The sequence below is a fragment of the Aliikangiella maris genome, assembly GCF_040719265.1.
Lineage (GTDB): Bacteria > Pseudomonadota > Gammaproteobacteria > Enterobacterales > Kangiellaceae > Aliikangiella > Aliikangiella maris.
Genome location: NZ_JBFDAH010000003.1, coordinates 208,375 through 310,240 on the forward strand (window position 1 = coordinate 208,375; position 101,866 = coordinate 310,240).

General features: G+C 38.5%; 68 protein-coding genes, 4 tRNA genes and 2 pseudogenes (1 of these 74 cut by a window edge). 31 read left to right on the plus strand and 43 right to left on the minus strand.

The features are described 5' to 3' along the window. The 6 genes from bamC to ABVT42_RS04150 form a co-directional block, all read right to left on the minus strand. Positions 1 to 953 carry the 5' portion of an outer membrane protein assembly factor BamC gene (gene bamC / locus ABVT42_RS04125; protein WP_353873874.1) on the minus strand. 130 nt of this gene lie to the left of the window's left edge, so the window shows 953 of its 1,083 coding nt (coding positions 1-953); it begins with the start codon at positions 951 to 953; its stop codon lies off the left edge, out of view. A 234-nt stretch (positions 954 to 1,187) separates the two neighbouring features. Beyond that, a complete protein-coding gene (locus ABVT42_RS04130; RefSeq protein ID WP_353873875.1) occupies positions 1,188 to 1,802 on the minus strand; it encodes a MiaE family protein in 615 nt (204 codons plus the stop codon). A gap of 107 nt (positions 1,803 to 1,909) precedes the next feature. Then, complete coding sequence (locus tag ABVT42_RS04135; protein ID WP_353873876.1) at positions 1,910 to 3,901, minus strand: transglutaminase TgpA family protein; 1,992 nt, start codon at positions 3,899 to 3,901, stop codon at positions 1,910 to 1,912. A gap of 44 nt (positions 3,902 to 3,945) precedes the next feature. Beyond that, positions 3,946 to 4,947, minus strand: coding sequence for a DUF58 domain-containing protein (locus tag ABVT42_RS04140; RefSeq protein WP_353873877.1), 1,002 nt, complete (start codon positions 4,945 to 4,947; stop codon positions 3,946 to 3,948). Positions 4,948 to 4,979: 32 nt separating this feature from the next. Then, a complete protein-coding gene (locus tag ABVT42_RS04145) occupies positions 4,980 to 5,897 on the minus strand; it encodes an AAA family ATPase (RefSeq protein ID WP_353873878.1) in 918 nt (305 codons plus the stop codon). A 270-nt stretch (positions 5,898 to 6,167) separates the two neighbouring features. Then, entirely contained in the window at positions 6,168 to 7,037 is an 870-nt protein-coding gene (locus ABVT42_RS04150) for a fructosamine kinase family protein (RefSeq protein WP_353873944.1), read from the minus strand. Positions 7,038 to 7,260: 223 nt separating this feature from the next. Between ABVT42_RS04150 and ABVT42_RS04155 the strand changes: the two genes are divergently transcribed. The 3 genes and pseudogenes from ABVT42_RS04155 to ABVT42_RS04165 form a co-directional block, all read left to right on the plus strand. Continuing rightward, positions 7,261 to 7,953 carry a PspA/IM30 family protein gene (locus tag ABVT42_RS04155; RefSeq protein ID WP_353873879.1) on the plus strand — a complete coding sequence of 231 codons (693 nt, stop codon included), beginning with the start codon at positions 7,261 to 7,263 and terminating at the stop codon, positions 7,951 to 7,953. Next, positions 7,946 to 9,310 carry a hypothetical protein gene (locus ABVT42_RS04160; RefSeq protein WP_353873880.1) on the plus strand — a complete coding sequence of 455 codons (1,365 nt, stop codon included), beginning with the start codon at positions 7,946 to 7,948 and terminating at the stop codon, positions 9,308 to 9,310. Before ABVT42_RS04155 ends, ABVT42_RS04160 begins: the two co-directional genes overlap by 8 nt. Positions 9,311 to 9,603: 293 nt before the next feature. After that, positions 9,604 to 10,050, plus strand: a pseudogene (locus ABVT42_RS04165) (DUF2799 domain-containing protein); the annotation flags it as partial. 206 nt (positions 10,051 to 10,256) lie between these two features. Here the strand turns inward: ABVT42_RS04165 and ABVT42_RS04170 are convergent. Further along, complete coding sequence (locus ABVT42_RS04170) at positions 10,257 to 14,594, minus strand: two-component regulator propeller domain-containing protein (RefSeq protein WP_353873881.1); 4,338 nt, start codon at positions 14,592 to 14,594, stop codon at positions 10,257 to 10,259. 283 nt (positions 14,595 to 14,877) lie between these two features. On the opposite strand from ABVT42_RS04170, the gene ABVT42_RS04175 reads away from it, so the two are divergent. From ABVT42_RS04175 to ABVT42_RS04195, 5 genes are all read left to right on the plus strand, one after another. After that, positions 14,878 to 15,816 (plus strand): GGDEF domain-containing protein, encoded by a 939-nt coding sequence (locus ABVT42_RS04175; protein ID WP_353873882.1) that lies wholly within the window; start codon positions 14,878 to 14,880, stop codon positions 15,814 to 15,816. A gap of 179 nt (positions 15,817 to 15,995) precedes the next feature. Further along, a complete protein-coding gene (locus ABVT42_RS04180) occupies positions 15,996 to 16,754 on the plus strand; it encodes a sulfotransferase family 2 domain-containing protein (RefSeq protein ID WP_353873883.1) in 759 nt (252 codons plus the stop codon). Positions 16,755 to 17,361: 607 nt separating this feature from the next. Continuing rightward, positions 17,362 to 17,718, plus strand: coding sequence for a hypothetical protein (locus tag ABVT42_RS04185; protein WP_353873884.1), 357 nt, complete (start codon positions 17,362 to 17,364; stop codon positions 17,716 to 17,718). Positions 17,719 to 17,722: 4 nt separating this feature from the next. Then, positions 17,723 to 20,587, plus strand: coding sequence for an immune inhibitor A domain-containing protein (locus ABVT42_RS04190; RefSeq protein WP_353873885.1), 2,865 nt, complete (start codon positions 17,723 to 17,725; stop codon positions 20,585 to 20,587). A gap of 230 nt (positions 20,588 to 20,817) precedes the next feature. Further along, positions 20,818 to 22,539: an alkaline phosphatase D family protein gene (locus ABVT42_RS04195; RefSeq protein WP_353873886.1), complete on the plus strand. Its 1,722-nt coding sequence runs from the start codon at positions 20,818 to 20,820 to the stop codon at positions 22,537 to 22,539. A gap of 149 nt (positions 22,540 to 22,688) precedes the next feature. Here the strand turns inward: ABVT42_RS04195 and ABVT42_RS04200 are convergent, their stop codons facing one another. Continuing rightward, positions 22,689 to 25,277: a polyprenyl synthetase family protein gene (locus tag ABVT42_RS04200; RefSeq protein ID WP_353873887.1), complete on the minus strand. Its 2,589-nt coding sequence runs from the start codon at positions 25,275 to 25,277 to the stop codon at positions 22,689 to 22,691. Positions 25,278 to 25,566: 289 nt separating this feature from the next. Here ABVT42_RS04200 and ABVT42_RS04205 point away from each other — a divergent pair, with 289 nt between their 5' ends. From ABVT42_RS04205 to ABVT42_RS04245, 9 genes are all read left to right on the plus strand, one after another. Then, positions 25,567 to 26,031, plus strand: a complete 465-nt coding sequence (locus tag ABVT42_RS04205; RefSeq protein WP_353873888.1) for a hypothetical protein — start codon at positions 25,567 to 25,569, stop codon at positions 26,029 to 26,031. Between the two features lie 866 nt (positions 26,032 to 26,897). Next, complete coding sequence (locus tag ABVT42_RS04210) at positions 26,898 to 29,873, plus strand: NAD(P)-dependent oxidoreductase (RefSeq protein ID WP_353873889.1); 2,976 nt, start codon at positions 26,898 to 26,900, stop codon at positions 29,871 to 29,873. Between the two features lie 198 nt (positions 29,874 to 30,071). Next, positions 30,072 to 31,205 (plus strand): glycerate kinase type-2 family protein, encoded by a 1,134-nt coding sequence (locus tag ABVT42_RS04215; protein ID WP_353873890.1) that lies wholly within the window; start codon positions 30,072 to 30,074, stop codon positions 31,203 to 31,205. A 318-nt stretch (positions 31,206 to 31,523) separates the two neighbouring features. Next, on the plus strand, positions 31,524 to 31,682 hold the full coding sequence (locus ABVT42_RS04220; RefSeq protein WP_353873891.1) for a hypothetical protein: 159 nt from the start codon (positions 31,524 to 31,526) through the stop codon (positions 31,680 to 31,682). Between the two features lie 66 nt (positions 31,683 to 31,748). Further along, positions 31,749 to 32,399 (plus strand): hypothetical protein, encoded by a 651-nt coding sequence (locus ABVT42_RS04225; RefSeq protein ID WP_353873892.1) that lies wholly within the window; start codon positions 31,749 to 31,751, stop codon positions 32,397 to 32,399. A 53-nt stretch (positions 32,400 to 32,452) separates the two neighbouring features. Next, on the plus strand, positions 32,453 to 33,052 hold the full coding sequence (locus ABVT42_RS04230) for a PPC domain-containing protein (RefSeq protein WP_353873893.1): 600 nt from the start codon (positions 32,453 to 32,455) through the stop codon (positions 33,050 to 33,052). Between the two features lie 400 nt (positions 33,053 to 33,452). Continuing rightward, entirely contained in the window at positions 33,453 to 34,262 is an 810-nt protein-coding gene (locus ABVT42_RS04235; RefSeq protein ID WP_353873894.1) for a 2OG-Fe(II) oxygenase, read from the plus strand. Between the two features lie 141 nt (positions 34,263 to 34,403). Further along, entirely contained in the window at positions 34,404 to 35,249 is an 846-nt protein-coding gene (locus ABVT42_RS04240; protein ID WP_353873895.1) for a 2OG-Fe(II) oxygenase, read from the plus strand. A gap of 399 nt (positions 35,250 to 35,648) precedes the next feature. Beyond that, entirely contained in the window at positions 35,649 to 37,277 is a 1,629-nt protein-coding gene (locus ABVT42_RS04245; RefSeq protein ID WP_353873896.1) for a methyl-accepting chemotaxis protein, read from the plus strand. A gap of 216 nt (positions 37,278 to 37,493) precedes the next feature. On the opposite strand, the pseudogene ABVT42_RS04250 reads toward ABVT42_RS04245, so the two are convergent. Next, positions 37,494 to 37,667, minus strand: a pseudogene (locus ABVT42_RS04250) (PPC domain-containing protein); the annotation flags it as partial. A 185-nt stretch (positions 37,668 to 37,852) separates the two neighbouring features. Here ABVT42_RS04250 and ABVT42_RS04255 point away from each other — a divergent pair. Further along, complete coding sequence (locus ABVT42_RS04255; protein ID WP_353873897.1) at positions 37,853 to 38,422, plus strand: hypothetical protein; 570 nt, start codon at positions 37,853 to 37,855, stop codon at positions 38,420 to 38,422. Here ABVT42_RS04255 and ABVT42_RS04260 read toward each other — a convergent pair. The 4 genes from ABVT42_RS04260 to ABVT42_RS04275 form a co-directional block, all read right to left on the minus strand. Continuing rightward, on the minus strand, positions 38,315 to 38,824 hold the full coding sequence (locus tag ABVT42_RS04260) for a hypothetical protein (RefSeq protein WP_353873898.1): 510 nt from the start codon (positions 38,822 to 38,824) through the stop codon (positions 38,315 to 38,317). The genes ABVT42_RS04255 and ABVT42_RS04260 overlap by 108 nt on opposite strands. 130 nt (positions 38,825 to 38,954) lie before the next feature. Next, positions 38,955 to 39,485, minus strand: coding sequence for a hypothetical protein (locus ABVT42_RS04265; RefSeq protein WP_353873899.1), 531 nt, complete (start codon positions 39,483 to 39,485; stop codon positions 38,955 to 38,957). 65 nt (positions 39,486 to 39,550) lie between these two features. Then, positions 39,551 to 39,877: a fibronectin type III domain-containing protein gene (locus tag ABVT42_RS04270; protein WP_353873900.1), complete on the minus strand. Its 327-nt coding sequence runs from the start codon at positions 39,875 to 39,877 to the stop codon at positions 39,551 to 39,553. A 288-nt stretch (positions 39,878 to 40,165) separates the two neighbouring features. After that, on the minus strand, positions 40,166 to 42,394 hold the full coding sequence (locus ABVT42_RS04275; RefSeq protein ID WP_353873901.1) for a pre-peptidase C-terminal domain-containing protein: 2,229 nt from the start codon (positions 42,392 to 42,394) through the stop codon (positions 40,166 to 40,168). 385 nt (positions 42,395 to 42,779) lie between these two features. Between ABVT42_RS04275 and ABVT42_RS04280 the strand changes: the two genes are divergently transcribed. Together ABVT42_RS04280 and ABVT42_RS04285 are read left to right on the plus strand one after the other, a co-directional pair. Beyond that, positions 42,780 to 43,256 carry a YybH family protein gene (locus tag ABVT42_RS04280; RefSeq protein ID WP_353873902.1) on the plus strand — a complete coding sequence of 159 codons (477 nt, stop codon included), beginning with the start codon at positions 42,780 to 42,782 and terminating at the stop codon, positions 43,254 to 43,256. 418 nt (positions 43,257 to 43,674) lie between these two features. Then, positions 43,675 to 45,687: an alpha/beta hydrolase family protein gene (locus ABVT42_RS04285; protein ID WP_353873903.1), complete on the plus strand. Its 2,013-nt coding sequence runs from the start codon at positions 43,675 to 43,677 to the stop codon at positions 45,685 to 45,687. 197 nt (positions 45,688 to 45,884) lie between these two features. Here ABVT42_RS04285 and ABVT42_RS04290 read toward each other — a convergent pair whose 3' ends face one another. After that, positions 45,885 to 50,813, minus strand: a complete 4,929-nt coding sequence (locus ABVT42_RS04290; RefSeq protein WP_353873904.1) for an Ig-like domain-containing protein — start codon at positions 50,811 to 50,813, stop codon at positions 45,885 to 45,887. A gap of 822 nt (positions 50,814 to 51,635) precedes the next feature. Here ABVT42_RS04290 and ABVT42_RS04295 point away from each other — a divergent pair. Further along, positions 51,636 to 52,406, plus strand: coding sequence for a DNA/RNA non-specific endonuclease (locus ABVT42_RS04295; RefSeq protein ID WP_353873905.1), 771 nt, complete (start codon positions 51,636 to 51,638; stop codon positions 52,404 to 52,406). A 517-nt stretch (positions 52,407 to 52,923) separates the two neighbouring features. Here ABVT42_RS04295 and ABVT42_RS04300 read toward each other — a convergent pair. The 7 genes from ABVT42_RS04300 to ABVT42_RS04330 form a co-directional block, all read right to left on the minus strand. Further along, positions 52,924 to 53,703: an amidohydrolase gene (locus ABVT42_RS04300; RefSeq protein ID WP_353873906.1), complete on the minus strand. Its 780-nt coding sequence runs from the start codon at positions 53,701 to 53,703 to the stop codon at positions 52,924 to 52,926. Continuing rightward, positions 53,691 to 54,836, minus strand: a complete 1,146-nt coding sequence (locus ABVT42_RS04305) for a methionine aminotransferase (RefSeq protein WP_353873907.1) — start codon at positions 54,834 to 54,836, stop codon at positions 53,691 to 53,693. The genes ABVT42_RS04300 and ABVT42_RS04305 overlap by 13 nt, the downstream gene beginning before the upstream one ends. Positions 54,837 to 54,889: 53 nt before the next feature. Further along, the gene (gene xthA / locus ABVT42_RS04310; protein WP_353873908.1) at positions 54,890 to 55,699 is read right to left on the minus strand and encodes an exodeoxyribonuclease III; all 810 of its coding nucleotides are present in this window, start codon (positions 55,697 to 55,699) and stop codon (positions 54,890 to 54,892) included. Positions 55,700 to 55,858: 159 nt separating this feature from the next. Beyond that, the gene (locus ABVT42_RS04315; RefSeq protein ID WP_353873909.1) at positions 55,859 to 57,685 is read right to left on the minus strand and encodes a M61 family metallopeptidase; all 1,827 of its coding nucleotides are present in this window, start codon (positions 57,683 to 57,685) and stop codon (positions 55,859 to 55,861) included. 326 nt (positions 57,686 to 58,011) lie between these two features. Further along, positions 58,012 to 59,307 (minus strand): MFS transporter, encoded by a 1,296-nt coding sequence (locus ABVT42_RS04320; protein WP_353873910.1) that lies wholly within the window; start codon positions 59,305 to 59,307, stop codon positions 58,012 to 58,014. Between the two features lie 132 nt (positions 59,308 to 59,439). Then, positions 59,440 to 60,081, minus strand: a complete 642-nt coding sequence (locus ABVT42_RS04325) for an alpha/beta family hydrolase (protein WP_353873911.1) — start codon at positions 60,079 to 60,081, stop codon at positions 59,440 to 59,442. Positions 60,082 to 60,919: 838 nt separating this feature from the next. Continuing rightward, a complete protein-coding gene (locus tag ABVT42_RS04330; protein WP_353873912.1) occupies positions 60,920 to 61,678 on the minus strand; it encodes a glutamine amidotransferase-related protein in 759 nt (252 codons plus the stop codon). 341 nt (positions 61,679 to 62,019) lie between these two features. On the opposite strand from ABVT42_RS04330, the gene ABVT42_RS04335 reads away from it, so the two are divergent. Beyond that, the gene (locus tag ABVT42_RS04335) at positions 62,020 to 62,832 is read left to right on the plus strand and encodes a peptidylprolyl isomerase (RefSeq protein WP_353873913.1); all 813 of its coding nucleotides are present in this window, start codon (positions 62,020 to 62,022) and stop codon (positions 62,830 to 62,832) included. A gap of 11 nt (positions 62,833 to 62,843) precedes the next feature. Here the strand turns inward: ABVT42_RS04335 and ABVT42_RS04340 are convergent, their stop codons facing one another. From ABVT42_RS04340 to ABVT42_RS04350, 3 genes are read right to left on the minus strand one after another with little or no spacing between them, the layout of a single operon-like run. After that, positions 62,844 to 65,990 carry an efflux RND transporter permease subunit gene (locus tag ABVT42_RS04340; RefSeq protein WP_353873914.1) on the minus strand — a complete coding sequence of 1,049 codons (3,147 nt, stop codon included), beginning with the start codon at positions 65,988 to 65,990 and terminating at the stop codon, positions 62,844 to 62,846. A gap of 10 nt (positions 65,991 to 66,000) precedes the next feature. Beyond that, positions 66,001 to 69,168 carry an efflux RND transporter permease subunit gene (locus ABVT42_RS04345; RefSeq protein ID WP_353873916.1) on the minus strand — a complete coding sequence of 1,056 codons (3,168 nt, stop codon included), beginning with the start codon at positions 69,166 to 69,168 and terminating at the stop codon, positions 66,001 to 66,003. 30 nt (positions 69,169 to 69,198) lie between these two features. After that, complete coding sequence (locus ABVT42_RS04350; RefSeq protein ID WP_353873917.1) at positions 69,199 to 70,371, minus strand: efflux RND transporter periplasmic adaptor subunit; 1,173 nt, start codon at positions 70,369 to 70,371, stop codon at positions 69,199 to 69,201. Between the two features lie 553 nt (positions 70,372 to 70,924). On the opposite strand from ABVT42_RS04350, the gene ABVT42_RS04355 reads away from it, so the two are divergent. Continuing rightward, complete coding sequence (locus tag ABVT42_RS04355) at positions 70,925 to 72,352, plus strand: transporter substrate-binding domain-containing diguanylate cyclase (protein ID WP_353873919.1); 1,428 nt, start codon at positions 70,925 to 70,927, stop codon at positions 72,350 to 72,352. Between the two features lie 62 nt (positions 72,353 to 72,414). Here ABVT42_RS04355 and ABVT42_RS04360 read toward each other — a convergent pair whose 3' ends face one another. Further along, a complete protein-coding gene (locus tag ABVT42_RS04360) occupies positions 72,415 to 73,065 on the minus strand; it encodes a DUF416 family protein (RefSeq protein WP_353873920.1) in 651 nt (216 codons plus the stop codon). Positions 73,066 to 73,432: 367 nt separating this feature from the next. On the opposite strand from ABVT42_RS04360, the gene ABVT42_RS04365 reads away from it, so the two are divergent. From ABVT42_RS04365 to ABVT42_RS04375, 3 genes are all read left to right on the plus strand, one after another. Beyond that, positions 73,433 to 74,008 carry a sugar O-acetyltransferase gene (locus ABVT42_RS04365; protein WP_353873921.1) on the plus strand — a complete coding sequence of 192 codons (576 nt, stop codon included), beginning with the start codon at positions 73,433 to 73,435 and terminating at the stop codon, positions 74,006 to 74,008. 325 nt (positions 74,009 to 74,333) lie between these two features. After that, the gene (locus tag ABVT42_RS04370; RefSeq protein WP_353873922.1) at positions 74,334 to 76,607 is read left to right on the plus strand and encodes a DUF1631 family protein; all 2,274 of its coding nucleotides are present in this window, start codon (positions 74,334 to 74,336) and stop codon (positions 76,605 to 76,607) included. Between the two features lie 238 nt (positions 76,608 to 76,845). After that, entirely contained in the window at positions 76,846 to 77,052 is a 207-nt protein-coding gene (locus ABVT42_RS04375) for a hypothetical protein (RefSeq protein WP_353873923.1), read from the plus strand. Positions 77,053 to 77,171: 119 nt separating this feature from the next. On the opposite strand, the gene ABVT42_RS04380 is transcribed toward ABVT42_RS04375, so the two are convergent. Both ABVT42_RS04380 and ABVT42_RS04385 read right to left on the minus strand, forming a co-directional pair. After that, the gene (locus ABVT42_RS04380) at positions 77,172 to 78,185 is read right to left on the minus strand and encodes a TIGR01777 family oxidoreductase (protein ID WP_353873924.1); all 1,014 of its coding nucleotides are present in this window, start codon (positions 78,183 to 78,185) and stop codon (positions 77,172 to 77,174) included. Between the two features lie 156 nt (positions 78,186 to 78,341). After that, positions 78,342 to 78,809 carry an EVE domain-containing protein gene (locus ABVT42_RS04385; protein ID WP_353873925.1) on the minus strand — a complete coding sequence of 156 codons (468 nt, stop codon included), beginning with the start codon at positions 78,807 to 78,809 and terminating at the stop codon, positions 78,342 to 78,344. A 144-nt stretch (positions 78,810 to 78,953) separates the two neighbouring features. Here ABVT42_RS04385 and ABVT42_RS04390 point away from each other — a divergent pair, with 144 nt between their 5' ends. Beyond that, on the plus strand, positions 78,954 to 80,510 hold the full coding sequence (locus ABVT42_RS04390; RefSeq protein WP_353873926.1) for a DUF3300 domain-containing protein: 1,557 nt from the start codon (positions 78,954 to 78,956) through the stop codon (positions 80,508 to 80,510). Between the two features lie 105 nt (positions 80,511 to 80,615). Here the strand turns inward: ABVT42_RS04390 and ABVT42_RS04395 are convergent, their stop codons facing one another. Continuing rightward, positions 80,616 to 80,738: a pentapeptide repeat-containing protein gene (locus ABVT42_RS04395; protein WP_353873927.1), complete on the minus strand. Its 123-nt coding sequence runs from the start codon at positions 80,736 to 80,738 to the stop codon at positions 80,616 to 80,618. 513 nt (positions 80,739 to 81,251) lie between these two features. Between ABVT42_RS04395 and ABVT42_RS04400 the strand changes: the two genes are divergently transcribed. Then, positions 81,252 to 82,169, plus strand: coding sequence for an adenylate/guanylate cyclase domain-containing protein (locus tag ABVT42_RS04400; RefSeq protein ID WP_417281472.1), 918 nt, complete (start codon positions 81,252 to 81,254; stop codon positions 82,167 to 82,169). A 377-nt stretch (positions 82,170 to 82,546) separates the two neighbouring features. On the opposite strand, the gene ABVT42_RS04405 is transcribed toward ABVT42_RS04400, so the two are convergent. From ABVT42_RS04405 to uvrY, 7 genes are all read right to left on the minus strand, one after another. Beyond that, a tRNA-Gly gene (locus tag ABVT42_RS04405) sits at positions 82,547 to 82,622 on the minus strand. A gap of 94 nt (positions 82,623 to 82,716) precedes the next feature. Further along, positions 82,717 to 82,803: transfer RNA gene (locus tag ABVT42_RS04410), tRNA-Leu, on the minus strand. Between the two features lie 19 nt (positions 82,804 to 82,822). Then, a tRNA-Cys gene (locus tag ABVT42_RS04415) sits at positions 82,823 to 82,896 on the minus strand. A gap of 168 nt (positions 82,897 to 83,064) precedes the next feature. Next, positions 83,065 to 83,140, minus strand: a tRNA-Gly gene (locus ABVT42_RS04420). A 103-nt stretch (positions 83,141 to 83,243) separates the two neighbouring features. Continuing rightward, the gene (gene pgsA / locus ABVT42_RS04425) at positions 83,244 to 83,849 is read right to left on the minus strand and encodes a CDP-diacylglycerol--glycerol-3-phosphate 3-phosphatidyltransferase (protein WP_353873928.1); all 606 of its coding nucleotides are present in this window, start codon (positions 83,847 to 83,849) and stop codon (positions 83,244 to 83,246) included. A gap of 155 nt (positions 83,850 to 84,004) precedes the next feature. After that, positions 84,005 to 85,831, minus strand: coding sequence for an excinuclease ABC subunit UvrC (uvrC, locus tag ABVT42_RS04430; RefSeq protein WP_353873929.1), 1,827 nt, complete (start codon positions 85,829 to 85,831; stop codon positions 84,005 to 84,007). A gap of 170 nt (positions 85,832 to 86,001) precedes the next feature. Then, positions 86,002 to 86,646: a UvrY/SirA/GacA family response regulator transcription factor gene (gene uvrY, locus ABVT42_RS04435; protein ID WP_353873930.1), complete on the minus strand. Its 645-nt coding sequence runs from the start codon at positions 86,644 to 86,646 to the stop codon at positions 86,002 to 86,004. 198 nt (positions 86,647 to 86,844) lie between these two features. Between uvrY and ABVT42_RS04440 the strand changes: the two genes are divergently transcribed. Both ABVT42_RS04440 and ABVT42_RS04445 read left to right on the plus strand, forming a co-directional pair. Then, a complete protein-coding gene (locus tag ABVT42_RS04440) occupies positions 86,845 to 87,582 on the plus strand; it encodes a YciK family oxidoreductase (RefSeq protein ID WP_353873931.1) in 738 nt (245 codons plus the stop codon). 439 nt (positions 87,583 to 88,021) lie between these two features. Continuing rightward, on the plus strand, positions 88,022 to 88,909 hold the full coding sequence (locus tag ABVT42_RS04445; RefSeq protein WP_353873932.1) for a GGDEF domain-containing protein: 888 nt from the start codon (positions 88,022 to 88,024) through the stop codon (positions 88,907 to 88,909). A gap of 52 nt (positions 88,910 to 88,961) precedes the next feature. Here ABVT42_RS04445 and fadJ read toward each other — a convergent pair whose 3' ends face one another. From fadJ to proB, 4 genes are all read right to left on the minus strand, one after another. Further along, positions 88,962 to 91,172 carry a fatty acid oxidation complex subunit alpha FadJ gene (gene fadJ / locus ABVT42_RS04450; RefSeq protein WP_353873933.1) on the minus strand — a complete coding sequence of 737 codons (2,211 nt, stop codon included), beginning with the start codon at positions 91,170 to 91,172 and terminating at the stop codon, positions 88,962 to 88,964. Then, positions 91,172 to 92,557, minus strand: a complete 1,386-nt coding sequence (gene fadI / locus ABVT42_RS04455) for an acetyl-CoA C-acyltransferase FadI (protein WP_353873934.1) — start codon at positions 92,555 to 92,557, stop codon at positions 91,172 to 91,174. Before fadI ends, fadJ begins: the two co-directional genes overlap by 1 nt. A gap of 421 nt (positions 92,558 to 92,978) precedes the next feature. Further along, positions 92,979 to 94,238: a glutamate-5-semialdehyde dehydrogenase gene (locus tag ABVT42_RS04460; RefSeq protein ID WP_353873935.1), complete on the minus strand. Its 1,260-nt coding sequence runs from the start codon at positions 94,236 to 94,238 to the stop codon at positions 92,979 to 92,981. Positions 94,239 to 94,250: 12 nt separating this feature from the next. Next, the gene (proB, locus tag ABVT42_RS04465) at positions 94,251 to 95,054 is read right to left on the minus strand and encodes a glutamate 5-kinase (RefSeq protein WP_353873936.1); all 804 of its coding nucleotides are present in this window, start codon (positions 95,052 to 95,054) and stop codon (positions 94,251 to 94,253) included. Between the two features lie 467 nt (positions 95,055 to 95,521). Between proB and ABVT42_RS04470 the strand changes: the two genes are divergently transcribed. After that, a complete protein-coding gene (locus ABVT42_RS04470; protein WP_353873937.1) occupies positions 95,522 to 95,944 on the plus strand; it encodes an Hsp20/alpha crystallin family protein in 423 nt (140 codons plus the stop codon). Positions 95,945 to 96,100: 156 nt separating this feature from the next. Here ABVT42_RS04470 and ABVT42_RS04475 read toward each other — a convergent pair whose 3' ends face one another. From ABVT42_RS04475 to ABVT42_RS04490, 4 genes are all read right to left on the minus strand, one after another. Beyond that, on the minus strand, positions 96,101 to 96,559 hold the full coding sequence (locus ABVT42_RS04475) for a potassium channel family protein (protein WP_353873938.1): 459 nt from the start codon (positions 96,557 to 96,559) through the stop codon (positions 96,101 to 96,103). Positions 96,560 to 96,840: 281 nt separating this feature from the next. Further along, the gene (locus tag ABVT42_RS04480; RefSeq protein ID WP_353873939.1) at positions 96,841 to 97,560 is read right to left on the minus strand and encodes a phosphoadenylyl-sulfate reductase; all 720 of its coding nucleotides are present in this window, start codon (positions 97,558 to 97,560) and stop codon (positions 96,841 to 96,843) included. A 69-nt stretch (positions 97,561 to 97,629) separates the two neighbouring features. After that, positions 97,630 to 99,333 (minus strand): assimilatory sulfite reductase (NADPH) hemoprotein subunit, encoded by a 1,704-nt coding sequence (gene cysI / locus ABVT42_RS04485; protein WP_353873940.1) that lies wholly within the window; start codon positions 99,331 to 99,333, stop codon positions 97,630 to 97,632. 2 nt (positions 99,334 to 99,335) lie between these two features. Beyond that, positions 99,336 to 101,168, minus strand: coding sequence for an assimilatory sulfite reductase (NADPH) flavoprotein subunit (locus ABVT42_RS04490; protein WP_353873942.1), 1,833 nt, complete (start codon positions 101,166 to 101,168; stop codon positions 99,336 to 99,338). Positions 101,169 to 101,866: the final 698 nt, after the last annotated feature.

The following is a 101,866-nucleotide window of genomic DNA, read 5'->3' on the forward strand; positions in this document are numbered from 1 at the left end:
TGATAGTCGCCAGATTCTAACGGCAACGGGGTTTGTTCTTCATCGAATAACGAGGCAAAAAATCCTGGTTCCTCATATTCATAGGCAATAAAGTAAGTCATCAAGCGCCGATCACGATCTTTAACATCAAAGTCTAATGCTTCGAGAACTTTGGGTAATTTTTCCCAAACTAAAGCCTTATCTGTTTCAGTAACCAGGGCCGCATTATTGTTGTCATCATGAGCTAACTGAACTTTAAAACCAGCAACTACCGCATTTTTAGAATTGCGATCACGTTCAATGGTTGCTGTATCGTAATGAGCAATAATAAGATTTAGCATTTCAGCGGAATCATGCCAGTAATTGGCCATATCTTGCCACTTATCCGTATCATCATTAAACATTTGAGCCGCAATTCGCTCAACAGTAATTTGTTTTTCATCTTTTAAAATACCTTCACTTAGCGCGATACGAAATTTGGCTTTAAATTCATCAATATCGTCTTCGCCAGCGATGCCTAACCAGACGCCACGCTTGTCCACCGCAACCCATTCCGTTTCTAATACGCGATTAGCTTTATCGCGGCGACTGAACTTTACGCCTTGTTCAGTAAATAAATTAATGATGGTATCCCATAAAAACTCTTCGTTTTCAACGATATAAATTGCAGGAACTGGCGACTGCTTGTTTGCTCGAATATTATCCAATACATCTAAAATTTGAGCTGGTGCTACCAGACTGATATCTTTACCGCTAGGGGCATTTTTAGCCTGTTCACCAATGGCAGGAACGACCGTGTAGTTAACATTATTTTCATGTTTCAAATGGGGTGGGATTTTTAAAGGCGCAGTTTCTTTCGCTTTTAGGTAATCATAAGAAGTATCTTTAATTAAACCATCTTCGCCATAAAATAAGCTACATGCAGACAACAAACTTGCTAAAGCGAATAGACTGATGATTTTTATCAAGTTCAAAACTGTTACTCCAATACCCTGAATTTCTCTTAAGTAAACTAACTGATTATTTTAAGTGCTTACTTTTGCTGGTGTGCTATGTTACTTGCAGGTGGAAAGCAACTCAAGCAAAAAAGATTCACTATCAACCGCCAATATGACCTGAACTGCGCCAGATGGTTCCTGAAAATACTGAATTTGGTATGATTAGAGCCAGCAAATCAGGCAAAGTTACAGTCAAATACAAAGTTACGATTAAATATTGTGAGGTATACCGCTATGAAAGCGAAAAACCTCATCCTTACTGAGTATCAGCTCAGCCTCTTTCTCTAGCATTTTATCAACCTGTGGTGAAATATCGTTTGCACAATAGAGTTGAGCCAATTGGAGATAATCTTCAAAATGACGAGATTCAGACTTAAGTAAATAACGATAGTATTTGGCTAGTTCAGGTTCTTTATCTTGCAGGTAAGGCACCAGGCTGGCAAAACGTTCACAGGAGCGAGCCTCAATAATGCCACCAATAATACAAAAATCTACCAGTTTATCGGGCTCATTATCACGCGCCAGCTTACGCAGACTTGATGCATAACGCGATGGTGAAAGTATGGAATAAGTAATTTTACGCTGAGTGAGCATTTCAAAGACTTGTTCAAAATGCAATATTTCTTCGCGTGCCAATTGCGCCATTTTTATCTGAAGTTGCTCATATTCGGGGTACTTAAACATTAAGCTGAGTGCAGTTGAAGCTGCTTTTTTCTCGCACTTGGCATGATCGATTAACAAAATATCTAAATGCTCAGCGGCATATTCCAGCCACGATGCGGGCGAATCACAATGAAGAAAATTTCGAACTGGTGAAATATCCATAAAACAACGAAACCTAGTGACGTACAAAGGCCGCGATTATAGGGGATTTATGGACTATTTTCGAGCATTTCACGATAACTAATTACTAATCATGCGTTTATCATAATTTATAACTTGAGTTGTTTAAAACGTTTAACTAATTGCTTAACCTGCTGTTCATCAGCACTTGAAGCCGCATATTGAAGCGCAATATATTCATCAAGTAAGTCAATAACATGACGGAAGTGATATTTTCTGATTCGTCCCAGTTTTGCCTTTAACTCGGCAGGACCAAGCGAAGGATCATACCCAATCACTTTTTGCTTAGCTAATTTTTGCTGTAACAAGTCAAATTGTCTCGCCAATGGCAAACTTGAGCGGCGTTTCCTCAATATTTGAAATCCAGCCATACTCGCCAATCCCAAAACAACCAGCACCATCAAAGTCATTAGTTGCTGATTGGTCATTCCTTCGAGTCCTAAATGAGAGAACAGTTGTTGTTGCTTTGACTCATTGTAATCGAGGATCCAGTCATTCCAGTTGGCGTTAACCTGATCGACCCAATATTCCATCGACTTTATCCAGTCAACGGCGCCAAGTTCAACAACCTCAAAATCACCAAACAACCTTTCACGTTGCCGGTAATCATTTAACAATTGAGGCTCAACCCTGCTGGGATCAATTGCGCCAGTTGGATCAACTCGAATCCAGCCTTGTTCTTTTAGCCAAATTTCTACCCAAGCATGTGCATTCGAGTTACGCACAATCCAATAATCTGTAAGCGTATTTTGCTCTGCGCCTTGATAACCGACCACGACACGAGCCGGAATACCTGCTGAACGCGCCAGAAATACCAATGCTCCAGAATAATGTTCACAAAACCCCCGTTGATTATCAAACCAAAAACTATCAACTGTATCCTCTGACATAATCGGTGGGGTTAAAGTATAGTGAAATGGCTGTTGATTAATATGTTGTAGAACCTGATTTATAAACGCCCAGTCACTATCTAAACGATTACGCTGATTTAGCGCCCATGTTTTTGCTCGAGGATTACCAGAACCAGGTAACTGAGTATAAAATGCCTTTTGGCTGTCGGTTAATTCTGGCTCAATTATTAATTTCGGATAAGACGAGGCCGTAAATCTTACTCTATCGATCAAATGAAAGTCACTTCGCACCGAATAGTCACTTTTTAACTGGCCTTTATCAGGCAAAATTACAGGGCGATCTAATAACACCAGATAATCTTGTTGAGTTGGCTCTAGTGTGATGGCGTATTCAACCAAATCAGTTTGACTCAAACTGTCAGGATTTGCCGAAATATTGACTGGTGGACGAGCGGTCCAGGATATGCCATCAAACTTATCCAGGGTTAACACACGCCAATATAAGTCTGCTTCTGCTGGGAGTTTTCCATTAAAAACAACCCGAAAAGCAACTTCATCTGATAATTGTAACCCGCTAATCTCACCAGGGCTCATACTATCGGAAATACCACTTGATGCACTGCTTTCTCCCGGCATTCGCCAAATTGGTCCACCGAGTCTGGGAAAAAATACAAACAACACCAACATAATGGGAATAGCCAGTAATAAATAACCTGCTAGACGTTTTAATAAGCGAGAGAACTGTCGACCGAAAATCGGATAGCGCTGAATACTATGAACGGCGACAAATGCATATAACAATAGAACCACCGGAACAAACTGATAAACGGCAATAGCTAAACTTTGCGAAAATAAAAAGCCGGTCACTAGCATAAAAAAGCCAAAGCTTAATACTAAATTCGCATCTTTAATATTTTTCACTTCGAGTATTTTTAAACCATACATCGCGGTAATTAGCGCAATTCCCGCTTCTTTTCCGGTAAATTTTTGAAATACGGCATACACGCCACCAATGGCAACCAGCGTAATTGCTAATTTAATCCAGCGATGAATCACTAATTGCCGATAAAAAGCCCAATACACCATGACCACCACTAAAGTGTTTAACAGTGCAATCCAAGCAGGTACAAAAAAGTAAAGTGGCAATAACACGGCTTGATGAGCCAACAGCACTGCCGGCAGAAATATCTGTCGACTTTTAAATTGTGATTGAGAAATAAAATCGATCATCGGCCAGGTTATCGTATTAAAATCAACATCAGAACTCTCCTTACTTAAGCTACTGGTGTCATAAACTGTTTTTCAGTTAAATGAGCGTCAAGCTGATAGCAAGCCAGTAATTGCAAACAATGGGAGCGATGCACTTCGCCTTCATCAAAAGCGACAGAATTGTCTGGTAGCTCAAGTGCAAAAGCTAACTGAGCTTTCGCGGCTTCAATCACAAGAAATGTTAAATAACTTAATCGCAATTCTGGTGCGACACCTGGAAAATCATTCCAAGAAAAGCAAATGCGGCTAGCCTGATAGCCATTAAATTCACGAATAAACAATCCTCTTTCCCTAGCAAAAGCCTTCCAGTCGATTCGACTTAATGGCTCCCCTGCCTGATAAGGTTTCAGCCCATATAAATCATCAACTCCCTCAGCTTTTTGTCCCTCTTCATCCGTTTGAGTACCAGCCAGTTGAGAAAACTCTGGCGGCTCAACCGGTTTAGGATAAACCAATACATCTTGCTGTAACTGAATATAAGCCCAGGTTCGCAGCCAACCGAATGGATAAATGCTCGACACCATTATTCCGGGCATGATTAACCTGCCGCGCTTTAATGTATCGAGATAAATATCCAAAGACACCGTTTGTTCAGCCGGAATATCAATAAATTTCAATTGCTCATAAGACAAACCTAAGCCTACCGTATGATGATTACGACCAGCCCGATCAGTACACATCACGCTGACTCGATTGACAGAATCTGCAAACAACTCATCGGGGACACGCACTGTAAATTGAATATCCTGTATATTTCGATAAGTTAAGATTACACTCACTAACCCTATACTGATTAATAAAAAGGTTAATAAAAATGCCAAATTATTTTGATAGTTAGTCGCGCCTATCAACATCAATAATACAATGACAATCAGTAGATAGCCTTCGCGAGTTGGCCAAATATAAGTGGATCGTTGATTGAGCTCTACCCTTTCGCCAACAGGCATGCGATTGCGAAAAAATCGCCTGAATCGCCATTTTAATCCAGTAGTTGGTTTGCTCAGCATTTCGCCACTCTACCCAGTAATGTAATATCGTTTTAACGAGGGATCGCTGTCGAATGAAGGATAGCCTCCAAGGGAGATTCGCTTGACTGTTGCGTCGCATTTTGCGCTGTTAAGCGATGGCCAACAACCGCAATCCACACAGCCTGAATGTCCTCTGGTAAAACAAAATCTCGCCCGGCAAGATAAGCCCAAGCTTTAGCAGCCCTGAGTAATGCCAATCCGCCTCTAGGTGATAATCCATGCGACCAGTGTTGGCTATTTCTGGTTGCCGAAACTAACAATTGTAAATAATCGAGTAACGTTTCAGAAACCACTACTTTGGCAATCGCGTGTTGACAAGCCAGTAATTTTTTACCATCCAGTATTGGCGGTAAACTGGCAATTTGAAAACGAGTATCTTGTCCTTTAAACAATAAGCGCTCAACTTCTGGCTCAGGATAGCCTAGAGATAAACGAATTAAGAATCGATCCAGTTGTGATTCAGGTAAAGGATAAGTGCCAATCTGATGAAAAGGATTTTGAGTAGCAATAACAAAAAATGGTTCTGGTAGCGGGCGGCTCACCCCTTCTGAAGTGACTTGATACTCTTCCATGGCTTCTAACAGCGCACTTTGCGATTTTGGCGTTGCCCGGTTAACTTCGTCGGCTAGAATGACCTGAGTAAAAATTGGACCCTGATGAAATTTAAAGCTTTCATCGCTGCGCTGATAGATAGCAGATCCGATAATATCAGCAGGTAGTAAATCGCTGGTGAATTGAATTCGTTGAAAATCTAATCCTAAAATTTTTGCTAACGCATGAGCGAGCGTTGTTTTACCCATGCCAGGTAAATCTTCTATCAACAAATGGCCTTTGGCTAATAAACAGACTAAAGCCAGTTTAATTTGGTGTTCTTTTCCTAAAATAATCTCGTTAAGCTGCCAAACTACCTGCTGTAACTGCTGCCGCATTATATTTTTTCCGAATAACTGATTAATTTCAAAGTCTTATTTAAAATCATGGATGAAGCACCCAATAATTGCAAGCCACCATTAAAGAATTGAGTCACAATTATTCGACTTTCAGTTATTTATCTGAATTTTCAATCGCTTTATCGCAACTCAATTTTTGCCTTGTGCCTCAACGCAAGTCAACACAAGTCAATTCGAGTTTAATAAAAGCCATCGTTGTAAGTATATATTGAAACTAATAAATAGCGCTTTTCGCTGTGCGTGTAAAACTTAACCACTCGTGCTCAGCTCATCCCACTGAACAGCTAACAAACTGTCTATTACTGATTCTGCTTGCGATAGATATCCACCACCAAACAAATTTGCATGATTTAAAATGTGATACAAATTATACAAATACTTACGTTGAGCATATCCCTTTTCAATTGGCATAATTTGCTGATAGGCATTGAAAAACGCTTTACCTGGGCTACCAAATAATTCCAGCATCGCCAGTTCAGCTTCATGATCGGCATAATAACAAGCAGGATCATAAATAACAGGCTGTCCGGCCAAATCAAATGCATAATTTCCAGACCACAAATCACCATGAATTAAAGACGGTCGACAATTTCTTTGTCTTAACATTTCGGGAATGCTTGCCATTAATTGATTACCCTTATTGAGCAACCGACAATTGACATTTTTTTGTGTTAATAAATTTAGTTGAAACGCAATTCGGTGCTGACTGAAAAACTCGGCCCAACTTGCGCAGGGTCGATTGATTTGTGGTGTTAACCCAATATAGTTATCGCCTATCCCACCAAATTTTTCTCCGTAATTTTGATGAAGCTTAGCTAGTTGCTTACCAAAAAGCGCTTTATCGCCAGATGATTGCATATCGATAAAAGGTAAAATTATAAAACTGTAATTCTCAATTACTCCGCTAACCAGTACCTTGGGAATTTGAATTTGCCGAGTTTTTGCTATCAGTGCAATATTGTCGGCTTCACAAGCCAGCATGGAGTAACACATTGACGAATTCAATTTTATAAAGTAATCGCGTGTGGCCGTTTTAATTCGAAACGCCTGATTAATATCGCCACCACTAATGGGAATCATTTTTAAAATTTCAATTCGAGATTGCTCGACTTCTGCCAGATATGTTTGTAATTGTTAAATCAAGCTCGTCTTTAGGTTCATGGTTTAGCCAGTATTTAAATCTTTGATTAATTGGATGATTAAGTTAGTTTGTTCCGTTTATTGAAAACTAGCGTAACTAGTACACTCAAAGTATCGTCATTTAATACTTGAGTCAATCGGCTGTGATTTCCTTTAAGCATCATCGATATTATCCGCACTATCAGCTATCGAGGATGATCTTATGTCATTTATCAAACGACTTTCTATACAGCTTTTTTCAAAACTGGATGATGCGGTAACCGAGTTAGAAAATCATGATGCACTGATAGGTGCAGCAATCAATCAACAAAAACAAAAGGTTTTTATCGCTAAAAAACAACAAGCCAATTTAAATCTGCATATTAATCAAATTCAGGAAACTTTGCATACGACTCAAAAAAAACAACAACAATGGCATCAGCGAGCGCAACAACAGATTGTTAGCGATCCTGAAAAAGCCAAAGAGTGTATCCACCGTCAATTACAATTAACTCAACAAATTGAGAAATTACAGCAAACTCTGCAAGCCTATCAAACAGCACAAGCACAACTCACCGCCGACATTCAAAGGTTCGAGCAGGATATCTGGCAACACCAACAAAAACGAGATTTACTAAAAACGCGACAAAGCCGGCTATCACTTCAAACCAGCTCACAACATGAGGCTACCGGCAATATCATTAATGATTCATTCAACCGTTGGGAAGCAAACATCATGGCAACCGAAAGTAACAGTATCAATCGTTTAAATAGCATCGATTTAGTGTCAGCAGTTAATAGCGACAATCATCTGGAACAATCATTTTTAGAGGCCGAATATGCCGAAAAAATACAAGCTGAATTTGAGCAGCTAATCGCTTCGCAACAAGCACAATACGGAGCTAACAATGACTAGTTCAATATCAACCAACTCGCAGACTAATGAAACATCTATTTTTCAAGATTGGCAACAATCAGAAAAATTCGCGCACCCCCCCGAGCAGAAACATCAATCAAGTTGGCTGAATTATTTACCAATTCTACTACGCAGTCTTGGCGGCTTTGCCATATTAATCGCTTTATACAGTTTTGTATTGCAAGGCTGGCAAACACACGGAGATGGCATACGCTATATCATATTTTTAACTCACACGCTGCTATTAGCAGTCATCGCCTTACTCATTGGAAAATATTTGAAAGAATCAAAAGGCGCAAGGTTACTATTATCTTTATCATTAATTTCTATCCCAATAGACTTTGTCATTTCTGGCGCATTCATTCAGGCTTTCCAGTCATCAACACTCACCGACGCAAATCAACCATTCACCTGGCAACCACAAAGTTTGAGCCTGACCATAGGATTATGTTTAGCAACATTTGTTGTTAGCACCCCGATTATTTTGTTTGGTTTCAAGGTATTCAACCGCCACTTAAACAAACAAGCCAGTCTACTTTTCATTGCTATCAACTCGTTACTATTAATTCCCATAAGGGATACATTGTTTATTACCACTTTTGTTTTCATTTGCACATCAAGCCTATTGTTGTATTACCATTTTTTAGCAAAAAAACAAATTGCAATGAAAACACTCGAAGGAAAATTTCTACTAACATTACAATTTTTACCGGTTTTATTATTACTTGGTCGTAGCTTTTGGCTTTATCACATGGATTCGCTTCTGACAGCATGCAGTTGTTTAGTCGGTTTTGTATTAATTCGACAATTTAGTTTTCCATTAACAGAAAAATCCAGGCAGAGACAACTCCTCGAAGGCATTTCTTTAGTATTAATATTTATTGGTGTTCTTAACTTTGTTATTGTTTTTGAGAACTATCTACCTGATGCGCTCAACATGATCTTTTCATCCTTGATTGGTGCATTGATGCTATTTGAAATGTCTGCCAGAACAAAGCTACGTCAGCTACATTACCGGCTATTAGCCAGTTTATGTTTGCTTTATGCTGGACTAGTCAATTACTTTTTGATAGGTGACTCATTAGCAATTTATTTAACATTAATATTTGGCATATCACTATTAACCGTGAGTGTTTTATTACAGCAAAGAGCTTTATTTATCAGCGGAAGTCTATTAACTCTAATTGGCATGTTTAACTTTTTGGGTGAGCTGCTCTTCCATTTCGAGTTAAATCATTGGGTTGCTTTAACGCTCATTGGTATCTGTTGCATTATCACCGGCTCAATGATTGAAGCTCATTACCAACGAATTAAAAGTTGGATTAGTAACAAAAACCAATATTTTCTAGCCTGGTAAATCATATTGTTAAAATTTCATTGACAGCCACTAGCCGTTTGGAAGTTAGTTCAGGATGAATTCAACAAACTTGTGTTTTCATCCTGATGCTTTCACTTTTACATTTTAAACGCTAAGCTTACAATGTATGCTCAAATCAAAATTATTAAATAATCTGGATAAAATTTATGCAATTGAAACGATTAATCCCACTCTTTTCAATACTCTTTAGTATTTTTTCCATTATTTGGTTAACTGGCTGCGCATCAATGTCAGAAGGTGAATGCCGAACCGCCGACTGATATCAATCAGGCTATAATGACGGACTGTTAGCCAGAGGCCAAAGAATAGACCAGCATTATAACGCCTGCAAAGAATACCAGGTTAATGTAGACCACCAGCAATATCGAAAAGGTTATTTTGATGGACTCAAACGCTACTGTATTCCAGCTAATGGTTGGAAACGAGGTATGCAAGGAACAGATTATCATCATTTTTGCCCCACCAATTTAGAACGGGCGTTTTTAGCCGCTTATAAAGAAGGAAAGATTTACTACCTCAACAACCTGCAAATTAATCAGCTCATTGAAGAAAAAAGCCAGTTAGAAGATCAAGTGACCAGCGAAGGAACAGGATTGTCCAAAGAAGCTAAACTCAATATGCTACGTGAAATCAGCGTACTCGAAGAAGAAATAGAAAGCTTGACCGAACAAAACCAATTTGAACTCGATAAAGCCAACCATAAAGGGTGGCATTACTAATCTTACATTGAACGTATTTTATCTCAAAAAACTGCAACAATCTCTCGCCACTTCAATATGAAGTGGCTTTTTATTGGCCTTAATAATGCTCATTTCAACATTACTAAGCGCACCCTCAATTATGCTAGTGTTGCTAGCACTTCTCTTACTACTATCCGCACCGCTTCTATTTGTATTGTTCTTATTTACAGTTTTCCTATCCGTGCTTACCTTATATTGCTCGAGGAATTACGGTTTAGTTTATCCCGATTAAACTGTGCCTTAGTTAATTCATTATTGATTTTTCGCTGCCCTTTCACTAAACAATTTTTCAATGCATTAAGCGAAATGGGTTTAATTAATACATCGTGAAATAGTTTTGTATCACTGGCAAATTTATCAGAAATGAGAATATCCGATGAAGCTAAAACAATTTTCAAATTATCATATTGAGCATTTTTGCGAATCATTTTTGCCGCAGTCACTCCACCCATCTCAGGCATTTGCATATCCGTAATGACTAAATCGTAATATTTATTCGCGACAGCAGCCAGCACTTCTTTGCCATTGGAAACAACATCCGGTTGATAACCCAGTCGACGGCAAATATGCATCAACACTTTTTGATTAACGGCATTATCATCGGCTATTAATATATGCATAGGATTTTGCTTGGCAAACTCCGCTTCATTTTCCAGCTCACGTGCAACCAATCGCTTACCTTTTGCTGAATACAAACTAACAAATGCATTCTTTAACGCACTAAATTTAAGTGGTTTAGAAATAATATGATCATAACGCTGTAAATAGCCTTCATGATGCTGACTGATAACTTTGGGTGTACAAATAATAAAAACCGGAATATTCTCGTACTCTGACGATGATTTGCAATATTCAATAAATTTTTTAGCTTCAGAATCTTTAAAGGCATGATCAACAATAATTAAGTCAGGTCGGTTATTTTGAGTAAGATATCGCCATCCTGATACAAAACCGGTTTTTAAGGTAATATTAAGTGACATACTCGCTGCCAAATAACTGAACGTTTTATCTAAAAAATAATCCGGAGTTAGTAACAACAGTTGTTTATCGAGCAACAAGTCTATTGATTTTATCGTATTAATACTTGGTGAGTTTGTCGGCAAATCAACTTCAATTGAAAAGTAGAAGCTAGTACCGGTATGTCCATCACTGTCAACTTTAATTCGCCCTCCCAGATTTTTAATAATACGTTGACTAATCGTTAATCCCAAGCCTGTTCCACCGTATATTCTTGATGTACTATCATCAGCTTGAGAAAACTCCTCAAATATTTTTGTTTGTTTATCAATAGGTATACCTTTTCCGGTATCTTGAACAGCAAAGGTTAACTGACGCTTTGAGGCACTAATTTTTTTACCTGATATCAGCACCGTTATGCTGCCCTTTTTGGTAAACTTAAAAGCATTCCCAACCAAATTAACAATCACTTGACGTAGTCGCGTTGAATCAGAAATTATTTCCAAAGGCACATTGTTATTCGCCACAAGATTCAACTCGAGTTTTTTCTCATCAATTTCTTTAACAAAAATATCTAGCGCTTGTTCAATACAATCACGTAAATTAAATCTGACTTTTTCAATCGTCATTTTGCCCGCTTCCAGCTTGGACAAATCGAGAATATCATTAACAATGTAAAGCAGGTTTTCACCACTTACCTTTATCATGTCAATGTAGTTCATTTGCTCTTTAGTTAACGGCAGTTCGCTCAAAATACCAGCGGTACCAATCACACCATTTATCGGCGTACGAATTTCATGACTCATCATTGCCAGATATTCCGACTTTGCCTGGCTGGCTTTTTCCGCCATCTGTCGTTTATCTTCAGCCATTTGTTGCCGGGCAGTCGCTGTTTGCTTTTCAGCCTCAATAGTTTTAATTTGCTGATTAGCAATTTCTGTTTGATATTTTTCTTTAATTAATTTGTACCGCTGATAAATAAACAGACAAATAATCAACACCATACTACAGACATATAAACTATAAGCCCACCAGGTTTTCCAAGGTGCGGGCAGTACGGTAATTGCAACTTGTCGTGCCTGTTCATTCCATAATCCATTTTTGTTTGTCGCCTTAACTTTAAAAACATAATCTCCTGCATCAAGGTTGGTAAAAGAAGCAAATCTTTTATTGGCATCTGTATAAATCCAGTCTCGATTAAACCCTTCCATTTTATAAGCATATTGACTACGCATCGGACTATCAAAATCCAACGTTGAAAAGGTAAATCCAAATACGTTTTGATGATAATTCAATGTAATATGGGGGGTATATGCAATCACTTGATTCAATGTCGCTTTATCATCTGCCATTGGTAAGACTTTACGATTAAATAAGGTAAACTCATTAACCCAAATATCCGGTACTTCACGATGCAAAGTAACCTTGTCAGGATGAAAAAAGTTAACTCCTGCTGCCCCCGCAAAATAAATCGTTCCATCTTTTCCTTTTGTTTGAGCTGCAGTAAGATATTCACCTGGCATTGCGCCATCATAAATATCAAAGTTAAAAACCTCACCCGTCTTACCATCAAGACGACTTATTCCATTTGATGAAGTCAGCCAGATAATATCATTGTCATCAACAACTAAATTATCAATCGCATTGCTGAGCAAACCATCTTTGACCGAGTAATTTTTAACCACGAGCCGGTGATTTTTCCAGCTTAACTTATCGACCCCACTGCCGTAAGTCGAATACCAAATATTTCCTTGTGAATCTTCATCTATCGCCGATGTGTTATTATTACTGATTTTATTTTTACTGTTCGACGGTTCCATGTCAGCAGCCATGAAACGCGTAACTTCATGAGTGATCGGGTTAATTCGGTTTAGCCCAGCATCATTAGTTCCAATCCAAACCTGACCATGGCTATCGACTAATGTAGCGTTGAAACCAATATTATTTGAACTTAAACTATTTGAATTATTAGGATCATGTCGGTAATGTTTAAATTCACCAGACAAAACATGCAGTCGACTCACCCCACCCGATCGACTGCCTATCCATAAAGTCCCTTTTGGATATTCAGTCAATGCAACAATATTATTACTGGCGAGCGAATTTTTATTCTCTTTATCATGCTGGTAATGATGATAGCGTCCATTTGCTTCATCAACCAAGTAAAGTCCATTTGCTCCAGATGCAAACCACTTACGATTTTCCGAATCAATAAATGTCCGATTAATAATATCGTTTTTCCAACTCTTACCTGTCCCTGGAAATTTATCAATTATTTCAAATTCGTTCGACTGACGCTTCCAATGAATCACCCCATATTTTCGTGATGTCATCCACAAATCACCAATAGCATCTTCAGCCACACTGCGCACTGTGGTCGAAGGAAATCCATCTGGTTTTTCTGGATTATAAGTTAACCAGTTAAACTGTGTTGAAGAAAGTTTTAACTGGTTTAGCCCTTTCCACCAGGTACCAACCCATAAATAATTTTTATCTTGTAGCAAAGAATACGCATCACGGTTACTTAAACTGGTTATGATACCAGGATCACTTTTATGCAATATCGACTGCCCCGTTTGTTTATTCAAATAGGCAATCCCCTCACCGACCAATGCTATCCATAACCCATACTTATCGGCCGCAATAATATCAGGTACAATGTCCGAGGCAATTTGAAAGTGTGCCGTTTCATTATTTTGATAATGAATAAAGCGGTTTTCTTCAGGAAAAAAATGATTAATTCCGCCACCTTTTGTACCTATCCATAATGAATCGTCACTATCGATAAATATTTTGGTGACATCATTGTGCGATAAACTATTGGGATTTTCACTTTGATGAGTAAAGTGTGTAAAACGCTTACTATTCGGATCAAACTGGTCCAAACCGGCTCCAGGTACTTTCATAAATGGATAGCTGCTTAATGCAATCCAAAGCTTTCCTTGGCTATCTTCATTTATATGTTTAATATTGTTACCGCCAATAGACTCAACAACCTCGGGGTTATGTTGAAAACGCTGAAAGCGTTTGCTATATGTATTAAATAAATTTAATCCACCGCCGTTAGTTCCCACCCAAAAGCGTTTTTGGCTATCAATAAATAGTGAGGTAACTTCATTATTACTCAATGAGTATGGATCATTAATATCATTTTGAAAACGAACAAAACGGTCGGTCTTGGGATCGAGTCGATTGAGCCCACCGCCGTAGGTACCAATCCACAAATAGCCTTCGGCATCTTCAATAATGGTATAAACAAAATCATCTGACAGACCATGCGGATTTTTTGGATCAGCCCGATAAGTATGAAACTGATAACCATCAAACCAACTTAGACCACTTTGTGTTCCAACCCAAATACGACCATCAGAAGACTTTAAAATACAAAATATTGTTGCCTGTGGTAATCCTAGATTGCTGTCCAAATGTTTAAACTTTAGTGGATCAAAGGTATTTAACTGCTTTTTATCAAATAACGATGGAGAATTTTGAGCGAAGGCTAGCGATTGACTGACAGCGCAGATAATAAGGAAAAAAGTAAAAATTTTAGTGATTGATTTATACATCTTAACGCTGGTTAACTGACTCTGAGTCGCTTTCGCGTAATAAATACTGATTTACAGTATAGTTCAAGCAGCTTGCTTTACTTATATTTCATTTACCAATATAAACACACTGCTTTTATAACATTGACAGAGCTCATAGTGAGTTTTGGGATTAAAAAGTAAATTTTTGTGCGTTTTACCTTCAACTTTTTATTATTGTCTATACTAAAAAGAATATTATTTAATCGCTCATGCGCTATTAAATCTCGATTTATTTATCGCCTTATTTCGGTACTTTTAAACTATGAGTCGTTCACGCCAAGATGACATCAAAAATGCAGGTCTAAAATCCAGAAACGCACTGGCCTGGTTGAGAGACAATCAACTGCCTGCCGAACCAATTTGCTACACCATTGCCTATGAGTATTTATATACCGATAATAATCAACTGAAAAAACAGGTAGACGAGATCGATTTATCGGCAGACAATTATCGAGAAAAGTTAAATGAGGTATTTGAGAACAGTATTCTTAGCAGCAAAAATCAGCAACTTTCAATTTTTGGCGATCATGATGATCAATATGTTTGTGAAATCCTGAGTTTATTAGTCAAGAATTATGATCACAACGAAGACATATCAGACGCAGTTGATAAAATAAAGACCATTATCGGGCAAAATAAAAATCAAGCGGATGAAGATGAATCGCTTGATGTTGAGCATCCTCTCGATAATTATTTAAAAGTGAGAGATAACACTTCGCAAGACAAACTAACAAACTGCCTTGATTTTAGTGGTTTAAAACACACTGTGGCAGAAGCCTCAATACATGATGAACTGTTTCCCATGTCAATTTTACGTGTAAATATTGATCGCTTTAAATTAATCAATGACGTTAATGGCACATTTATGGGAGATAACGTATTAAAACATTTAGTCAAACTGTTTATCAGTACTACCAAAGGCAGTGATTTAGTATCACGCTATGAAGATGATGAATTCATTGTGGTACTCCCTAAAACCCCGCTAAAACAAGGCTTGATGGTTGCTGATAATTTACGCAAAAAAGTTATGGGCATCAGCCTGAAAAAGAAAGGAAATACCAATGTTGTCAAGTTAACCGTATCCATTGGTGTCGCTCAATATGAGCGAAAATTAAATTTTGAAGATGTTTTAATTAAAACTAAAAAATCCCTTAATCGCTCTAAAGATCTTGGGCGTAACAGCATCAATAGCGAAGACTAAATTTTCAGTTTTCACATAAACCTACCTGGATATTCTAAATAACCTCGTCATTGTCAACCGCTAATATCAATAGCCTACATGATTTGACATATTTATGACATTTTTTTACATGTCAACAAACATTAATAAATATCTGCCATTATTTTATTTTTCGCAGTATTCTAATAATAAATCTGACAATGATATCTAATCAATTTAAGTGCATATTTGTACATGTCCCCAAAACTGCCGGCCAAAGTGTCGAACTGTTTTTTCTTAACCTCCTTCAACTTACCTGGAAACAAAAAGATCAACTATATATTAAAAAAAATAGCGATCCTCAATGTGGTCCATCGAGATTAGCCCATTTAACTGCCAGTGAATATGTTGATTGCGGGCATATTGATCAATCAACATTTGACAGCTATTTCAAATTTGCTTTTGTCAGAAATCCTTGGGAGCGCTTGGTTTCTGAATATCTTCATAAAAAAATTGATCGAAAAATGTCACTTAAAGAATTTGTCTTTAACGGCCTGCCAGTAAAAAACAATTTCTGTGATAAATATCGTCATATCATTCCACAATACAATTACTTGTTTGATAGCCAAGGCAAGCAGCTAGTAGACTTCATTGGTCGATTTGAAAATTTACAACACGATTTCGATTGGGTTTGTCAACAGCTCAATATTGCACAAAGTGAACTACCTCATCGTAATTCTTCTTTTAGTCCGCGTCGTTTATTGTTGCGTAAATTACGCCATTTATTCTCTAGTAATAATCGAATTAAAAAGCATTACACCGAGTATTATGATAATGAGCTACACGATTATGTTGCCAAAATGTACGAGGTTGACATTGCTCAATTTAATTATAGCTTTAGTAACAAGGACTTTATTACTTCGACAGTAAATCACAATAATGCTCGATTATCAGATCGCATTTTAATGCAAGACAGTTAAATAATAACGACAAACATTCAAGTCTATAAAAGGTTTTGCTCACCCAACTAAATTAACCCCATGCTTTACACTGTGTCGGTGTTAAAAATATTGGCTTTAAAACGACATAAATTCAATATAAAATCGGTTAGTGGTTGACTTAAACCAGTACTTCTTCATCAGTTTTTCACACCGTTTCACTCTTGAATTTCCTCTCTTATTTAGCAAACACAATGATTTAGCTACAAAATGTTACTTGTGCTACGATTTTAAGTCCATTAGGATAGGTTGTATTGGCTAATAGTTAGCCAACAAAGCCATATTAATGGTCATTCATCACCTATTATCAAAATGATATAAAGCCACAAATTTGTGCGTTAAACCTGTCAACAAATTAGGAATGTTATTCATACAAGAAAAACCAATATTTAATACCAAAAAACAGAATTTTATTTATTTTTAGCTTGTAAAATATAATTTTATTATATTTTTAACAGAGTTCAACAAATCATAAGTTAATCGAAATTTCAATTATAAATAATTGTAAATTATTGCCGATATAAAAGCCTGGTAAAGCATTTTCTCCTGGGATAATATCTCAAAACTGGTATATATAGGACTGTCTATTTTGAAAAACCGAGCAAAAACATTTTTCGCCATCACAGGGATGGCAACATTATTATTCGCCTGTCAATCTAGTAACGATAGTAAAGACACTACACAAAACACCGCCACCGACACAACGAGTTCATCAACGACTGTGACAGAACAGGCTCCGCCTCCTTTGATGAAAACCGATCCTGAAATGCCAAATTGTGCGCAAAGTTCTCCGCCAATTTTGGACACCAGTAAAATAGAAAATATGTTAATTAAAGAAGGAAAAATAACAACAGAGATGGATCAAAAACAGCGACAAAAAATTGTCAATGATTATATAAATTCCAAAAGAAATGCTTACAAAATGTGTAAGCCCAAGGGGAAATAGCACCATGATCAAATTGAAAAATTTCTTCGCTCAATCAGTTGTCGCAGCCTCGCTTGCTGCCACGTTATCGATCACTACCGTCAATGCAAAACCAGAACGCTCTCTGTCATTAAGAGATCCGGGTACCGTTAATCAGGAAAGAATCCTTTATTGGTTAAAAAAGCGCGGCGAATTATCTGAAAACGCAACCTATGCTGAGCAACAAGCCGCCTTAACTCGTTTCATAAAGCCAGAAACACTGAGTAACCAACAGTACATTAATCGCTTGAATGGCAAACTAATGTCGAATTTGCCGATGCGTTCATCTCACGCAGGCCACGCTCACGCCGGACACACTAAAAATGCTCAAGCGGTCCCACATGAAGTAAAAGTATTAACAATACTCATTGATTTTCCTGATTTACCACATGATGATAATCGATTGACCGCCAGTGATACTAATATGTATTACGCTAGTTACCCTAAAGAACACTATCAAGATTTAATGTTTTCCCCAACCGGATTTACCGGACCAAGTGGGCAAAACCTACAGTCTTCACGTCAATATTATTCTGCAGAGTCTGGTGGCGAATTTGTATTTAATGGCACCGTTTATGGTTGGGTTACCGCAGATAAAAATGCGAGTGAATATGGCGCCAATGATCCGGATAATAATGACTCAGATATTAATACGGTCGGTTTAATCAAAGAAGCGGTAACCAAAGCCGTTGCCGAATATGGGATTACATTGAGTGATTTTGATCGGTATGATCCAACAGACTTGAACAAAAATGGCATTCTTGATGAACCAGATGGATATATTGATTATTTAATGGTATTTCATTCCAGCATTGGTGAAGATGCCGGTGGTGGAGTCTTGGGCACCGATGCTATCTGGTCACACCGTTGGAATGTAAATAACTATTTAGTACCAGGTGGTGATGGCATTCGTGCACATGACTATACCGTGCAACCGATTGATGCCGCAATTGGTGTTGTCTCTCACGAATTTGGTCATATGGTTGCCAATTTACCTGATGAATACGATACCAACAATAATGAGCCTGGTTCACCTGTCGGTACCTGGTCAATTATGGCAAGTGGAAGTTGGGCCGGTACCACGATTCCTGGCGCAATGCCAACAGGATTTAGTCCACAAGCCAGAGAAACACTACAACAAAAGTTTGGTGGTAAATGGATCAATCAACAAACAATTGAGTTAGCTGATTTAGAAGCAGGCGATCAAACTATCGATCTGGTTGAAGCTGTAAAACATGATAGCGGTATTAATCAGGTTAAAATCAATTTACCCAAACCGGTTTCAATATTTAATCCAAGTGCAGGCAACTACTTTTATTACTCCAAGCGGGGTGATTCTCTGAATAATACCGCCAAATTTAATCTGACCATTCCGACGGGCAGTAGCCACACGCTAACAATGAAAGCGCAATGGGATATTGAAAAAGACTGGGATTACGCACAAATATTAATTGATGGTGTCGCAGTGGCAGGCAATCACACCATCGCGACTAACCCAATTCCAGATCAATATCCAAGCGAAACTCATTATCAAACGGTCACCAATTACCTGTCAGAAAAATCGAGCAAAATTGGTGAAAACTGGGTTGATCTGACCTTTGACCTTTCTGCCTACAACAATCAAACTGTTGAAGTCACAATCAAGTACTACACCGATGCCAATACAGGCGGCTATGGTATTATGGTAGACAGCATTGCACTTAATTCCGATGGCAACAGCGTCATCGTGGCCGATACTGAAGTTGCCAACAGTGTCACGCTGGCGGGATTCGAGCGCATCAGCCAGCATCAAATTATTGGTGAAGACCAAAACTATTACATTCAGTTACGCAGTCATAACAGCGTAGATGCTGGATTAAAAGCTGAAAGCTACGATCACGGTGTTTTAATGTGGTTTGCTAACAAGGCATTTTACAATAATGAATCATCGGTTCATCCCGGTGAAGGTTTTTTAAGTGTCATTGATGCCGACCAAAATATTATTTCCGATGCAACTTACGGAATCTGGTGGACCTATAACCAAATTCGTGATGCCATTTTTAGTTTATATGCGCAATCGGAAAAAGCAGCCGATAGTAACCTGCAAGCGATTTCAATATTTGACGACTCGTTCGATTACTCAACACCAGAGCAACCTGAGTCTGGTGTTGTATTACCAATTAATGGCTTAAAAATGGAAGTATTATCACAGGAAACCGATAGTACAACTGCACAAATAAAACTGTCGTTAGCTGGCGAATTGACTGCGAGTTTCACCGTTAATAAAACGGGCTTAAATGCCACTTTTAGCGACACCACTCGCGGTGGTAAAGGCAATCGCACCTATAGTTGGGATTTTGGTGATGGTAACACCAGCAGCGAAGCGTCACCAAGTCACACTTATGCGCAATCAGGCAGTTATACTGTAGCGCTGAGTGTTACCGATGGCGAAAATACTACCAGCACTTATCAGTTGGTGGTCGATATACAAGCTGCCGCCGCACCGGTTGCCTCATTTACCTCCACCAAAAGTAATTTAACGGTTAATTTAACTAATACATCAACCGATGGTGAAGGCACATTAAGTTATGCTTGGGATTTTGGTGATGGATCAACCAGTACCAATCAGTCACCATCACATACTTATGCTGCAGCAGGAACTTATACCATTACACTAGTCGTTACTGATTCATTGAATCGTACCAGCGAGAGCAGCGCATCAGTTACAGTCAGTACACCGCCCGCACCTCCTCCAGCACCAGAAGAAAAGAGCGGTGGTGGTGGCAGCATGGGTCTGTTATTCATGCTGTTCCTGGCTTTATTAAAAATCTCGACTCAAGCCAGTGAAAATCGTAGACACTGGGTAAAATAGTTAAATTTTGTTACTTTGATAAGGGCCTTTTTGGCCCTTTTTTTATGCTGCCGAATTGAGTCTTATCCGCTATCCATACCATTTTATCTATCCATTGTCAGATTCATATTTTCTGCTATTACAAAACTTCTCGTTTCAAATAACTGACATCCATCGTTCATCGACTTGTCACACCTTACGCTTAAGGTCTAGCCACTTTTCTTATTTAATTAATCAGATCCTGAACGCTTATGTCAAAACTTACTCGTCGTGAATTTGTGCGCAATTCACTTATGGGAATCAGTACAGCGGCTATCACTGTGGGGTTATCGACCTCATTAACTGGCTGCTCATCTTACGATTTAATTAACGCTGACTTTCTACATGGCGTCGCCAGCGGCGATCCACAAAGTGATCGTGTCATTATTTGGACTCGAGCGACGCCAAAAGATCCAGCGGTTGATTCCGTCGCGATTTTATGGGAAGTAGCCAGTGATGCAAATTTTGATCAGATAATTGCCCGAGATGTTGTCAGTACTTCGGCATCACGAGACTTTACCATTAAAGTCGATGTAACCGGATTATCAGCAGCAACCATTTATTACTATCGATTCCGCTCGCGTAATCATCGTTCGCCCGTAGGAACGACCAAAACACTACCAACCGGATCAATCGATCAGGTCAAACTTATTGTTGTTTCCTGCTCAAATTACCCTGCCGGATACTTTCATGCTTATGGATTGGCGGCGCAACAAAGCAATATCGACGCAGCGATTCATTTAGGCGATTATATTTATGAATATGGCCGTGATGGCTATGCCAGTGAAGATGCTGAAGCACTTAACCGACAAGTTGAACCAGCTCACGAATTAATAACTTTAGCCGACTATCGAGCGCGTTATGCACAATACCGTACCGATAGCAATCTGCAAGCATTCCACCAAGCTTTCCCAATGATCGCCGTATGGGATGACCACGAAGTTGCCAATGATACCTGGCGTGATGGTGCGCAAAATCATGATGATAGCGAAGGTGACTTTTATGTGCGCCTGGCAGCAGCACTGCAAGCCTATGCCGAATGGATGCCTATTCGCCCGCCCGTCGATACCAACATTTCATCATTGTATCGAAGCTTTGAGTTTGGTGAATTAATTAACTTGATAATGCTCGACACCCGCATTATCGGACGAGACAAGCAGCTCTCCTATGCCGATTATTTCTCAAACACTGGCGAGTTCGACTATCAACAATTTAATGCTGACCGCTATTCAGATAGAAGTTTATTAGGAAGCAATCAGTTAACCTGGCTAAAACAACAACTCGATACCAATCATCAGTGGCATGTACTTGGACAACAGGTTTTAATGGGTGAAATGAATTTACCTGGCGCAATCGTCACAGGTCAATTATCACTTGCAGAATTTTTTGAGTTAGCCAAATTGGCCGAAATTGCCCAAACCAATCCTGAAGCACTCACTAATGAACAAATGCAGTTACTGCAAGAGAAAGGCCCTTTACTGCAAATGCCGCAACTACCTTATAATCTGGATGCATGGGATGGCTACCCAAAAGAACGTGACGAGATTTTCAATCATACGAAAAATAATAATTCAAACTTAATTGCACTAGCAGGCGATACGCATAATGCTTGGGCCAATGAGTTAAACACAATAATCGAGGGCGATATCGTTGTAAGAAACGGATTCGAATTTGCAACGCCCAGCATTTCTTCACCAGGTGCTGAAAGCTTTTTAGGGCTATCAACACCCGAAGCGGTTTTGCAAGCCGAAACAGCATTGCGTCAATTAGTTTGGAGTTTAAAATATACTAACCTGTCTAATCGCGGTTTTTTAACCGTCACCATTAACCGACAAGCAGCGACTGCTAATTGGACGTTTATCGATACGGTAAAAGCATCATCTTATCAAGAGCTCATTATCCGTCGTCATGAAATGGCGGTTATTCATCAATAGTGTTATTGGTGCTGGTTTTTATTAATTAGTCGAAGACTTCACTGCGTTTTTAAACGGTGAAGTCTTTAACTTTAGACATTTTAACCAGGCATAGTTTAAGCTTACGTACTTTAGCTTTACATACTTTGGCTTTTACACATTTAAAAAAACTAACGATCCCGATAAATGACAAAATCTGTTAGCTGTCGCATAAATGGTCGAATCACTTTAAAATGAACGAGTAATTCACTGGCTTGTTGATGATGGTGATATAGCTTTTGTAACGCACCGTTTTCGCCTAAACAAGTCACAAAGGAAGCTTTTTGTATTTGATTATCTTGATTAACCGGCTTTCCTAATTGTTCACTACAACCTTGAAAATCCAGCAAATCATCCTTTATTTGAAAAGCCAGTCCTAAATGATAGGCAAACTGTTTTAAGTACTGACGGTTTATATCATTTTCTCCAGCTAAAATGGCGGGAATCACCAGTGAGGCTTCAATCGCTAATGCGGTTTTTAACTCACTGATTAACGTCAGGTGCTGAACATCGGTTTGATAACAATCCGATTGCAAATCAAGCCACTGCCCTTCACAAATGGCTTGAGTAATGCTCGCCGCATAACTCAAGGACTTAAGCACTAAAGCCGCATCAAACTTATCCATCTGGCTCTGCACCTCTACCGCACGCATCATTAAGTAAACACCACTTAATTCAGCAAAAGCTTCACTTTGATAGTGATGATGCAAACTCGGTTGTCCACGACGAAAATCAGCATTATCCTGCGACGGTTTATCATCAAAAATTATTGAGGCAGTATGCATATACTCAAGCATTTGCAACACCGCCACACAATCAGATTGTGCAAAACCGTACTCTTCCACACACATCATATAAGCTAACACCGAACGCATTCGCTTACCGCCTGCACGTAGACTATAGTTACACCCCTGCTCTAGTTGACTATTTTCCAATTTAGCGTGGCGTGTTAACGGAATAATTTTATCAACGGTATTCTTTATAGTTTGATATTTTTGCCGAAAAGCGACTTTCTGCTGGTTTGACTGAGTAAAAAACCGAGCAACTTCTCGGCTGATTAATTTGTCAAACCAGGCAACATCATTTGGCGAACGAACTAATTGATTAATCACACCGTTAAATTCAATATTATCTGTCACCAATAGTTTTTCTGATAAACGCTGATATGGTGAATTCCCCAGAGCATTTAATAAACTTTTATGTGCATTAATACTTCGTTCAAGCAACAATTGCTTGGCCTGAGGCTGATTTTGATAAACATGATAAATTAAATAATAAACCACTGCCCAATAAAATAGGTAAGGATTGGTTAATGATTGAGATGATTGAGTTATTGTGTTGGTTTCTTCCACTTGCCGATAATAATAGGTATAAGGGGTGAGATTTCCTTGCGCTAAATCGTCAAATATATCTTTGATATCATCATTAAATTGATTATAAATTCCAAAACAAAAAGTATGATAATTAAAATTCTCATCAACCTGACAACTGACAATTTCTTTGGCAATTAAGCGGCAGCCTGCAGATTTTAAAATCACAGGTAAAAACAATTCATCTAGAGAATAAGTTGACTGGTTTAAACTTCGTTGACGATCAATATCCTGAGCTTCAAAAAAGATATAAGCCTGCTCAAAAAACTGCTTTGCCTGCATAGCAGACAAGCAAGTCTTTATTGTCTCAAAAGCTTCACTTAACGATTGATACACAAAGCGCATTGCCGCCTGATTCTCTGCCCTGAATGGCGGGCATGTGACCACTTTGCCCTGGATCAGACTTTGTCGTATTGCTTGATTAAACTGTTGTTTTTCTTGCTGACTCAACGCTGTTGCCGAATCTTGCAGATCATCGATAAACGGATAAGTCAGTCCATAGCTATAACCCAGTTTGATCGCTTGAGCCAGCTTTCTACGACGATCCGTTCGATTTAAATCAGCAGGCATTGCTAGTAGTTGATGAAGTACCACACCTGCAATAATTTTAACCAGTTTACGCATTGCATGAGTGGCATCAATGCCTTGTGGCAGATTATTTTGTATCTTAGAAAGTTTATTAATCAGCCAAAAGCAAGTATCTTCTACGCCATATTGTTTAGCTTTTTTCAGTAGCCAATACTGATTAAATTCGGTATCGATTTCATCTGTTTTATCTCGCTGATGGGAATTCACATTTGTCCGTATCCAGCGGCTGATTTGTTTGACGGTAACTGCAATATCTTTGCGTGTCTTACGATGATTTAACGACTGTCCTAAGTCACGCATAAAAATATAAGCTATAGACTTGTGCAAATACCGATTCAGCTTTCGTTCAGCGATAAGTTTTTCAAGAAAGGTCCAACTATCTATCTTGGTTGACGAGTCTGATTTCTTCGACGACTTAGACAACTGCAAACTAGCGGTATGGGGCTGTGTGTTATATTCAAAATCAGTTGCTGATTTAACAAACTGTTGTGAAGTCAATTGAATTGAAGTCTCAAATTTTGCTTCTAGGGTAGACAGTCCAACAGTCTCTTGCTTAGTATAATGTTTAGCCCATTGTACATAATCCTTACGTAACCGATCTAAATATTCGCCTTTGGCAATAACTTGCTGTAATTCCGTTAAATACCATTTAGCTCTTTTCTCGGCTTTGCTATAAACACAGGTATCAATATAATCACTTGTTAAATTTTCAAACCGATCAAATTGAGTGGATTTTTGGTTAAATCTAGAGTGATTCTTCAAGCAGCTACTCTCCCCTATAAATTTTAATGCGTGCGCCACTTTCAACAAAGCAATATATATACCAAAAATATCTTATTGATTCTAAAGGATTTATATAAATATTCATATGGGTATTTACATAAAAGTTTAATGAAATTGACCAAGTTTAGCGGGATCATACTATAAAATGAGATAAATCAAACATCGCTTATGTGTCTATACCAATATAAATAGCTGGCGGGTTTAATCAGGATTGTCTATTTTTAAAACGTCTGGTTGTCAATTTAAACCATCAATATGGAAATAAACCATGATTTATAAATTCAAAACCGCCATACTACTTTGCATTACCAGCTTTTCGATCAGTGCCAGTAATTCTCAATTAGCCGATAAAATTAGTGATGAGGTTGTTGATGCATTAATTGAATCCCACGCCAAAATGATCAACACCAACATTCTAAGCGAAATTTGTCGTAGTCCCCAATATTTATCGATTAACTATGCCGCCAATAAAATACGTTCAGAAATAGCCGAGAAAATAAAAATTGTCGCTACACAACGTAAACTCGAACAATATAATCTAACAGAACTAATCGAAATTACTTCACTAGAATTCCAGGCTTTTTTAGACGGTACACGATACGGTGCATATGTCGCTAAAAACTATAAGCTGGGCACATTAGAAAATGAATGCTCTAAAGAAGTACAACTAACGCTACAAGCCTCACAGAAAAAACTTTCTGATGAAGAAAGCTATTTAGTCGTTAGTCGTTAGTCGTTAAGCAAATTAACTTAGAGACTAGCCAAGCAAAAAAAAACCGGTTTGGGGTAAACCGGTTGAATACATTTAGTTTTAGCAAGTTCAGTACTAAATGTCGAGAAAACTGTCGTTCATCATGCCTTTGGCAGAAAATCTTTTAAAACAATAATTAATCTGAAAATAATTTAAAGACTAATATGATTTTATTCATACAATAAATGAAACCCGTTAAATATATCTTCGACTTAAAACACAAATAATTGAGGTTTTTTTTCATTTTTTTTAAACTTTTTTACAAGCGCTTTTATTTTCAAACAATTAGCTTCAAAATGTTTTTTAATTTAATAATCGGTATTTTCTTGACGCTATATAAAACATCTCTTAAACATTTTTTGCTTTTTATTATTAATCAATATAAAAATGGTGGCATGTATAAATGCGAGTGTTTTAAAGTTTAAAAAAATAAAAAATCCACTTCAAAGACAACAAAACAAGATGCAACCAAACAACTTGACTATACAAGCAAATTAATTTTTTAAAACCAAAATACTTTATCGATTTATCACAAAACAAGAAAACAAAAAGCAGTATTATTCAAAAACGCGATAACAAAAATATCGTTAACTCACATTTCTTCCGGTAAAAGATCCCCAAATCAGCATTAATTGGTCAATAGGAATTGACAAAATTCACTCATCTTTGGCTTAATGGCTAACTTTTTAAATCCTAACCAGCAGAAAGTTTATTTTTTTGCATATATAACCTTAAAACCTAAGAGTATTTCTAAAATTTGGCGCTATCTTTTAAAATTGCGCGCAAATTAAAACAATAAAGAAGAATGGCCTTTTTTGTAATCCAGAATTATAGCTAGGAATGATAATATGACAGATGTTCACCAACTGAAAGCACAACGACAAGCTTCATTAGACGCTACGCAATCAGGGGCTCCTGCAAGAACAACCAACCAGTTTTTTGGTGTTGGTCCAATTACCGATATGACAATAGATGAAGTTGATGCAAGATTATTGCAGTTTCAATTTCATAGTTGGGTAGAACAAAATTACCCAAAACTTGACGATAAAGGCAATAAAATTGGTCAGTTTACGACCGCAGAACTTGCTCGCGGTATGCATCGTGGATACCCCGCAGATAAAGTTCTGTTAGATATGATGCGCGAGATTCATCGCTATTTTGGTTTTCCAAAGAGCAATAAAATGGCGGTTGGCTTAGGGGGTGGACATAGTGGTTTCACTGTTTGTGCTATGCATCTGGTCAACCCTAACAATGCTGATCAACTGGTTTATGTCGATACACCAACCCCAGAAACCGAAGCCGGTATGGCAGGTGGATTCTTCCGTCAATCCTGGGGGGCGCAACTGTTAGAAATGCAACGCTATGCGGCAAACGGCGACGAAAGCAGAATTCTATTTGCTGACGGCGAAGGCAGTATTCCTTCGACTGATTCATTACTAGCGAAAAAAGTAAAACTTTTCATAGGTGTTGGTCATGAAACAACTGGCGCTACCACTTATACCGAAGATGAAGTTAAAAACCTGCTGGCCTGGATTGACAGTGACCCACAAAATCATCATGCCGTTATTGATGGTACTTCAATGTTAGGCGCAATGCCTTGGTCAAATGATACCGTTGAACAGGTTATGACTAAGTGTTGTATGTTTATGCCTTTCCAAAAAGCCATTGGTGGTATTTCAGGTTATTTCGTCATTTCTTTGACCCCTGCCGCCGTAGAATTAATTGATAAAAACCAGGAAGATCCATCTTGGCCAATTCCACGTCAGTTAAAAATTGCAGTGCCGGTTGATGCAAAAAAACCATTAAGCAGCAAAATTACCACCGCATTAGGTCCACTTTACAATCCTGAAGACGATAAAATGCAGGGTGGCATCATCAACACTTTCAGTACCCTGGCATTTGCAGAAACAACATTTGGTTTACTGCGTAGTGAACGACGTTTAGGTAATATTCAACAATTAAACGAACTATCAGCCAAAAATCGTAAAATTGTCAATGACTGGGTGAGTCAAAACCCATTATTTGAACTGGGTGTTGGCGATATCGAAAAGCGTGGAGCAGCAGTTACTTTACTTAAAGTCAACGATCCGGATATTACCGATGCAGAAATTCATGCAAAGATTATTCTTCGTTCAAAACAAATGCTCGGTTACGAAGGCATTACTCATACTAACGGCTGTTATGAAAAAGGTCTTGATGTAGCACGTTATGTCAATGCGTTCCCCGGTACGCCTGGTGATTACCGAGCCTGGATTGGCGGCGTACGTCCACACGAAGATATCAGTGCATTACTGGATAATATTGAATACGCTTACCATCGAGCTAAAATATCAGTATTAGAAGATTTATTGGCAGAACAAGGCGAAACATTCCCGCAAGAAAATGATAGCTCAGAATTAACTCGCCAAGATGATCCGCAAAGAGCGTATAAAATACTGATTGCTGATTTAGTTGGTATGCGCTTTGATGCTAACGGAAACCCTGACTTTAGCGAAGTAAAAGCCCATATTGAGGCCAAGGGTGGTCAGTTCCACGAAGGCTCAGTCGAGTCGGCTGGAGAACTTGAAAAAGGTAAATTGCATTTCTTCTATCAACCTGATTTAAGTACAGAAGAAGAGCTGCTGGCTCAAACTGCGGATTCTCAATATGACGCACTGATTGCTGCAGCAACATTCTTTCCTGCGCAGTCAAAATTTGCATTTGGCGGTGTGAGAATAGGCGCAGGCACCGGTAACATGGGCAGCGATAGCTGGGGCGGTGGTAACGGCGCAGGTGGTGAAGCACCATTGATGAATACCCCTAGCTTCAATTCACGTGCAACCGCACAAATGGCAATTAAAGCACTACTTAAAGTTTGTCCGGATTTACCAGTTCAAACCATGCACGATTTAGTTGTGGCAGGTGATTTTGACACGGGTAAAAACCTGTGTGAATACCCTACCGAAAAACTGGAAGGCAAAAAACTGGCCGTATTAGGTTATGGCAACATTGGTCGAGAAGTCGCTCGACTGGCTCAGGCATTTGGAATGAGTGTCACTATTTACGCCCGTGAAAAGCACCAAAAATGGATTGAATCTGAAGGATTCAACTATGCTTCAACCATTATTGAAGCCGCAACCGGTGCCGATGTAATCAGCCCGCATACAGGGTTGGGTGCAAAAGATGCAACAACCGGAAAATTTGCTAACCAAGGTATTTTAAATACCGAAGTGTTTAATGCATTAAACGATGGTGCGATTGTTGTCAATTATGACCGTGGTGAAATCATTGACACAGATGCACTCGACAGTGCCATGCATACTGGAAAAGTCCGCTATGCGGCAATCGATGCCGATTTGTTTAAAAACGCGGAGACAGGTGAGTTAAGCGGTCCAATGCTGCCTTATTTAAATGTTGTTAAAAACCATCCTGAAAAAATGGAACTTTTACCGCACGCAGCAGCCGACACAGAACACCTATCACGTGTTGAAGGCGCCAAGCAGGCCGTGAATCAAATTTTTGATGTTATCCAGTTTAAAGTTGTCACTAATGCTGTGGGAGATATTCCTGCGGGCTATACCAGCAATGGTGCGAAAACAGTTAAATGTGTTGGTAAAGTTACCGCACAAGATTTAACTGGTGCAGCATTTAATGCCCAAGAAGTTGCCTCTTTAAGACAGCTTTCTGAGCAAATGGCAGCCTTTTGGGGGGCAATCGATGCCACTATGGATGCAGCAAGAAAACAAGAACTACTGGATCGTTACGCCGCAGAAATGATATTAAATGCAAATACCTATGCCAGCCAATTAGCAGCACTGGGATTGCAAGGCCCTGTTGCGGAATAAGTTACTGAAAAATATATTGGCTAAACTTTTATCAAAGTAAGTTTCAATATGTAACTTTGTGAATAAGTAATTAACAAAGTCAGTAACGACAATGTTCTTAGCAAAAACGTCGCAAATTTTCGCGGCGTTTTTGTTTTGAGAAAAAGCGCTTTATCGCTACAGTCATGAGTTTTTGTTCAATTCATCAGGAAAATTGTCATGAATCAAACAATTAAAAATCAACTTATCCAGCTATGGCAAGCCGGTGTAAATGCAGTTTCCGGAAAACAAGCCGTTATTCAGGCATTTAAAAATCACCCTGACTTTCAACCCGACTTGATTATTGCAGTGGGTAAAGCTGCCAGTGGTATGTGCTTGGGTGCACTCGATGCAATATCGGCTCCCTGCCCCGCAATTGTGGTGACTAAGTACCATCATACTGATCCACAATTATCGGCGAAACCAGATGTAGAAATAATCGAATCTGCGCACCCGGTTCCCGATGAAAACTCATTGCTTGGTGGAAAAACTATTCTACAAGCCGTCTCTCAAATGAGTGAAAATTCAAAATTACTTTTGCTGGTTTCTGGCGGCGCTTCGGCTCTCAGTGAATGTTTACCGGAAGAAACCGGTTTACAGGATTTACAAAAAATCACGAATGAAATGCTGGCATCAGGTCAATCAATAGCGGCCATTAACGCCAAAAGAAAAGCCCTATCACAAATAAAAGATGGCAAGTTATTAGCACAATTTAAGGGACTAGAAGCACTGGTTTTTGCAATCTCTGATGTAGAAGGCGATGACATTCAAGTCATTGGTTCAGGCACAGGCGATAGCCGATTAATCAACCATAAGGCGCAAAGTCAAATTATTGCGTCGAATAAAATTGCGCGAGATGCAGTTTGTGCGGCAGCACAAACACTTAATTTACCGGTCAATCTCAATCAAGAAACCCTATACGATGATGTTTTTAGCATTGCGCCTAAAATTGCCGATGCATTAACAACCGGCCAACCCGGTGTTTACCTGTGGGGTGGAGAGCCAACCATTCAATTACCGGCCAATCCTGGCAATGGTGGACGCAATCAAAGTCTTGCACTAGCGGTGGCAAAGGAAATTCAAGGTAAAAACAATATTCATTTGCTAGTTGCAGGCACCGATGGTACTGACGGCCCAACAGATGCAGCAGGTGGTATTATTAACGGCCAAACATTTTTAATTAATTCGCAACAAGCCGAACGTGATTTACAAAATGCCAATGCAGGTGCTTATTTACGCGAAACTGATAGCATCTTCATTTCAGGACCAACCAACACCAATGTTATGGATCTTGCTATCGCAATTATTGAATAGCCGTTAATTTTAACGGCTGTTTCTTTATTTTTTTGGCGTTAAATCGCCCCATATTAGTCAAATTTTACAGCTATTCCACAAAAGAGTACCGTAAATTAATTTATTTTTTTAACGCGATTAGCTAGCAAGTTCTATTTTTATTCAATTATTTTTCACTTTCCTATCAGCTTTTTTGTTATAAATTTCGTGTGTTTTCTCATGGCTTAGCGACCCTCTGATACGCCGTGACCAGTCACAAGAAATACGTGGGATAAATCCAATAACAATAAAACAACAATAATAAGCGGTTAATTCCTTTAATCGCTTCAGGAGAATAATATGAATAATACAAAGATGAAAATGTCACTCATCAGCCTTGGAGTGCTTTCCGCTTTAAACTTAAATGCGGCTGAACTGTTCAATACCCAGAAAACATTTACCCAAGCAACGCAATTAATGGCTAGCAATCCAAGCATTAACCAGGCTTACACTTACTAGGCAAACACCAATGCTTTAAGCTTAAGTACCACTAAACTCACATTAAATTTATTTCCAGAACTTGAATTGTTTGCAAATAAAACTGAAGCTTATATTAACAACTCAGGTAGTTTAATTTGGAAAGGTAGTGTTGCATCCAAAAACAATTCACTGACCTCAAAAGACTATACCGACTCTGTTATTTTAGTCATGCGCAATAATAAAATTTCAGGGACGGTTCGCTATGATGGACGTCTTTATAAAATTGAACCAACCGCAAATGGTTCACATCTGGTTTCTGAAATCAACGAAGCTCAAATGAAACCCGATCATCCACCAGGTGCAATGGCAGAACTTGACGCTCAAAGCGCACCAACTACCATTCCTGAAAATACACAAACCACTCAGGTTCAAGCTAATCCAGTGATTCGCGTATTAGTGCTCTACACCTCGGATGTGGCGCAAAACATGCCAACGCTGGTTGATCTGGCTGTCGAAGAGACTAACCAAGGCTATGTTAACAGCGGCGTTAATGCCACTGTAGAACTGGCTCACTTACAACAAGTTAATTATACTTCAACCGATATATCAACCGACTTAAATCGGTTAAAAAGTACTTCTGATGGCTATATTGACGAAGCACACCAACTACGCGATCAGTATGCCGCAGATGTGGTTATGCTTATGGTTCCCGATAAAGGTTCAGCTTGTGGTAAGGCAGCAGCGCATTTGCAGTAACTGCCGAAGATTGTGCGACAGGCTATTATTCATTTGGGCATGAGATTGGGCACTTGCAATCAGCGCGATATAATCCAGAAACCGATTCCAATACAACCCCATTTGCCGATGGACATGGACATCAAGACACTGAGAAACAATGGCGTACCGTAATGTCTTATAACTACTCACTAAGTTGCCCCAGAATCAACTGGTGGTCTAATCCTAATAAAACCCGTAATGGACGTTCCATGGGAACCACTGCTAAGAGCAATAATACCCGCATACTCAATTACACCTCACCAACTATTGCAGGATTTCGTGACGGAGGAACGACACCTCCGCCACCGCCGCCGGGCAATAATGAACTGGAAAATGGCGTAGCAATAAACAATCTTGAAGCCACCAAAGATAATGAGCTTAACTTCACTATGCCAGTACCAGCTGATGCCTCTAACATTTTATTTGAAATGTCAGGTGGTTCAGGAGATGCCGATCTTTATGTGAAGTTTGGGTCTAAACCAACCAACTCAAGTTATGATTGTCGTCCTTATAAAAATGGCAACGTAGAAAGTTGTAGCTTTAACGCACCTGCTGCAGGCACATGGTATATAGACCTTTATGGCTATAGCATCGCCTCAGGTGTCAGCTTAAACGTTAAAGCAAACCCTTAAAGCATGTTGCATGGTGCTCACTTGTACTAAATAATGCTTGAAACGCATTTTAGTTATTACATAAAACGTCAAACAAAGGAAAGGGTTAAGTAGGCCCTTTCCTTTGATGGATTATGCAAAAACTTAAATTGTCTCGATAAAACAGCAATCATTTATTTGATACGCTGAATCGAATAAGGTTATAGAAAGGTCGCATTTAGTCATTTAACGTCAGTTAAAAACTAGCAGAAAATGGCCGTTTCCCTAAGGTTTTAGCAATAAAATCGAACGACTCTAACTCACTATAGAATCCGCTTAGAGACAAGACTGGCCAAGTACTTAGGTAATAATGCCGTTGATTTTAGCATTTGAATAACGGTATTTTATTTTTTCATGGATACAACATAAGAACAGCTAACCTATGACAACTACAAATCAACAATGGTCCAACGGTGTTTCGGTTGAGCAACAATATACCACTCAACAAACCACTAATCAGACACAAACACCGCAAAGTGGTCAATCACAATCTGTGCCATCTGCTAATTCTGCCCCCAATAATGGCAGCACAGCCAAAACGACCACCAACATTCTTTCAGCCATGCCTAACATGCAAAATGGTGGCGATAAAAATATTCCTATTTTGATGGCGCTGAATAATCCGCGTATTATTCAATTTGGTGAGCTACTTACTTCTCAAGAGTGTGATGAATTAATCGAATTATCGCAATCTCGATTAAAGCCCTCTACCGTGGTTAACCCAGTTAATGGCAATTATGATTATGACCCTACTCGCTCAAGCCAGGGCTGCTTTTTTAAGCGTGGAGAGTTTGAATTGATTCAACGCATTGAAAACCGAATCAGTCATTTATTAAATGTCCCTGTAACCCGTGGCGAGCCAATTTCTGTTTTAAACTATATGCCCGGTGAAGAGTATCAGCCGCATTGGGATTATTTCGATCCCAAAAACCCTGGTAATGCACGCAGCTTAAACCAAGGTGGTCAGCGCTATGCCACGCTTATTATGTATTTAAATGATGTTGAAGCTGGTGGTTCCACTATTTTTCCCAAAGTTGGCTTGAATGTGTTACCCAGAAAGGGACACGCGGTATTTTTTGCCTATGCCGATCATGCGGGTAATCTTGACGAATTATCCTTACATGGCGGAAGCCCAGTAGAAAAAGGTGAAAAGTGGATTGCTACCAAGTGGCTAAGGTTAAATGAATTTTAAAACTAGTGTGGCTGGCAATAGAATTTATCGAATGAGAGCTAACCTTTTATCAACATTTGAATGCAACCGATAAATTAATTATCGCAATTAAGCAAAATAACAAACTCAGCAATCGTTGCAAAAATTTTCAGGATATCGACAATGCGATTCGAAAACTTACATGATAATACCCAAAAATGGATTCGTGCAGCCGTTAATGAAGGCCACCCTGCCGAAGCAATTATTTATACACTGCATACCGATGGACATCCTCAAGACATTAATGAAGCCGTTTATCAGTATTTACAAGAAATCTACCCTAGAGAGCAGTCACCGCTGATTCCAGATCAACTTCGCTCCACCGAAAGCACCCGATTTGCTTATGATAAAGAAGTTCAGGTGTTACTGACACTTGACCAGCCCCACGTTATTTTATTTGGTGACTTTTTGTCGAGTGAAGAATGCGATCAGATAGTTGCCGACTCAAAACCCAAATTGCGCCCTTCAACGGTAATTAATGCGGTTTCAGGTTCCTATGATACGGATAATCAAATTAGAACCAGCTATGGTTCATCGTTTAAACGAAAAGAAAATGACTTGGTTAAACGCGTTGAAAAGCGAATCAGTGCGCTAACCGGCTGCCCAGAAAAACATGCGGAGCCTATACAAATATTAAATTATGCTCCGGGCGCCGAATACAAACCACATATGGATTATTTTGATCCAAAATTTTCAGGCAACGCCAACGTTTTGGCAATGGGTGGTCAGCGCTATGCCACACTCATTATGTATTTAAATGATGTTGATGTTGGTGGTTCAACAGTATTTCCTAAAATCGGCTTAGATATTCTACCGCGTAAGGGTTGTGCTTTATATTTTGCTTATGCCAATCAAAATGGCTGGCTCGATCACCGTACACTACACGGCGGCAGTCCGGTAATTTCTGGCGAAAAATGGATAGCAACTAAGTGGATGCGCTTTGATAAATACACCGGCCCATTAGCTTAAATTCTCATTAATATACTAATACAACAACTGATAACTAATTATTCATTATCCTATTCAACAAAGTCCATTACAATCATCTGTCAGTAAACACAAAACAGGCAGATGATTTAAATCTCAAATTAACGCTCATGGTAAAAGTATTTTTTATTACTTAACCATATTAATACCAATTTTTATATTCTTTTTAAAATAACAAGATAAACTAGTATGTCATCATAAATCAAACCATGAGTCGATTAAAAAAAATACTAAACCATTTAAATATCCAACCACTGCAATTAAAAACGCCCCTTCTATAAATCAAACTATGCCATTTTTTAATATCTAATTGACGAAAAGACATTCAACATCTATACCTAATATAAATATAACTTGATAATTTATTTTAGAGATTCTTCAATGCAATGGCAAAACATCAGTCTGAAATGGAAACTGTTTTTACCAATCACAGTCATTATTTTATTAGTTACTTTACTAACCATTCAACAACTTTACTCTACCCAAAATCTATCAAAAGATTTTTTTGGTGTCTATGAAAACTATATGCCATCACTTGACCTGGTATTAAATGCGGATCGAGATTTATATCAAGCCCAAATCGCAGAACGAACAATTGCCATGGGTAAAAGTACCAGCAAACTACTCAGCGATCACAGTGAAAATATTCAGCAAGTAAAAGACCGTCTAAATAAAACTGCCACTTATGACATCAAACCTGAGACAAAACAAAAAATTAAGCAAATTTTAAATGCTCTCAATAGCTGGGAAAAAAACTCTAAGCAAATGCTCAATGACTTAAGTAATAGCAAAATTAGTATCTCCCAAGCAACTCAATTGAGCACACAATCTTTAAATGCCGAATTTGAATCAATGCGTGATATTCTTGATAAAATTGGTGAAGATTTATCAAGTACATCGAGCACTTTGGCGAGCGCGGCCAAACAAACCAGCCAGTCAGCTATTACATCAATTATTATTTATTCAATGCTAACTTTAGTTTTTGCTATTGGCATAGCAGTTATCTTTCCGCGCATGATTTTAAACGCCTTTGACAATTTGCGAAAATCACTTTACGACTTGGCAAAAGGTAATGGTGATTTGACAAAACAGTTACCGGTTAATGGACAAGATGAAATTGGTGAAGTCAGCAAGACATTTAATCAATTTTTAAACTCACTACGCAATGTTATTCAAAGTATTGCTGAAACATCTAATCTGATTCAAAACTCTTCCTTAGATTTAAATGGTGTGGTTGAACAAAACAAATATACTCTCGATAACCAAGCTGAATCGATTTCACTCGTCGCAACAGCCGTTACTCAGCTAAGTACGACCATTGGTGAAGTTGCAAATAATGCACAGGAATTAGCGACAGAAGTGGGCAAAGCCGATAGTAAATCTACCGAAGCAAGCAGTATATTTTTACAGTTTATCAAAGAAATCACAGAGCTAGCTGCCAATGTGAATGATTCAGCAGAGGTAATACAGCGTCTAGAAAGTGAAGCCACCGGGATCGTTGTGGTACTAGATGTAATCAAAGGCATTGCCGAACAAACTAACCTGTTAGCCCTGAATGCTGCAATCGAAGCAGCCAGAGCAGGTGAACAAGGGAGAGGATTCGCCGTTGTCGCCGATGAAGTACGCTCACTTGCCAGTAAAACCCAAGAATCAACCCAACAAATTAATGAAATTATTGCTCGCTTACAAGTTGGCGTACAAGAAGCAGTTTCAATAATGAACACCAGTCAGAAAAAAGCCGACGTCACTCTTGAATCATCAAAGAATGCACAAGATAACTTACAACAAGTCACCAACCTGCTCTCATCAATCAATGATCGTATTTTACAAGTGGCAACAGCTGTCGAAGAGCAATCCTCAGTAGTTGACAATATCAATGAGAACGTAGAAAAAATAAATACCGATGCCAATCAAACCGTAGCGCAAGGCTTGACGGTAAAACGTTCGTGTAGCTCACTACTCGATGCTGCTGAACAATTGAAAGGTAATGTTAGTCGTTTTGTTATTTGAGTAAACTTCACTTGATACTAATAAAAAATGAAGAAAACTCATCCTATGTCCCCTAAAGTCACCTCGAACTGTTATGACTAATTGACATTTGGTAATTCTGCAATAAATTCATTTAAGCCAACATTATTTTAAATAAGTCTTAATAATTGATAAGCAAACTAACCATAAAGAAAGAACGCAATTAAGCGTTCTTTCTATGAATGAAAAATCCTTTTTTTATGGATTGGCCTTTACATTTAAAGTTACCCCAGAAGCGTCACGATATCCGCGAAGATCTATATACCAAGTACCTGATGCAGGCATGTTAAAGTTACAACTTTCAACATTACCATCTTTATAAGGACGACAATCATAACTTGAATTGTTTGGCTTCGACCCAAACTTCACATAAAGATCGGCATCTAATAAAAATACTTTTAAATATTTCTAATAAAGATCGACAATTTCACTCAAACAATGTCAACAAACAAGTAAGCCTGTTGAGAACTATGCTATTCAAGGGCAATTTAATTAGCTGGTTTCTTAATGACCTTGCTCTGTAAGTTGTCTAACACAATTATTTTCAAAGGAAATTTATGAAAACTAAAATAAATCATCTACTCAAGATACTCCCAATTATTACCGGTAGCTTATTGTTTTCTAGCAATAGCTTTGCTGGTGATGAAGCTGTAAATTGTCGAACAGAAACATTCGAAGTGCCCGTTTATGCGGGTTGGGCTTACTGTACTGCCTACTATGACAATAAATCCTATCCACTCAGTGAATATTTTTCGCGTTCGGAATCTGGGCATGAATATATTTCCGATTATATCCGCGATCAATATGGCACAATGCGAAATGTTGGTTGTTGGGCGAATGTTCCTTTTTCACACGTAGAAAGCATACCTGGAAGAATTTGTGACCATACACCCAAGGCAAGTATAACTATTTATCGTCATGAAGGTTCAACCAGCATCACCGTTTATGTTAATGGCACCGATCGTGATGGTCAAATTCAACTAAAAGAGTTATGGGTTAATGGCGTTAAAAAGTCATCTTCATCTTTTACCTCGCTCAGAAGCGCCGATACAAGCCTTTCCTATTCCCCAACCAGCAACAAACTCATCATTATGATCTTTAATAACTTGTGCTTTTATTTTAGGTAAATTTAAATGCCAGTCACCAAATGACAATGCATCTAATAAATAGCGATTGCCAGCATAGACTCGGCTGATTGCCATTGAAATCTTGGAGTTTCCGGGTAACATAACATCATGACTTTCAAAACTAACATGCCCCATAGAGAGATCGACATTTTCGCCTAACAATTGGGTTGTTTCTGAAGTAGGACCATCACAAATGTTTTGCAATGCTTTCAAATTTTGCGAAAAACTGTTGGCTAAAGTTGCAGTTATCGAAGTAGACATACTTGAGTTAACAGCAACTTGCGAATCGCCATCAACCTCCCCGCCTTGATTTATTAATTTTTCACTTGCTAATTTTTCAATTTGTAAAGTTTCGTTACCGTGATTAGTAGTTCGATCTTGTGCTGCAGATAAACTAACCATGCCACACAGACTTAAAAGCAAGAATATTTTTTCATTGATAGGGTCTTTTTTAAATAATTTGCTTGTTTATTCAACTTACCACAATGAGTGCATTGACCATGTTTTTTAGTAAAATAATTCATACCCGTTCCTATTGAATAACATTACCATCTTCGTCGGTTTTTAATATTGGAGAGCCGAGAATATCCGTATGAATGTATTTTTTTTTTGGCAACTTCACCGCACTTTGAGTAATTTGACTAAATGCGGAACATGGTTCAGTTTGATTGCATGCACGAATCTTAAACTCATAGTTGCCCGTCGATAATTCGGTTAATTCATGTACCGTCATCTCAGTTTTATTTTTAATCAATAGCCATTCGCCACCATTATAGCGTTGTTGTAAATCATAACTTGTTGCAAGTTCCACCACTTGCCAGCTAACCGAGAGGCGACCTATTGAACGATTAGAGATAACGGGGGCTTCAGGTACAGCTGGTACCGGTGAGTTAGTAATTTCAACTACTTGAATGTCACTATAAATTGAACACTCTAATGCGGCATTACAAGCACTAAGTCGAAAGGAATAACCCCCTGTCGCTAATTGTTCAAACTGATGCAAAAGTTCTGTGGTTGCATTTTTAATAATTACCCAAGCATCATCGTTAAATTTTTGTTGCAAGTGATAATGTGTCGCGTCCGATACTGCAGGCCAACTAACCAGAACATTATTTTCAGCAGTTACTTCTACATTAAGTACCGTTGGTTTTTCGGGAATGGGCCATTTAAAGTGACGAGAACTTGAATGGGTTCAGAAAAAGCAGAGCATTCTTGCAAACGGTTACAGGCTTTTACACGGAAATAATAACGACCAGATACTAACTGTGTTGAAAAATAAGCGGAGTTATTATCATTCGTGACATAATCAGTCAACTCACCATTAACCAATTGCATTTGTAAATTATAATACTCGGAATCTCCAACAGCAGACCGACTAATCGAAAGATTACCATCGGTGCTATCTGGTGCAGATAAATTGCTCGGTACATCAGGAACTGCAACTGGATCGCTCAAACTTGTATTCACCACAGTAGAATATTCAGAACACTCATTTAATCGATTACATGCTCTTTTATGTGACTTAGATCATATAATTTTGGGTAACACTCGCATTGCTTTATACCGAAGAGAAATTTTTTTAATATTATTGGCTTACTATTGCGCTTTTAGCCCCGATAAAAAACAACAAATTTAATTTTAAATTCGGCACTAGCATCTTGTGTAGTATGAGCTAAAAAATATCAAGAAAAAAAGAAGAAGAGACTCCTCTCTTCTTCTTATTCAAAAAACAAGCAATCAATATTACTGCGCTTTTGTTGCTTCTATTTTTAATGTGACATCTGAAGCAGCACTATAACCACGAACATCAATATACCAAGTATCAGCCTCTGGGTTAGTAAAGTTACAACTTTCTGAGTTACCACTTTTATAAGGACGACAGTCATAAGAAGTAAGTGTTGAAGCAGCACCTTTGCGGACATACAAATCAGCGTCCCCACTTCCACCGGAAATACTCACATTTAAACTTGTATAACCGGCTGATAAAACTTGAGTAAATCGAGCCCATTCTCCACTAGCAATTGAACTGATATTCTCGGTGCGATTAATCGGATCACCACCGGTTCCATTTTCGGTAAATTTACCAACCAAACTCACGCCAGAGAAATTACTATAGGCTTTTAATCGAATGTAATAAGTTCCGCCAGTTTCGGTGCCAGTACATGACTCATTATTACCACCTTTATAAGGACGGCAATCATAACTGGTATCTGTTGGTTTAGCGCCAAACTTAACATAGAGATCTGCATCACCACTCCCTCCACTAATATCAAATTGAATACCAGTGGCACCTGAAGGAACATCCATAGTGTAGTTGAGTTCTTCACCACTTGAAGCAGAAAGATTATTAACAGGAATACCATTTTTCAGCACACTGGGATCAGAACCATCACTAACGGTCAAATTTTTATTAACGGTATTTGTCGCACCTTCGTTATCGGTCACCGTTAGTGCAACATTATAACTGCCACTTAACGAGTAATTATGGGTTGGATTAGCAATAGACGATGTATTATTATCACCAAAATTCCAAGAGTAACTCACTACGCTACCATCAGGGTCGCTAGATTTATCGGTAAAAGTAGCAGTTAGTTGATTGGTCGTCACTGAAAAGTCAGCAACGGGCACTTTGTTACCACCGGTATTATCGCTTCCATCAGGAATACCATTTGGGAAAAAGCTGCTGACTTGTGGCCATATTTTAGAGATTAATGCGCCACGATTTAAATCAGATGTACACGAAGAGCCATTACCGAGATGATGTAATGCGACAACTTTATGAGAGCTGCGTGCTAAAACAGGTGAACCTGAACTTCCACCAATAGTATCACATTTATAACCTGCATCAGTATTATTGCCCATTCCATCAGTAACCGCTTGATCTATTCGGCAAACATTCCCCGAATTTTGATCACTTTCGATCGCCAACTCTTTTGGATTACCCGAACCATGTTGCGGAATATAAATTTCTTCTCCTACGGTTAATGCACGCGGGTCAAGTCCTAAATTCCCAAACGAAGATAAGCTTGAAAAATTATTTACCGTATATAATGTATAGTCGAGTATTGCATCGGTTTTTAACATGGATGCACCTGAAACTTTAACAATATTCGACTCATTGGTCGAACCGCCACAGCTAGTTCTTTGGTAATTGAACCATGACTCTGATCCCTTAATTTCCGAATCTGTTTTATTACAGTGATTATTTGTAAACATTCGGTTTTCATTACCAACTCGCCAAGCGGTACAAACACTTCCTGTTCCTGTAAAAAACTTAGCAACCGCTTTTGAGCGAGCAAACTCGGTTGGATGAGAGTTTTCATAACAGATTGCATCTTGTCGCTGGTTAGATCCACAAGTTGACTTAATAGAATGAAGAGCTTCATAAATCTTTTCTTCCGAGTAACCTTCGAGATAACTATCTACTACGACTCCATGCTGTGGCCTCCATACACTACCTGCTGGCACATGCAATCGAATGACCGCAGTATCCCCAAAAATAGAAATACTGGAAAAACTTTTTCTACCATCATCACCTGACTCAACGCTATAAGTCAGATCATCTTTTTCATTATTGGCGTAACGGTAACTTTCTGTTCCCGATCTGTTAGATACAGTAACATAAGCACCATCAGGTATTTCAAATTGACTAAAGTGGGGTTTAATTAATCCGGCGCCAGGCACTTGAATTTTTTGCGTGACAATCTTTGTACTGCCATCATTTAACGATGATATAAGGCTATTTTCTAAATTGAGAGTAACACTTATATTTTTACGCTCGGCAATTTTTGTCTGGCTAGACTGTTGCAACGATTCTTTCAACGTTAAAGCGTTTGAGTGGTTTAATAATTCAGACAGATTATTGCTACTTGCATTACTAGCACTAACTGATAAAGACAAGCCTACACACACCGACATTACGGTTTTTGCAACTTGCCTAGCTATGGGACAATGAGATTTAACTAAATGCATTTTTTATCTCCAGATTAATAATCTTGGTAAACACTGCTTATAGGTATAATTAACATAGTGATTGCTTTTCATCTCATAAAAACCTTTTGCGTAAATTTAAGAGATTAGAAAGTCAACCCAGATAATGTAGATGATTAGGATTTTGAATAATATGAAAAATAAACAATTGAGTTTTAGTACCACCGGTTAATTAATAGTTTTTTTTCGTTCTGTTAAGCAGGTCATATTCTACAATTTACTTGATGTAATTCGCTGTATTATTAGGTAAATCTTATAGAGAGTTTAGTTTCACTTGATCTTCACCTTAATTTATTGTTATTGAATAGTCTGAATATGCTATATATGACTTTTAATTTCATGAATAATGGAAAAGAGGAATAGTGAAATGATTAAGAATAAGCGAGTCAACAATCTGGTAATATGCTTTTTAGTCTTATTTAATTCTCCGAATATTAATGCTTCGCCTGAACGCTATTGCGATTTTGATTGCACACTAGATAGACATTTAAAAGCAATTCAACAAAAGGATTTTGAGTTATTCAGCTCAACACTTACACAAGGAGAGCGTCTTACTTTTATTTTACCTAATGGTAAGTTTTCTGAAGATATTCAGTCGTATAAAAAATTACTTAAAAACTGGTTTGCAACAGATGGTTGGACGTTTTCAACTAAAGTCATTGCTATTGAGAAAACCAAGGAAATGGTAAGTGCTTTACTATTAGTCAGTTATGATGAGCTAGAAAGAAATGGTAAACCATATCATCTCGATCACTATTTGAGTTTGGTATTTAAAAAGGAAAATGGACACTGGGGATTAGTGCATGATCAAAATACTAAGACATCGCTTAAAAAGTCGAATTAGTCAACCAGACATATCAGTTTTTTTAGATTCATTTAATTATTATTTGCTTAAAATTACGCTCTTATAAATAGCTTTGTAAGAGCTTCATTAGTTTGTATAAATAATACCTAATAATATTTTGCCTATCTTCTGGCTTTATAAACTGGTAAGAGATTAGTGTCTTGAGCTAAAACTGGTCTAACCTTTCGTTGCTAAAAGTTCTATTCTAAAGTAAAGATTATCCTCTTATACCGCACTATTACTTAATCTAACGATCTATTTTCATGCTTGTATTTACCCTAAGACAAAATTAAAAACTTGAATTTAAATAAATTTTTAAGATAATAGCGCTGTTATTATCGAATCAATTTTCGCTGATTAATAACTGGATAACTGGATAACTGGATTTTAAGTCGTTTTATATGGAGAGCATAGCAAGATGCTAGTATTAAATACCATTTCAAATAAATTTTTATTGGGATTAACATTATTAATTTCATTTTCTTTAAATGCCAATACAGATTCAACCAAGCAACCGATACCGCACACGATAGAAGATTTCGCTCAATTACCTGGCGCAAGAAATGCGCAGATTTCTCCAGACGGAAAGCATTTTGCACTAGTTTTCCGTAGTGAAGGCGAAGAAAAGTTAGCAATATTTCAAACTGATGATAATACTCTGAAGAGTGTATTTTATGTGAGAGGAATAAGACGGAGTGTTGGTGATGTTAACTGGGTAACTAATGAAAGGCTTGTTTATGGGGTTAATGAAAACTATGCATGGGATAGATCTTTAAGGGATACAGGTGAATTAATTGCCGTCAATGTTGATGGTTCTTTTCATAAAATGATTTTTGGTTATAAATCAGGTCAACAGCAATTGGGTAGTAATTTAAAGCGAAAGCAAGCAGATTATGGACATCATGAAATTATTGATTTATTAGAAGGTGATGATAAGCATATATTAATTATTTTTTACCCATGGAAATTATCTGGGAATGTTTGGCGAACAAATATTGACATTACACCTGCAGTATACAAATTGAACATTTATTCTGGGAAAAGAAGATTTGTGACTCGGCTTAACGTCCCGCTAGCAACTGCTATTACTGATACTAAAGGTAAAGTTAGATTTGCGGTTGGTGAAGATAAAGAAGGAGATGAAGTCGTCTCTTACCGGGAAAAAGAAGAAGATGAATGGCAAAACTTTAAGATTCCTGGATTTAAAGGTAAGTATCTTGAGCCATTGAGTTTTACAAAGGATAATAAAGGTGTTTATGTCTCGGCAAGAATTAACAATGGTACTCGAGCTTTATTTGAAGTAAATCTTAAAGATCGTTCATTTAGTCAATTGTTTCATGATCCGCAGGTTGATCCTACAATTTTTATTAAAGACTACTCTAAACGAAGAGTTGTAGCTGTTGGTACCGAATTGGCATTACCTGATTATCATTACCTAGATAAAAAAGATCCAAAAGCAAAGTTACATGCAGGATTATTAGAAGCATTTCCAGGCTATGATGTAGTAATAACCAGTTCTACAAAAGATGGAAAAAACAGCATTATATTTGTTTACTCAGATAAAAACTCTGGAGATTACTATCTATTTAACTCTGCAACCTATGAAGCTAAACATTTAATGTCCAAACATGCTTGGCTTGATCCCAAGTTAATGGCTTCAATGAAAGCAATTACCATTCAAACGAGGGATAAAAAAGAAATTAGTGCCTATTTGACTGCGGCAAATCATCAACAAAAGCAATTACCTCTGATTGTAATGCCTCATGGTGGTCCTCACGGTGTACGAGATTACTGGGGTTATGATTGGGAAGTTCAGCTACTCGCTTCTAAAGGTTACGCTGTCCTTCAGGTTAATTATCGAGGGAGTGGCGGATTTGGTTATGCATTTGAGCAATCTGGTTATGGAAAATGGGGAACACTTATGCAAGATGATGTTACCGATGCAACTTTAGCCATGATAGAACAAGGAATTGCAGATAAAAATAAGATTTGCATTTATGGTGCAAGTTACGGTGGCTATGCCGCTTTGATGGGAGCTGTACGTGAACCAGATTTATATAAATGCACTATCGGCTCAGTAGGAGTGTATGATTTACCCATGATGTTTGAAGAGGGAGATATTGCTGATAGTAGAAGTGGGTTAAATTATTTGAAAAAGGTTCTTGGTACCAACGTTGATGATCAAAAAGCTCGTTCACCTGTTTATAATGTTGACAAGATAAAAGCAAATATTCTGCTAATTCATGGAAAACAAGATGAACGAGTTCCAATTGAACAAGCAGAAGCATTAATGGATGCTTTAGATGATATCGATAAAAAGTATGAATGGCTCAAGTTGGTTAATGAAGGTCATGGATATTACGATGTAAAAAGTCGTATTAAAGTTTATCGTAAAATTATTGATTTTCTAGATAGAAATATCGGTAGTTAAACAAACGATAAAATGATGATTTTTTGGCAGATAAAATCAAGTGCATTGTAGTAAAAAATTATCTGCACTTGATTGGTATACAGAAACAAAGTTGCTTTTAATTTGAAAGCACTTAAACCGTTAAACTAACAAAAATAACACAAAGCTGATCTATTCAAATCAAAAATAGATCAGCGCTTAAGTGACTTAGCCAATAATTATTGTGGCAGAGATTGTGGAATCACATAATAGATTTTATCCTTCAACCAAGCAGCTCCACCAAAAATATACATCCCAGAATATTGAGAATAACGCCACTCAATTTTATGAATCCCCTCTGAAAGCGGAATATTGTAATATTGCTCCATGCCTGAATCTATCGTTAATTGAAGCTCACCATCTACAAACACCTCGAGTTGATTACAACAATAATTCCAAATCATCCAGTTATCCACTTTTGCTGAAAACTGTAAATATCCGTCAGGCACATTCAAGGTGGTTTTTATGGCGCTATACTCATCACCGTAAGCCCCACCCGAACGAATTGAATAGTCATTCTGTGAACTTTCATTCAAATCAATCTTCCAATTAGTACTTTTCTTTTTATCTTGATACACAATTGGTGAAAGCTTAGGTCCCTCATAAGGGTCAACCTCAACAAGTGCTATTTCATAGAAACCTGGTGTATGCATAAGATGCTCTGGAACCGAGTCAATACTATTTGCATCTGACTGGGCCCAAATTTCTTCATGGTAATCACTGAATCCATCACCGTCGCTATCAAATAAGTTGGGTAACGATTCAAATATATTAATTTCATCCCAATCAGGCAACCCATCAAAATCAGAGTCGGTTAAGTAAGGACTGGAGAGATAAAAGTTAACTTCATCAGCATCATTAATACCGTCGCTATCAGTATCTTGCGCAACAGGCGATGATAGCGCATTAAATTCTGCTAAATTAATTAACCCATCGTTATCAAAATCTTCAGATGCATCCGCTGCATTTTGATCATCTAATGAGTAAAGCCACTCCCACCAGCCAATCATGCCATCATTGTCCTTATCTTCAAAATTAATATTGGTAATTTTCACATCACCATTAATATTTTTAAGAAGAACCAAACCATTTTCATATTTAATCAAGTTAATAACTTGCCCATCAAAAGTATTTGAGCCAATTGATGAGTAACTTTCGGTTTCCCAAAAACTTATACTAAAAGTAGACTGATGATTTTGTACGGTAACTAATAGTGAGTTTATCCATTGGGAATGATCAATAGAAGTCCCCAAGTTACTAATTTTAGTAAACCGACCAGTTTCAACAACTTCTCCATCAGCTAGCAAAATAAAATTACCATCGCTGGAAATTGAGATAGGTGGCACATAATCAAAATATCGATAATCCATTATGCTAACAGAATGACTAATCATTTCTGATGAAAAATCTACTTCTTGAAAATTAAAATTAAGATATGCCCCAGAAGCATCTTTAAAATAATATATTCTAGAATAGTTTTCATCATATAAGTAGTAATCACCTGTATCAAGTAAGCCGCTATCACTCCGACCAAAATATTGGCCCGATTCAGTATACGTACCAACATGAATCTCATCGCCATAACCAAAATCATAATATTCCTTGATAGCAAGAATTTCACCTATAGAGAGCAAACTAACAATATCATATTCAATTTCTAAAAAGCTTTGCTCAACGAGGTCTTCAGCAACATTGATATAATGCACCTCACCAGAACGATAGCCAAGGTACAATCGATTATGCGCTGTTGAATACGATATTGATAATGGAAACTCTTTAGTCGTATTTTTCACAATACCAACCGACAAAGGTTTGATATAAGTGGCCTCAGAAATCGACCATCGATAAATCAGTCGATTCTCTTTGCTTAACAAATAAATAATTTCACCATCACTTGTTACTTCATCAGGTATAAAATCAGGAATCGCCTCTTCATAATCACAAACACCATTTCTGTCATGTTCTGTTGAATAACAAGCGGGGTCATCAGGGAATATGTCTAGGATTAATCCTGTTGTACTCGTACTTTCATCATGCCCTTCGTTCCAACTATCGGGATAACCATCATTGTCATCATCAAGTGAGGCTGCGGGGTCAAATGGAAATGCATCTAAAGTTATGTCGCTATACTGACCTTCGTTATAACCATCATTCCATCGATCGGGATACCCATCACCATCACTATCAATTGAGGCAGATGGTTCTAGCATAAATGCATCGTGTGTGTTAACGACGCCATCCCCATCGAAATCATTATTTGGTAAGTAATCAATAAAATTAACTTCTCTATTTTCATAACTAACGATAACTAACTTATCTACATCGCCAAATACACCTTCCAAACTACCTGTAAAAGCTTTCTCTTCTAATGAATAATCAATAAAAGGTAAATAACGATTTATATTATTAAAACTAGAATTCTGAACACTAATAAATGTCCCATCGGCAAGCCACTTTGAGAATTCATGCCTGTAATAATAAGACTCATTTACTTGGGTTAAATCTTTTTCAGTATAAACATATCCACTTGCATCTAAAATATATTGACCATTAAACGAAACGGATAATGGATAGCTCAATGCGTTTGCTCCAGCTATCTCATTCGATAAAATAGCGCCTGTGCTTTGATCAATTGTTTCAACGGTAAAACCGGAATAAAATGGCTCAAACCTATAAAAATAAACTTTAGAATTTACTTCACTCCATTCGTGTCCCCAAATAATTTTACCTACATTTTTACTATCAACTAATGCGCCAGACTTATCAAAAGTATGGTGCCAATCAGTTTCGTCAACTCTACTTTGAACCAGTAAGTAATTGCCCGCAGCAACAAGATCGATAACGTCTTCGGTGGAAACACTGGCTAAATATTTTTCTGTCAAATTTCCTAGTAAATCAATATAGGTAATTGTTCCTGTTTCATATCCAAGATATAGACGATTATGTGCAGCAGAGTAGACCATCGTTGCCGGTGATATGTTGTGAAGCTCTCCCGGCAATCCAACAAATATAGGATTAGTATAAAAACTTTCATCTATCAACCAACGGTGGACTGTTGAGCGGGAAGTGTCGAGCAAATAAATTGTCTTGTCATCACTCACGGTCTTAACTGGATTGTAATAATATTCAATATACCCACAAGAAAGACCATCACCATGCTCTCTCAAATAACAAGGCGAATCAGGATAAACATCCAACACTAACCCAGTTGTACTTGATGATTGGTCATAACCCTCATTCCAACTTTCAGGATAACCGTCATTATCACTATCAACGGAAGCTGCAGCATCTAAAGGAAATTGATCTAGCATTAACCCTGTTGTAGTTGTATTTTGATCATGTCCTTCGTTCCATTCATCTGGATAACCATCACCATCACTATCTTTTGAAGCAGCAGCATCCAACGGAAATGCATCATCAATATCATTCACACCATCCGCATCTGAATCCGTATTTCGTGTACAACCCGTTTGAGGGCTAACCGCTTCTCCTATCGGAGTCCCTGGACACAAATCATCTTCATTCAGCACGCCATCATTGTCATCATCTAGCACTTCAGGCTCAACTACATTTAGGTGAAATAATTGAGTACTTAATTTCCCCAAGCCATCATCAACCATAACCGCTACACGGTGTGTTCCAAGTTGTGAAGCATCAGCAACCCAACTCACTAATCCACTATGACTATCAATTAACATATTTTGTGGCGAGCTAATCAACTGATAACTCAATGGACTTGAATCATCAACGACAACCATTGAATATTGGTATTCACTATCGATAGTTGCTTCTAATGCCGGTTTACTGATGATGTGTGGCGCTTCATTTAATACACTCTTTAACTCAACCGTTGCCGTGTTAGAAATAAAGCTACCCGCACTCACGACAAAGGTAAAACTATCGTTGCCATTAAAATCAGGTCCTGGTGTGTAGGTATAAACAGGCCCGTAACCAGACAAGCTCCCGTATTGAGGGGATTGTTGAATATGATATGTCAGATAATTGCCCTGACTATCTAATGCTCTAACACGAATAGAAGTCGCTGACTGCGCATCAACCTGATAAACCGAATCATAACTACTAGGCGGTTCACTGCTGGCAACATTCAGTGTTAGGTAATAAGACTGTAACGCGGTTAACCCAGTACTGTCGCTGACTAAAACAACCACCGCTTCAGTTTGTAAATCACTGTTTGATGGCGTCCAGCGAATTAATCCACTGACGGAATCAATCATCATATTAGCTGGTGATTTTAATAATTCGTAAGTCAGATAATCGTTAATATCGAAGTCTTGCACCTCAACCTGATACTCATAGTCCATACCCACATAAGCATAATCAATCGGTTCACTGACTATTACCGGTGCCTGTGGTAAATCATTGACCATTAAATTGAATGTTTGGCTATCACTGCCATTTTGGCTGTCTAATACCACCACCGTTACCGAGTGCTCTCCAGCATCAACCCCTGTTGGCATCCACTCAATTAACCCACTGTTTTCGTTAATCGTCATGCCTTCTGGCGCACTGGTTAATTGAAAACTTAAACTGTCATTGTCCTCATCAGTTGCGACAACTTGATATTGATAATACTCACTTTCATTCACCGATAAAGAAGGCGTGCTGGTGATTTGTGGCGCATGATTGGATGAAGCAGAATCCCCCACCAATAAGGTTACTGTTGCTCGATTCGAAAACTGATTTCCGGCACTCACCACATACTCAAATGAGTCAATGCCTAGGAATCCTGCCGCAGGTGTATACTGATAAACCGGTCCATAACCACTAAGGCTGCCATTAGCGGGGGACGCAACGAGATGATAAGTCAGATAATCCCCATCAGCATCTGATGCAGTTACCCGAATCGCCGTTTGTGTTGACAATTCAATCTGGTGAGTCGAGTCACTAGCTACAGGCGGTGTATCTGCCGCAAGCCGGCTCAGCCAACTGTATTCATCAACCATCATGACTTCTGAAGATTGATTGGTAACAGTTGCAGAAGTTAAGCGTGAATTTGGTTTGGTTTTACTCGAATGAGTATTATTTGCTTGAACCGACAAGTTCATAAAAGCAGCCAGAGTGGTTCCGATTAACAGTGAAAGTTTCATAGCGCTCTCCAATGTAGCTATTGTTCCATATTTACTGGTCATTACTAATCGACACCTTTTACAGGTAAGTCTTCATTGACCCGTTAAAATGACAGCTCGAACTTATTTTGTTTTATGACAGAAATTACGTAAATTCTTAATTAATTCATCAATCCTTGAAGTAGAGGTGTGTTAGAGATGAATAATGTTGATTTTATGTGTTTAGCTTTTTATGAATATAACCTTTTACAGTTATAGATTTTATTGAAAAAATATTTCAAGTTAAACCAACTGGTTAAGTTTTGCAGCTTAAATGATACTGACCTATTTTCTTTAAATTGATTTATTAAATTCAATCGGTATATTAAGGTCAACCAGCTTAAAACCTAAGCAAACTAAAAGAACATCGACAATGATATTAGATAGCCTGCCTCATTTTGCGATAATTCTACCTCTCCTCCTCTGTATATTCAACTACTATTTAGTTCTGTTTTTATGGCATTAATCCTTTTTTATCGCTTATCAATTTATTGATTTATTTATAATTCAAATAAATATTTTCAACTTAAAAAACTTAAACAATCATACATTTCACCAGCTTGACCATCAGGATGACTCATCTAACAATATTTTGGTAATTGCTTCAAAATCAATCGCAACTATCAGATTAATTTGACGAGCAAATTAAGTTTTAAATAATTATATAAGCCTTTATTTTTTATCATTTTGCGCTATGCATCTCATATCAAAACTTATCTAACCGATTAAACATTTTTGTCATACGAACAATCTAATCTTTTCAATATCCCATCGCCCGACACTTAATAATCAGAAGAATTTTTTGTGAAAAAATATTTTAGTTTTATTTTTGCTTTAGGAATAATTTTATTCAGTCAATCTTCTTTTGCTGGAAATTGTGTTTATGGATGTCCTTCAGGTAAATCAGGTCAAATAATTAATCGACCAATTTATACACTGCAAAATAATGCGACAACCAAGTTTGCGGATTGGACTGCTTATCAGGTAACTCAAGTAACTATCGATGGTCCTAGTCGTTCACGAACGTGGAGATCAGATCCAAGTATTAGCGCAAGTAAAACACTTGAACCAGCAGACTATAACGATGCACATGCTGGAATTAATACTGATAGAGGCCATCAAGTTCCCTTAGCTTCATTTAGCAACACCGCCTATTGGTCACAAACTAATTACTTGTCAAACATTACGCCACAATCATCCAATTTAAATCAAGGTGCTTGGGTAGATTTAGAAGTAGCGGTTAGAGATTTGGCCAGAACAGGTCAAGATGTTTATGTGGTTACCGGTCCTCTTTATGAATGGTATTTTAACGAATTGCCACGTGCAGATGAATATCATCGTATCCCTTCGGGATATTTTAAAGTTGTAATCACCGTTAATAATGGTTGGGTTGAAGCCTCAGCTTTTATTATGGAACAAAACTTAAGTCGATATGCAAACTTCTGCTCTAGAGAAGTCACTGTTGATGAAGTTGAACAGCGAGCAGAGCTGAACATCATGCCTTCACTCCCTGGATATAAAGAGTCAGCGGTTGAAGGCAGAACAGGTGGATTAACTTCGAGTCTTGGATGCTAATTATTTAAGTCATCAATAATAATTACAGATCGATAATTATTAATTTTTACTAATAATGCCGAAACTTAACCAGTTGATGTGTTACAGTATTTTTCTTATAAAGAGTTTTTTCTAAAATAAGATAAATAAGGTTAAGTTTCGGAATCATTGAGATAAAGATTACTTATTCGTTATTCTTATTATTTGAATCCGCCACATTAAAATGTGTGTGACATTTTTTTGAAACCGACTGCTCATTAAAATAGGACGGTAATTGATGGGTAAGTATATAAGTAAAAACCAGTAAAATAAAAACAGCCAGCAACATTACTTCCCTTTCTTTTGAATTCATCAAACACTCCGTTGATCGTTGTAGAAAGTTTTACTTAAATATTTTCAACCTGTTTAATTAATATTTGTTGATATGGTGCTATCTGAACGAACTCGCTTGTATTAATCAAGTTCGCAGAATTAATTAATATGCAGCAGCTAAATTGTATAACGATAGTAATTGATTAAAAAGTCTTATTATTTACAATTATATTTTTATCTCAAAGTCGTCGGCATCTTTTAGCATAGGATAACTTTGGCGAAAAGCTTTGAGTTCGTCAATATCAATAGTCATTTGAATAATCTGTTGCTGATTATCCTCTGCTGAAACAATAGCTCGGCCTAAAAAGTCATAAATTGCCGTACCTCCAGAATGGTCAACATTTTTTCCGTCTAAACCAACTCGGTTAACACCAACAACAAAAACTTGATTTTCCATTGCTCTAGCTTTCAATAAAGTATCCCATGCATCGCGCCGCATAATAGGCCAATTTGCTACGTTAACCATTACATCATAATCTTGTCGGTTTCGTGACCATACAGGGAAACGCAGGTCATAACAAACTTGAGGCAAAATGCGGATTTGGTTAATTTCAAAAACTTCTCTGCTTGTACCCGGATTAACATATTGTTCTTCATGTCCTAAGCGAAATAAATGCCGCTTGTCATAGAAATAAGTCTCTCCATTTGGGTATATCCAGTAAAAACGATTGCGTTTTCGTCCCGCATCTTCAACAAAAACACTGCCCGCTATGACAGCATTATGTTTAATTGATTGCTGCTGCATCCACTCATATACCATACCACTTTGTTGTGGCTCTTGAATTGCTTCATCATCCATTCCAAAGCCAGTAGAAAATGTTTCTGGCAATACAATTAAATCTGCCGACTTGATAGAGTCTAATCTTTCTGCAAGATTAGCGAGATTTTTAGCTTTATCTAGCCATTGAATATTAGTTTGAACCGCAGCTATAGTTAAAGTTGACATAATTTCTCCGCAGCATTTAGCAGTGTATTCTCATTTTTAGCAAAACATAAGCGTACAATTTTATCTGATGTTTGATTTTCATAAAAAGGACTTAAAGGTATCGCAGCTACGCCTTTTTCTTTTGTTAACCAATGACAAAAATCTCGGTCTGACTTTTGTGAAATTTCACTGTAATCAACCAACAAAAAATAGGTCCCTTGTGAATTAAGCAATTTAAATCGAGAGTCTTGCAGTGCGTTTACCAAGCAATCTCGCTTGCTTTGATAAAACCCGGCAAGTTCAGTAATATGTGACGGTTCTTGCTGCAACATTTTGGCGATACCAAGCTGAGCAGGCGTAAAGCTGGCAAAAGTCACATACTGGTGTATTTTTCTAAACTCATCGGTTAATTCCGGTGGCGCAGTACAATAACCAAGCTTCCATCCTGTACAATGAAAAGTTTTACCAAAACTAGATACCACCAAAGAACGTTCGAATAATTTTGGAAAACGTAATACGCTCTCATGCTGCCTTCCATCAAAAGTGATAAACTCATAAACTTCATCACTAATTAAATATAAATCATTTTCCCAAACCAGTTTTTCAACTGTTTGCATATCTTGCTCAGTTAACAGTGTACCTGTTGGGTTATGTGGACTGTTAATAATTATTGCCTTGGTTTTATTGGTAATTACCTCTTCAACCTGTTGCCAGTCAATTTTATAATCCGGTGCTAACATCGGAATGTGAATACAACGCCCACCAGCTAACGCAACTGCCGGTTCATAAGAATCATACGCAGGATCAAAAACAATAACTTCATCTCCTGAAGTCACTAAGGTTTGAATGGCACACCACAAGGCTTCAGTTGCGCCAGAGGTGATTGTTACTGATTGTCCGGGATTAAGTGGCATGGCATATTGCCTATGAATAAGTTGTTCTACCTGAGCTAACAGCTCTGGCGTACCAATAGAAGGTGCATATTGATTTTTACCACTTGCAATAAATTCATTAACTGTCGATTTTAAAAGTTCGGGTGTATCAAATTCAGGAAAGCCTTGCGATAGATTGATCGCACCATGCTGATTGGCCAGCATCGACATTTCGGTAAATATACTGACTGCAACATTATTAAGTTTACTATGAAATGACATATTTGTTTCTCATCAGTTAATTGGTGTTCATTGAGTTTGACGGTGTCAGATTTTTAGAGTTTAAACTCAGCCCATACCGGCGCATGATCACTGGGTTTGTCCATCGCACGAATATCATAATCGATCCCCACATCAACACACAGTTCATAAAGTGCCTTGGTCGCCAAAATCAGATCTATTCTTAAACCACGCTTAGGCTCATCAGAAAACCCTTTACTGCGATAATCAAACCAGCTAAAGCGATCATTAACGGTTGCGTTAAATTTTCGAAAAGTATCATAAAAGCCTTTATCCATAATTTGATTTAACCATTCACGCTCTTCTGGTAAAAAACTACATTTTCCTGTTTTTAACCAGCGCTTGGCATTCTTTTCACCAATACCAATATCTAAATCAGTATGCGATATATTCATATCGCCCAAAATAATCCAAGGAGATTGTAATTGTTCTTGGGTGAGGTATTGATTAAGGTCTTGATAAAACTTTTCTTTTGCTGGAAATTTCAAAGGATGCTCGCGACTTTCACCTTGTGGGAAATAACCATTAAATACAAAAATATTTTCTTTTGAGGTTTGATGTTCACTAATTATAACCCGTTTTTGAGTTTCTGGCGTGTCACCGGGAAATCCCTTTATTGCCGAAACAATAGGATTTTTACTCAGTGTAGCCACCCCATAGTGACCTTTCTGACCATGATAAACCACATGGTAACCAATCGACTCAATAAGCTCATGGGGAAATTCAGTATCATCAACTTTTGTTTCTTGCAAACAAATTATATCTGGAGAATGATTATCTACAATAGCTTGAAGCTGATGGGGTCTGGCACGTAGACTATTAATATTGAAGCTAATAATTTTCATTAATATCTCTATTCTTTTTTTAATTTGATTAATCTTTTTAAATTTATTGACTATTGATTAACAGCTAAATATTCTCAATAAATTGTGCATAATATGACATACTAAGTCACATTTATTGTAAAAAATAAACTGACAAAAACTACTCTTTTTAATTCAGCATTAATTTTCACTCATCTTATCGTGGCCATTTAGCCAGTTATTCAGCAAGGTGTTTTCAGCTTCCGCCAAAGGACTTAAATAGCAGACGCTTTTATAGGCAGCTGTTAGCTCACAGGCAGCATGATGTAATCGCTCTCGACGAAAATAGCTAATCATAACGGTTTCTCCCAACGGAATTCGCGCAATCGTTTTGTCTAATTCCGCCGCACTGATTTTAATATTATCGAGAGCAATAATTAGATCGCCATTTGATAAACCAGCCTGCATTGCGCAGGAATCCTCAAGCACAACATTGACTTTAACACCAGCTGGGTCGTCTGTATATAATACGCCCAAATGAGCAACGGTATTTCTTTCTTTTGGCTGCTCAACATATCCTCCTTTTTCATTATGTAAATATGGCTCAATTAACTGACAATTAATTCCCACCTGACTCAATAACGCCGTTAATGGAATATCATCGGTTGAATAAACCAATTGCTGAATGATTTCTTGGCATGATTGCCCACTAATCTGCTCAACAATTTGCTCAACATCTTGCAATGTAATGCCTATATTGGTCTTACCAAACTTAATCCAAATTTGGCGCATAACATCATCAAGAGATCGTTGGTTTACTGTTAAACTCCGAATTTCAAAATCAAGCGCTAAAGCAACCAACGAGCCTTTGGTGTAATAGCTGACAATACCGTTAAGCGCATTTTCATCTTGCTTATAAAATTTTGTCCAAGCATCAAAACTAGATGCCGCTACAGATTGCTTAAACCGCCCTTGCCCTTTGTGTACTCGAGTAATAGTTTGAGCCAACATATCCAAGTACTGTTCAGGCTTGAGTACCTTTGCACGTGCGAGTAAAAGTTCATCATAATATGAAGTGACACCCTCAAAAAACCATAATAATTCCGTATGTACTTCTCGATTGAGTTCCAATGGAATAAACTCTTTCGGTTTAATCCGTTTCACATTCCAGCAATGAAAATATTCATGACAGCACAAGGTTAAAAATGTTCGATATCCCTCATCCATTTGATTAGGATTATCTCCTAATAATGGCAGATCGGCATGGCTACAATGTAAAGCTGTTGACGAGAGATGTTCCAACCCACCAAATCCATTTTTCAACACAAAAGTCATAAAGATGTACTGCTCGAAAGGCGGTTTTTCATCACCAAAGAATTTGACTTCGGTTTCACATATGGCTTTTACATCATTTGCTATTCGCTTCCAATCAACTCTGGCTGGCGCTTCGGTAAAAAACATTTTATGCGGCACACCAAAAACATCAAAAGAGATTTGTTGTAAGTCACCTATTTCAAATGGATAATCAATTAATGCCTGATAATTTTCACTTGTATATTCGCCAAAACCCTGGGTGTTAATGTTGACCGCAGGCATTGCTGTCGCAACTTGCCAAGCATTTTTAATCGCCAAAGGAGACGCATTTAAATGTACATGATGTGGCAACTCATCCAGATCAGTCACCTTTAAGAACAAACTGGTACCATTAAAAAAAGCATGCTGATTGTCCAGGTGAGCACTTCTCACAGATAAATCCCAAGCATACACTTGATAAATAATTGTCAGCGCTTTAACCGAATCGGTTATTCGCCAGCAGGCTTTTCCGATTTTTTCGAGTATTACAGGTTGTTGTTCCTCAAAAGCAGTAATTGTCACGATATTTTTTGCAAAATCGCGGATCATATAGCTGCCGGGGATCCAGTCAGGTAGAGAAAAGGTTTGTCCTTTTTTCAAAGGTTGTGCGATTTTGAGTTTAACTTCAAATAAATGCGCATTTGCGTTTTTAAAATCGACGAAATATTCTATCATTATTTCTCTCTATTTTTTCCTGAGTTAGGCTGTAGTGATTTAGATTGTAGTGATTTAGATTGTAGTGATTTAGATTATAGCGATTTAAACTGTGATAACTTACGACTGCTAGCCGAGTTTGCAGCCTTGGCTAAATATAAATCGGATTAAATAACCAGACTGCAAATTAGCACGCTATTTGCTAATCAATATCAAATCACTCAATAAAATTCGTATCTATATTTTTACGTCTATAATTTATTTTTAAATCTATATATTTGTATCTACATTTAAGATACAGGTAAACAAAACTTACTTCGCTTTTGATTATTTATCATTCAAAGAGTTTATTCTTTTGAACGGTTATGTTGATAGTTAAATACAACAAACAATATGGCACCGGTCAAAGTAATACTTAAAGGTAAAAACAAGGCATACCGCCCCATTTGGAGTTCATTGACTTCTAGCCATTGATAAAATCCAATTCCGACCAATGGCGCAAAAAGTCCTCTAACGCCAGTTAAAGTCACATGAATAGCCATATATTGCATTGATTTTGTTTGACTGACAAAATCATTATGCCCTAAATTCCAACCAATAACCGCACCCGACATAGCAATACCATAGCAGCAGGCTCCAACAAAATAAAGAAAACTCAGTCCACTTAACTGTGCAGCTAAAAACAAAGCGATAGATGAGACAAACCCCCAACTATGAATTGCCCTAAAATGAAAAATATGGTTGTTATCAAGTAATCTAGCCCACCAACCAACAGCGATTGGAATAAGTGAAAGTGGAATTGCTGTGGTAATTAATATTTGGCTACTTTTACTTAAGTCGGTATATTCATTAAGGTAAACAATTAGCGGTGCCATAAACATTAAATTACCGGTGCCTAGGGTAAACATAGCCAATAAATATTTTGCAAAAGGTTTATTTTCAGCCAGCAGACGAAAAATACTGGCAACCGATAGTCCACTGGCCGTTGATTTTTCGCGCTCAATTTGCTTTAAACTACCGCGCATCACCAAATAACGATAACGGAAAGCCCCCACCATCGACAGCACCGATAAACTCAAATAAAGCCACTTAAACGCTTCAAATTGCCAGTCGAGTACTTGGCCAATAGCTATTGCGACAATGGCCATGAGCAAGGAGGTCAAAGTCGCCAGTTTAGCAGTCACTTTGCCACGAATATAACGCGGATAGTTAGCCCGCCAAATATCAGAACGTATTGTTAATATGCCAGACCAGCAAATTCGCGCGATAATATAAAACATCAATAGCGCAAAAAGTCCCGATTCATCAAAAGTAGTCTGGCTAATCCCAAGCCCACATACACAGCAGACTAGTGCCAAGTTAGACACCAATCGAGTCCGGCTGCGACCATGACTTAACTTGACCCACACAAAACTAATCAAGTTAGAATAAAATGGCGCACCAGTACTGACCGCCACCGCTAAATTTAACAACCAGCTCTCGACCCGTCCCTCGAATCCATTTTTAATTAATACACCAATGACACCACCTTCAAGTAGCGCAAGCATTAAAGCCAGACTAGTCCAGGAAAATAATTCGCGACGTATACGCTGCTCAAGTGTTTGTCTTTGGGTTGTAGAAATAGCAGGGATTATTCTGGACATCAGTTGAATAACTCAGTGTGCAAAAACAGGAATAAATTAACAGATCGGACCGCTAATAGTAGATTATTCATTAATTATTGCAAATAGAAATAGACTATTTGATTGAATTTGGACACCTTTGCTGTGCAAATATTAGTCATCTAGAGTAAATATAAAATCTGCCACTTTATCGGCAGCTGTTTGCAAATTATCTGCGAGCGTTAAACCAGACTTTACCCGAGGCTTAAAGCTGTGATCACCGTCAGCTAAATACTCAACACAAACCTGTTTGCTCAATGCGTGACCTTCTATCTCATTAGGCTTACCCATACTATCACGTTCTCCTTGTAGAATTAATGTTGGAATACTAATGTGAGCTAAATGTTCTCCTCTAAATTTTTCTGGCTTATTCGCAGGATGAAAAGGAAAACCAAATGCGATTAGACCACTTATCTTAAATTCAAGTTTAAAATCAGGCGCAGACTCAGTCGCCAACAAACTGGCTACCCTTCCCCCCATAGATTTACCAGCCAATATTAATTTATCAGTAGGCAATAACCGTTGACTTTCTTTGAGCTGTTTGATTTGTTGATTAAAATCATCAATTAATCGTGGCATTCGATCAGGTGGACGTCGTTTACCATCAATTAATCGCTGACGCATATAGGGAAAATCAAATCGAAAGACCGTTAAATCTTTAGCGCTAATAAGTTGATCCATCTGTTGCATCCAATCTGAATCTTTGTTTGCTCCAGCCCCATGAGCCAATAGAATTTTAAATTCACTTTTAAACAAGTAGAAGTCACCCAATTTAAGTTAACAATAGGAAAATAACCAGTTTAAATTATTTAAAAAATTTAATCCAAATCAAATATTTCCCGCGCAATTAGCCAAAGTAATTATGAGTTTCTTATCGCTCTATACTTCAATTAAAAACCTGGTTTTGTATAATTACTTATTGACGTATTTTAATTGTGGATAATAACGGAAAAAATAGCCTTAATATATACTGGGTTATATGAGAATTTAAAATTGGATAAATTCGCTGAAGAACAACAGATAAAAACGTTACCTGTCAATATTGTTTATACACAAAAAACTACAGTTCGAAACATTTATAACTGAACGATAATAATCTTTTAGACCTTTTGTGTAAGGTTTATCAATCAGCCAACGCAATTGATATAACTTCAATGAATTGAGAAAAAGTATTTTACTCGTCATTTTTACCAAGCATTAGAAATTACTATTTTTAAGCAGCCAGCGTTTTAATCGTTAAAATTTAAGCAGATTAAGCAGATTAAGCAGATTAAGCAGAAAAAGTTTAAGTAGAAAAAATAGGCCGCCAAAAGGCGGCCTGAAACCCTAAGAACAATCGGGGATTTGTTGAATCAAAATTGAGTCAATACAAGTCGCTACCAACACGCTGTGTTGCATTGTTGTCTAAATTTCAGCGATTGCAAAGATGGTGCGAAGAATAAACGGGTGAGCAATATCAATCAATGCACAAAATACCATTTTTTGCCCGAATAAAAGATATTACATGTTTTATTTTTTAAAGTGAGAACAGTGACTGGTTTTTAATGCATGAAATTATTTTTTAATATATAGCCACATGAGAAACCCTAAAATTTTAATTGAGAAAATCTCGATGAATAAACTGATGTTTCTCGTTAACTTTCGGTAACAATGATAAAAAGCCATTAAAAACTTTATGGCTTAATGCCAGAGATCGATCAATTCGATAATGTGTTTCCTGCCAAATTGAATCAACTCGCGCTTTAGCTTTATCGAGTCCCAATTCTTTTAAATGTTGAGGTAACTTTAGCCAGCGTTGAATTAAGGATAAGTCAGTTTCAAGATGAAATTGAAATCCATAAACATTGTTTTTTAATTGAAAAGCCTGGTGAGCAATCTGTTCACCGGTAGCAAGTAACGTTGCATTTTTGGGTAAGTCGAATGTATAACCATGCCACTGAAAAATATTTTCACACTCATCAAAATGACCGAGCACCGGATCATTTTGTGCTGCCTGAGTTGGTGTAATAGGGTACCAGCCAATTTCTTTTTTAGGTGCCTGATAAACTTTCGCGCCAGCCGCAGCCGCAATGAGTTGTGCCCCCAAACAAATTCCCAAGACAGGAATATCTTGTTGCATTGCCTGTCGAATCACTCGCTGCTCGGTTACCAGATGTGGATACTCATCTTCTTGACCAATATTCATTGGGCCACCAAGAATAATAAGTGCATCGTAGCTACAAATATCCGGTTTAGCATTAGGTTCTCGGCCAAAATTCACGTATCGAATACGGTGCCTTTGTGAACGGATCAGTGGATCAAGTGTACCAAGAGGTTCATAAGGAACATGCTGAAAAACCATTATTTTTGCCAAAACTTAAACCTCTGCTCGACAGTTTTTGCTGAAACACCAACGAGACAATCACTTTTTGTTGCTCGATACATCAATAAACCAAAACCTAAATCGGTTAATCACTCACAAATTATGTTTTTAATTGAATAAACATGCATAAAATCACTAGTTTTATGCTTATTGCTTGAATAACCCATATTTTAGTCAGTTTATTAATATTTGACACAAATGAAAATAGCGCAAAGCAATATGTAAATAACTGTCAATCTTATTGGGATTTTTGCAACTGGCGCTTGTACAGCGGCAAACGGCTGGTTATGCTGCATGTCTCGTTTAATTTTTACTAATAATGACATTTCAAGATGAAGAACAACAAACTCAATAAAAATCAATCCCTTAAATCAACAATAAGGATGTCCGTCGCCGGTTTTTCCTTGGCCATTTGTAGCGGACTGGCGAATGCCACAATTGTCCAAATTGAAACCCCTTTGGGTAATTTTGAAGTCAATCTCTATGATGAGAAAACTCCTGAAACCGTCAATAATTTTCTTAATTATGTCAATTCAGGGGCTTACAACAATTCAATCATTCACCGTTCGGTTACTGATTTTGTCATTCAAGGCGGAGGATTCAGTTATCAAAACAGCTGGCCAGCACAAGCGATTACCACCAACGCCCCCGTTATCAATGAACCCGTCTATTCTAATGTCAAAGGCACTATTGCGATGGCAAAACGCTCTGGCGCGCCTAATAGTGCGACAAGTCAATGGTTTATTAATTTAGCCGATAATAGTAAAGGCAATGCACAACTAGATTCACAAAATGGCGGGTTTACTGTATTTGGCGAAGTTACTGGCGATGGGATGGCAATCATTGAGCAAATTGCGGCATTACCTACCTATAACTTTTCAGGTGCATTTAATAGTTTACCACTTCAAAACTATGGTGGTACCGGTAACCCTGATGAAACTCACCTTGTTATTAATCAAATAACGGTGATCGATGGGAATACCGATACCGCAGCAGGATTAAATCCTCCACTCAATACTTCGATTAATACTCCGACAACGCCAACAACACCTAAATCTTCGGGCGGCGGCGCTGCTGGTTTTGGATGGATACTTGCCATGCTAGGTGTTGCCTTATGGCGAAACCAGTTAAACACTCGAACTTAATGATAGCGATTTTACTTTTCACTATTTGTCTGAAAAGCCAGCTTTTGAGTTGGCTTTTTCATTTGTTTTGCTCCCCAGAGCAACAAACGCTTAATTAAGTCAAAACCATCTTCAATTAAACTAATTGTTGCCGGTAAAAATAATGTTGTTAGCAGTGTCGAAAATAACAACCCGCCCATAATGACATAAGCCATGGAATAATAATAAACTCCACCGAGTGATGGCTCTTGAATAACAATCGGAATAAGCCCTACCAGCGTTGTCAAAGCAGTCATAATAATCGGTCGAAGGCGCTCTTTACCACCTTGTAACATGGCTTGATGACGCGGCCAGCCTTCGCGTCGATATAAATTAATATGCTCAATCATAACAATCCCGTTGTTAACCACAATACCGAGCAGCAATAGCACGGCGATTGATGCGGGCTGGTCAAAATCAACGCCAAATAAAAATAAGGTCCAAAATGCCCCTGCAAGCGCAAAAGGTAAACTGATCATTAATGCCAGCGCTTGGCGCAATGACTCAAACAGGCCGGCCATCACAGCATATATTAATCCTAAAGCCAGTAACAGATTCAGCCAAAACTCCTGTTGACTTTCCTCTGCATCTCGCCATTGATTATCAAATTTCCAGGTATAGCCTTCCGGCAACGGCATCGTTTTTAAAATGTCAGTCACCGTTTTAAAATGTTCATTTCGCTTGCCCGTTTCAAACCTGGCTCCTATCCAAATACTGGAAATTTTATTTTGACGATTGATACGTTCTGGTCCCTTGCGAACTTCAAACTCAGATATACTTTCCAATAAAACAGTTGAACCATCACTTTTGATAACTGGCATATTTTTAATATCTTCAATCCGAGTATCTTGCTCATCACCAAGCAAGAGTCGCATATCAACTTCGCCATCCTCGGTTTGAAAACGAGAAAGTTTGCGTCCTCGAAAAGTCATTTCAACAACGCTGGCAGGCTGGTTTGAAGCGACGCCAAAATCATTCATTCGGTCGCGGTCTAGTTGCGCTTGCAGTTCGAGTCTACCGCCTTCTGCGGTGGAGTTAAAATCATATAATCCAGGCACATTTTCAATCATTAAAATGGCTTGCTCAGCCAGTTCGCTCAATACTTCTGAGTCGGGACCTTCAAGCGGGATTCCAATGCGTTTACCACTATTACGCTTCCAGAAAGGACCGTTATCTTGCACCGTTAACTTAACCCCCGCAATTTCTGGTAAAATTTTAGGCAGTTTTCGGCGCACCAGATTCATGTCTTCTTCATTTTGAAACCCTTGTTTCATGTAAAGTCGGGTAATACAACGACCTTCACTCCACCAGCTATAAATGGATTTAACATTTAACTCTTCTTTATAGGGCTCTAGCGCCTGCTCAACCTGAGTAATAATTTGTTCTTTTACGGTTAACGATGCTGCCTCGGTGACATCAACATTTATACCAACAAACATTTGAGTCGGTGCGGCATCAAAATTAAAATTAATCTGTTGAAAAGGATAAATGGTTGATACAAAAATTGCAGCGCCTGCAACCAAAGCGACCCAACGATGCTGTAGGGTAAATGTGAGCAAGCTCGAATATTTTTCCTGTAACGTGTCCATAATCGGCGATTTGACATTTTCTTTAGAATGCTTGAGCAGCTTGGTTGAAGCCAGCGGAATGAGTGTCTGACTAATGAATAAAGACGCCAACAAAGTAATACAAATCGTGATACCCAGTTCTCGCAAAATAATATTCATTTCGGTAGGTTTGGAAAAGATCATGGGTAAGAAGACAATAATTGAAGTCACCGTTGCAGTAATTACCGCGACCGAGACTTCTTTGGCACCAAGAATTGCAGCAACCCTGCCGCCGTAACCTTTCTTTTGAAAACGGTCAATATTTTCCATAATCACAACGGCATTATCGACCAGCATTCCCAATCCAACAATTAAACCCAGTAGCGAAATTGTATTGAGGGTTTTACCCTGTAACCAAATAACCCCACAGGCGACTATCAGGGAAAATGGAATACAGGCAACAGCAACAATCGTTGCCGTCACTTTGCGTAAAAATAAAAACAACACCAGACTTGCTAGGATTGCACCAAACTGCCCCGTTTGCTCTAAATCTCCCAATGTATTGCGTATTTCCTTGCCTTGATCCTGCCAGACCAGAAAATTAATCCCATCAAGTTCAGGATCACTTTGCATTTGTTCAATTTTTTGATAAACCGCATCGGCGATAGTTATCGTGTTAGCAGAAGATTCTTTAGCAATATTTAATCCGATCGCAAAATTACCATCCAAATGACGACCATATTCTAATGGCGGCTCTTCATAGGTTACTTCGGCCAAATCACTTAAACGTAAATTAACTGCCTCACTAGCTCCCGAGCTTGAAACGCCATTCGGCAATCGCTTAGAGGATGATATAGGTATATTTTTGAGCTGCTCCAGTGAAACCAATTCACCCATTGAACGAACAACAATTTTGCTTTGATCAGAGCGCAATATACCAAGCGCTGTATTTTGATTATTTTGTGCAATATCTTTCCAAATTTGGCGAGCATCAATGTTATGTCGTTTTAACTGTGCCAGATTAAGATTAATGCGTACTTCTCTCGGATTAACACCATCCAGAGTGACCACAGCCACACCTGGGATCCGCTCTAACGGCTTGACTATTTTGCGATCTAGCAGGTTATAGTTTTTACTCAGATCTCGCCCCGATGAAAGTCTCGCTTCCATAATCGTTTCTCCCGACTCTCGGGGATTCCAGTTTTGCGAAACAATAATTCTTTCCAAATCATCGGGCAATTCACTTGTTATACGGTCCAGTCGCTCATGGATTTCAGCCCTTGCCAGATCCATGTCAGTATCAAAACCAAACAATAGATTGACACGTCCACCACGATGGTCGCTATTTGACCACATATGAAGGACACCATTCATTGAAGAGAGAGCTTCTTCAACAGGCTTAACCAGCATTCGCTCAATCGCTTTGGGTGAAGCATTTTGATACTCCATCACCACATGCAGTGTTTTATTTTCAACTTCGGGCATAAATGCCAGTTCCAGGCGCAGCAGTGCAATAATGCCCAGTACCAAAATACTGGTAAGCACCATTAAGGTGCCAATGGGGCGTTTAACTGCAATTTCTGGTAATGTCATTATGTCCCCTTTATGCGCCTTTTACTATCTGGTTTAGATCGGTCTTTGTTTGTTCATGATGGCTTTCAATTTCTTCGGCATCAACCACTGATTGCTCAAGTTTTCGTAGTTCTTCATCAGTCACAACTTGCGAAGGCATAATCAGATAAGTTGCAGGTATGATCAATAAAGTTAACCCTGTAGCAACCAACAAACCAAATGAAACCACTACCGCTAATGGTGCGCGCAACTCAGCACCTTCACCAAAGCCTATCGCCATTGGCAACAAACCTAACACAGTAGTCAGAGTTGTCATCAGTATGGGACGCAAGCGAGACTTACTGGCTGCAATAATCGCGTCGAGTTTATCCATACCTGCGCGACGACACTGATTGATAGCATCGACTAAAACAATCGCATTATTGACGACAACACCCACTAAAAATACCGCGCCAATCATCGATATTACGCTAATAGCATAGCCTGTTGTATAAAGCCCCAGAATTACTCCAATTAGGGCCAAAGGAATGGTCAATAAAATAACAAATGGGTGTCCCATATGCTCAAATGTCGCAGCCATTACGATATAAACCAGAAAAACAGCCAATAAAACGGCAAATAGCAGGCTACCAAAAGACTCTTCCATTTCTTTATTTTGTCCACCAAATTCAAAGCTGATTTGCGCAGGCGGTGGATTATCTTGTATCAGTTGTGCCAGTTCCTGAGTAACCGATTGAAGACTCCGTCCCTTAAGACTGGCCGCTATGACAGCAACACGAGACTGCTGAATTCTATCAATCGCCGCGGGTCCCTGAGCAGACACAATTTGTGCAACGGCCTTCAGAGTTACCGGCTTACCGTCGACTTCGCCAATGATAATATTTTCCATATCATTGACGCTGTCTCTATCAATAACCCGGTTTCTCAAACGTATGTCTATCTGTCTGTCTGGCTGTTGAAAGCGAGAAACAATAGTGCCATTAATCCGCTGGTGTAAGGTTTCTGCCACTTGCTGAATCGTAAAACCCAGACGAGCCAGTTTTTCACGATCGAATTCTATTTTTAATTCGGGATTGCCTAATTCAAGCGAAGCTTGAATATCAACTAACCCCTCTACCTTTTCCAATTTTGGCATCAGACTTACTGTATATTCGCGCAAAACATCAATATCTTCGCCATAAAACAACATTTCCATCGGTGTTTTTAAACTAAAGAAGGAAGGTCGCCCAAATTGTACATCGGCTTGTGGTATCTGGCTGTAAGCAGCGCGCAAATCAGCAATCACCTGTTCTTCTAATCGACTATTGGCACGATCTTTAATCACAATATTAATTTGCGCCAAATTCTCATCCTTGGTTTTTAACGATAACCCTCCGCTAACATTTCGACTACCCACTGAAGAATAAATATTATCTACACCAGGATGTGCCAACGCGATTTTTTCCATTTGCAACATCACATCATTTGTTGTCGGTAAAGCTGTACCTTCAGGTAAACTGACATCAAAATAGAATTCCCCTTCACTCATTTGGGGAATCAATGAAGTGGGGATTTGCGGAACCAGTTGCCAAGATAAAAATAAAGCGATAAAACCACTCATCAAAGTCAGCCACTTAAAACGGAGTGATTGCTTTAAAACGCCTTCGTATAACCGTGAGAATCGGCCCAGAGAATTTTGCTGCTGCTTAACCTGCTGTACTTTTTGCGCTTTCTTTTTTAATTGAGATGCGTTGTTTTGCCCTAATGATGCCAACATTGGAATTAGCGTCAACGAAACAATTAATGAAGTAATCAAACTAAAAGTAACGGTTAACGCTTGATCTTTAAACAACTGTCCTGCAATACCCTCTACAAACACAATAGGAATAAAAACAGCAATAGTGGTCAGCACCGATGCTGTCACTGCACCACCAACCTCACTCGTACCTTCAATGGCAGCAGCAATAATCGGCAATCCTTTTTCACGCTGGCGATGAATGGATTCGAGTACCACGATAGCAGCATCAACCAGCATGCCAACACCAAGCGTTAAACCACCAAGAGACATAATATTCATTGATACATCGGAGCGATACATCAAGATAAATGTGGCAACCAGCGACAACGGAATGGCTGTGGCTACAATAGCTGTTAATCGAAAGTTACGTAAAAACAACCACAAGATACTTATTGCCAACAATCCGCCAATCATCAAGGACTGCTTAACTTCGCTAATAGACTGCTCGATAAATCGTGACTGATCAAACTGTAGAGATAATTTTGCTTTGGGCGGCAATTTACGTGTGAGTCGCGATAGTTGACTTTTAACTGCATTTGCCACTTCAACAGTATTAGCATCCCCTTCCTTATAAATCGATATCATCACGCCTTCAACCCCCTGAAACCGGGTGATTTCTTCGCGATCTTTGCTCGCCCAGGAAACTTCAGCAACTTCTCTCAGTTTTACCGCCGCAACGCCCGGAGGAGTGATTCTGAGTTCACGAATTTCTTGTAAACTATCATATTCATTAAGCGTTCGAACTAACAATTGTGTTTGCTCATTTTTCAATGAGCCCCCAGGCCGATTAATATTCGAATCACTTAAAAGTTGCGTCAATTGCTGCGGAGAAATACCCATAGCAGCAACTTTTCCCTGATTAATATCGACATGAATTTCTTCTTCTTCGCCGCCTTGGATTTTCGCCGATGCGACACCTTCAATACGCTCTAATGCTTCTTTAACTTCTCGTTCACCAAGCAAACGCAATTGAGTTAAGGGTAAATGGCCACTCAAGCTCAATTTTAATATAGGATCGAGTGAAGGATCGTAACGCAAAACGATTGGCGCTTCGGCTTCTAAGGGTAATTGCAAACGATCCAGTTTTTCACGGATATCCATTGCCAGATTCGACATTTGAGCATCCCAGCCAAACTCCAAAGTGACTTCAGAAATACCCGAGCGAGATACCGAATGAATTTGTTTTAATCCTTTTAATACACCAACAACTTCTTCTACCGGACGAGTCACCAACTGTTCTACTTCTGCAGGAGCCGCATTTGGAAAAGTGGTTTGCACCGTTAATGAAGGATAACTGAGTGAAGGTAACAGGTTTATCGGCAATCGGGAAAAACCAACCAAGCCAAAGGCTACCGCAGCCAGTGCAGCCATAAATACGGTAACGCGTCTTTTGACAGAAAACTCAACTAGCGAACGAATCATTCTTGGTCACTCTTAATTGGTGATGCTTGATCAATGCTGTTTGCCCGAGCGAGCAGCATCAGAATTAGAAGAATCAACAAGACTTTTCGAATTTTGCTGTTGATTTGCAAGGTCAGTTGCACCTTCGGCGCCAATAACTTTTAATAAATTACCCTCATTCAAACTCCGCTGCCCCTTAACAACAATTTTATCAGCTTGGGTAATTCCGCTAATAATTTCAGTTTGCTCACCAACGACATAACCAATTTCAACCTTCTTACGCACTGCTTTACTATTATCATTAACAAACACATAATGCTGGCCACGCTCTTCAATCAGCGCGACACTCGGCAACAACATCGCGTTAGCACGCTGATCAGTAATCATCGTAATTTCGGTAAAATCACCCGGTCTAACATTTGACGGATAGGCTTCTAATTTTACCGTAACTTTTATAGTTCCTGTTGCCGGATCGACAATTGGGCTGACCAAATCAATCACACCACTTAATGGCTCAGCAGAACTATCAACGCGTAGTTTTACCATTTGTCCGGCAGCGACTTTGCCGATTCGGTTGGCCGGTACATGCACCTTAACTAACAATGGATTAATCGCCATTATGCGAAAAAGTAAATCCCCCGCTGAAACATGTGCACCAAGATCAACTTCTCGCCATACAACCCGGCCCGCAAACGGCGATGCGATGCGCGTATAAGTCAGTGCCAGCTCGGCGAGCTGTAAATCGGTTTGTGCCGTTTGAAAAATATTATTAGCCTCTTCCCATTCTGCTGGAGAAAGCATGCCACTTTTTTTCATCTTATTGATACGCTTGAACTCTCGCTCGGCACTGGCAAGCTTTTGTTGGGCCTGCTGAACACGCAAGCGTTGATCATCATCTTCCAGTTGCAATAAAATCTCACCTGCACCAACATCATCACCTTCTTCTCTGAGAATCTTTCTAACAACACCATTCGAGCGCGCTTTAACCTGTGCATCGCTACTGGGTGTTAAAGTTGAGGTTGTCACATAATAGGATGCAGCATTGCCAATTTCAGCCTGCATAACTTCAACCGGAATCGGTTTGCTCACCTTTTTAGGAGCTTTTCCCTGTTGTTGAGCGTCTGGTTTGGCTGCTGAATTATCACTACAACCAGATAATCCGACCATTCCTGCTAATACTATCAGCCCAATTAAAGCCAAACGTTTATAAAAAGACACCATCATCAGCTAAAGTTCCTAAATGTTCTGTATTAGAATTATTTGGTAATTTATTATCGTTAAATGTCTACTGTAAGGCTGTTAAATTTACGATAATTTACAAATTATGAATGGTTAAGCCTAAAACAGCAAAATGTAATCCTATAACATGTTCAACTGAGATATATGAGAATAAGTGTAAAATTTTTTGTCAAAACCAATCTATCGTTTAAATCATGAATTAAGTTGCCAAAATTTCAACTTTGACAAATAAAACATAAGTTTCACAGCACTTCACCTAAATAAAACAATCGAGGCTGAATCTATTTAACTTGGCAAATGATTCATAAAATGGCAGCTTTTATATGGTATATACAATTTATGGCAACTTTTTCACGGATATTTGCAGATAAATTCGCTAATCTTACGCCGTCAATCTGTTTATTCGATCATATTATCAATAAAAGCTTGTACAAAAATCATTCGAACTATACACTGTCGCCCTTCTCCATAGCAGGGAGGTGAGAGAAACGAATAAGCGAAGTTAATCTTGTTTGGATCAATAATAAAAATTAAAACCATGGAAATAAATCTTAAAATCATTACTGTTTTAATCTCTTTCTTTATCTCTTCTTTAGCGGCAGCTAGTTCGCTCAAGCTTAGTGGAAATGAAATTAATTACATTCACCAAAACAATCTGCTTAAAGTTTGTGTTTCAAACAATAACAAACCCTTTGAGAGCACTGAAAATGGGAAACATGTCGGCATCACTGCTGACTTTGCATTTTTGATTGCACAGCAAACCGGATTCAATATTCAACTGGCAACAGCTAAAGAGTTTGTTCAACAAACATCGCCTAACAGCTTTCAGCAATGTGATTTATCATCAATCGCTAACTTTGACCGAGTCTTAAAGAACAATCCATTAGCAACCGTTCCTTACCTGGAATCACCACTGGTTTTTACCACGACGCAAGATAAATTGTTTATTAATTCAATTAATGAACTGTTTGGAAAAAGTATTGCGATTGTCAATAAGTTTGACTACGCCCAGCCGCTGATACTGCGGTATCCGAAAATTACCTGGATCGAAGTCGATGAAATCCACAGCGGTATAGAAAAAGTAGCTCAAAGGGAAATTTATGGATATATAGGTCCTTTAGCTTCAACAGGTCAGTTTTTACAGAACAACTATTATCACAATTTAAAAATAAATGGGGAATATAGAGATAACATTGCGTTAGCTTTTAAAGTCAAAAACAACCAACCCGTATTAAAGCAAATTATTAATAAAGCCATTAATAATATCGACAAAGAACAAAAACAAGCGATTAATCATGCCTGGATCAAGGTCAATTATGAACATCATGCCAATTACGAATTAATATTAATTATTATATTGGTAGGAAGCGCATTTTTCTTTGGGCTGCTTTATCGTCATATCACATTACGCCGCCATGCGAATGAACTGAAAAAAATATCCCAGACCGACAAATTAACCAATTTATTTAACCGGGTTAAAACCGATGAAGCCTTGATTTATCACTTAAACAGTTTTCGCCGCTATGGTGATATTTTTTCGATTATATTACTCGACATTGATGATTTTAAAATTATCAATGATCAATACGGCCACATGGTTGGCGACAAAGCCTTGATTGATGTTGCCAATGTACTCAGCGCAAACTGTCGAAACACTGATATTATCGGACGTTGGGGTGGCGAAGAATTTTTGATTATCTGTCCCCATACCAGTTGGCAAAAAACCATTCAAATGACGGAAAAATTGCGCGAAAATATCGAGCAGATAAAACTTGAAAACCCAACATCAAAACTACCAGACCACCAAATTACCGCCAGCTTTGGTGTAACTGAAGCCCAAATTGAAGATACTCACAACTCACTTATTGTCAGGGCCGATCAAGCTTTACTCGAAGCTAAACGCAAAGGTAAGAACCGTTATGTCTCGGTGCGTTCAGGGTTAAACTCAGAACTGATTACTGATTAGTTTATCTACCTTAAGATTCAATTTCATAAACAATATCCAGCAAAATCATTACAATAAATAGATTAATATTCGATAGCCAAGTTAGACAGACGCTGTTCAGTCACTAGCGTCTTAACTTCGTCGATTAGCGCTTTGTTTTCCTTACGCTGAATAATTAGCTCGTACAAATCCGTTTGCATTGACACTTCCCACTGATATAGTGGTTCGTCGGTTATAGTCGTCGGTACTTCTTGTATTTTTTCTTCTTGTATTTTTTCTTCTTGTGTTTTTTCTTCTACTGATTGCTCTTGTGGGTTAACTTCAGCCGTTATTTCGTCTACCGCTTCCAGTTGTAACATTTCTAGATACGCAGTTACCGTTGCAATTGAAAGCTGACTGAGCTCTGCTGCGCAATCAACTTCACGCTCAACAAAGCTTTGTAGCAACGTGGTTAGTCCACTGCAAGCATCAATTGCAGGAAATACCGCATAAACATCAAAATCCTCAGCACGAGGAATCACATTTTCCAGTTTATCTAATTGTAATGGCACATTAAACTTAACGGGTAGCCTGGCCAGCTTCTGCCAGACTAAATCCAATTGATTAACCAGTATTCCAGGCTCACCAAACTCACAGGCTTGCGCAAAATATAGATAATTTGGGAGCATTCGTTGTACTAAAGCGGCAGCAAAAAGCTGTTGTTGCCACTGATTCATTTGAGCAAAAGCAAACATAGTTTCTCAATAATTTATTTGACTGACAAAACGGTTATTTGACTGATAGCAATTGTTTAATCAGATAGACTTAATAACACACAGATAAACAAGGTTGTTTTATTCAATGTTTTAAGCAATTTATTAATCAAATACTCTTTAAAATATTAACTTATCGAAATAAAAAATGATCTAAGCAAAGAAGCATTTAAATTCAATTATCCAAATCATCAACAATTAACCAAAGAAATAACACTGCATTATAATCGCGAAGGATAAGCATAATCTTGGAGAAAAGCCAGCAGTGAACGCCATTTAAAAATAATGCTAAAATGAAAGACTAAATAAAACAGTATTTTAACCTAATTTTTGGATTGCTCAGCTAAACATGCCATTTAACCTACCCGATCTGAATGCCCTGACCATTAAACAGCCATTTGATAGTCTTACGCCCGAATTGCGTCAACAACGCCAGAAAACCCATGAATTATGCCGAAATTTTAATCGAGCGCCGAGTAAAGGGCATCTGAAAAAGGTCGTTAATAACTTCGCCTGTGCGGGAGAAAACATTATTATCGAGCCAGGCTTTCATTGTGACTATGGCCAGCAAATTTATATGGGCAATCAGATCTATATCAATATCAACTGTACGCTGCTAGATGGCGGCAAAATATATATTGGAGATAACTGTTTAATTGGCCCAAATGTGCAAATTTTAACCATCAACCACCCAATATCACCATCGGAGCGCTTGCAGAAAACTAGCCTGGCAAGTGATGTTGTTATTGGCAAAAATGTCTGGTTAGGCGCAGGAGCCATTCTATTGCCCGGAGTCATAATTGGTGATGGCGCCGTAATTGGTGCAGGTAGTGTAGTCACGCGCCCCGTTGCAGCCAATCAGCTAGTGGCAGGTAATCCAGCCAAACCTATCACCAACAGCACTCAGCAAAATCGCACGCTCTAAATACATTCATTGATTAACGACGAGTAACTATGGTTAACTTTATAGCGGCATTTAAACAACTTTATTGATGTGTCACAGAGTTGAAACACCTAACTGACCCCGTTCATATAGTTAATAATCGCTATTAAAAACAGCGCGCAACCTCGGTTTTCGAGCTATAATCAATATCGGCGAGCGTACGATTTTATCTCTAATTAGAATTCAAAGTGATCCCTTTATTCTTAAGTCGATAACTGCATCGCCATCAGTCGTCAATCAGCCAGCGAAAACTTGGTTTATTGTCATCTTAATTATCAGAAAATATAGCTCAGATAAATTTATTACCATGACAAAAGATTCAGTAAGTTCTAACGACGAAGTAATACTGAAAACTGATAAACAGACTATTCAGGCGCAACTGATTGAAAAGTATTTAGTCAATCAAAGCCAGGATTCAAGTGATGAACAAGATGTCGCACTTTTTACTGAGGAACTACGTCACTTAATCAGCCAACAAATTGTACAACAACAATCACCACAGTCGCCAGATGACACAAGTTCGCTTGAAAATAGCGATGATTTGATCACTGATTTAAATGATACCTCAACCTTTCATATCAAATTACAGAAATACTTACAACAAAGATTTACCAAAAAATCATTTGAAATTTCAGCTTCTCGCCAAAATTTGATCGAACTGGTCGACAATCTGTTTGAGTTTGCGCTAAAAGAAAAAAGTATTAAACCCAACATCAGAGAAATCATTCTTCAAATAAAGCCAATTTATTTATTACTGTTATTGCAATCCCCCGAAGCCATCACTTTAACTGCACACCCCGCCAAAAGTCTGCTCGACGATGTTGCCAAAGTGGGATTGTTATGGGATGAGTCCTCACCTAATGCGGCATTAATTTTGCAACAACTACAAAATGTTTTAGATCAATTACAGCAAGCAGCATTGTCTGATCGATCATTGGAAATGACTTTTGCCAGCAATGCTCAACTTATTAAAGCCTTTGCAGATAATCTTGCCAAGCGAGCAGAAATATTTGAAAAACGTATTCGAGAAGCCGAAGAAGGTAAAGCCAAGGCAGAACTGGCAAATCTACAATCACAATCTGCACTGAATAAACTAACTTGCAAAAAGAACATCCCTGAATTTATTTTACAAATGTTACTCAATGCTTGGCAGCATATTATTTTTCTCGACATATTAAAAGCTGAAAAAAATGATTCTCGGGATGCCCTGTTTATTGCTAAAGCGCTTATTGTTAGCATTCAATCTATTAGCGATATTGAAGAGTTTTCGAAATTTATTGAGCTTCAGGAAGTCTTACTCAAATGGCTACGCAATAAATTGGAAAAAACCTCTTACTCTTTTACTGAAATCGACGCATTTTTTGCTGCACTAGACAAAAGACACAGTGAGCTGATCAGTCAAATAAAACTCAAACTGGAACAAGGTCCCAAAGAGGAAATTCTGCGTTTAAAACCCACCACACCTTTTAATGAAACAGCTGATGCAACCATCACGCAAAGTGGTACAACTTTGACGAATGACGATATTGCTATTGATGAAATGACCGTTGAACAATGGGTTGAATACCGATTTCAACTAATCCCTGAAGAAGCAATACAGCCAGCTGACACCTTGTCTCCAAAAAGTCGGCAACAAAAAGACTTGGAAGCCAGCATAAAAAGGATTCAATTACTCAAACCCGGAGATTGGCTGGTGATTGAACAGCCAGAAAAAAGAATTCGTTGTAAACTGGCATCATACATTGACAGTGCCGACAAATATATTTTAGTCAATGGTTCGGGCAATAAGATTACCGAATTTACTACCGAAGATTTAGCATTAGCTTATAAAAATAAAACAATAAAAATCGTAGGGAACAAACCTCTATTTGAACAAGCTTATGAATCAATTTTTGGTAATTTATTACAACGATTTAAAGAGGAAGATGCGGCACAAAAAAAACTGGCACACCTAAAAGCACAAGAAAGCAAACGCCAAGCAGAAAAGCTTGCCGCGCAACAAGCGGCTGCCGCACAACTACAAAGTCAACAACAAGGGAATATTCAGCAAGCTGATGCGCAACAAGTTACCAAGCCAACTTCGAATCATCAAGTAACATCAGCTAAAATCACGACAACTCAATCCAGAAATATTCAACCTGAAAATGTAAAACAAGAAAATCAATTATCAACAACTGAAGCACAATCAAAAAATGTTAAAACCACCATACAAAGTAATATACAAAAAAGCGCACTCGACAATGCGAATAGAAGTAATGCAAATTTAATTAAAACACCTATCCCTTCAAAAGAATTAACCGAACAACAAATTGATAATATTACCAAGCTCGCAGTTGGCAGTTGGGTCGAAATTTTTATCAAAGATAAATTTAAAAAATGTCGCCTTGCGGCTAAAATTTCTGCCAGTGACAAATTTATTTTTACTGATCGTAGTGGTATAAAAATAAAAGAATGCAATACAGAAGAACTCAAAAGCATTTATCGTCTTGGTGAATTAAAGCTCGATGAACAAAATGATTTATTTGATCAGGCGCTCGCATCGGTTATCTCTAATTTACGTAATTTAAAAGCTGACAATTAATACCATCACTACTTTAGTAAGCTTAACACCGTAACATCTTAACAATAATATATTCCGCTTGTTATTTTTTTAAATATCCAGTATTTTCAAAGCTTGTGTTATTTACCTTTAGCGGGCATTTTTTATGCAGCGTGTTAATTTAAGTCAATTGACATTATTTCTTTCGACCTAGCTCTTAACAGTTTATCCATCTGAGTTATTCGCTAATACCTTATATAGCCCTACTTCATCGCCCAAAATGATAGATGCCAACAACTGGCAAATCACTCACTTACCCGAGAAAACCTCCTTGCGTGCCAGCGCTATCGGCTTCGATACCATTTGGGTTGGCGGTACTGAAGGTAAAGTTTTTATTAGCCATGATCAGGGGAAAAATTTTATAACATCACAGCTGCGGCAAAACTTGGCAGCATTTCTCAACCGAAGGCTTTTACACTATCAATAGCGATACTTTACGTTTTGTTGGTGCCGGTCATGATGGGCGTGTTGGAATCTTGGAAGTTAAATCAATGACACAAGCAACCAATCATTAGCTTTCAATACTTAAAAGTTGACGGCTGATGATTAGCAATCAATCAGAATATCACCTAAAGCAGATTTCAGTTGCGAAAATTTAAATTCAAACCCCAAAGATTCCAGTCGGGCAGGTATTACCCGCTGCCCTTTAATGAGCAAACGCGCTCGCTCACCCATAGTCAACTCAAATAAGCCTTCAGGTACTCGAAAAAGACACCAACGCTTAAGTTGCTCACAGAGCAATTGAGTAAATTCTCGATTAGTCACAGGTTGAGGCGCGGTCAGATTAAATTCGCCGTGACACTGTCTGGACTCATTGTGAATCAAAAATACGATTGCACGTACCATATCTTGAATATGTATCCATGATAAATACTGGTTTCCGTCGCCCAAGACGGTCGCTAACCCAAGCTTAAATGGCGTAAGTAAACGAGGCATAAAACCACCCCGCGGACTTAACACAATGCCGGTTCGAACAACACAAACTCTCACATTCAAACTTTCAGCAACCATGGCTGCTCTCTCCCAAGCATCACACAATTCATGCGTAAATTCGTGGTGCGGAGGACAGGTTTCATCAAGAATTCTGTCTTCACCATCGCCATACCAACCAACGGCAGAGCCACTAATTAAGACTTCAGGTAGATTTTCACGGGTTTGCATCCATTCCACCAGGGTTTTAGTAAAATCAACGCGGCTACGCCAAATATTATGCTTTTGCTGTTCACTCCAGTGTCGATCAACGATTGGCTCACCCGCCAGATTAATCACCCAGTTAATTGATTGCAACGCAGGAATTTCGGAAAGAGATTCAATTAAGTAAATCGTCACTGAGTCATTGAATAAAGTTAATGTACTTGAATCGGCCGAATGAATTATTTTGACCGTGCACTTAACCTGTTTCACCACATCATTTGAATTAAATTGCTGTTGTGCCTTTTTAACATGACGAGTTAAAACAAATACAGTGCCCCCTAAAGCAATAAAATATTCAATCAGAGACTCACCTATCAGCCCTGTTCCGCCTGTTATAAGTATTTGTTTCTTGGCTACTCTATTCATCAATCGCTCGCCCAGACCACGCTTTAGTAATCAGTATATTCATCAATATTTGATTCCTCTAGTAAAAAATGATTATGAGTGCTGGTCTGATGTTTATTAAAGTTGGCCGCTAACATAAATTATATGCCATTCATAGAATGCCGAGTATTGGCTATTTTATGACTTTCTTTGTGCCAGTTGGCAGATTAATTTCCATTCATTATCTTTAACAGGTTGAACAGATAAGCGTCCTTGTTTAAGTAACACCATATTCGCCAACTCAGGATTAGATTTAATCTCCGGCAAAGACACAATTGCCGAAAACTTCTTGACAAACCTCAGATCGAAGCGAAACCACTTAGGTTTTTCAGGCGATGATTTTGCATCAAAATATACACTCTCTGGATCAAACTGGTCGGGGTCTACATAAGCTTCACTGACCACTTTTCCAATACCAGCCACCCCAACATTTTTACAGCTACTATGATAAATTAACGCCAAATCATCAGTTTTAATTTGGTCTCGGATGATATTTCGCGCCTGATAATTTCGTATACCATTCCAAGGCTCAGCCAGCTTTCCAAGAGCGGCTAAATCATCAATTCCAAAAACATCAGGCTCAGTTTTTAATAACCAATAGTTCACATTTACGACCTTTTCATATAATGGATGCTTACTCAATATTGCAACTAGTGTAATTTATTTATCAGATTGATTCATGTTAGATTCAGTTTACATGGGTTTTAATTGTTAGCACGATCCACTAAAACAGCAAAAGAGAGCTCAAGTATGCCTAAATTCTACTTGATACTGATTAGCCTGATTATTGGGCTTTATTTGCCTAGCAGTATGGCTGAAGATGACGATGAGCAGCCGACCGATGGCCAACTAGCACAAATTCTAGCCCCTGTCGCTTTATATCCAGATAGTGTATTGACCCATATTTTAATTGCCTCAACTTACCCACTTGAAGTTATCGAAGCCAATCGATGGCAGCAGCAACATAGCAATGTATCGCCTGGCGATGCGCTGGATATGGTTGAAAACAAGAACTGGGATCCGAGTGTTAAAGCGCTGATTCCCTTTCCTAAAATATTACAAAAACTCAGTGAAGAGTTAAGCTGGACACAGTCACTTGGCGATGCTTTTTTACAAAATGAAGAGCGAGTACTACAGGTAATCCAAACCCTGCGACATCAAGCAGATCAAGCTGGTAGTCTTCAAAAAATGGAGCATATGGAAGTTGCGCGCGAAGACGATAAAATTATCATTCAACCTATTAAGCGAGAAGTCGTCTATCTCCCTTACTATGATTCACGTATAGTTTATGGGCATTGGTACTGGGATCACTATCCTCCTGTTCATTGGACCTGGCATCATCATCACAATCACCATTTTAGCCATCATCACCCTTTTTATTGGCAGCCTCGCGTTCATATCTCATTTAATTACTTTCATAGTGCATTTCATTGGCATAACCATCACGTCATTGTGGTTGATCGGCACCATTATCATGCCAAACGTTACCGCCATCGTCGTCACATCATCGATGATTATCGAGGACGTCATTGGCGGCATAATCCGGTACATCGGCGCGGCGTCGCTTACCGCAGCGAACATTTACGAAAACAATATCGTAGTAGTCGCCCGAGTAGAGAGCACACTCAAGTTATTCGCCGAAATGAACGCAAGGTCGTCCATGCAAGTCGACAAAACCACCGATCAAGCAATGAACGAGCGACAATACAGCGAGATAACCAAAATCGTTCGGTGCAACGGGAGCGCACTAACCGCTTGACCAGTGAACGTGCTAACAACTCATCTCGTCGTGCCGAACGTCAGACTGGTAGCTCTAACGCTACAAGTCTGAATTCAAGTGGACAATCACGCTCGGAAAGATTGCGTCAACAACTAACCAGTGCTCGGGAACGCACAACCAAACAAAACCAAGCAACAACTCAACATCAAAATACGCGTCGTGAGCGAGCCAATACAAACAATAATACAAACCGTGCGACAAATAATAGTCAGCGAAGTAACCGGACCTATCGCGAAGACTTAACAACGCGCCGAGTACAATCAGATAAATCCAAGAAAAGTCACGCAACAAATCGTCAACAGGTTAACCGTAGTGAGCATAACCAGCGGAATACTCAAGCCAGTCAACAGCAAAATGCTCAGTCATCGCATCGAGCTGAACGACGCTCAAATCAACAAAATCAATCCAGATCTCGAGAACAAATCAGATCGGAGCGAAACACAAATCAGCGACAAAATACACGCAGCGAACACCGCAGCAGCCAACAGCGATCACATAATTCAGAGAGACAAACTCAACATCACTAGCAAGATCGCCAAGTTATTGATACTTGTATTACATCAACCGCAAGCAAGTCAGTTATTCAATTGACTTGCTTGCGGTTTTAATATTTTTTTGTCAGATTGTTCACTTTAGATAATACAATTGAAAGGTGCCAGATTGACTTTACTGAAATTGACTTTGCTGAAATTGACTTTACTGAAGTTGACTTTATTGATATTTACTTTACTAAAATCTGCTTGACTAAAATTCACATAACTGACAAATACTTTACGAACGATTAGCGGATTGACTCAACTTAAATCTACTCAACTGTCTTTGGTTTAACATCAAATTATTTTAATATTTAGCTTTTATTCTTGTTACTTCTAGTTTTCATATTTGGCTTTCAATTATCGGTTTTAATATCTTGAGCATGAAAGCTTTCTGATTTAACCGTTATCTTTTTGCGCAAAATTCAACGCTAACTAACGCTTTAGGTTAACAGTGGTTAAGTTAAACGTCTTGCTTTATTCACAGGAAAAAACTGAACAAATTTTACTTTTGATGCACAAAACTGCCAACTTTCATCTAAACTGAAATTAAGCCAATGAATCTTTGTCAGCTCATATGGAACACACACGAAAAAGCAATTAGTTGAAAAAATAAAGCGCTTACTGTTACAACAAGTATCAGAACGCAATATCTCAGACTTTCAATTAGACAAACAACTTCACACAATTATTGATTCTGTCATTAATCAAAGTCAGCCTACGGAATCCAGAGAGTTGACCGTGCTACTTTCTGATTTGCGCGGCTTCACGGCGATAGCAGAAAAATTTTCCCCTCTTCAGGTTATTAACTTGCTGAATCGTTATTTTTCCCAAATGAGCCGAATTATCGTGCAATATGGTGGCACTATCGATAAATTTATGGGTGACTCTATCATGGCACTATTTGGTGCCCCACGCTCAACAACACATGACTTAGCCAATGCGATTGCCTGTGCAATCGAGATGCAGATTGCGATGACAGAAATCAATCGCTCAAATAGTCAAGAAGGTTTACCAACACTCTATATGGGAATTGGTATTAATACCGGTGTGGTTTTAATGGGAAATTTAGGCTCTGAACTCCATCGAGAATATACTGTTATTGGTGATCAAGTTAATCTGGCTTCTCGTGTCGAAGCTCATTGTCTACGTGGACAAATTCTCTTGAGTGAAAATACTTTTCAAGCGGCTCAATCTTTTGTAAAAATTGGGCGAGTCAACAGTGTAAAAGTCAAAGGTAAAATTCGCGCAGTCAATATGTATGAACTGCTGGCAACTTCTCAACCGGTTGCATTAGAAGTTCCAATTCAAGACTTCAGAAAAAGCCCCCGGATAATGATTGATGCGCCTTTGGCTTTTAAACGAGTCTCTAACAAAGTTGTCGAAGAAAAAGAATATACGGGTCGAATAATTGATATCAGTTACGGTGGGCTCTTTGCCACAGTGCCGACCAAACTGAATCCTTTAGACGAAATAAAAATTCAACTCTCCATGTCAATAATGGGACGTGATTCTACAGATATTTACGCACGGGTAATTACGGTAAATACTTTTGAAAATCAATATGAATGTAAATTTGAATTTACCGCTATCGATGATGAAGCACAGGCGGTTATCAAAGACTTTGTTGACCATCAAATAGAAAGATTATGATACGAAAAATTTTCGGCTCAGATATTCAACAATTAAGTGGTAAGAGTCAAATTTCTGTCAAATAAAACTGCTATTATATAAGTGTTGCGCTAATAGAGAGCAAAGGCAGAGAGAGCAAAGGCAGAGAGAGCAAAGGCAGAAAATCCTTCATTGCAAATAAAAGCAACTGAACTAGTTAAAATAATCAGTTAAAAGAATAAAAAATAAATAAAGAGAAATGGGTAGTTGATTGAGCTAAGTTTAATTAATTTGAAATTGAATTAATCTTAACTTAATTATTTTGGGAGTTAATTAATCTAAGACTTATTAATTTGGGACTTGATTAAATTAGAATATATTTAGATCAGGATATGTTTAAATCAAGGTATATTTTAAATTGGAGCGGGAAACGAGATTCGAACTCGCGACCCCAACCTTGGCAAGGTTGTGCTCTACCAGCTGAGCTATTCCCGCGTATTTGCTAGACAAGGAAAGTCTAACATAGAAAGTCTTAATCTTAACACCAGATTAATCAATCTAACAGTGTTATTTTCCACCATCTACAGCATGGTGCCCGGGGCCGGAGTCGAACCGGCACGGTGTTGCCACCGAGGGATTTTAAGTCCCTTGCGTCTACCAATTTCGCCACCCGGGCTATGAGTAGCTATAAATTATGGAGGCTGGGGTCGGAATCGAACCGGCGTACACGGAGTTGCAGTCCGCTGCATAACCACTCTGCCACCCAGCCAAATCTTGGCTTTTTAGTTCCTTTAAAATAGTTACTCCATTAAACTAGTCTTACTTGCTATTGTTTTTGCTTTAAAATTTATTTCTTCAAAGCAGAATCCAAAGCTAAAAACCCAGTGCTCCATTGTATACTTTGAATATTAAAAGTATATTGCCGAGCCTAATTATTTGGAGCGGGAAACGAGATTCGAACTCGCGACCCCAACCTTGGCAAGGTTGTGCTCTACCAGCTGAGCTATTCCCGCTTCAAGTGGGGAGGCATTTTACAGCAAGAAAAATGTCTGTCAAGCATGATTATCGCTACAAGCTTAACTTTTTTATCGATCACGCAAACCGCTGATTTTATAATCAATTGTCACCAGAATTCGACTGATTATTAAGCTCTGAAGAAGCCAGTAATGGCCAGGTGGCTTTCAAATAGATATACATGGACCATAAAGTCAGCGCTACTGCCACATATAAAAGTATGTAACCCCAAATATAAAGCCAAGAATGTTCCATTATTGTTTTTATTTCGGCTTCATTTCCGGCTAACAATAAAAAGAAAATTGCGGAAAGTTGCATTAAGGTTTTAATTTTAGCCACAAAAACGACTTTTACAGCAGAGCGTTCGCCATATTCAGCCATCCATTCACGAAGTGCCGAAACAGTAATTTCACGACTAATAATGACTAATGCCGGTGCGGCAATCCAAATCGTTGCATGCTGTTCTACTAATAAAACCAGCGACGCCGCTACCATTAACTTATCAGCAACTGGGTCTAGAAACTCACCTAAAGACGATTGCATGTTGTAACGTCTGGCAACCCAACCATCAAACCAATCTGTCCAGCCAACAATTGCAAAAATAATTGCCGCCGTAGTTTGCCCCCAACTAACTGGTAAATAAAAGAAAAATACCAGTAAAGGAATGCAGAGAATTCGAAATGACGTTAATAAATTGGCAATATTCATGATATATTAGTGGCAGAAACCTGTGGTAACCATTTTAGCATTGAGCATCAATATGTCACCTGTTAATCATTTGATTTGTTGATTTAATTGAATGGTGCATACAAAAATTTATCATTAAGTTTTCACATTAAAGATAAATAAAATGACATTCGCATTTAATCATGCAGTTGATCATAAATCAATTGCGCTAAATTTTGACTAATACCTTCAACTTGTTTTAAATCGCTGACACCCGCTCTTTTGACTTCCTGCAATCCACCAAAGTGCTGAATAATCGCTCGTCGTCGCTTTGCACCGACGCCAGGAATTCCCTCTAAAAAAGAAGTTTTTCTAACTTTTTCACGCTTTCCGCGATGCCCGGTAATTGCAAATCGATGAGCTTCATCTCGGATTGCCTGAATTAAATGTAAAGCCAAAGAGTCTTCTTCCAATCGCCTAGCTATCGCTTCGGAGGGAAAAAAGATTTGCTCCATACCAACTTTTCGATCACTGCCTTTAGCGACACTAATGAGTGTTACCTGGTCTAATTCAAGATCATCTAATACTTTTTGTGCTTGATTTAATTGACCTTTTCCACCGTCAATTATTAATAAGTCAGGTAATTTGGCTTCTTCTTTAACCAATCGATTAAATCGTCTGCGCACGGCTTGCTCAATGGCTGCGTAGTCATCGCCACCGGTAACTTCTTTTATATTAAATCGCCGGTAATCTGATTTTTTCGCCTGTCCTTGTTCAAATACTACACACGAGGCAACCGTCTGTTCACCTTGAAAGTGGCTGATGTCAAAGCATTCCATACGCATTGGTAATTTATCTAAATTCAGCTCATCCATTAAACATTGTAAACGCTTTTGAGTGTGACTTTTACTGGCTAACCTTGCGGCAATCATTTCTTGTAAATTTCGATTAGCCATATCTAACCAGGCAGCCCGACTGGTCTTTACGTAGTGGGCAATTCTCACCTTTCCGGCTCTTAACTCGCCAATGGTACGCGCTAATGAAGCAGGCTCTTCAATATCTGTATTGATTACAATTTCGCTGGGTAATTCATTTTGAGAAGCGGTATAATAGTGACCAAGAAAAGATTCCATCAATTCTGTTAAGCTCGTATCCAGTGGCACCTTTGGAAAAAAATTACGACTCCCCTGCACCAATCCATTGCGTATATGCAAAATAAATATTGCTGCCACTTTTTCTTTAATACCGGCCGCAACAATATCGATATCTGACTCTCGTCCTTGAACTGCCTGCTTTTCAAGAACTCGACGAAGTTGAATTATCTGGTCACGAATTTGCGCCGCTTTTTCAAACTCAAGTTGCTGTGAAGCAGTCTCCATACGCTCGGTTAAGGCTTGAATAACTGAGTCATTTTTACCTTGATAAAATAATCGAACCAGCTGCACATCTTTTTGATAATCTGCTGCACTGATCTTATTCACACAAGAGCCACTACAACGTTTAATCTGATATTGTAGACAGGGACGAGATCGATAGTTAAAAACACTATTTTCACATTGTCTGATTTGAAACAACTTTTGCATCAGAGAAATACTATATCGAGCAGCAGCGGAACCAGTAAATGGTCCAAAGTAATCACCTTTTTGCGTCTGTTTGCCTCGATGGATGCTTAATCGTGGAAATTCTTCGGCTGATAAAAAAATATAAGGATAACTTTTATCATCTCTAAATATCACGTTATATCTTGGACGATATTTTTTTATAAACTGATTTTCTAAAATTAAAGCTTCATTTTCACTTTCAGTCACCACGATTTGAATATCATGGATCTGCGAAACCATCACTTTAGTTTTTGGTGGATGATCCTGTTTTTGAAAATAGGATGATACTCTCTTTTTGAGATTTTTTGCTTTACCCACATAGATAATTTCCCCAGCCTGATTAATCATTTGATAAATGCCAGGGAGCTTGGTGAGATTCTTTAAAAACAGGTTTGCATCAAATGTTGATTGTGAAATGGTCAATTAGCCTTATTATCTTAGCATGTTTATTGATTAAAATTTGGGCAAATCATAAAAAGACGACTCCATGTCTTTTAGTTCAGTGTTGCTGTCATTCACTGTTGATATCATTCGCTGTCGGCGCTGCTCAATTCGCTGTCAGCGCTACTCACTGTCGCCAAAGCCAAAAAGTGTTATAACTTTTCGGACTCAATCACTCCATGACGTATTGCCATGTGAGTTAATTCAACATCATTCTCAATTTTAAGCTTTTCGAATAAACGATAGCGATAGCTATTAACAGTTTTGGGACTTAAAAACAATTGCTCAGAAATCTCCTGAACTTTTTGTCCGCGAGTAATCATTAGCATTACCTGCATTTCCCGATCTGAAAGATCATCAAACGGACTGCCCTCATCAGGATTTACCGACTTTAACGCCATTTGCTGCGCGATCTCAGGTGCAAGGTAGCGTTTACCACTAGCAACTTGCTTAATCGCAATGGTCATTTCTTCGATACCCGTGCCCTTAGTAATATATCCAGCAGCACCTGCTTGCATAAATCGTGTTGGATAAGGTTCATCACCATGCACAGTAACCGCTATCACTTTGACATCCGGATCAAAACGAATTAATCGCCGAGTGGCTTCCAACCCGCCTATGCCAGGCATATTGGCATCCATCAAAATAACCTCAGGACGAAGTTCACGCGCTTTGGTCACTGCTTCTTCACCACTGGAAGCTTCTCCAACAACTGTAATTTTGTCATCATCAGAGAGAAGTCGGCTAATACCGCTTCTGATTAATTCGTGGTCATCTACAATCAATACTTTAATCATCTGCCCTCCCATTATTCAAATGCCTCATCCCTAAAATCATTCAGGAAGCTTATCACTTTGGATAAGTTGTGAAAATACGAAAAGTGACTTACCTTTCACTTCACTTTAAAATTAGTCAATATAAATCAAAATTACTACGCTTAAACAAGACAACACTGTTAAAATTCAGTGAAATTCAACTTACAACAGGATTCCTCTATGCGTGATTATAAAGCGCCAGAACATTTGCTCAAAGAAAAAGTTATTTTAGTCACTGGTGCTAGTGACGGAATAGGCAAAGCGGCAGCCAAAAATTACGCAAAATTAGGTGCAACGGTTATTTTGCATGGTCGTAATACCAGCAAATTGGAAAGTGTTTACGACGAAATTGTTGATGCAGGATACCCACAACCGGCAATTATTCCGTTAAATTTAATCAATGCCTCTGCAGAGCAGTGTAAAAGTCTGGCCGAAACCATTCAACAAGAACTCGGTCAACTCGATGGTATTTTACACAATGCCGGTATGCTAGGTGAACTTTCACCCATTGAATTTACTCCCAGCGAATCATGGCATCAGATAATGCAAGTCAATATTAACGCCGTTTATTTATTAACTCATGCCTGCCTGCCATTGTTAAGACAATCGCCCAATGCCTCGTTAATAATGACTAGTTCTAGTGTTGGCCGTAAAGGACGCGCATTTTGGGGCGCTTATGCTGTTTCAAAATTTGCTGTCGAAGGGTTTGTACAAATTTTAGCTGACGAACTGGATGGTTCAAATATTCGTGTCAATGCGATTAATCCAGGCGCTACCCGAACTCAAATGCGCGCCAAGGCCTATCCCGCCGAAGATAGATACCGCTTAGTTACCCCTGAAGAGATCATGCCAATCTATGAATATTTAATGGGAGACGATAGTCTATCAATCAATGGACAATCTTTTGATGCACAATAATCGTTCAATCCAGGTGTTTGCAAAATACTTAAATGAGCAAAACACCTGAGTTAACAAAAAATAAAATCTAACTAAGCATCTAAGTAAATTTGTCATTATGCAACTGAGTCAGTGACTGTATGATTACACCTACGCTTAACACGCACAAAACACTACTTTAGGCACTGCAGCTCACCAGCAACAACCTATAATCATACCCAACGGATGATCATACGGCAGATTGTTGCCAACTAATCGACAGAATTTCGACTCCTTACTGTCATCTCAAAAGATTTTTGTTGAATATTGTGAATATAATTCGTCAATTTTTCATCACTTATGTCATAATCTCTACTATTGCTCATCTAAGCTATTGTAATTTATAAATATAATATTTATGGCATAAATTTTGCTGAGTTGAATGGAAAATAGACTCAATCTGTTGTTATTTGAGGAAAACATGAAAAGTCCTAACACAGCTAAAGTAATTGGTATCGAAGGCTACCGTTTTTCTGAACAGACTTCTGAACGTTTAGAAATTGCGAATTTAGCGATAAAATTACAACAAACCTTAGAAATTGCGCCACTACTGCAAAGCTTCTGTGCCGAAACTGCAGCAATTATTCCTTGTGACTCCGTGCGTTTTGCCAATAAATCACGCGATTTATTTTTTCAAACTGGTGAAGAGCAGCTCCATCGATGCCGCTATCGACTGGCACTCGAGGAAGATGATTTAGGTGAAATTGAATGTACTCGCCAGCAGCCCTTCACTATAAAAGAAACCCAAGCCATTGAGAATTTATTAAGTCTGTTAATTTATCCGCTACGCAACGCACTACTGTATCAAAAAGCAGTAGCAGAGGCACATCGCGATCCACTGACACAAATTGCAAACCGGGCAGCATTTAATGAAGCACTTAATCGAGAAATTTGTGCATTTAATCGACACCACACCGAATTTTCAATTATGGTCATTGACATCGATTATTTTAAACAAATTAATGATACTTATGGTCATCTGGTGGGTGATCAGGTTTTAAAAGAAGTGGCGACTACAATTCGCAATACGATTCGACGTTCAGATGAAGTGTTCCGTTATGGTGGCGAAGAATTTGTTGTTATTTTATCTAATACAAATATTGCTGGCGCAAGATTTATTGGTGAACGTGTCAGACGAGAACTTAAACAGCTGGCTTTTAAAAATTACGAGCAGTTGCAAGTTACAGCTTCAATTGGTATCGCAGCCAGCAACACATTGGTCGATGCCGACAAAACGTTACACCATGCCGATAAAGCTTTGTATGAAGCAAAAAATACCGGCCGTGATAAGGTCGCTGTGTATGCTTAACAGCGACCAACCAGCATAAAAATATTCAAGACTACAGTATCAATCAACTCATTTAATAAAAAGTTTCATTATTTTCAGCCATTTTCACCAATTGCTCTGCCGGCTTAAAGCGATCCCCAAGGCAATTTTGTAACAACCTTAGTTGTTCAACAATTTTTCCTGCTCCCTGAGAGTCAACATATCGGAATGGTCCGCCCAGAAATGGCGGAAACCCTAATCCAAAAATTGCACCAATATCTCCATCACGCGGACTATTAATGATGTTTTCTTGTAAACAATAAACAGCCTCGTTAACCATTTGTAGTAAACAACGTTGCGCAATTTCCTGTTCATCAATCGAGTGATTTAATCGATTAACATTAATGCCGAGCAAAGGATAAACACTAGAATCAACTTGTTTGTTTGATTGTCTGCTCACCCATTTCAAAATCGGCGAAGTGGATTGATACTGATAAAAGCCCCGATTATTCTTTTTACCTTTGCGATTATCATCAATTAGTTTGCTGAAAACTTCAGGGGGCGCAAAGCGTTGGCCAAGCTTTTCGACTAATATCGGCGCTATTTTACTTCCAACATCAATCCCAACTTCATCGAGTAATGTCAACGGTCCAACAGGAAACCCAGCATTCTGTAACGCATTATCAATTTGATCGATAGCAACACCATCGACCAGCAGATATCCAGCTTCATTAATAAATGGCGCTAATATTCGACTGGTATAAAATCCGGCGCCATCATTGACAACAATTACCGTTTTACCTTGTGCCTTCCCTAATGCAACACAGGTCGCAATCACTTGTGGCGAAGTCTTTTCAGTGACGACAATTTCGAGTAAAGGCATTTTTTCAACTGGCGAAAAGTAATGCATACCGATAACTCGTTCTGGATGCTTACTTGCGCTGGCAATATCCGCAATTGGAATTGAGGACGTATTGGTAGCAAAAATAACTTCCGAGTGACATTCTTTTTCTATTTCACATACCATTTGCTGCTTTAAATTTAAATCTTCAAACACAGCTTCAATCACTAAATCGACTGTTTTAAAACCACGATACTGTGTTGTACCACTTAACCGTGCAAACCGTCGACTTGCTTCACTGATTGTTATATGCTTTCGTTTAACCCGCTGTCGATAAATATTCCAGCAGTATTTCAACGCATGATTAATGCCAGCTTCACTGGTATCTTTTAAACGTACTCGGTTAAACGCTTTTTCAATTGACACATACGCAACTCCAGCGCCCATTAAGCCACCGCCTAAAACACCAAGTCGCTCGACTTTTGTGGGCACTATACCTTCCGGTGCGCCCGTTTCTTTTTTAAGTGCTGTTGTTGCAAAAAAGATATTGATTAATTGTTTAGCTTCTTTAGACACCACAAGCTGACCAAATAATTCAGCTTCAAGCGCCAGTCCTGCTGCAAATCCTTTTTCTAACCCTTGTTTGACAGAACGAATAATTTTGTCAGGTGCAGGATAATTACCACGAGTTTTTTGCTCAGCATTTTGTAAGGCTTTATTAAAAATCAAATCGCGACCATACTGATGCGACTCTAATATCAATTGTTGCCATTTTGCTTGATTGAGCCAACCTTTTTTAGCAAAATTATTCTCTAACTCACTCGCTTTGCGTCTTACTTTTCCCATGTGCATTTGCGCACAACGCACTGCAGCTTGTTTTAAGTGTGTGAGCGGAACGACTTCATCGACTAACCCCACTTTTTTAGCCTGCCGGGCAACTAACTGTTTGCCGGTTAACATCAGTGTTAAAGCTTGAGCAATTCCGATTAACCTGGGTAAACGTTGCGTTCCACCACTCCCCGGTAGCAGTCCCAATTGCACTTCTGGTAGTCCCAATCGCGTTGATTTTTCGTCGGTTGCAATGCGATGGCTACATGCCAGCGCCAATTCAAGTCCACCACCTAAACAAGCCCCATTTATTGCCGCAACTACGGGCATTTTGAGATTTTCTAATCGATTGAAAATTTGCTGACCTTGTTGTGCCAACTCACTTGCCTGCTCTGCGGTTTGAATTTGCTTTAGCATTGAAATATCGGCACCTGATATAAAGTTATCCGGCTTGCCGCTCATCACAATCAACGCGCTTATCGCATTGTGGTTTTCAATTTCATCCAAAATTTGATTAAACGCATCAACAAAAGATGCCTTTAGCGTATTTTGTGAATCGCCCTGTACATCGATAGTTACCCAGCCTATCTGGTTTTCTACCGTAAAATGAAACACTGACTGCTCAATATTTTTCATTATTCCGTCTCCAAAACCATTGCAGCCCCTAAACCACCGGCAGCACAAGCAGTGACTAAAGCAGTGCCACCTCCGCGGCGTTGTAACTCATTTAGCGTTTGTGTAATCATTCTGCCGCCAGTTGCTGCAAATGGATGTCCATAAGCCAATGACCCGCCCAGTACATTGAATTTATCCCAATCAATTTCGCCAATCGGTTGAGAACGATTTAAATTTTCGCGAGCAAAACTTTCACTGGCAAAAGCATTCACATTACATAATGCCTGTGCGGCGAAAGCTTCATGCATATCGATCAAGGTCAAATCCGAAAGCTGCATTCCCGCTTTGTCTAGCGCAATGGGCGCTGCATAGGCAGGCCCCATCAGCATATTTTTTTCAACACCTAAAGCGGCAAAACCATAACTGCGAATATAACCAAGTGGCTCATATCCTAGTGTTTTGGCTTTTTGCTCACTCATCAATAAAAGAGCACTGGCACCATCAGTTAGTCCGGTGCTGTTGGCTGCCGTTAAGGTACCAAATTGTTTATCAAATGCCGGTTGCAGTTTACTATATGCAGCCAGCTTTGATTCAAAACGAACATTATTATCAATCGACAAAGTTTCTTTAAATGGCTCGACATAAGCCGTCATGACTTCGTTAGCCAGCCAGCCCTTACTCCAGGCTTGAGATGCCAACTCATGGGAGCGATGTGCAAATTCATCTTGCCGTTCACGGGTAATACCAAAGTCGCGTGCCATTTGCTCGGCGCTATCGCCCATCCTCAGTCCAGTTGAGTATTCTTTTACCGACGGAGGTACCGGTAACAGATACCGTGCTTTCACCTGACTTAAAATTTTCGCACGCTGTTTCATCGTTTTAGCTTTGGTTAATGCCATTAAAATTGATGCCAGTTTCTTGTGGATCCCTATCGGTACAACAGACGAACTGTCTGCTCCACCAGCGATGCCAACACTAATTGAACCCGCCATAATTGACTCAGCAATAGTAGCGGTTGTCTGAAATCCTGTGGCACAGGCTTTCGATAGGCTAAACGCATCGGTTGTCACCGGCAATCCCGCAGCCAGCACAATTTCTCGCGCTATATTTGGTGCATCAGGTTGAATCAGTGCTTGCCCAAAAACGACACGCTCAATCAGTATTGGGTCAATATCTGCCTGCGCAATCAATTCGCTGACGACCATTTGACCCAGTTCAATACCACTGGTGTTTTTAAAAAAAGTTAACTGTTTAGCAAAAGGCGTACGCAATCCTGCAACAATCGCAACACGTTTGTAACTTCCCTTAATAGATGGTGCTGTCGTTATTACAGGCGATTGCGAATTGGGCTGTTGCTCGGTTGAACTTGGTGCTTGAGAATCATTGTTGTCTTGTTTTTGCGTCATAGCGATTATTAACCGGTTAATGTTTAGCCATTGTGCTCACGTTTAAACTAAATTATGTGGAATTTAATTGACAAAGTAAAATCGGGTTGTTTAACAGTATAATCGGCGAATAAGTCAAAACAGGTTTATTTGACCTGTTTATATGTTAAATAAATCCGAATATATTAAATAAATCCGATTTAACCACTTATCTTATTGTCTATTTGATATCGATTAGTTGTCTATTTATTAATACTTTCTTATTAGTGCTTTCTTATTGAAACTTTCAGATCGATTAAATAGTGAAGATAAGTGGCCAACCTCATCGGACCACGATAATAGAAAAGCTTACACACAAACGATAAATAGAACAAGTCCATGCTTTCACAAAAAGTCAGTATGAATGATTAATACAACCAAAACACCACTGAATTATACTGAATCAGCGAATTTGCCCTTCACCTTCAACCACAAATTTTTGTGATGTCAATGATTCTAGTCCCATTGGCCCGTAAGCATGAATTTTAGAGGTTGAAATTCCAATTTCAGCACCTAAACCCAACTCTCCACCATCAGAAAATCGCGAAGAAGCATTAACCATAACCACCGATGCATCGACTTCATTAATAAATCGCTCGGCATTATCTTGCGATTGTGTTGCGATGACTTCGGTATGACCAGAACCATATTGATCGATAAACTCAACCGCTTCATCAAACGAATCAACAGTCACAATAGAAATCTCCAATGCTAAAAATTCTTTGGCAAATAAATCACCATCAGCAGCCTCAATTTCTGGTAGCAGTTGTCGAGTTTTAGAGCATCCATATAATTTGACCCCTTTTGCTTGCAAAGCGCTGGCGGCTTCGGGCAAAAATGCAGAAGCGATATGCTGATGAACAATTAACCCTTCCAGTGCATTGCACACGCCAGGGCGCTGCGTTTTACCATTAATCAATAAATCCAGAGCCAGAGGCAAGTCAGCCGATTCATCAACATATAAATGACAAACGCCCTTATAATGCTTAATTACAGGGATATGGCTATTGGCGACCACATGTCTGATGAGTCCTTCGCCACCCCGAGGAATGACAACATCTATAAGCTCATCCAGCTTGAGTAATTCATTCATTAACTGGCGATCAGTCGATGCGAGTACGGTGATTCCAGCAGGATGAAAACCATTGTCAGTGAGTGCTTTTTGCCAGCAGGTAGCAATGGCTTGATTGGAATGAAAAGCTTCTTTGCCGCCACGTAAAATAATCCCATTACCACTTTTTAAAGCCAACGCAGCCGCTTCAACAGTAACATTGGGGCGTGATTCATAAATCATTAAAATAACCCCTAGCGGAATTCTCTTTTTACGCACTTTTATACCATTTGGCCTTTTTGTCATAGGCAAGACTTCCGATAACGGATCAGGCAATTCGGCCACTTCAGCCAAGGCTTTTTGCATTTGCTCAATGCCTGTTAAATTAATGGTTAACCGATCGATCATCGCTGCAGACAAGCCGTCTTTTTCCGCCTGTTCAACATCACGCTCATTGGCCGCGAGTATAGTGGCTTTATTTTCTATTAATGCTTTTACCATTGAGAACAAAATTGCATTTTTTTGTGTCGGGTTGGCTAATGCGATTGCTTTTGCTGCTTTACGAGTTTGCTCACATTGTTGTTTAATCGCCGTTAAGTCTTGAGTATTCATTATAATTTTCTCCTAATTCAGCATGCTATTCATTCGGCTAGACGCAGCAAAAAATAGTGTGCCTGTTTGCCGCGTTTGCTTGAGCTGTTCAAAAGTTGCCGCTTTTCTACCATTAACAATTAACGTATTAATGCCTGCTTGCATCGCCGTATCTGCTGCCTGAATTTTAGTTTTCATACCTCCGGTTGCAATCGGGTTTGTGGTTATTCCAGCACTTTGCAAAATTGAATCATCAATCGTTTCAACCACTTCGATTAATTGCGCATCGGCATGAAGCTGTGGATTTTTGTTGTATAATCCATCGACATCGCTACAAATAATCAGCAGGTCAGCATCGCACATAACAGCGACCTGTGCCGCCAGATTATCATTATCACCAACCACTAATTCATCAATCACCACAGAATCATTTTCATTGATAATTGGGATTGCCTGCATCTGTAATAACGTATTGAGCGTATTTTTTGCATTCGCTACACGCTTACTACTTTCCAAATCAGAACGCGTCAATAAAATTTGTGCGCATTGATTATCAAATAATTTTTGCCAATGTTGCATTAAATAAGATTGGCCCACTGCAGCGAGAGCCTGCTTTTGCGGAATAGAGACCTGCTGAGCCAAATCAAATTTCATTAGCCCTGCCCCTGCGGCAACACTCCCCGATGAAACCAGTACCACCTCTTTACCATGTTGCACAGAATGTTGAATAAACTCAGCTAATGCCAACAGATAACGAATACTACAACCATTTCCCTCTGGCGCGATTAACGCACTCCCCACCTTGATCACGGCACGCTGCCAGTCAATCATTTGCATTTTTACACTCACTTTGTTTTCAGATTTGAGTTATTACCTGAACCTGGATTAGCCCGCGGTTCACAGATAATTAATTAAACTTTTTTAAAACGATAAATAAAAAAATAGATTAACTAACCCACAAGGGGAGTTGGGATATAAGGAGAGAATTTAAAATTAAAAGATTTTGAGAACATGATCTTATTTATTTAAGGGAATCACTGTTTATCCTACAGAATATTCGACGAATATCAACCATTATTTAACCAATTGCTTATAAGAAAAAGCCATATATTAACCGATTATTTACGCCAACTTAGCACAGTTCTGTTGAATATTTAAATTAATAAGCATATTTCGTACCTTCGATCTACTGTTCTTTTTGACCTTAGTCAATACGCATTTGCTCAATTTATTTACAATTACATCGTGGTAGTCAAGTTATTCCACCCTTCATAGATTCATTTAAAAAACTAGGAGACAAGATCATGAGTTTAGTTAGATGGAATCCTTTTAGAGAATTTGACAGTTTTTTTTCACCTTCCACTCGATTAATGAGTAACTTTCAAGACTCTGCTATCGAATCAAGTTGGAAACCGCTCGTTGATGTCACTGAAGATGCCAGTGAATATCTCATTAAAGTTGAATTACCAGAAGTCAAAAAAGAAGATATCAAAGTGGCGATTAACAACAATTATCTCACTTTATCGGGTGAGCGAAAATTTGAAAAAGAAGATAAAAAGCTTCACACCATTGAGCGATTTTATGGCCATTTTGAGCGCACCTTTAATCTGCCTGAAAACGTCTGCGAAGCAGATATTCACGCAGAATTCAAAGATGGTCTATTACAATTACATTTGAAAAAATCAGAGTTACCAAAAAACAGTCAACGCCACATTAACATTCAATAAAACCTAGCAGCATTGGCTTTTAGTTGAAACTAATGTGTCGTTTAAAAAACTAAAAGTTGTTGTCACGTTTGTGAGGAACGCTGAGGTATAAGCTAAAGCGGTAACCGATACTCACCAAAACATTGAAGCTGCCGGGTCGACTAACCGGCAGTTTATTTAATTTTCTTTCCAATAACTTTTCATTTCATAATATAAAAATGAAGCAGTCCAGGTGACTAACACTAGTCCAGTTAATGATTCTATCCCCGTCAAATATCGAATTTCACCAACCGGTTGTATATCGCCAAACCCCAAGGTTGTGTAAGTTGTGAAGGAAAAATAAGCACAATCCATGAGCGAACCGCTAGAGTTTCCAACTAAATTTCCCCACCCGCTAATATGAATCATCACATAATAAGCTAAAGCAAATACCCACACCTCAACTATATGCGCAAATAGTGCACCAAAAACACCGATCACAATTTTAAAATTATGTTTTACTCTCAATCGTGGTAATTGATGCGTCAATTGATGCAAGATTTCATAGTGAATCAAGACGACAATAGCGATAATCAGGCTGTTAACAATAAAGACACCAAGCATTAAAGGTGACACCAAAATAGTTTTGAGTGACACACAGGTTATCTTGTTAAATGCGAAATAGCAACGCTACTGACTATTGTAGCAATAATAATCTATTGGTCGATAAGAAAAGAACGAATAACAACAACTCATATCAGAATATTCAATAAAACTCGAGTTACTCCACTAAAGAACTGACGATGAACATTGATTGGATAAAATTTAGTTTTCAGAAATTTAGTCAAAGTGGCAACTCGCATTTGGCAATTGATATAAGACTTAGTTGTCAAATGCGAGCAGTAATTATTTTAGTAACAATCGTTTTGTGGAAGTCGTTACAAGCTTGAAAAATTATCTTCGTGTAAACCACATTCACGCTTTACACCACCAAACCTTGTTTCTTCTTCGCTCATTCCCAAACTTAGTGGGACAGTGCTATGAGTATCACCAATCGAAACATAACCTTTTTCCCACAAAGGATGATAAGGCAAATCATTCGCTTTTAAATACTGATAAACGGTTCGATTATTCCAGTCAATTAATGGATGAACTTTAATTCTGCCACGAATTTTTTGAATAACTGGCAAGTTTTGTCGACTATTGGATTGGCTACGCATCAATCCAGCAAACCAAGTCAATACATTTAATTCTTCCAGTCCACGCTCCATCGGTTCGACTTTATTCATCTGATTGTAACGGGTTAAACCATCAACACCTTTTTCCCAGAGTTTGCCATAACGAGCTTCTTGCCAGACGCTTGAAACTTTAGCGCGATAAACTTTTAAATTTAATTGTAATCGGCTGGTCAATTCATCGACAAATTGATAGGTTTCAGGAAAGAGATATCCCGTATCGGTTAATATCACCGGAATATCTTTTTTCAATTGCGTCACCATATGCAGACTGACCGCCGACTGAACCCCAAAGCTTGAAGAAAGAGCAAACTCACCAGGCAAATTTTCTAACGCCCACTCAATTCGCTCTTGTGCTGTTTTGGGTTCAAGAATTTCATTCGCTTCTTGTATTTTTCTTTCATTCCAAACCGAATCTAACACGGTCATCTCCTACATTAATTTGTCATGTTGACAAGATGAACTTGTCAACAGAGTTAAAAGTCAACGTATTTACTGATGAAAGTCCAAACCATTAACAACTGCTTTGACGTAATTGGCTCTAATTACATAGTCGCCAAAGCTCTCATTACTTTCACGCTGCTTAGCATAGTTTTCTAATATTGATTCAAGCGCTTCAAGAATTTGTGGCTCACCAATATTTTCTCGATAAAGTTTATTTAAACGACTCCCCACGGGATTACCACCTAAATATAAATTGTATTTACCAGGTGCCTTACCAACCAGTCCTACTTCGGCCAAAAATGGTCGAGCACAGCCATTAGGACACCCCGTCATGCGCACATTAATCGGTTGTGTCTGCAATGAATACTTATCCATCAAAGCTTCGAGTTTGTCTAAAAATGTCGGCAAATACCTTTCAGCTTCTGCCATTGCCAACGAGCAAGTTGGAAATGCTACACAAGCAAGTGAGTTCAATCTTGTTGGCGACTCTTTATCACCAATACTAATATTGTATTGTTGAACAAGTGCAGCAACTTTGTCTTTAACTTCAGGCTGAATGTTACTGATAATTAAATTTTGATTTGGGGAAATTCTAAATTCTCCAGAATGAATTTTTGCGATTTCCAAAAGCCCGGTAAATAGTTTCGCCTCATCATTATCAATAATTCGGCCACTGTGAATATAGAGTGTTAAGTGCCAGTTTCCATTTTCGTCTTGCATCCAACCATAACGATCGCCGTTATGAGTAAACTCATAAGGTTTTGCTGGAGCCAACTCAAATCCGAGGTATTCATTTAAAATCGATTTAAATTGTTCGATTCCTAAACGATCGATTGTGTATTTTAAACGAGCAAGCTTTCTCACTTCTCGATTACCATAATCGCGCTGAACTTTAACTACATTCTCAGAAACTTGCAGTACTTGGTCTAGGGTACAAAAACCAATTACATCAGCAACACGTGGATAAGTTGTCTCGTCACCATGAGAGCTTCCCATACCGCCGCCTGTAGCAACATTAAACCCAATCAGTTCATCATTTTCGACAATAGCAATAAAGCCTAAATCATTGGCAAATATATCCACATCATTATAAGGCGGTACTGCAATTGCTGTTTTAAATTTTCGTGGCAAATAAGTTTGCCCATAAATAGGCTCTTGAGTTGATTCAACTTTTTCGCCATCTAGCCAGATCTCATGATAGGCTTTAGTTTTAGGTAATAAGTGCTCGCTGATTTTTTTTGCCCACTCGTAAACCTCGGCATGAATTTTTGAAGTTTGTGGTAACGGATTACCCATAACGTTACGATTCACATCGCCACAAGCCGCGATAGTATCGAGCATTGTTTGATTGATTCCAGCAATCGTTGTTTTTAAATTTCGCTTAAAAACACCATGCCATTGAAATGCTTGACGCGTTGTTAGTCGTAAGCTGCCATTTGAATATTGTGTCGCAAGTTCTGCCAATTGAATATACTGCTCAGCGCTTGCAACTCCGCCAGGTACACGTGCCCGAATCATAAATGAATACAATGGCTCGAGTTTTTGTTTTCTGCGCTCGTTTCTCAAATCACGATCGTCTTGCTGATAAATCCCATGAAACTTAATCAACATTAAATCATCATCAGCAACCGAACCCGTAATCGGATCTTGTAAACTCGGTGTTATTGTGCCGCGTAAATAGTTACTTTCAACTTTAATTCTTTCAACATCCGAATGAATCGTCGGATCGTATTGAGTCTGCTTAATAGTCATAATCAGTATACATCTCTTTGGTAACGTTTATCTTTTCTTAGCTGACTCAGGTAAGCTTCAGCATCTTCCTGATTCAAACCACCTTCAGATTGAATAATCTGGATTAGTGCATTGTTCACATCTTTGGCCATTCTGTTCATGTCACCACAAACATAAAGATAAGCGCCCTGCTCATTAATCCATTGCCAGACTTGTGCTGCACTTTCTAACAGACGATCTTGCACATAGATTTTCTCCGCTTGGTCTCGAGAAAAAGCGACACTTAATTGATTAAGCAGACCATCTTTTAAATAAGCCTGTAGTTCAACTTGATATAAAAAATCAGTATTGAAATTTGGATTGCCAAAGAATAACCAGTTTGCACCATTGGCCTCGGTCTCTTGACGTTCTTGCAGAAAAGCACGGAATGGTGCAATACCAGTGCCTGGGCCAATCATAATTACTGGTTTATCTGCCACAGGTAATTTGAAGTTTTTGTTTTTATCAATGTAAACCAACACTTCATCATCTGCTGCCAATGATTCAAGCAAATAGTAACTAGCCGTACCAAAGCGAGTTCCTTGCTCATTTTCAGATTCTTCCAGACCAACCGTGATATGAACTTCTTCAGGATTCGCCTGTAAGCTTGATGAAATTGAATACAAACGCGGTTTAATTGGTTTTAATAAATCAACTAACTGTTGTGCTGAAATTTGTGCTGGCGCAGCCAACACCACATCGATAACTTGATGGTTTTTGATATATTCTGAAAATTCACTTTCTGCAATTTTATTTAACTCGTCACTTTTTGCGAGTATGGCATATTCACGAATAAAATCTTTGGTCAATAACGAAACTTCCAGATTCTCTGTCAGTGCGCTAAGCAGTGTTTTTTCGCCACTCTTAACCGTTACATTTTCTTCACCGGACAGTTTTAATGTCGCTAAAATTTCTTGCACAGTTTGTAAATTATTTTTTGGCCAGATTCCTAAAGAGTCGCCCGGCTCATAAACAATACCAGAATCTTCTAAAGAAATTTCAATGTGATTAATATGTTTTACCGAATCACGTCCGGTAATTTTTTGATTATCTAAAATAGTTGCAGTAAATGGATTGTCACGGGTGTACTGACTGGTTACTAGATTATCAGTGGCGCTTCCCGTCTGTCCAACTGCCGTACTATTAGCCGTATTATTAACAGTCGTTAATTTCTCAAGCGCTTCTACAACCTGTTTAATCCAGTTTTGCGACGGCTCGGCATAATCTAAATCGCAATCAACGCGCTCAACCAAAGCTTTGGAACCCAGCTTAGTCAATGCCTGATCAAAATCTTTGCCGGTTTGACAGAAAAATTCATAACTTGAATCTCCCAGACTTAACACAGCATGTTGCACGTCAGCTAACTTTGGCGCACGCTTACTTCGAATAAACTCATGGAAGTCAATTGCATCATCAGGTGGTTCACCCTCACCATGCGTTGATGCGACCACCAAAATCACTTGTTGCTCTTTAAGTTTGTTCGCTTTGAAGTCAGCCGTTGAAACCAATTCAGCGTCAATGCCTTTTTGCGAAAGTGCTTGATGGAGATTTTCAGCAATAGACTGCGCATTACCGGTTTGTGATCCATAAAGCACAACCGTTTTAAGCGCAACTGGCTGTGCAACGGATGCCTCCAACTGCGCTTGCAACAATTGATTAGTTTGCGACAATTGAGGCGTATTATGTCGAGCATCGGCAATCCCCGAGCAATAGCCACTTAGCCAATAAAGCGCTTTAGTATCAAAACCTTGCACTTTCTCTAATAGCTCATTGCTTAAATGCTGAGCGTTTTGAGGAAAATCTACTTTTTGGTTCACGTTACTTAGTCAATTAGTGAGAATTGAGCAAGAGTTTGTACTTGTCACTCACTTTATGCCACTAATCAACAGCTATTCGGCAATAACCAATGGTAATTTTCTTTATTCAATTGAATCCGGAAAAAATTAAATTTTTAAAATTCAAAATGTTAGCTTTAACACAGATATAAAATAGAGCTAGTCAAGTGGCATTAAAGCTTTATGACAAAGATGGTTTAGTCACTTATTATGACATTCTTTACACTCCTCCCCAGTAACAAAACGAGAGAACTCAAGGCGCACCCTACTTAATACCGATATAAAATATTAGGCATTTCAAATAGTGGGGATTTCAAATAGTAAGGATTTCTCTTGACTTAAAAAGAACAGTGATAATAGAGAAAGGCAATATGAATTAGTAAGAGCATCCATGCTAACCTTTTAGATAGGGCCTCCGGCAAACATTCGACACATTAAAGTAATTTTCCGAGTCTGTAATTAAGATTTTTCTCAATTTTATGTGAGATATTGTCCATTCTGTGATCTATACCAGTAAAAATTAATTCAATTCCAGTTTAAATTACGGTGCGGCAAAAAATACCTGATTTTGTGTGATTTCCCACATTAATGTCGAACCATTCAATCCTTTTCAGCCAAATTAACATCATCACTCAATTCTTCTTTATAACGTGAATTCGGGAAACTTAATTTTTCTGTAG

Coding starts and splice junctions, on each gene's coding strand:
- fadJ (WP_353873933.1), bottom strand. CDS start 91,172: ATGAAAAATATTGAGCAGTCAGTGTTTCATTTTACGGTAGAAAACCAG.
- ABVT42_RS04365 (WP_353873921.1), top strand. CDS start 73,433: ATGCCATTTAACCTACCCGATCTGAATGCCCTGACCATTAAACAGCCA.
- cysI (WP_353873940.1), bottom strand. CDS start 99,333: ATGACTATTAAGCAGACTCAATACGATCCGACGATTCATTCGGATGTT.
- ABVT42_RS04300 (WP_353873906.1), bottom strand. CDS start 53,703: ATGTCAACTTTAACTATAGCTGCGGTTCAAACTAATATTCAATGGCTA.
- ABVT42_RS04195 (WP_353873886.1), top strand. CDS start 20,818: ATGTCAAAACTTACTCGTCGTGAATTTGTGCGCAATTCACTTATGGGA.
- ABVT42_RS04255 (WP_353873897.1), top strand. CDS start 37,853: ATGAAAACTAAAATAAATCATCTACTCAAGATACTCCCAATTATTACC.
- ABVT42_RS04155 (WP_353873879.1), top strand. CDS start 7,261: ATGTCATTTATCAAACGACTTTCTATACAGCTTTTTTCAAAACTGGAT.
- ABVT42_RS04220 (WP_353873891.1), top strand. CDS start 31,524: ATGAATAATACAAAGATGAAAATGTCACTCATCAGCCTTGGAGTGCTT.
- uvrY (WP_353873930.1), bottom strand. CDS start 86,646: ATGATTAAAGTATTGATTGTAGATGACCACGAATTAATCAGAAGCGGT.
- ABVT42_RS04145 (WP_353873878.1), bottom strand. CDS start 5,897: ATGCGGCAGCAGTTACAGCAGGTAGTTTGGCAGCTTAACGAGATTATT.
- ABVT42_RS04235 (WP_353873894.1), top strand. CDS start 33,453: ATGACAACTACAAATCAACAATGGTCCAACGGTGTTTCGGTTGAGCAA.
- ABVT42_RS04360 (WP_353873920.1), bottom strand. CDS start 73,065: ATGTTTGCTTTTGCTCAAATGAATCAGTGGCAACAACAGCTTTTTGCT.
- ABVT42_RS04190 (WP_353873885.1), top strand. CDS start 17,723: ATGATCAAATTGAAAAATTTCTTCGCTCAATCAGTTGTCGCAGCCTCG.
- ABVT42_RS04205 (WP_353873888.1), top strand. CDS start 25,567: ATGATTTATAAATTCAAAACCGCCATACTACTTTGCATTACCAGCTTT.
- ABVT42_RS04170 (WP_353873881.1), bottom strand. CDS start 14,594: ATGTATAAATCAATCACTAAAATTTTTACTTTTTTCCTTATTATCTGC.
- ABVT42_RS04315 (WP_353873909.1), bottom strand. CDS start 57,685: ATGATAGAATATTTCGTCGATTTTAAAAACGCAAATGCGCATTTATTT.
- ABVT42_RS04260 (WP_353873898.1), bottom strand. CDS start 38,824: ATGGTTAGTTTATCTGCAGCACAAGATCGAACTACTAATCACGGTAAC.
- fadI (WP_353873934.1), bottom strand. CDS start 92,557: ATGACGCAAAAACAAGACAACAATGATTCTCAAGCACCAAGTTCAACC.
- ABVT42_RS04460 (WP_353873935.1), bottom strand. CDS start 94,238: ATGAATACTCAAGACTTAACGGCGATTAAACAACAATGTGAGCAAACT.
- ABVT42_RS04175 (WP_353873882.1), top strand. CDS start 14,878: ATGAGTCGTTCACGCCAAGATGACATCAAAAATGCAGGTCTAAAATCC.
- ABVT42_RS04245 (WP_353873896.1), top strand. CDS start 35,649: ATGCAATGGCAAAACATCAGTCTGAAATGGAAACTGTTTTTACCAATC.
- ABVT42_RS04210 (WP_353873889.1), top strand. CDS start 26,898: ATGACAGATGTTCACCAACTGAAAGCACAACGACAAGCTTCATTAGAC.
- ABVT42_RS04160 (WP_353873880.1), top strand. CDS start 7,946: ATGACTAGTTCAATATCAACCAACTCGCAGACTAATGAAACATCTATT.
- ABVT42_RS04340 (WP_353873914.1), bottom strand. CDS start 65,990: ATGACATTACCAGAAATTGCAGTTAAACGCCCCATTGGCACCTTAATG.
- ABVT42_RS04445 (WP_353873932.1), top strand. CDS start 88,022: ATGAAAAGTCCTAACACAGCTAAAGTAATTGGTATCGAAGGCTACCGT.
- ABVT42_RS04335 (WP_353873913.1), top strand. CDS start 62,020: ATGAAGAACAACAAACTCAATAAAAATCAATCCCTTAAATCAACAATA.
- ABVT42_RS04140 (WP_353873877.1), bottom strand. CDS start 4,947: ATGCTGAGCAAACCAACTACTGGATTAAAATGGCGATTCAGGCGATTT.
- ABVT42_RS04370 (WP_353873922.1), top strand. CDS start 74,334: ATGACAAAAGATTCAGTAAGTTCTAACGACGAAGTAATACTGAAAACT.
- ABVT42_RS04180 (WP_353873883.1), top strand. CDS start 15,996: ATGATATCTAATCAATTTAAGTGCATATTTGTACATGTCCCCAAAACT.
- ABVT42_RS04380 (WP_353873924.1), bottom strand. CDS start 78,185: ATGAATAGAGTAGCCAAGAAACAAATACTTATAACAGGCGGAACAGGG.
- ABVT42_RS04470 (WP_353873937.1), top strand. CDS start 95,522: ATGAGTTTAGTTAGATGGAATCCTTTTAGAGAATTTGACAGTTTTTTT.
- ABVT42_RS04355 (WP_353873919.1), top strand. CDS start 70,925: ATGGAAATAAATCTTAAAATCATTACTGTTTTAATCTCTTTCTTTATC.
- ABVT42_RS04345 (WP_353873916.1), bottom strand. CDS start 69,168: ATGATTCGTTCGCTAGTTGAGTTTTCTGTCAAAAGACGCGTTACCGTA.
- ABVT42_RS04390 (WP_353873926.1), top strand. CDS start 78,954: ATGCCTAAATTCTACTTGATACTGATTAGCCTGATTATTGGGCTTTAT.
- ABVT42_RS04130 (WP_353873875.1), bottom strand. CDS start 1,802: ATGGATATTTCACCAGTTCGAAATTTTCTTCATTGTGATTCGCCCGCA.
- ABVT42_RS04350 (WP_353873917.1), bottom strand. CDS start 70,371: ATGATGGTGTCTTTTTATAAACGTTTGGCTTTAATTGGGCTGATAGTA.
- ABVT42_RS04440 (WP_353873931.1), top strand. CDS start 86,845: ATGCGTGATTATAAAGCGCCAGAACATTTGCTCAAAGAAAAAGTTATT.
- ABVT42_RS04375 (WP_353873923.1), top strand. CDS start 76,846: ATGATAGATGCCAACAACTGGCAAATCACTCACTTACCCGAGAAAACC.
- ABVT42_RS04240 (WP_353873895.1), top strand. CDS start 34,404: ATGCGATTCGAAAACTTACATGATAATACCCAAAAATGGATTCGTGCA.
- ABVT42_RS04320 (WP_353873910.1), bottom strand. CDS start 59,307: ATGTCCAGAATAATCCCTGCTATTTCTACAACCCAAAGACAAACACTT.
- xthA (WP_353873908.1), bottom strand. CDS start 55,699: ATGAAAATTATTAGCTTCAATATTAATAGTCTACGTGCCAGACCCCAT.
- ABVT42_RS04290 (WP_353873904.1), bottom strand. CDS start 50,813: ATGAAACTTTCACTGTTAATCGGAACCACTCTGGCTGCTTTTATGAAC.
- ABVT42_RS04215 (WP_353873890.1), top strand. CDS start 30,072: ATGAATCAAACAATTAAAAATCAACTTATCCAGCTATGGCAAGCCGGT.
- pgsA (WP_353873928.1), bottom strand. CDS start 83,849: ATGAATATTGCCAATTTATTAACGTCATTTCGAATTCTCTGCATTCCT.
- proB (WP_353873936.1), bottom strand. CDS start 95,054: ATGCAAATGATTGACTGGCAGCGTGCCGTGATCAAGGTGGGGAGTGCG.
- ABVT42_RS04305 (WP_353873907.1), bottom strand. CDS start 54,836: ATGTCATTTCATAGTAAACTTAATAATGTTGCAGTCAGTATATTTACC.
- ABVT42_RS04285 (WP_353873903.1), top strand. CDS start 43,675: ATGCTAGTATTAAATACCATTTCAAATAAATTTTTATTGGGATTAACA.
- ABVT42_RS04280 (WP_353873902.1), top strand. CDS start 42,780: ATGATTAAGAATAAGCGAGTCAACAATCTGGTAATATGCTTTTTAGTC.
- ABVT42_RS04135 (WP_353873876.1), bottom strand. CDS start 3,901: ATGATCGATTTTATTTCTCAATCACAATTTAAAAGTCGACAGATATTT.
- ABVT42_RS04275 (WP_353873901.1), bottom strand. CDS start 42,394: ATGCATTTAGTTAAATCTCATTGTCCCATAGCTAGGCAAGTTGCAAAA.